We start from the raw sequence: 115343 nt of genomic DNA, 5'->3' as shown, positions 1-115343 counted from the left end.
ACCTTCACACTTCCGTTCCCGACCGAAGACGTGGTATTCAATCCTCATTTGATGGAAGACCCCATTCACGTGGACGTACGTAGCGAATTCAGTTATTAATCTAAAAAAACAATCAAGCAATGAAAGCAACGAAATACATCAAAGGTCTGGCTCTATTAACCACCTTCTTTGCAGGAGTGGCAATGACTTCATGCGAAGACGAGCCTGACAAATACGAAATAGCCGAAGGGCTGCCCACGGTACATTACGTGCGTCTGCCCGACCCTGAAGTAGCAGACTCGCTGATTACAGGTTCTTACTTATCGAATACAATTTGTATTGTGGGCGACAACCTGCGCAGTGTATACGAATTGTATTTCAATGACCAAAAAGCCATTCTGAACACCAGTCTGATGACCGACCACACCATCATCGTGGATGTACCGTCTGCCATTCCTTCAGTAGTGAGCAACAAAATGTATTTGGTCAACATTAATAAAGATACCGTAGCATACGACTTCAACATCCAAGTTCCTGCTCCGGGAATCACCTCGATGTCGAATGAATATGCCACACCGGGCACTGTAGTCACTATCAACGGAAATTATTTCATTGATGACCCGAACGTACCGCTCAGCATCACCATGGGCAATGTACCTGTAACTGAAATCACCAGCATCAGCCAAAATGCCGTAAGTTTCATGATTCCGCAAGGCGTATCGACCGGCTATATCAATGCAACTTCTATCTACGGTACTGGAAAATCGACCTTCCGCTATATGGAAAGTAATTTGCTGTTCGATTTTGACAACGACGGTGACGATGCCTTATATAATTACAACGGCTGGCACGCTCCTACCATCGGAACGCTCCCCGAAGTGACGCCTATTGATAACAACTACCTGATTTTCCAAGGCAATTTGGATAACGGGACATGGGATGATAGCCATTTCGCATTCGAATACTGGCCCAACGGAGACAATACAACTCCTTATTTGAATACATTGACTGATTTTGAAGATTTAAGCAACCTGCAATTTAAGTTTGAAGTCAACGTTCCCGATGCATGGAGTGCCTGTGCCATGCAGATTATGCTGACCACCAACAATGAAGTAAGCGGCGCAAACCAGAACAATAGTTTCTTCCAGAACGAAACCTTCCCACGCGCCCTTTGGATTCCGTGGCAATCATCGGGAAGCTATACTACCGACGGCTGGACTACGGTTACTATCCCGTTGTCTGAATTCCGTTTCGGCTCTTCCGGAACAGCAATTAACGCACTTTCCGCTACAGATATCACCGGATTGACTATCTTTGTATACGGTGGAGGTGTAAACGGTACGGCATGTACCCCGACTATTTGCATCGACAACATCCGTGTTGTGCCCATTTATTAACCTTTAAAATGCATTTTCAATGAAAACAAATAGAATCTTAACGCTTTGCCTGGCAGGGTTGCTTCTTACGGGAAGCGGCATCTCCTTCACCTCCTGTCAAGGCGACGATGTAGATACCAACCAGTTTACGGGAGGTATCAGTCTGAACGTATTCGGTCCGTGTCCGGTGGCACGTGGAGGCGAACTCCGCTTCATCGGCAGCGGTATGAATCAAGTGACCGCTGTATCCATTCCCGGCTGTGCGGACATCACCAACATACAAGTCATTAGTGACCGTGAAATCCGTGTCACCGTTCCGCAGGAAGCCGAAGAAGGATACGTTATCCTAAGAACGCCTAACGGAGATATCCAGACAGAAACCAAGATAACTTATTCTGAACCTATTACGCTGGATAGCTTCAGTCCCACAAGCGTACTTCCAGGAGAAACCCTTACTATCACAGGCGACTACCTGAACTTGATGCAGAAAGTGATTTTCGCCGATGAAGTGGAAGTGGACTGCACCGACTTCATCGAACATACCCGCCAGCGCATCACACTGACCGTGCCCGAAGAAGCACAAAGCGGACTTATCATCCTTTCGGACACGGCAGACATTCCGAACCAAATCTATTCGGAAGAAGAACTGACGGTCACCCTTCCTTCGGTGAATAACGTCAGCCAACTGAACAATGCCAAACCGGGCAATGCGATAGAGATACAGGGACAACACTTGAATTTGGTGAAACAAGTACGGACCGCCAATGGAAGTGAAGCTGAATTTGCAATAACCAACAATGAAACTCTTCGCTTCGAAATCCCTGCCGATGCAGCCGATGGAGATGTTGTCATGATTCCGGCATCGGGGGTAGAAGTAACCATAGCCCATTTGACTATGGCTGTACCAACCGAAGTGAAAGCAACTCCTGCCACCGGACTTCGTGCAGGAAGCACCCTCACCTTGACAGGAAAAAACATGGAACTGATTACCAATGTTACTTTCCCCAATGTAGCTGAGCCTATAGCTTTAACGTCGCAAACCGAAGAACAAGTGACCGTCGTTATGCCCGAAACGGCACAAAGCGGAAACCTGATGCTGAACACCGGAAGCGGCAAACAAGTATCTGTAGCCATCGAAACATTGAAACCCGTAGTAAGTGGATACAATCCGGCAACCGTATCAGCTGGTGAAAACGTAACGCTGAGCGGAAGCAACCTTGACCTTATCGCTTCCATTACATTCGGCGACGGGGAAGCTGTTGCGGTAACACCAAGCGCAACACCGAATATCGAAGTACCCATCACTACTGCAGAAGGCGAAGTAAGCGTTACCGTCACCATGGCAAACGGTGAAACCATCGCTTGTCCTGCTTTGAACGTAACCAAGCCGCAATGCTGCTACATCACTTCTTGGCAAGAAGGCGACATTAAGTCGGGCGCACTGCTTGAAGTAAGCATCGAAAACGGTGACAAGCTAACCTCTGTACAACTGAACGGAAACACCGTGCAGTATATCGTGCGAGACGGAAGCCTCCTTGTTTCCCTGCCTGCCGATGTATCGGGCAATGCCACACTGACCCTCGTTTCTTCGAACGGCGAAATGCCTTATACGATTAATATCGTTGACGGCTCTGCTGTTGTTATCTATGCCGGACCTGCCGTAAACGCAGGAAACTGGGAAGGTTACGTACAATTAGGCAGCGAACTCTTTGCCGATGCACACGTAGGCTCTATCATCACCGTCTACATCTCCAATATCGGAGCAGACGCACAAGGAGCTTTCCAAAACAGCAGTTGGAGTTCGATTGACCCGGCATACGACGGATTCTCACTTTCTGGCGACTCATTCACGATGACGGTCAACGAGAATATCCTGAGCCAAATCCAATCGGGCGGACTGATTGTAAAAGGAAAGAACTATACCATTGAATCGGTTACCATACTTAATTAATGAAGCCTTATGAAAAAACTACATTTATTATATACCCTCGCTGCGGCAGCCTTTTTATTTGCCGCTTGCGACACTGACGTAGAACATGACATCGCGCAAGTGGATGCTCCGGTATTCGTATCGGCAACTCCTGAAACGGGAAGCACCGTGAAAACAGGCAATGTAACCGTCACCTTGCAATACGACAAGAACATCTATTTCGCTTCCGAAGATGCTAACCAAATCAGCATATCCGACAATGGAACTGTGGTAAGCGCCGATGTTATCGGAATAAGCAACACGTTGACCATTGTGGCAAACTGCCCCAACCGCGGAGCTACTTACACCCTTACTGTCCCTGCCGGACTGGTAACAGGTCCCAATCAAATGCCTGCACCCGAAGTAAGCTTGACACTCTGCACAACCGGACTTGACGCGACACCGGTAAACTCACTGACCGCTGAAGCGCAACAAGTGTACGATTTCTTGGTGGAAAACTTCGAGACCCGCACCCTTTCCGCTACAATGGCTGTAGACGGTGTATCGGGACAGACCGGAAGTTGGAATACCGCCGATGCCGAACAAGTGTACCAATGGACCGGACAATACCCGGCTATGAACTGTTTCGACTACCTGCACTTAGCTGCTTCACCTTCCAGTTGGATGGACTACTCCGACATCACACCGGTAAAAGAGTGGTGGGACAACGGAGGCATCGTACTTGCCATGTGGCACTGGAATGTTCCGAAAACCGAAGGCGATACCGATGCGAACAACTATACCTCAACCTTGAGCGAAACGGCATTCAACATCGATAACGCTTTTACTGAAGGTACATGGGAATACCGCACCGTACAAGCCGACTTAGAAAAAATAGCAGGTTATCTTAAGCAACTGCACGATGCCAACATCCCCGTCATCTGGCGTCCGCTGCACGAAGCGGCAGGAGGTTGGTTCTGGTGGGGCAAGAACGCCGACAGCTTCAAGAAACTTTGGATTCAGATGTTTGATTACTTCAAAACGCAAGGTTTGAATAACCTGATTTGGGTATGGACCAGCGAAACAGGCGATACCGACTGGTATCCGGGTGACGCGTATGTAGACATCATCGGACGTGACCTCTACGGAAACGATGCCGCCGACTGCGGAACGCAATACCAAACCCTCGTAAACGATTTCGGCAACAAGATGATTACCTTGAGCGAATGCGGCTACTCGGAATACACCGACTCTACCGTCGGACTGCTTTCCGAACAATGGAATGCCGGCGCACGCTGGTCGTGGTTTATGCCGTGGTATGATGCGGACAACAGCACTACCCCGCACGCCGACCAAGCTTGGTGGGAAGACGCGATGAGCCAAGACTACGTAATCAAACGCGGCGAATTCAAATAAATGTAATATATCGAACACAGAAACACGAAGACACAGAGAGATAAACTAACTTTGCGAACTTCGTATTCTCAAACTAAAAAACTCTGTGTCTCTGTGCCTCTGTGTTCGATGAAATACCGGAAGACTTATGAAACCAATCCATACAATCCTTGCGGGCACCTGCCTCATCGCTTCGATGACCGCTTGCGCCCCGCAACAAAAAGAAACACCGAAGCCCGAACGCACTCCCGAAGCGCTCGCGATGCTTCAGACACTGAAAACGCTCCCGCAGAAAGGCGTGTTTATGTTCGGACACCACGATGACCCTGTCTACGGCATCGGCTGGGACGGAGACGAAGGACGCAGCGACGTGAAAAGCGTGTGCGGAGATTATCCCGCCGTGATGTCGTTCGACTTGGGACATATCGAATTAGGCGACAGCGTCAATCTCGACAAAGTATCGTTCGACCGCATCCGCCGCGAAGCTGTGGCACAATACGAACGGGGCGGAATGGTGTCGTTCAGCTGGCACCTCGACAATCCGCTGACGGGAAAAGACACCTGGGACGTGTCCGATTCTACCGTCGTGCGCTCCGTATTGCCCGGCGGAGCCAACCACGAGAAATTCATTACGTGGCTGGACCGCGCGGCAGACTATATGAACTCCATCCGCACGGCAGACGGAACAAAAATCCCCGTCCTCTTCCGCCCGTGGCACGAACACACCGGAAGCTGGTTCTGGTGGGGACAGAAGCTTTGCTCTACCGAAGAATATAAGGCGTTGTGGAGCATCACCTACAACCGGATGAAGGAAAAAGGCGCCGACCAACTGCTGTGGGCATACTCGCCGGGCACGGAACCGAACGACACCACCCAGTACTTGGAACGCTATCCGGGCGACAGCATCGTTGACCTTATCGGCGTAGACGCTTACCAATTTAATAAAGACGATTACGAAAAAGCCTTAGACCGCTCGCTCCGCATTATGACCGAAATAGGCAAGGCGCACGATAAAGCCATCGCCGTCACCGAAACCGGATTCGAGACCATCCCCGACTCTACGTGGTGGACGCAGACGCTGATGCCCGTCATCCAGAAATACCCAATCAGCTACGTACTGGTATGGCGCAACGCCCGCGAACGCGAAAACCATTTCTACGCCCCCTATCCGGGACAAGTGTCGGAGAAAGACTTCGTGACGTTCTACAACGACCCGAAAACCCTCTTCGCCGGAGATATGAAAAAGTAAATTAAATAGCACACAGATGACACAGACGAACACAGATTTACACAGAATATATTTTGCAATGCTGTGTCATCTTAGAAAAAATAAAAATCTGTGTTCATCCGTGTCCTTCTGTGTCATCTGTGTGCCATAAAAACATCAACCCATAAACAACCACGAATATGACTCAGTTTGAAGAAAAAGTAAAAGACCTATTTGCACGCCACGAGGCTCTGATTACCCGCAAAAACGAACCCGTAGCCGAAAGCAACGGCGTGTACACACGTTATAAATACCCCGTTCTGACAGCAGCCCACACGCCCGTCTTCTGGCGGTACGACCTCGACGAACGCACCAATCCCTACCTGATGGAACGCATCGGAATGAACGCCGTGCTCAATTCGGGAGCGATTAAATGGAACGGAAAATACCTCCTCGTAGCCCGCGTGGAAGGAGCCGACCGCAAGTCGTTCTTCGCCGTAGCGGAAAGCCCCAACGGGGTAGACAACTTCCGCTTTTGGGACTACCCCGTAACGATGCCCGATGACGTCATCCCCGCCACCAATATCTACGACATGCGCCTCACCGCCCACGAAGACGGTTGGATATACGGCATATTCTGTGCCGAACGCCATGACAACAATGCTCCGGCAGGCGACCTCTCTTCTGCTACAGCCACTGCAGGCATCGCCCGCACCAAAGACTTGAAGACATGGGAACGCCTGCCCGACCTGAAATCGAAGAGCCAGCAGCGTAACGTCGTGCTTCATCCCGAATTTGTCAACGGCAAATACGCCCTCTACACCCGTCCACAAGACGGATTCATCGATGCCGGAAGCGGAGGAGGAATCGGCTGGGCACTGATTGACGACATCACGCATGCCGAAGTGAAGGAAGAGAAAATCATCGACCTCCGCTACTACCACACCATCAAGGAAGTGAAGAACGGCGAGGGACCGCACCCTATCAAGACTCCGAAAGGCTGGCTGCATTTGGCTCACGGCGTACGCGGATGTGCCGCCGGGCTGCGCTACGTATTATATATGTATATGACTTCTTTGGAAGACCCGAGCGAACTTATCGCTTCGCCGGGCGGCTACTTCATGGCTCCCGAAGGTGAAGAACGCGTGGGCGACGTGTCGAACGTGCTCTTCACCAACGGCTGGATTGCCGACGACGACGGCACAGTGTACATCTACTACGCTTCGTCCGACACGCGGATGCACGTAGCGGTTTCCACCGTCGACAAGTTGGTAGACTACTGCATGAACACGCCCCAAGACGGCTTGACCACCACCGCCTCGGTAGAGACGCTGAAGCGGCTTATCGACAAGAACCTGAAGAAATAAAGCCTGCAATTCCTTCCCCACGGCGTGGGCGAGCTTTCCCAAGCTGGGATTCCGTCCCCACAGCGTGGCGAAGCTTTCCCAAGCCGGGATTCCGTCCCCACGCCGTGGGCAAGCTTTCCCAAGCCGGGATTCCGTCCCCACAGCGTGGGCAAGCTTTCCCAAGCCGGGATTCCGTCCCCACAGCGTGGGCAAGCTTTCCCAAGCCGGGATTCCGTCCTGCAACGTGCAGGGAGCTTTCGCAGGCTGGGATTCCGTCCCCACGGCGTGGGGGAGCTTTCGCAGGCTGAGATTTCGTCCCCACGACGTGGGCGAGCTTTCGCAATAGAGCCTTGAAGAGGCTCAACGATACGTAACCGCTCTTGGCAAATCTTCCGCTCATCCGTGATTTGCAATCCGGCGTGACAATAAACAAACATTCCATTTTCAACAAAACAACAAAAAGAACCATGATCAAACTCAAAGAAAAAATCGGATACGGGCTGGGCGACATGGCTTCCTCGATGTTCTGGAAGCTGTTCGGCGCCTACCTGATGATTTTCTATACCGACGTGTTCGGGCTTCCGGCGGCTATGGTGGGGACGATGTTCCTCGTCACCCGCGTGTGGGACTCGGTGTTCGACCCCGTTATCGGCATCATCGCCGACCGCACGTCGAGCCGCTGGGGAAAGTTCCGCCCCTACCTGCTCTTCCTCGCCGTTCCGTTCGGGCTCATCGGCATGCTTACGTTCTATACCCCTCCCTTCGGCGAGGCGGGCAAGCTGGTCTACGCCTACATCACCTACTCGCTGATGATGATGGTCTATTCGGGCATCAACGTGCCCTACGCATCGCTGCTGGGCGTGATGAGCCCCGACCCGAAGGAGCGCGGCACGCTTTCGACGTTCCGCATGATGTTCGCCTACATCGGCAGCTTCATCGCCCTCTTGCTGTTTATGCCCATGGCGAACGCCTTCAGCGGGCACAGTTCCGACCCTGTGGCGCAACAGCACGGCTGGCTGATGGCTGTGGCGGTCATCGCCGTGATGTGCGTCGTGCTTTTCTTGGGCTGCTTCTCGTGGACCAAAGAGCGGGTGAAGCCTATCAACGAGGCGAAGACTTCGCTGAAGGACGACGTGCGCGACCTGTTCCACAACCGCCCGTGGTGGATTCTGTTCGGCGCGGGAATCGCTTCGTTAGTCTTCAATTCTATCCGAGACGGGGCGGCGGTGTACTACTTTAAATACTACATCGTGGAGGCGGACTACCACGTCATTTCGCTCTTCGGGATGTCGTTCGTGCTGAGCGGGTTGTTCCTCTCCGTAGGACAGGCGGCGAACATCATCGGCGTGGTGTTGGCTGCTCCGGTCAGCAACCGCATCGGCAAGAAGAACACCTTCGCCATCGCGATGCTCGCGGCTACGGCACTCAGCATCGTCTTTTACTGGTTCGACAAGGACGACCTCGTGTGGATATTCGTCTTCCAATGCCTCATCAGCATCTGCGCCGGAAGCATCTTCCCGCTCTTGTGGTCGATGTACGCCGACTGCGCCGACTATTCGGAGTTGCGCAGCGGGAACCGTGCCACGGGGCTTATCTTCAGTGCTTCATCGATGAGCCAGAAGTTCGGTTGGGCGATAGGCACAGCGGTGACGGGCTGGCTCCTCTCCTACTTCGGTTTCCAGGCGAACGCCGAGCAGAGCGCCGAGACCATCCAAGGCATCAAGATGTTCCTGAGCTGGCTTCCCGGAGCGGCGGCATTCGTCTCGATGCTCTTCGTCATCGGCTATCCCTTAGGCGAGCAAAAGATGAAGGAAATCATCGGCAAGCTGAATGAAAAACGGAAAAAATGAAAAACAAACGCAGAGACGCAAAAACGCAAAGTAACATTTTAGAGATAGCAAAGAACGCAAAAAGCTCTGTGACCTTTCGCCTTCTCTAATAAAAATCCTCCGCGTTTCTGCGTCTCTGCGTTCAACCTAAAAACAACACGCACTATGAATCAACGAATCAACCAGCTTCGGAACGAAATGCGCTCCGAGCTTGAAAACAATATCCTTCCGTTTTGGATGAACAAAATGGAAGACAACGAACAAGGCGGCTTCTACGGCGAAATCACCGGCGACGACGAACTGCGCCCCGAAGCCTCGAAAGGCGCGATACTGAACGCCCGCATCCTGTGGACCTTCTCGGCTGCCTACCGCCTGCTGAAGAAACCCGAATACCTGAAGACCGCCACCCGCGCCAAACGGTATCTGATCGACCGCTTCTACGACCCCGAATACGGCGGCATCTATTGGGAACTCGACTACAAAGGCAATCCGCTCGACACGAAGAAACAGATTTACGCTATCGGTTTCGCCATTTACGGTCTGAGCGAATATGCCCGTGCCACAGGCGATGCCGAAGCCTTGGAATATGCCCAGCGGCTTTTCGAGGTCATCGAACAACATAGTTTCGACCCCGTGCAGAACGGCTATCTCGAAGCCTTGACCCGCGACTGGCAGCCCATCGAAGATATGCGCCTGAGCGACAAGGACGAGAACGAGAAAAAGACGATGAACACCCACCTGCACATCCTCGAACCTTACACCAACCTCTACCGCGTATGGAAAGACGAACGGCTGGAACGCCAGCTGAGGAATCTCATCGACGTGTTCATCACCCGCATCCTCGACCCGCAGACGGGACACCTCAACCTCTTCTTCGAGGAAGACTGGACGAACAAATACCGCATCTATTCCTACGGGCACGACATCGAAGCCTCGTGGCTCATCCACGAAGCGGCATTGGTCTTGGGCGACGAAACGGTTCTGAAACGAATCGAACCGCTCATCGTCCGCATTGCCCAAGCCGCCGACGAAGGACTGAATCCCGACGGCAGCATGATATACGAAAACTTCCTCGACAAACAGAAGATTGACCGCGAACTGCACTGGTGGGTACAAGCCGAGAACGTGGTGGGGCACATCAACCTTTACCAACACTTCGGAGACGAGTCCGCCCTTGACATCGCCGTCCGCTGCTGGGAATTCATCAAAGCGAAACTAATCGACCACGAGCAAGGCGAATGGCACTGGAGCATCCTGCCCGACGGCACCGTCAACCGCAAGGACGACAAAGCCGGCTTCTGGAAATGCCCCTACCACAACGGACGTATGTGTATGGAAGTCATCGAACGGTTCGGCGAATAATGCTTCCTTTTTCAACGCAGATTAACGCAGATTTTTATTATTTTCCGCGTAAATCTGCGTTAATCTGCGTTTTTATGTCACCTTATCACCCGCTTTTCCCGTCTATATAAGAGTGATAATATCAAATAAAGATGTATTTTTGCACCGCAATTTACTAAAAACTATAACAGCAAGAAAATATGGAAAGCATCATCCCACAAGCGGAAAGAGAGCAAATCATCGCTCTGATGAAGAAAGAAGTGGTTCCGGCAATCGGCTGTACCGAACCGATAGCCGTAGCACTCTGTACAGCAAAAGCAGCCGAAACCTTGGGCTGCAAGCCCGAACACATCAACGTCTACCTGAGTGCGAACATCCTGAAGAATGCCATGGGCGTAGGCATTCCGGGCACAGGCATGATAGGGCTGCCTATCGCCATTGCCCTCGGCGCACTCATCGGAAAATCGGAATACCAACTGGAAGTGCTGAAAGACTGCACACCCGAAGCGGTAGAAGAAGGCAAACAGATGATAGCCGAACCCAATTGCATCAACATTGCACTGAAAGACGACATCGAAGAGAAACTTTACATCGAAGTGACCAGCACAAGCGGAAACGACGTGGCGACCGCTATCATCAGCGGAGGACATACCCACTTTGTCTACCTCTGCCGCAACGGGGAAGTTTCGCTCGACAAACGGAGCAAAGGCACTTCGGAACAAGAAGAGGAAAGCGTGGAACTGACCCTGCGCAAGGTGTACGACTTTGCTACCACTGCCCCTATTGACGAAATCCGCTTCATCCTCGAAGCCAAACATTTGAACAAAAACGCTGCGGAACAAGCCTTGAAAGGCTGCTACGGACACGGATTGGGACGTATGCTGAAAGAAAACCACAACGAAAAGCAAATCATGGGTAACAATACCTTCACCCATATTCTTTCGTACACCTCTGCCGCATGTGATGCCCGTATGGCAGGCGCCATGATTCCGGTAATGAGCAACTCGGGAAGCGGAAACCAGGGCATCGCAGCCACCATGCCTGTAGTAATCTATGCCGAAGACAACCACAAATCGGAAGAAGAACTGATACGTGCCCTTACGCTGAGCCACCTCACCGCTATTTACATCAAACAGAGTTTAGGCAAGCTTTCGGCTCTGTGCGGATGTGTAGTAGCCGCTACCGGAAGCTGTTGCGGCATCACATATCTAATGGGAGGCAAATACGCACAAGTAATGTATGCCGTACAAAACATGATTGCCACCCTGACCGGTATGATTTGCGACGGTGCCAAGCCCAGTTGCTCGCTGAAAGTGACCAGCGGCGTATCTACAGCGGTGATGTCCGCCATTATGGCAATGGACGAAAAATGCGTTACTCCGGTAGAAGGCATCATCGAGGAAAACGTAAACCGGAGCATCCGCAACCTGACCCGCATCGGTGCAGAAGGCATGAACGAAACCGACAAAATGGTGCTCGACATCATGACGCACAAACACAACGACTGATTTTTATTACCAAACGCAGAGACGCAAAAGCGCAAAGCCTTTATTTGAGAGAGCAAAGTACGCAGAAAGAAAAATCACCTCTGTGCCCTTTGCCTCCTCTAAAAAAATAAATCTCCGCGTTTTTGTGCCTTTGCGTTTAATTAATTACACATCCACAACCCAATGACACATTCCGACTACATCCACCGGCTCATCAGCGAAGGCGAACACGTACATCAAGACTTCAAGTTCGAAATATCCGATGCACGGAAGATAGCCAAAAGCATCTCCGCCTTTGCCAACACCGAAGGAGGACGCCTGTTAGTGGGTGTAAAAGACAATGGCAAGATAGCGGGCGTGCGCTCGGAAGAAGAAATCTACATGATAGAAGCCGCTGCCCAGCGTTATTGCCAACCTCCCGTCGATATACATACCTATATATATAAGGTAGAGGGAAAAGACGTATTGGAAGTCGTGATAGACGAAAGCCCGCAGAAACCGGTCTATGCCCTTGATGCCGAAGAACGCAAATGGGCATACGTCCGCATCAAGGACGAAACCATCCTGGCAAGCCCTATCCACTTGAATATCTGGCGGCACAACCGCACCGAAGAAAAAATCGTCGTGACTTATACCCCGCACGAACAAGAGGTATTGAAATTATTGGAACAACACCAGCCGATTACCCTCAACCAATGCCAACGGCTCAGCCGCATGAAGCGGAAACAAATCACCAGCCTCCTTGCCGACTTTATCCGATTCGGTTTGGTAGAGGAAGTATTTCATGACCATACTTTTTATTTCCGGCTGAAAGAACACATCGACTAAATGATTCACCACAAAAAGGCACAGGAAAGACACAAAGGAAATTAATTTTTCCGAATGCCCACAGTATCAAGTTTTTTTCATACCTTTGCCCCATTCATTCAAAAAACAAGAGACTATGAGTATATTTGCAAAACTTTTCAAAAAGAAAACAACGGAAGAAGAATCCGCACGCGTAGGCGGCATGGAAGACTTCATGACCCTGATACGAGTGTATTACCAAGCGGTCATGGCTGCACAATTGGGCATCAGCAACATCAATGCCCTGCCCGACATGGCGGTATTCAAGCGCACTTTGAAAATCCCGACCCAAAACAACAAGTTAGGCGTGGCAGAGCGTTCGCGATGCAAAAAGATGCTGACCGACATCTATGGCATCAACGAATTCTTCTTTAAAGAGATAGACGCTTCTATCAAAAAACATTGCAAGAACGTGAACGCTATCCAAAACTACTTGTTCATGTTCCAAGGCTTCAGCCAAGACCTGATGATGGTGGTGGGCAACTTGATGCAATGGAAATTCCGTATGCCACGCATTTTCAATAAAGCATTGCGCGGCATGACCGAAAAAACCGTGCACGACATCCTGACCAAGACAACATGGAAAGACGACAGTGTGCGTAAGACCTGCCTCAATATCCGCCAGTACCAACATGCATTAGGATATAGCGAAAGCTGGATGGTGGAATACGTCTACAACGTCGTCGTATTAGCCAAGAAAGAACCGAAACCCAAAGAACAATGAGCGGTTTAACAGAAAACCACCCGCTGGAACCCTTTCTTCCCGGCAACGCTATCCTGCTGATGCTGGGAAGTTTCCCGCCCCAAAAGAAACGCTGGAGCATGGATTTCTTTTATCCGAACTGGAGCAACGACATGTGGCGCATCTTCGGGCTGGTCTTTTTCAACCAAAAAGACTATTTTGTCGTACCAGACAAAAAAGCATTCGACAAAGAGCGCATCATCGATTTCCTGAAAGAAAAAGGGATTGCGCTCTACGACACGGCATGTGTAGTGAAACGCCTGCAAAACAATGCTTCAGACAAGTTTTTGGAAATTGTGGAGCCTACCGACATCGGTTTGCTTTTGAAGCAACTCCCCGTATGCCGGGCAATAACCACTACCGGAGAAAAAGCCACCGATACGATTTGTACGCAAATGCACATCGAAAAACCGTCCGTAGGAAGCAAAAGCGGATTCGAATACGAAGACCGCCGGCTTCACCTCTACCGGATGCCTTCTTCCAGCCGCGCTTATCCGCTCAAATTGGAGAAAAAAGCCGAAACCTACCGGATAATGTTCGAAGAAATCGGACTTTTATAACGATTACGCATAAAAAACGGCAAAAGGATTTGGAAGAATCAAAAAATATCGTACCTTTGCACCCGCAAACACGGGAATAGCTCAGTTGGTAGAGCATCGGTCTCCAAAACCGAGTGTCGGGAGTTCGAGCCTCTCTTCCCGTGCTGACTCTATAGCAGGCTGTAACTGATAACGGTTGCAGCCTGTTTTTTTATGCTAAAAACGTCCGATTCTGAACTTTTTCAAAAATAAAAGGGCAAAAATTTTTGTATTTATATCCAATCCACTATATTTGTGTAGAATTTGGTGAAAATGACGGAAGAAGACAAAAGGCTATTGAATACGTTCGAAGGCAAATTGCGGAATCTGATTTACCTATTCGAAGAACAGAAAAAGGAAATCGCAACGCTCCGCCAGCTTCTTGTAAAAAAAGAAGCCGAAATCGCACGCATGGAAGAAAGCCGGAAAGAATTGGAGTCAAAGTATGCCAACCTGAAAACAGCCCGCATCATCAGTATCAATGACAATGAACTCAGAGATACGAAGAAACGATTGGGGGATCTTGTGCGTGAAGTCGACAAATGTATCGCTTTGCTGAATGAATAACCAAAAGGTGAACGAGTCATGGAAGACGACAAATTTAAAATACATCTGCTGATTGACAATGAACGGTATCCGTTGACTATCTTGCGAAAAGACGAACAACTCTACCGCGATGCTGCCAAACAGATTGACTATAAACTAAACAAATACCGGAGTATGTACCCGAGCTTCAGCGCGGCAAAACATTGGGCAATGGCAGCCCTGGAATTGTCGTTCGAGAACATCTCGATGAAAGACCGGAATGACACGCTGCCGTATACAGAAAAAATCCGCCAGTTGACGGAAGATGTGGAAAACTGCATCCACCCGCAAACGGACGAATAAGAAACGGAGTTTAGTTAGAAAGATAAAGAAAAGATTTTGCGCACAAACTGGAAGCCTTGAGGCGAACAGTCTGTGCGCTTTTTGTTTATATATAAATTTAAAATTGTAATAATGAATACAGTAATATTTACGGTCATTGCCTTCCTGATAGGAGGAGCAATTTCGTACGCTTTCTTCAAGTACGGCTTGAAATCGCGCTACGATAAGATTATAAAAGAGGCGGAAAACGAAGCAGAAGTCATTAAGAAAAACAAATTGCTTGAGGTGAAGGAAAAGTTCCTCAACAAAAAAGCCGAGCTGGAAAAAGAAGTCGCCGCACGCAACCAAAAAATCCAGCAAGTAGAGAACAAGCTGAAGCAACGCGAAATGGTGCTGAACCAAAAGCACGAAGAATTGCAGCGCAAGCATAACGAAACCGAAGCTATCCGCGAAAACCTCGATGCCCAATTGGTAGTTATCGACAAGAAGAAAGAAGAACTGGATAACCTCCAATCGCAAGAACGCAAGAAACTGGAAGCTTTGTCTGGACTTTCGGCTGAAGAAGCCAAAGAACGTCTCGTAGAATCGCTGAAGGAAGAAGCCAAGACCGAAGCGCAATCCTACATCAACGACATCATGGATGACGCCAAGATGTCCGCCAACCGCGAAGCCAAACGCATCGTGATACAGACTATCCAACGGGTAGCTACAGAAACCGCTATCGAGAACTCTGTAACGGTATTCCACATCGAATCGGATGAAATCAAAGGACGCATCATCGGGCGTGAAGGAAGAAACATCCGTGCCCTCGAAGCAGCTACAGGAGTGGAAATCGTTGTAGACGATACTCCAGAAGCCATCGTCCTCTCGGCATTCGACCCTGTACGCCGTGAAATAGCCCGTTTGGCACTCCACCAGCTGGTAACCGACGGACGTATCCACCCGGCACGTATCGAAGAAGTGGTGGCAAAAGTGAAGAAACAAGTGGAAGACGAAATCATCGAAACGGGAAAACGCACCACTATCGACCTCGGCATCCACGGCTTGCATCCCGAACTTATCCGCATCATCGGAAAGATGAAATACCGTTCGTCTTACGGTCAGAACCTGTTGCAACATGCACGTGAAACCGCCAACCTCTGTGCCGTTATGGCTTCCGAATTGGGATTGAACCCCAAGAAAGCCAAACGTGCCGGCTTGCTTCACGATATAGGAAAAGTGCCCGATGAAGAGCCCGAACTGCCTCACGCATTATTGGGTATGAAACTGGCAGAGAAATACAAGGAAAAGCCTGATATCTGCAATGCCATTGGTGCCCACCATGATGAAATAGAAATGACCAGCCTTTTGGCACCTATCGTACAAGTGTGTGATGCTATTTCGGGAGCACGTCCGGGGGCACGCCGCGAAATCGTGGAAGCCTACATCAAGCGTCTGAACGATTTGGAACAACTTGCCATGTCTTATCCGGGTGTCACCAAGACTTATGCTATCCAGGCAGGGCGTGAACTCCGTGTTATCGTAGGCGCTGATAAGATAGACGACAAACAAACCGAAAGCTTGTCTGCCGAGATAGCCAAGAAGATTCAAGACGAAATGACTTATCCGGGACAAGTGAAGATTACGGTTATCCGTGAGACACGCGCCGTAAGCTTCGCGAAATAAGCATTGTCAATACCACAAAAGATACATACAGCTTCATCGGGCAACGAAGCCTGCTTCGTTGCCCGATGCATACGGCTTCGATGGTCAATGAAGCCTGCTTCGTAAAATCACTTTCTCCGCACACCTCCAACCCTCTTCATAGAGTGCCGTAAGCTTCTTGATGTCTTTTTCTATCCGGCTCACCTGAACAGGAGCTTCGGGACGGATAGCGATGATACGCCCCTCATCTTCTAATCGCTCCACCATAGCCAATTGCTCATTGTATGCCCGGCAACGATTGCTTAGCACGACACGCAAACGGGGATAACGGGTATATACGATGCGGGGCACACGGATGTCTTTCTCCGATTTGCGGTATCCACGGTTGCGGGTGAGCACCACCACATTCTTCTCATATCCTTGACTGATAGCCCGTTGCACAGGAATCGAATCGACTATTCCTCCGTCCAGCATGGGGCGTCCGTCCACCCATGTAATGGGGCACACGTAGGGCAAGCTGCTCGAAGCTTTTACTATTGCCAATAAGCGTTCTTTATCGTGCTTTTCTTCCAAATAACAAGCGCGTCCGGTCACACAATTTGTAGTAACCATCTCAAAACGTGCCGGATTGCGGAAATACGCATCATAATCATAAGGCAATATCTTTTCAGGAAACTCTTTATAAAGCAAATGTTGGTCGAGGATACTACGCTGGAACCATAAGTATTTCAATCCGATGTAATGATATTTCGCCAGCATGTCGATGTTGCTGAACTTTGCTCTTCCTTGCTGGTGCGACATGTACGAAAGCCCGTTGCATGCTCCTGCCGAGACACCGATGGCGTATGGGAATTCGATGCCTTTCTCCATAAAATAATCGAGTACGCCGCAGGTAAACACGCCTCTCATGCCTCCGCCTTCCAATACTAATCCAGTCTGTTTCATTTTGTGATGTTTTTAAAATTGATAAGTGCCTAACAAAGATACATTTTTTATGAATAGAAGCGTACACTTCTCATTTAATTTTCCTACTTTTGCAACACTTAATACAAAGGTGTTACTAAAACTTTAACAATTATGTTCGATTCATCTGTATATAGCAACCGCCGCAAGGCGTTGCGGGATAAAGTCAGCAATGGCATTATCCTGATATTGGGCAATAATGAAGCCCCAGCCAATTATCCGGACAATACGTACAAGTTCCGTCAGGACAGTTCGTTTTTGTATTTTTTCGGACATGCGCATCCGGGCTTTGCTGGTATCCTCGACGTAGATGCCGGTGAAGATTATTTCTTTGGGGATGATGTGACCATGGATGATATCATCTGGATGGGTCCGCAACCCAGTGTAAAAGAGCTGGCTGCACAAGTGGGAGTGAAGAAAAGCTTTCCTTTTGCTAAATTAAAAGAAATGGTAGGCAAGGCTATCTCGCAACGCCGTAAAATTCATTTCCTTCCTCCTTACCGCTACGATAATATGATGTTATTGGAAGACCTGACCGGCATCCGTGCTTCGCTTGTCAAGGAACACAGCTCATTGGAGTTGATTAAGGCGGTGGTAAGCCTGCGCTCGGTAAAAGAGCCGTGTGAAATAGCGGAAATAGACAAGGCATGCAACATCGGATATGAAATGCATACGGCAGCTATGCGCCTTTGCAAACCGGGCGTAAGCGAACGGTACATAGCCGGTGTATTGGACGGCATTGCGGCATCGTATGGAAATATGGTATCGTTTGCCACCATTTTAAGCCAGAACGGGCAGACCTTGCACAATCATGACCATAGTCAAATCCTGCAAGCCGGAAGACTGATGCTGACCGATGCGGGAGCGGAAAGCGTGACCAATTATTGCTCGGACCATACACGTACCGTCCCTGTAGGAGGCAAGTTCACCAGCCGCCAGCGTGATGTGTATAACATCGTATTGGCATGCCACGACCGTGCCTTGGAATTGGCACGTCCCGGAGTGACTTATAAATCAGTCCATATTGAAACTTGCAAAGTGTTAGCACAAGGGTTGAAAGACTTGGGCTTAATGAAAGGCAATGTGGATGATGCCGTAGAAGCCGGAGCACACGCCATGTTCATGCCTCACGGACTGGGACACATGATGGGCATTGATGTACACGATATGGAAGATCTGGGACAATGCTACGTGGGCTATGATGATGAAGTCCGTCCGTCCGACCAGTTCGGCTTGGCTTCCCTACGTATGGGACGCCGCCTGCAAGAAGGATTTGTCATTACCGATGAGCCGGGTTGTTATTTCATCCCCGACCTAATAGACAAATGGCGTGCAGAGAAGATGCACACCGATTTCTTGGATTTCGATGCCATAGACAAATACAAGGATTTCGGAGGCATCCGCCTGGAAGACGACATCTTGATTATCCCCGGCGGTTCTCGCTTCACCGGCGAAAAACATATCCCGATTACCATAGAAGAAGTGGAAAATATAATGAATAATTAATAATGAACAGTTAATAGTGAATAGTACTCTTCGTTATTAACTATTCATTATTAACTATTAATTTAAACGACATGAACAAACTTATTGCTATCTTGGCTTTGGGCGTTTGTTTCGGAAATGTTTCCGCAAAAAGCCCGAAAAAGGACAAAGCTTCAGAAGAAGGATTTGTCTTTACTACCGTGAAAGAAAACCCGATTACCTCTGTCAAAGACCAGAACCGTTCGAGCACCTGTTGGGCGTTCTCTACCCTTGGCTTCTTGGAAGCGGAATTGCTTCGTGCCGGAAAAGGGGAATTCGACCTGTCTGAAATGTTCGTCGTACATCATACCATGCAAGACCGTGCGGTGAACTACGTGCGTTATCACGGTGACGCTTCATTCGCTCCCGGAGGAAGTTTCGAGGATATCGTATATTGTTATGAAAATTATGGAATGGTGCCGCAAGAAGCCATGCCGGGCATTATGTATGGTGAAGAGCTTCCGGTGCATAACGAACTGGATGCCGTAGCCGAAGGATACGTGAACGCTATCGCTAAAGGCAAGTTGACCAAGCTGACTCCGGTATGGAAGAACGGGGTACGTGCCATTTACGATACTTACTTAGGCGAATGTCCGGAACAATTCACTTACAATGGAAAAACGTATACCCCGCGCACTTTTGCCGATGAGGCTTTGGGCTTGAATATGGACGATTATGTATCATTGACTTCGTTCACACACCATCCGTTCTATACCCAGTTCAGCATCGAAGTGCAAGACAACTGGCGCAATGCGCTTTCATACAACCTGCCTATTGATGAACTTATGGCGGTAATGGAGAATGCTATCAACACCGGTTACACTTTCGCATGGGGAGCCGATGTAAGCGAACAAGGATTCACTCGTGACGGAGTTGCCGTATATCCTGATTCAGAGAAAGGTGCCGAGTTGACCGGTTCGGATATGGCACATTGGTTGGGATTAAGCCAAGCCGATAAGCGCAAGGAACTGACTTCGAAACCGCTTCCGGAAATCACCGTGACCCAAGAAATGCGCCAAATCGCATTCGATAACTGGGAAACCACCGATGACCACGGCATGCTGATTTACGGTATCGCCAAAGACCAGAACGGCAAAGAGTACTTTATGGTGAAAAACTCATGGGGCACCGAAGGCAAGTACAAAGGCATTTGGTATGCATCAAAAGCTTTCGCGGCATATAAAACCTTGAACATCTTGGTGAATAAGAAAGCCATCCCGGCAGATATCGCCAAGAAGTTAGGATTGTAATTTTGTTTACAAACGCAGAGACGCAAAAGCGCAAAGTCTTTATTTAGAGAGAGCAAAGAGCACAGAGAGTGAGATCAGGCTTCGTGTCCTTTGCCTTCTCTAAAATAGATTCTCTGCGCTTTTGCGTCTCTGCGTTTATCAAAAAAAATAATAAATCGCTTGGTTCTTGAAAATAATTCGGGAATCAGGCGATTTTTTCTTTCTTTTTTTCTAACTTTACAAGTTGAATAGCTGGGCACTTTTCAAAACGCTTGAATCGCCCTGCTGTATTGGCTTAGAAAAAGAAAGAAAAAAATATATAAATGAACTACAAATGGAACTATCAACCTCCTACACAAGAAGAACGGGAAGCAGCTAAAGCTTTGGCTAAAGAGATAGGAATCAGCCCTATCCTATGCCGCTTGTTGCTGGAGCGGGGCATCACTTCCGCCGCCGAAGCCAAGCGTTTCTTCCGCCCGCAACTGAACGAACTGCACGACCCGTTCCTCATGAAAGACATGAGCATAGCCGTGGAGCGTCTCAACAAAGCCATGGGACGGAAAGAGCGCATTATGGTGTATGGAGATTATGACGTGGACGGCACAACCGCCGTTGCGTTGGTTTATAAATTCCTTCAACAGTTCTATTCGAACATCGATTACTATATCCCCGACCGCTACAACGAGGGGTATGGTGTATCGAAGAAGGGAGTGGATTATGCATACGAGACAGGGGTGAAACTTGTCATCGTATTGGATTGTGGCATCAAGGCGGTAGAAGAAATCGCGTATGCCAAAGAAAAAGGTATCGACTTCATCATTTGCGACCATCATGTGCCCGATGACGTCTTGCCTCCTGCCGTGGCTATCCTAAACCCCAAACGGCACGATGCCACCTATCCGTATAGTCATTTGTCGGGATGTGGCGTGGGGTTTAAGTTCATGCAGGCATTTGCCTTGAACAATGGCATTGAGTTCCACCAGCTGACTCCGCTTTTAGACTTGGTGGCGGTGAGCATTGCCTCGGACATCGTACCCATTATGGGCGAGAACCGGGTATTGGCTTTTTATGGGCTGAAGCAATTGAATACCAATCCCAGCATAGGGCTGAAGGCAATTATCGATGTGTGCGGGCTTGCGGAAAGAGAATTGAACATGAGTGATATCATCTTCAAGATAGGGCCGCGCATCAATGCCTCTGGGCGCATCCAGAATGGGAAAGAAGCCGTAGACCTGCTTATCGAGAAAGATTTCCCGATAGCCTTGCAAAAAGCTCGCCAAATAAACCAGTACAACGAGACGCGCAAAGACTTGGACAAGAGCATGACCGAAGAGGCGAACAAGATTGTAGACCAATTGGCAAACCTTTCCCAACGCCGCTCTATCGTGATTTATAACGAGGCATGGCACAAGGGCGTAATCGGTATCGTGGCTTCCCGCCTTACGGAAATATATTATCGTCCGGCGGTGGTCTTGACCCGTACCAACGACCTTGCTACAGGCTCGGCACGCTCGGTGTCGGGATTCGATGTGTATAAAGCCATCGAGTATTGCCGCGACTTGTTAGAAAACTTCGGAGGGCATACGTATGCGGCTGGCTTATCGATGAAAGTGGAGAACGTGCCCGAATTCACCCGGCGTTTCGAGGAATATGTGACCCATCACATCCTGCCCGAACAGACCAATGCCACCATCGATATCGACGCACAATTGGATTTCAGGGACATCACATCGAAGTTCTTCTTCGACTTGAAGAAATTCAATCCCTTCGGACCGGAAAACCCGAAACCCGTATTCTGCACGATGAACGTCTTCGATTATGGGACGAGCAAGGTGGTAGGACGGGACCAGGAACACATCAAATTAGAATTGGTGGACAACAAGTCGAACAACGTGATGAACGGCATCGCTTTCGGACAAAGCTCGCAAGCCCGCTACATCAAGACCAAACAATCGTTCAACATCTGTTATACCATCGAGGAGAATACCCATAAGCGTGGGGATATCCAATTGCTAATAGAAGACATTAAGCCGAGCAGATAGGCATGGCTGATTATAAAAGCATATTGAAGCAATACTGGGGATATGATAGCTTCCGGGGCATTCAGGAAGAAATCATTGCCAGTATCGGCGAGGGGCGCGACACATTGGGGCTGATGCCTACGGGCGGAGGAAAATCCATTACTTTCCAAGTGCCTGCCCTTGCCCAACCGGGCTTGTGCCTGATCATCACTCCGCTGATTGCCCTGATGAAAGACCAGGTACAGAACTTGCGCCGGCGGGGCATCAAAGCCATAGCGGTCTATTCGGGCATGACGCGCGAAGAAATCATCGTGGCGTTGGAAAATTGCATCTTCGGCGATTATAAATTCCTTTACATCTCTCCCGAACGGCTCGACACCGAGATTTTCCAAACCAAACTCCGGAGCATGCATGTGAGCATGATTACGGTGGACGAGTCGCACTGCATCTCGCAATGGGGATATGATTTCCGTCCGGCTTACCTCAAGATAGCCGATGTCCGCAAGCTCCTCCCCGGTGTCCCCGTACTTGCCCTGACCGCTACCGCCACTCCCGAAGTGGTGAAAGACATTCAGGCGCGCCTCGCTTTCCGTCAAGAGAACGTGTTCCGCATGAGCTTCGAGCGGAAAAACCTTGCTTATATAGTCAGGCGCACCGAGGACAAGGCGGGAGAGCTGATTCATATCCTGACCCAAGTGCCCGGCTCTGCCATCGTGTACACACGCAACCGCAAACGCACCAAGGAAGTGTCGCTTTTCCTGAACCAGCACGGAATCAGCGCCATCTTCTATCATGCCGGGCTGAGCAATGACATCAAGGACCAGCGCCAAAAAGGTTGGCAAGACGGGACGTTCCGGGTGATGGTAGCCACCAACGCGTTCGGCATGGGCATCGACAAGCCCGATGTGCGCTTGGTGATTCACATCGATTTCCCCGATTCGCCCGAAGCTTATTTCCAGGAAGCCGGACGTGCCGGACGCGACGGACAGAAAGCATACGCCGTACTCCTTTATGCGCAGAGCGACAAAACCATTTTGAAGAAACGCATTGGCGATACATTCCCCGAAAAAGACTATATCCGTCAGGTGTACGAACACATCAATTATTATTATCAGATGGCGATGGGCGACGGAAGGGGATGTACGTTCGCTTTCAACATCGATGAATTTTGCCAAAATTTCAAGCATTTTCCCGTGCGGGTAGACAGTGCCCTGAAAATCCTCACCCGTGCCGGATATTTGGAATATACCGACGAGCAGGACAACGCTTCCCGCCTTATCTTTACCCTTCGGCGGGATGAATTATACCGCATCGATGAGCGCAATCCCGATACCGAAAACCTGATTCGCATCATCTTGCGTTCCTACACGGGCGTATTCAGCGATTATGCTTACATCAACGAAGATACGCTTGCCTCGCGGAGCGGGCTCACCCGCCAGCAGGTGTACGACACGCTTATCCTCCTTACCAAACGGCACATTCTCCATTACATACCGGGCAAGAAGACACCTTATATTATCTATACGCGCGAAAGGCAAGAAGCAAGCCGCATCGTGTTAAGCAAAGAGGTGTACGAAGACCGGAAAGAGAGTTACGAGCGACGTGTCAAAGCCATGCTCGACTATGCCGGACGCGAAGGGCGGTGCCGAAGCCGTATGTTGCTGGAGTATTTCGGAGAACGCAACGAACACAATTGCGAGCAATGCGACGTATGCCTGAACAAGCATGCTTCGGGATTAAGGCAAGGCGAGTTCGAAGACATTGAGCAGGATGTCCTGACGTTGTTAGCGGAAGCTCCGCGCACTGCGCAAGAAGTGGTCCATGCCCTTTCTTCCGATGAAGGCAAAATCCTTCAAGCACTTTCTTTCCTGATGTCGGAAGAGAAGATTGTGCAAAAAGAAGGCAAATTGTACCCGTGTGGATGAACCATATTGTTTCCCCTGTTGTTTAATCTTAAAAATTTACAGATATGAAAACCCGAACCTTTATTTTATCATTGACATTAGCCGGAATGCTCGCCGCATCGCTTTCGGCAAACGCTTGCACAGGAATCACCCTGAACAGCAAAGACAGCACTACGATTGTAGCACGGACCATCGAATGGGGAGGAAGCGACCTGAATAGCCAATACGTCATCGTGCCGCGCGGCTATACGATGCGTTCGTACACTCCCGACGGAAGCGAAGGAATGCAGTTCACTTCCCGGTACGGCTATGTAGGGCTTGCCGTAGAACAGAAAGAGTTCATCGCCGAGGGCATCAACGAAGCGGGGCTTTCGGCTGGCTTGTTCTATTTCCCCAACTACGGGCAATACGAAGCCTACGATGCGGAGAAAAAAGACACCAGCATCGCCGACCTGCAATTGGTTTCGTGGATATTGGGCAAATGCGCCACGATAGACGAAGCGATAGAGAGCGTGAAGCAGGTGCACGTTATCCGCATCGACCCGCGCGCCTCTACCGTACACTGGCGTTTTACCGACCCTGCCGGAAGACAAGTGGTCTTGGAGATTATCGGTGGAGAACCGAAGTTCTACGAGAACAAGTTAGGCGTGCTGACCAATTCCCCCGGATTCGAATGGCAGCTGACCAACCTCAATAATTATGTCAATCTCTATCCGGGCTCGGCGCCAACCCAATCGTTAGGCAATGTCCGGTTGGCTTCTTTTGGTGCCGGAAGCGGATTCTTGGGGCTTCCGGGCGATGTCACCCCTCCTTCGCGCTTCGTCCGTGCCGCTTTCTATCAAGCTACGGCTCCCCGTCAGGACGATGCCGAAAAGACCGTGCTCCAAGCCTTTCAGATACTGAACAACTTCGATATTCCGGTCGGTATCGAGTTTGCCGATGGAAAAGTGCCCGTCGATATCCCCAGCGCCACTCAATGGACTTCCGCCACCGACATGAAGAACCGCATCATCTATTTCCGCACCATGTACAATAGCGAGATACGTAGCATCAACCTCGACCAAATAGACTTCTCGGAAGTCGCTTATCAAGCAATCCCGCTGGATAACACAAAGCAACAGCCTATCCGGACAATCCCAATTAAGTAAAATTTCCTATTCAACTATATCCATGACCGAAAGCAAATAAGAAAGTTTGCTTTCGGTCTGTTTTTTTCGTATCTTTGCAATCACGATCAACTTAAAAACAAAATGCTATGGCAAAAGAACTCGAACTGAAATACGGCTGCAACCCTAACCAGAAGCCTGCCCGTATCTTTATGCAAGAAGGAGAACTGCCCATTGAGGTGCTGAACGGACGTCCCGGATACATCAATTTCCTCGACGCGCTGAACGGATGGCAGTTGGTGAAAGAACTGAAAGAAGCTACGGGAATGCCCGCGGCTACCTCGTTTAAGCACGTAAGTCCCGCCGGCGCCGCTATCGGGCTGGAACTGGACGATACGATGAAACAAATCTATTTCGTAGGCGACCTGCCCCTCTCGCCGCTCGCCAATGCCTACGTGCGTGCCCGCGGGGCTGACCGCATGTCTTCTTACGGCGACTTTATCGCGCTGAGCGACGTATGCGACGAAGAGACCGCCCACTTCATCAACCGTGAAGTATCGGACGGCGTTATCGCTCCGGGCTATACCGATGAAGCATTGGCTATCCTGAAAGCGAAACGCAAAGGCACATACAACGTGATTCAGATTGACCCCGCTTACCGTCCCGCTCCCATCGAGCATAAAGACGTGTTCGGCATCACCTTCGAACAAGGGCGCAACGAAATCAAGCTGAACGGCGAGGAACTCTTCGCCAACATCCCGACTCGGAACAAGAACCTGCCCGACGAAGCGAAACGCGACCTGATGATTGCGCTGATTACGCTGAAATATACCCAATCGAACTCGGTATGCTACGTGAAAGACGGACAAGCCATCGGCATCGGAGCAGGCCAGCAGAGCCGCATCCATTGCACCCGCCTTGCCGGAAACAAAGCCGACATCTGGTACCTGCGCCAGCACCCGAAGGTATTGAACTTGCCTTGGGTAGAGAAAATCCGCCGTGCCGACCGCGATAACACGATTGACGTATACATCAGCGATGACCACGACGATGTATTGGCAGAAGGCACGTGGCAACAGTTCTTTACCGAAAAGCCCGAAGTGCTGACCCGCGAAGAAAAACGCGCTTGGCTGGACACGCTGAAAGGCGTATCGTTAGGCTCGGACGCCTTCTTCCCCTTCGGCGACAACATCGAGCGCGCGCACAAGAGCGGCGTGGAATACATCGCCCAAGCAGGCGGCTCGGTGCGTGACGACAATGTCATTGAAACCTGCGACAAATACGGTATCACGATGGCGTTTACAGGCATCCGTCTGTTCCACCATTAATCTATTGGATTGAACACAGAGGCGCGGAGGCACAGAGTTTTTATTTTCTTAATCAAAAGAATATGTTTCTCTGTACCTTTGCGCCTCTGCGTTCAAATTATCACCGTAAAATCCCGGTATCCTTATCCGCCTTTTGGTTAATATTCCTACGGATGTCTTTATAGGCACGCCCTTGCGAGAATTTCCATGCGATGTTCAGGCTTACAAAATTGCCGAAGTCACGGCAATGAAGCGTAGTAGTCTTCCGCACATAGCGGTTGTATACCTCCGACTGGAATTGCTTGTAATGCGGATTCAGCGGTTGTTGCCATGTGAGCGACACATTCAAGTTCTTGTACCGGTAAGCCGCATTCAGGTAAGTGAACGACCCGTTGAATCCTTCAGTCTCGCCCTCAAGAAAACGGAAACCGCTATCAATGAATGCCGAAAGGGTGAACTTACCTAAGTAAGCCTGCACATTAGCGGTGCCCGAATAGAAAGTCTTGCAATGCGTGTAGTCCTCGCCGAAATTGAAGCAACGGAAAAGCGTGCCGGACGCCGCTACCGAAAGTTTGTCGGGGATAATCCAAGCGTTGGCGTAAAGCATCAGGTTGAGCACATCGATTTCTTTCTGATTAAGCTGGGTATAGACAAACTTATCATCAGCCGTCCGGATATAGGTCGCCATATTCGGCTGAGCGCAAAGCTTCCCGTAGGCTTGAAGGAAAGACTGGAAGCGGGGATGGGTGTACGAGACCTGAAAGGTATGCTCTTGCTCCCGGTTGGGGCGGATATCGGGATTGCCCAGCGTCCATTCCATACTGTTGTTCCGAATTGTCGTGTTACTAATCATTGCTACTTGCGAAACGTGCTCGCTTATTTGGAAATCGTATTTCAATTGGACGGCTTGCGCGGGATTGTAGGCAACAGAAGCCTTCGGGCGGAACAGCCAGTACCGATAATCGTGCTCCTGCTGGCGGTAATCCAAATAACTTCCTCCCAATCCCGCCGTATAGCGCACCGGACCAACCGCCCCTTTTATCTCGGTAAAAGCGTACACATTGCGGTTATGCATCGGATTGACAGAGTTCACATCGCCCGTGTATCGGTTCTTCGTATATTTCTGCATATAGTTTATTCCGGCTGTAAGGGTAAAGGGCTTGAGGCGGTTCTCGTAAACGGCTTCGCTCATCAGGGAATACGTTTTCCCGTCCACCTCATACGCATACGGCTCGCCTTCATCGTAACTACTCCGAAGCGAAGTGGAGATATAAGTCCCTACGGCATTAAGGGTCAACGATTGGCGTGGACTGAATTGCTTGAAGAAATAAAGGTCTAAGACGGGGCTGGAACTAAGGTTGCGATTAGATTGGGTGGCAAGATAGCGTTCGCCTCCGTCCACAATCTGTTTGCGGTTATAATTATGGGGGATGTGTGAGAAATCAGCCTTCAGCGAAGCCTGAAACACATAGTTGGCGGAATCGGCAAGATTGTATTTCAATTGCAAATCGTTGTTCAAGCTCCGGCTGCGCGAAGCAATGTCGTTACGTTCGATGGTACGGGTGGAACCGTCGGCGAGCAAGTAATGTGCCGTTTCGTTCATCCGGTTTCCCTCGAAGTCCTTGTATCCGAAATTATAACTCAAGGAAAGCTCGCTTTTCCCTGCGTTCCATTTCCCGTAGATTAAATCATTGCCCGATTTGGCGGTAAGTGCCTGCATGAGGTCAACGCCGACCGTATATCCGCTATCGTTCCGGCGGGTCAGGATATTGATGACGTATGCGATGCCTTCGCCGTACCTCACCCCAGGATTGTCGATAAAGTCTATCCGGCTGATGCGTTCGGGAGCGAGCGACAGCATTTCTTCCCGCCCTACAATTATGCCGTCAATACGCAACTGGATGCTTCCCCGTCCATCGATAGCCGACAAGCTATGCGAAGCCTCATCCACACGGATGTTAGGCAAAGAGAGTTTTTGCAGGATGCTATACCCCGAATGCGATGCCTTCTTCTGCACTTCAGTAGGGTAAATGGTTTGCCCGTCGGGCTTATGAATCACTTTAGCCGCTTTCACCTCCACTTCTTGAAGTTCGACGGTTTGGGTCTCGCTTTGTGCCGACAAGGTGACGGCGAATGTTGATAAGAGAATAAGGATGCCGATACGTTTCATTGCGCTCTTCGTTTTTTAAGTTCGGGCGCAAAGATACGGCAGGGACTATCTTTCCGTTAAAAATGCAGCTGACATCTTCCTGACATTATCCTGACAATCGGCTTCCGCCTTGATTTCCAGCGAATAATTTCTCCCCCGATGCGCTACAATCTGCAATTCGCTGCACGTCTCAAGAATCAGTTTCAACCGCCGCACCAATGTATAAAGCGTGTCGTTGGCATCTTCTTTCTTAGGCCACAAGGCGGCGCACAGTTCTTCTTTCGACACCGAATGAGACGGGGCTTGCCACAGCATCAGCAAGAACCGGTGCTGCATCGGAGTGAGGTGTACCGGAGCACGGCGTGCATCGTAGAAACAACGTTCTTCCGCCGAATAGGAAAGCCCACCGTAACGTTGCGGCTCTTCTTCCGCCGTTTGCCTCCTGCGGGCAACAAACCGGAAACCTATCGCCCAAAGGAATGCGGCAAAAGCCAAGAGGAACGACAAGCGTTGGTCGGACATGCGGAATACGCCGATTGCGGAAAGGCGCGCGTAACTTTTCACGGCAAGGGTCGTGCCCGTAGCCCGGTTGTTGATGATTAGCGTGTCGCTGCAGAGCGCATCAGCCGGTTGCGCCTTCTTCGGATGCGCCGCGTCGATTACCTCAAACGAGAGGAAAGTTTTCCCCCTCAGCCGCTCGTCCTTCAGGTGACGGCACAGCCTTCTATCGGCGATGGCAAGCCATACCGGACCGTCCGAAGCCTCCCTAAGTTGTTCATAAGCCCGAATGGAATCCTGCGCCACGATATTGTCTTGCCGCTCCTCCAACGTCCGCATCAAAGCCTGGTTCAAGTCGGCGGTTATCGCTTCCTTCGCGCCGAAATACCCCTGCCGCCCCGCCAACAGCGACGAGAGCATCAACACCATAAAGACTCCTATAGACAAGATTCTACTGTTCATATTGCTCCTCCCGATTCGATTTTCATGCGGCAAAAATACGAAAAATTCCTTCTCCACGACAAATGCGGGCAAAGAAATGGCAGCTGCCGAAAGCTTCGCGACAAATGCGGACAAAGAAATGGCGATGCCGAAACCTTCGCAACATGCACGGACAAAGAAATGGCAGTTGCCGAAAGCTTCGCAGCATACGCGGACAAAGAAATGGCGATGCCAAAAGCTTCACAGCATACGCGGGCAAGGGAATGGCAGACGACGAAGCCTTCGCAGCATATTTTTCTCTTAAATAAAACGTTGCATCTTATCTTTTTGCCTATATTTGCGGGTACAATTTCAAATCCAACTAAAGATGAAAACAAACAGATTTTCTTTCAGCATCTATGTATGGACACTTTGCGTTTGTGCTTTCGGACTGGCATCCTGCCACGACCTGACCATCGACAACGGAGGATATCTCGGATTTATGACCAAAGGTACCATCGTGGGCAATGACGAAGACGGCTATTACCTTTTCTCGTACGGAGGAAACGAAGTCGCTATCTGCTACGGCAAAGGACTGGACAAATACGAACGGGCTTACTACGGTCTTTCGTTCAAAGAAGAAAACCGGTTCTTTAGCGACCGCACCCCCGGTTTCACTATCATTGACAACGCAAGTGTGGAAATCGAAACAGCCAATAGAATCATCCACCCCATCAGTAAAGCGGAAGCGGACAAACGGGGCATCACGCATCCGGACAGTTGCAGCGTAGACAAGAACTTTGATTTATCAGATTCTTACGGAGCGGGAGACGGTTACTTCGACTTCTACACGCTCGCAACGATTACCCACGACTCTTACACGCATTACGAATATGCGTCCGTTCCCATAGACTTGGTGTACGACCCTGCCCGCCAAAGCCCGGACACGCTGCGTCTGGAGCTTTGCTATCGCCCACGTGTTCCGGAAGGCTGGGAAAAATACCGCTATGAAGGCGGCACTTTGTCGTGCGACATCTCCGGACTCGCCAACTTGCAGGAATGGAACGATTCGCTCTGCATCGTAGTAGAAACGGGAGACGACGAGCTCCATTACTTGCCTATCAGCAAAAAAGATTTCAAGAAACCCGAACCGTTCTTCGATTTTTAACACTCAATTAGTTGATAGAGGCAGGCAACCCTTGCCTCTACAATTCCATACGTTACTATTTTTTCTCTTCAAATCCTGACAAGAGTTTTCCTGCCAGACTCAGGAAACCGATTACGCTTTCTTTGTCGGGGACAGGAATCCGCAACGTCGCTTTTCCGGTTTCCTTATCTTCTTCTATCAAGCTGTCCGCCAAGCTGCGGATGCCTTCGGGCGAGCGGAGCGTCTGAACCAGTCCGCTAAAGAACGATACGCCTTGGCGGATTAAGCGGGCGGCTTCCGTGTCTTCGGAGGGCTCTGTATCTTCATCCGAAGCTTCTGCCGGTGCAAAGGTTTCAGCTGGTTCTTCTTTATCCTCAATGTGTACCACTTCTCTTCCCTCTCCCTTTTCTTTATCCTCAGGTTCGGTCACGATAGCCGAAATGCTTTCCATCATCTTATCCAGCTTGCTATCGTCTAAGAAGATGCTGTCTTCGCCATTGTCTAAGATGCCTTCGAAGAGCGAAGTCTTGAAATTGAGCGTAGAGAGCATCCGCTCTTCGATGGAAGAAGGAGCCACCAAATTGATGATTTGTATATTCCGTTGCTGACCGATGCGATAGATGCGGGCGATTCGTTGCTCCAGTACGGCAGGATTCCACGGCAAATCTAAGTTAATAAGAATAGAAGCCACTTGCAAATTCAGTCCTGTGCTTCCGGCATCGGTAGAGATGAAAACACGGCTTTCAGGGAGTTCGGTAAAGTTCTCCATCAGGTTTTTCCGCTTTTCGGAGGGCACACCGCCATGCAGGTATTCATAGCGTACGCCTAACTTATCCAATTCGGCAGCCACTAACCGCGTCATGCGTTCCCACTGGCTGAATATCACCACCTTCTCGTCTCCATTTTCGAAAACCTGATTCAGGATATTCATCGTTTCGTCTATCTTGGTGTCGTTTCGGTTTTTCTGGTCTAAGATATACGTGCTATCACATACCATACGCATTTGGCTCAACGACAAGAGCAAGCGTTTCCGGTCTTTCTCACTCAAAAAGCGCTGACGGTTCCACTTATAAACCAACTGGGCTACATTGCTTTGGAGTTCATCATGCATAGCTTGTTGTTGTTCGGTCATGGGGACGAATAACACTTTATCCATCCGCTGGGGCAACTGAAGAGCTACGTCTTTCTTCCGGCGGCGAATCAGAATGTCGTGCAGCTTTTCGCCTACCGCATTCAATCCTTTATAACCCATAACCTTTCCTGTATCCGACTTTATCACCGTATCGGCAATGAACTTATAATAAGGACCTAAGCAATACTGGTCGACAAATTGCACTACGGAGTAAAGTTCTTCCAGCTTGTTCTCTAACGGAGTTCCGGAAAGTACTACGGCATATTCGGCTTTGATATGGCGGGCAGCCTTGGCTATCTTGGTGTTCCAATTCTTGAGGCGTTGCACTTCGTCCATAATAAGAAAGTCGGTCTGTAGCTCGTGCAAGATAGCGATATCGTTGGCAACACTATTGTAGGAAGCGATTTTATAGAACGGTTCTGCCTTATAAAGTTCTTTCCGTTTCAGATGATTACCTTCCACTACAACGGCTTGCGTATCGGTAAACCGCTCTATTTCTTTCTTCCATTGATATTTTAATGAAGTAGGACAAAGAATCAATGCCGTTGACACGATGCCTTGCTTACGCATCAATTCAGCCGTCCCTATAGCTTGGATGGTTTTCCCCAAGCCCATTTCATCGGCAATAATAGATTTTCCAGCACGGTAAGCAAAACGAACGCCTTCTTTCTGATAAGGGAACAGACGGACTTTAAGCAAAGAGTCAATCAGGATGTCCGCATTGCTTTCGGAAAGGAACTGTTCCCGCTTACGCTTGTCGCGTTGCTCTAAGATAAAATCCATTGCGTCATCATACCAGCGGAATGTATCGTTAAGACGTATGGCATCACGGAAAAAATCGGTTATATAATCTAAGGCTTCGGGACGCATAACTCCTTCGGGAGTAAAATAAGGGGCAGCTAACTTGCGGAATTCTTCAGCATTGTCCGTACCGATACGCAAACGTATTTTCCGTCCCCTCCGGTAAGACAAATAAACCGAAGTATAAGCCGGGATATCCGTGCAAACCCTTTTATGATGTTTCTCTAACCAAAGCTTTACCGCCTCGATGTGCTTGCACGTACCTAACTGGCTTGTCTTGAAGTCCATACACGAGCAATAGTTCCAAGCACTGAACGCTCCCCGATAGACCACCCGATATACATTTTGTGACACCGGATTGTTTACAATGTAATAACCCGGATATTCTTTCGCATTCATTTCCCTAATGCCAAACGTCTCTTTTTCAGCCGCCTGACGGCGCAAGGCGATTTGCCATTGCTCCAATGTCAAGTTATCGGGCTTGTAATGATAAGATACTTTAGAAGCAGCTTTCTTCCCTCCGCTTGCTTTTTTCTTTGCCATGTCTTTATGGTATTATTCCTTGATTTATAATTCTGCTATTTCCTCCGGTGCCAGTTGCGTAAAGTGAGCGATGGTTTCCGTGGACATGCCTGCATCTTTCATCTTCTTAGCCATATCTTTCATCTTCCGTTCCATTTCTTTTGCACTTTCCGCTTGTGCTTCAGCTCTTCCCTTCGCTTCTCCTTCAGCAAGGCCTTCTGCACGTCCTTCTGCACGTCCTTCTACTAAACCTTCAGCACGCCCTTCATACCAACCTGTTTTAATGACACTGCGTTGATAGCGCAAAGCTTCCATATCACGGACGTATGCCCGCTTATCCGCATCCGGCAAAGCATCTACACGCAGACGTTCTCTTGCTTCGGGCAAACCTTTAGCGGTTGCAGTCCCATCTATTTCTCCCGTTTTCAAGAATTTTATCCACTCATCAAGAGGCGTTTTTGCAACTTTATCAAAATCGTTCACTCGAAGCACGTAATATTCAGGAAAAATATCACCGGCATCTTTCCCGACAAATATCTCCCGTTGACGAATCGAAAGTTGTAAAATATCGTTGGTATCATGCAATCCCCGGAAAATGGTTTTACCGTGATAAACATAATCTTTTCCTTGCCCCAACTCAAAATAAACGATATTAATAGAATAGATTTTCTTTACTTTATCATAATCATCGCCTAAATTGATATACTCCGAAATAGTTTTCGATACACCATAGAGCATCCGATGAAAATAATCCAATTCATGATTATTCTGTACTTCAATGATAAGCAATCTACCCCGATTATCTTCTACCAGCATATCGGCACGATTGAACTTATCGTTTGCATCCGATTGGTTCGATTCGCTTTCCAAAAACCGGACTATACGCAAGTCTTCTCCCAACAGCGTGGAGAGAAAACCTTCTAATACCACATAATTACTCTTATCTCGAAGCAAGCGTTTCATCGCCCAATCGAAACGAATGAGATTATTCTTCATATCCTATCGTTTTTAATTTTCACAAAAATACGAATTTAATTGGGAACGACAACATACAGAAAGAAAAACGAGGATGTTGTTCCTTATTATTCATCCTCGTTTCCATATAAAATTATCAAAACTTGAAGCCTGCGCTGAAGAAGAGGTCATAGTTACGTGGACCATCCTTACAAACCTTACACAAACCGAAATCGGCATCCACGCCTACTATCCAGTGTGGGAAATCGAGCGCAACACCGACTCCGATGCCGGCATCGAAGCGGCGGAAGCCGTCCAATTCATAATTCATCACTTTTGCATCTTTAAATGTTTTCCAAGACGCAGTAACATCATCTATCTTAATTTCGGTTTTTCCATTCACACCCACAGCAATGTACGGACCAGCAGTAAATACAAGATCAAAATTATCAGTAGCACGCATATGAAATGCTGCCATCAATGGAACTTGGAAGTAGTTCTGATTAATAGTCATATCATCACAATCTACCAACTGAGTAATTTGAGCAGGCACATCCATCTTCGCACCTTTCGAGACCCAGCTCAGCCCGGGCTGGAAAGAGAACCATTCGTTCAAGGGGACATCAGCTGTAACACCTACACGCGGATTAAAAATGGCATTCGAACCTTTTGCCGCATCTCCCGTCCAGCCACTCATGCCGATGCCCACTTCGAACATCATCGTCGGCCTCATCTGTGCCGACACCGTAAGCATCGACAACATACATACCGCTAACAGAAATAACTTTTTCATACGCTTATCATTTTAGATTGTTTTGCATAGAACAAATATAAGGTTTTTAATCGGTATGCAAAACAAAAATCGGTGATATTGCACAGAAATCGCTACGTTTCGACAAAGTTTCTTTTCCTTTTTAATAGATTTAAGCATCCCGTTACCCGTTTTTATGCCGATTGGCACGCTTACGGCGGTACTCTGCTTTCATTTTTGCCGAACCCGAACCGTGCGCACCGGTGATATAGGTTTTCTTTTTAGCCTTGGTCTTTACCTTCTCGTCTTTCTTTTTTCCCGAACCGGAACCTTTGAATACGATTCCTTCCGTCATGATTTTCTCTATATCCATACTTCTCTCGCCTTTTATTCAAAATAAATAATCTCTATATCGTGCGCTTCCGCAAACTCTTTCATCAGTTCTACCATATAGTTTACCGAATCCGCCAAGCCTTCACTTCCACCGTATGCATTCATTATCGCCAACACATGAGTAGTGTCAATACTCATTTTGGTCCGTTCGTTATCGCTGGTGGGAGTACCGATGCCCCCGATTGCGTCCCGATAGACCGGCATCCCTTCAATATTCAACTCTCCGCGCCCGATGCCTTCGTATGGTTCTCCGGCTTTCCCGATGCCCAACACCAACCGGTCGCCCTGAATCTTATCCCGGTCGAAACCGCCTATCGAATTTCCGCTATAAATGGAAGCCAAGTTTATCAAATCGACCAACGTATCAATCTGATACAAAGGAATGCCCCGCAAGATGCGCCGGCACAAAGCTTCCGAAGAAGGACGGTAACGGCTGGGGTCTTTCCCGCACTTCTTATAAGCCTGACGGGTGGCCTGTATGGCAGGCATTTCCTTGATAGAATCGAGGGTGTACTTCTCCCGATAGAGAGCCGTAAACGCTTCGATGCGTTTCCACAATTCGGCATTATACGCCGTATTCCTTACCGTAGCAAATACCGCCGCTCCCCGGAATCCGGGCCAAGCACGGTGCAGTTCTTCGGATACTTCTATTTTCATAAACTTAATACTTTATACTATCATTATCCCCGAAAGCACACGCCCCGAAGCGGTTCCTTGCCTTCGTGCGGAGAAAAAATCTTCGTTATTCTTATACGTACAGATGCCGCTCAACTCAATATGCGACGGCTCTATACCGAAATCCAAGAGTTGCATCCGGTTGGCTTCCCATAGGTCGATGTGCCATTTTTCTTTACGGACTGCTATACGTTCCATATCGAAACCGGCTTGCCGGAATGCTTCGTACACTTCATCGCCTACCTCGAAAGCCTCTTGCGAAATGCCCGGGCCGATGCAGGCATACACGTCTTTGCCTTCCGTTCCATACACTTGCCGCATCTTTTCCAAAGTCCTGCTGACGATGCGTGCAACTGTTCCTCTCCAACCGGCATGGATAGCCGCTACCGCTTGATGACGGACATCATAACACAATACCGGAATGCAATCGGCGGTTGAGATACACAAGCATTCCTTAGGAAGATTGCTCACCAAAGCATCCACACCTTCCAACAAATCCGCTCTTTCCGCTTCGCTCTTTTGCAAGAAAGCCTCATCAATCACGCGCACTTCCGTCCCGTGCACCTGATGCGGGATGATTAATTCGCCTTGTGCAGGAAATAGAGAGCCAAGCAACTCACGGTTTTTCCTTACGGCATCAGGCGCATCCCCGCAATATCCGTTGCAATTAAACGTAGCGTATGCTCCTGCGCTATACCCGCCATGACGGGTCGTGGAAAAACAAAAAATGTTGGAATACAATTCCGTCAAACCGTATTTCAACATTCTTTTATCGTTAGTCAATCCGTTCATCATTTCTCAGGTTCATCGTCCCAATCTTCTTCCTCGTACTCATATTCGAAATCATCATCGTCTTCCTCGTATTCGTACTCGAAGTCTTCGTCTTCACCCATATCCTTCAACTCCTGTTGCAACTTATTGACATCCTTAGCCCGATGCACGATAGAAGCCTGGCGCAAGCCTTCCAACTGATTGCTGTCCTTATTCAATTCCGTCCATAGAATATCCTTCAGTTCCTGAATGCCCATGCCTGTAATGGAAGAGATGAACACATGAGGCACATTTTCGGGAAGCGTAGGCTCCAGCATCTCAATCAGTTCCTCGTCCAGCATATCACACTTCGTAATAGCCAATATCCGTTGCTTATCGAGCATTTCGGGATTGAACTTCGCCAGTTCATTCAATAACACATCATATTCATGACGGATGTCATCGGCATCGCCCGGCACCATGAATAATAACAAGGAGTTACGCTCGATGTGGCGCAAGAAGCGCAAACCAAGCCCTTTCCCTTCGCTCGCACCTTCGATGATGCCCGGAATATCCGCCATGACGAATGACTTCCCGTCACGATAAGGCACGATGCCCAAATTAGGCTCAAGCGTCGTAAAAGGATAATCGGCAATCTTCGGACGAGCCGCGGAAATAGTGGAAAGCAAGGTAGACTTGCCCGCATTGGGGAATCCTACCAGACCGACATCGGCAAGCAACTTCAGTTCCAATATCACCATCATCTCCTGCATCGGTTCGCCCGGCTGGGCAAAACGGGGAGCCTGACGGGTAGCGGTACGGAAATGCCAGTTGCCCAATCCTCCGCGCCCTCCTTTCAGAAGGATGACTTCCTGCCCGTGTTCGGTAATGTCGCACACATATTCACCCGTTTCAGCATTGTATGCCACCGTTCCGCACGGCACTTCAATCACCTTATCGGCACCGTCCTTCCCGAAGCTCCGGCTCTTCGAGCCGTTTCCTCCGCTTTCCGCAAACACATGACGCTCGTATTTCAAGTGGAGCAACGTCCAATAATTACGGTTTCCCCGCAAGATAACATGACCTCCTCTTCCGCCGTCTCCTCCATCAGGACCGCCGTTGGGCATGTATTTCTCCCTCCGCAAGTGTGCAGACCCACGTCCTCCCTTGCCGGAGCGGCAATATATCTTCACATAATCAACAAAATTCGATTCAGCCATAATGTTTTTATGAAATTGAGAATTGAAAATTGAGAATTAAAAACCAGAAACTCTTCCTTTTCAATTCTCAATTTTCAACTTTTAATTTAATCAAATAGCGTCTACCGCCTTGCAAATATCGGCAAAGATGCCATCCATCGTACCCAAGCCGTTGATGTGGCAATACTTTCCGTCGTTCTTATACCAGTCAATCAACGGAGCGGTCTGCGAATGATAAACCACGAGGCGTTTCTTGATGGTTTCTTCGTTATCATCGGCACGTCCGGTTTCTTGTCCACGCTTAATCAAGCGAACCATCAATTCATCTTCGGGCACTTCCAAATCCAGCATGATAGACACTTCCTGTCCGCGCTCTTCCAACATCTTCTTCAGAGCCTCGGCCTGTGCAATCGTGCGGGGGAAACCGTCAAAGATAACGCCTTTGCTATCCTTGAAGCTATCGAACACACTTGCAAGTATATCAATCATCAAAGCATCCGGTATGAGTTGGCCGTTGCTTATATATGCATTAGCCGTTTTACCTAACTCCGTTCCGTTCTTGATTTCGGCACGCAACACATCCCCTGTAGAAATGTGATTCAACCCATATTTTTCTACGATACGTGCGCTCTGAGTCCCTTTACCTGAACCCGGAGCACCAAAAATTACGATATTCAACATCTTGTTTACCTTAAATTATTAATGATACAATATAAATAGATTATTCCACCACCGAATAAATATCCCGATAGTTACGCCCGAACCCTTCATAATCCAGCCCGTAACCTACAATGAAATCGTTCGGGATACGCATCGCCACGTAAGGAATATCCAAGTCCACCTTCAACTTATCGGGCTTCACCAATAAAGTAGCTATCCGGATTTCCTTCGGATTCCGCGCCCGAAGCGTTTCCAGCAAGCGTTGCATCGTCAAGCCCGTGTCTACGATGTCTTCCACGATTACCACCGTACGTCCCGTAATGTCCTCGTTCAGCCCCACCAATTCTTTCACTTTTCCGGTGGAAGACGTCCCTTCGTAAGAAGCCAGCTTCACGAACGAGATTTCACAAGGCATCGTGAGACGCTTCATCAGATCGGCTGTAAACATGAAAGAGCCGTTTAACACACTGATAAAAAGCGGATTGGCATCAGCCAAATCCCGGTTGATTTCGCTTGCCACACGCTCTACTTCTTTCAATATATCGGCTTCGGAAATGAAGGTTTTAAACCGCTTGTCTTTGATCTGAATTATATCCATACTGACGTTACTTTATAAAATTGGGACAAAAATACGAATTTTCCCTCAAACTTCTGTACTTTTTTTGTACTTTTACCCGCAAATAGCTTTTAAGATACGAAAGATGAAAATACTTACTTGTACACAACAGAAAGAGGCGGATGCTTATACTATCGCCAATAACAACATACTCTCCATCAATTTGATGGAAAAAGCGGCTTCGCTTATTGCTAATGAAATCTGCAAACGCTGGGACCAATCGCACCGCATCGTGGTATTTGCTGGAGCGGGAAATAACGGTGGAGATGCCGTAGCCGTAGCACGTATGTTATTCACTAAGAATTACAACGTAGAAGTCTACTTGTTCAACATCAAAGGGACAATCTCGGAAGATTGCATGACGAACATCAAACGCTTGCAAGAATGCGGATTCACCGCTTACCACGAAATCAGCAATAGTTTCGACCCTCCCAAACTCTTCGAAGAAGATGTAGTCATAGACGGGCTTTTCGGCTCCGGGCTGAACAAACCCTTGAGCGGAGGATTTGCATCAGTGGTGCAATACATCAATGCGTCCAGTGCACAAGTTGTCTCTATCGACATTCCTTCGGGACTGATGGGCGAAGATAATTCGAACAACTCCCGCCAGAACATTATCCACGCCGACCTGACCCTGAGCATACAACTTCCGAAACTCGCCTTCCTTTTCCCTGAAAACGAAGACATCGTGGGCGAATGGAAATTGCTGGATATTGGCATTAGCCCGGAATTTATCAGACAAGCGGATACACCTTATATTATAACAGAAGCACAAGACGTAAGCCAATTAATCAAACCCCGTAAGCGTTTCGCCTATAAAAACAACTTCGGACACGCCCTTCTGATAGCCGGGTCAAACGGTATGGCTGGAGCATCCGTTCTCGCCGCTCGTGCCTGTTTACGCTCTGGAACAGGGCTTCTTACGGTACATGTTCCGGTATGCAACCACGATATCTTACAGACGGCTGTACCCGAAGCCATAGTACAAAATGATGTGCATGAACTTTATTTTGCAGAACCGGTGGATTTGGATAACTATCAAGCCATTGCTATCGGTCCCGGCATCGGGCAGGAAGAAGAAACCGCCCTTGCCACGTTAGACCAGCTTGCAGATTGCTATATCCCCGCTGTGTTGGATGCGGATGCTATCAATATTTTAAGTTCACACCGCAACTATCTGAACCGTTTGCCCAAAGGAAGCATCCTTACCCCGCATATCGGTGAGTTGGAACGCATCATCGGCAAATGCAATAATAGTTTCGAGCGTTTGACCAAGGCTAAAGAACTAGCCGCCTACCTCCAATGCTATATGGTGGTAAAAGGAGCGTATACCGTTGTCATCACGCCTCAAGGCAAATTCTATTTCAATCCTACGGGTAATCCGGGTATGGCTACAGGCGGAAGCGGAGATGTATTGACCGGCATTATCCTTGCCCTGCTGGCACAAGGTTATCAACCTGAAAATGCGGCACGGCTGGGAATTTATGTACACGGGCTTGCCGGAGATATCGCATGCAGGCGTATGGGAGAAATCAGCCTTACCGCAAGCGATATCATCGATGCCTTGCCCGAAGCATGGAAAGTCCTTTCTGAAATCAAATAAAAAACACACCAATATGAACAAAACCGTTTTCGCATTAAGCATGCTGGCATGTACGGCACCTGTTGCCGCACAAGATATCAGTGCATATATGCCGGGAGAAGGAGAAGGCATTGTCTATTTTCTTCCGAAGACCATGCTAAAAGTAAATATTATTGCAACACGCATTTCTTACAAACCGGGAGATTTATGCCAATATGCCAACCAATATCTCCGGATGAACAATGTAAGTTCAGAACCGGAAACCTATTGGGAAATCAAACGGGTAGAAGTATGCTCAGCCGGAGTGCCAGACTCCACGAAAGCCTATATTATCAAGCTGAAAGACAAAAGTGCCATGGGAAACGTGGAACTTACCAACGAAGGATTGATTAAAGCCATTAACACCTCGGCCCCGGAAGAAAAAGCCGAAGAATATGTACTGGAGAAACCGCAAAAGCATGAAAATCCACGCAAATACATGACTGAAGACATATTGATAGCAGGCTCTACCGCAAAAATGGCGGAATTGACCGCAAAAGAAATATACAATATCCGCGAAAGCAAGAACCTCATTTTGCGTGGACAAGCGGACACTATGCCCAAAGACGGCGCCTCACTTCAGTTAATCATTGATAACTTGGATAAGCAGGAGAAAGCTTTAACTCAACTCTTTGCCGGGATAACCGACCGTGAAGATAAAGTCTTTACCGCATATATAACTCCCGAAGAAGGTCTTGAAAATAAAGTGGTATTACGTTTTTCCAACCTATTAGGTGTCCTTCCGGCAAATGATTTGGCTGGCGAACCTATTTATATCAGCCTTAAGAGTTTGGCACCAATCCCTGTTATGCCCGAAGACAAGAAAAAGAAGAAACTGGAAGGGGCAATCTATAACATTCCAGGCAAAGGAAAAGTAACGGTTTCTTATCAAGGAAAAACTTGTTTCGAAGGCGAATTGCCTATCACCCAATTTGGTTCTACAGAAGTATTGGTAGATGATTTGTTTAAGAAAATCAATACACGTGTCATCTTCAATCCCGAAACCGGAAGCATCCTGAAAATAGACAAAGACTGAATTTATGAAGGTGTGCCGAAAATGAAAATAGCTTTCATTTTCGGCACACCCCACATACTCATAAACACAGATTATCTTGCAGCTACGGCATCCTTAATCAATTCAGGCATTACCGTTACTTCTTCTCCATTCTGATCTTTATACGTAATGCTTCCGTCTTCATTCATGGTCATCAGTTCGAAAGCTTGCCCTTCGGCTACAGCATTCCATGTACGGTCTTCCGTATTATAGACCAAATCAAGCGGACGGTTTTCTTCACCTTTTTTGGTGATAGTGTATCCGTCTTCATTGATGCGTACCAAATATTCCCCGTCTTCTCCTTGGATGACTTTTTCTGTACCTACATCCGCCAACGGATTCGAACCCGACCAGAACTCAATAGAGTTCAATACAAGCACATCAGCCAAATAAGCCACTTCATACACCGGAATGATATGGAAAGCAATAAAAACGATTTCATTCACCGCTTTATGACCAATACCCATATTCCAGTCTTTCAGACTGTTCCATGCACCGAATGAACCAATGCAAGAAGAACATAGCAGACTTCCGCCTAATACAGCGCAAAGCGCCGTCAGTTTCATCTTTCTCATAGATTTAAGTTTTAGTAAGTTAATATGACCCCAAAGTTAGAACTTATTTTGATAAATGGAACAAAAAACCACAAAAAGAAGTATCTTTGTTGCGCAATTTAACGAAAAAGTAAAACAATCATAAACAAAAAGCAATGAAAGAACAAATTCAGAAACGCCTGAGCGACTCGAAAGCCGCTCGCTGGACGGCACTCATCATCGTGTCGTTCACCATGATGTGCGGTTATTTCCTGACCGATGTCATGGCTCCTCTTGAGAACTTGCTCACCACAAAAGGAAAAGTAGTTTATTTCACCGACAACACTTCCATGCCCGCCGATAGCCTTGTAGCTAAAGTCGAGCTTTTTGCCGAAGCTAATTCCTTATCATCGCCCGACCTTACCGTACAGAAACTGGAAGAAGGCGCCCGATACCAATACATGGAAACGGTAGAAGGAAAACAAGAAACGCAAGAAAAGACCATCAGTACCGTCTCTACAGGCAAAGGCTGGAGCAGTACCGAATACGGATTCTTTTCAGGAGCCTACGGATACATCAACGTGTTTCTGCTAATGTTGTTCTTCGGAGGAATCATCCTCGACAAAATGGGTGTCCGGTTTACGGGAGTCATGTCATCGGGGCTGATGTTTGCCGGCGCATTGATTAAATGGTATGCCTTGAAGACCGACTTCGGCGATGCGATGCTATTTGGCATGAATCTGCAAGTGGTCGTAGCCGCCCTTGGTTTCTCTATCTTCGGCATGGGAGCCGAAATTACGGGCATTACCGTATCAAAAGTCATCGTAAAATGGTTTGCCGGAAAAGAGCTTGCTCTTGCCATGGGGCTTCAAGTGGCTATGGCACGTATCGGAACGGCTCTTGCCCTTGCGGTCAGCCTGCCTGTAGCGCGGATGATGGGCGACGTTTCCGGTTCGGTGCTTATCGGAGCCATAGCTTTGTGTATCGGCTTTGCTTCTTATTTGGTATATTGCGTCATGGACCGCAAGGAAGATGCGGCTGTATCTGCCGCCCGTGCAGAAGCCGGCGAAGACCCCGAAGAGGGTTTCAAATTGTCTGACCTGAAACTTATCCTTTGCAACAAAGGCTTCTGGCTTATCACCCTGCTTTGCCTGATGTTCTATGCCGGAGTATTCCCCTTCCTGAAATTCGCCACCAAACTAATGATTTACAAATACGAAGTGCCCGAATCGTTTGCCGGACTTATCCCTGCCCTCTTGCCTTTCGGAACAATCCTGCTTACTCCTGTATTCGGAACACTATACGACCGCATCGGACGCGGCGCCACTTTGATGATTATCGGTTCGGTCATGCTGACCACCGTACACGTGCTTTTCGCCCTGCCTATCATGAACTATTGGTGGTTTGCCGTTATCGTGATGATTGTGTTAGGCATTGCCTTCTCATTGGTGCCCAGTGCCCTGTGGCCCTCTGTGCCTAAGATTATCCCGATGAAACAACTCGGCTCGGCATACGCCATTGTCTTCTATATCCAGAACATCGGCCTGGCGATGGTGCCTGCACTCATCGGCTTTGTCATCGACCGTTTCTCTACGCAATACAATGCCGCCGGAGCTATTGTCGGATATGACTATACCGTTCCCATGATTGTCTTCGCTATTTTCGGTCTGTGCGCTATCCTCATTGCCGGTATATTGAAGCAAGAAGATAAACGCAAACATTACGGATTGGAAGAATCGAATATAAAAAAAGCAAAATAGAAGCTGAAACTGAGGGTGTGCCGAAATAAAAATCAACGTTCATTTAGCACACCCTCACCTTAGCCCAATCTTATTTCTTCATTTCCCCTATAATCCGGTAAGTCTGCAAAGCTACCGACAAGAAGATCAGCCCTAATCCCGTATAGAAACTGAAGTTCAGGTCTTTCGCCTCGCCGAAAATAATCATTGCCAAGATGATGCTGTAGATAGGCTCCAGGTTGTAAGTCAGGTTGAACGTAAAGGCGGAGACCTTCTTCAGCACCTGTATCTGCAAGATGTAAAGGCATACGGTACACAGCGAAGCAAGCACCAGCAGGCTCGCCCAATCAGAAGCCGAAGGCACAAGTGTCTCTACAGGGAAGAAATGCAGGTAGAAAGGCAACAATAAGCTTAACCCCACGAAACCGCCTCCCATCTCGTAAAGCAGCACCGTGCCCGACGGATAATCCGAAGCCACGCGCTTGTTGCAGATGGTGAAGAGCGAAGCCAATGCCGACGAAAGGACGCCCATCAGGATGCCTGTACGGTAGCGGGTGTCGAAGTGGAAGATGAGCACGATGCCCGCCACCCCGATAAGGCTGAACAAGATTTCCCCCATCGAAATCCGGCGGCGGTTGATGAGCGGGTCGAACAAGGCGGTGAAGAAGCTCATCAGCGAAAGGCACACCACGCCGATAGACACGTTCGATGCCTTGATGCTCCCGTAAAAGAACAGCCAGTGCATCGCCAACAGCACTCCCGTCGACGCGATTTTCACCACGTCCGTCCGCTGCACCTTCCTGATTTTGTTCAATACGAACAACACCGCGTAAAACATCAGCGTGGCAAGCAGCAGCCTGTACCACACTAACAATCCCTCGCCCAGCGTAATCAACCGCCCGAACACGCCCGTTCCTCCCGCTATCAGCACCGAGAGGTGAAGTTTAAGCAAAGCCTCTTTCATCGTCTTCCTAATTTTATTCTTTAACGGCGCAAAGGTACATCATCTCTTCCATACGGCAATGGATTTGAAACGAGTGGGTGCAAAAATCTGTTAATAGATAACCGGCAAAACAAGCGTTACGGCGTTACGGAGGAATATGCTTGCACCGTCCCTCGGAAATGCTTGCGCAACCCAATGCATATAGCTCCGCGCGCCGATGCAAATATGTGGAAACGCGCAATAGAAATTAGCTCTATTAGGTACGGCTCTTTTATTTTAAATATTAAACGGGTATTCGCATTAGCCAATATGCCTGCCCGAATGCGCCCGTGAATAGAGCGGATGATGTTTTCGGGCGGGCAGACCCCGCCCCTACGGTAAAATAAATCGTGTATATTGTATTGATTCATAGTGGTTTAATCATCTGAAAAGAAAGAAAACGGAAGGAGAGACGCATTTTCCCGTTTCCCCCTATTGCTTGTTTTCGGAAAAATGATTACCTTTGCCACATATCAAATTGAATATCAAACATAACAACAAAAAAACACGTATACTATGGACCGCACGAATGTTATCGGTGAAAAGATAAAAGCATTGCGAACAACAAAAGAAATCAGTATAGACGAACTTGCCGAACGCACAGGATTGTCGGCAGAACAAATCGAACGCATCGAACAGAACATTGACATCCCTTCGCTGGCTCCGCTCTTGAAACTGGCACGTGCGCTGGGAGTCCGCTTGGGCACTTTCCTGGATGACCAGAACGATGAAGCGGGTCCCGTCATCTGCCGGCGCGGGGAAGCGGACGACACCATCAGCTTCTCGAACAACGCCACCAACGCCCGCCAGCACATGCATTACCATTCGCTTTCGCGGAGCAAGGCAGACCGCCACATGGAACCGTTCATCATCGACATCGACGCGAACAAGGACGCGTTTACGCTCTCGGCGCACGAAGGGGAGGAATTCATCATGGTGCTGAAAGGAATGCTGGAAATCAATTACGGCAAATACACTTACATCCTGGAAGAAGGGGACACGATTTATTACGATTCCATCGTACCGCATCACGTACACGCTTACGAAGGGCAAGCTGCCCAGATTCTGGCGGTAATCTATACGCCGGTTTAACACTTGGTATATGTTTCACCACAGATTACACAGATTAAAATAATATTTTATATTCACCATTAGAAGACACGGAGATTATTAATTCAATCTGTGTAATCTGTGGTGAAAAACTCAAGAACTTATGTTACAACTCTCAGAACGAACACTGGGCGACTGGCTGGAGCATTGGGCTGCCGTGTCGCCGGATAAAGAATACTTGGTCTATTCCGACCGCAACCTGCGCTTTACGTGGAGCCAGTTCAACCGCCGTGTGGACAACATGGCGAAGGGGCTGCTCGCCATCGGCGTGACCCACGGCACACACGTGGGAATTTGGGCGAAGAACGTGCCCGACTGGCTGACTTTCCTCTACGCTTGTGCCAAGATAGGTGCCGTAGCCGTTACGGTGAACACCAACTACAAGCAAGCCGAGCTGGAGTATTTGTGCGAAAACTCAGACATGCACACCCTCTGCATCGTAGACGGGGAAAGGGACAGCAACTTTGTGGAAATGACCTACACCATGCTGCCCGAACTGAAAACCTTCGAGCGCGGGCACATGAAGAGCAAGCGTTTCCCCCACATGCGCAACGTCATCTACATCGGACAGGAGAAATACCGCGGGATGTATAACACGGCTGAAATCCTCTTGTTAGGGAACAACATCGAAGACGAGGTGTTAGCGGAAGCGAAAAAGAAGGTGAATTGCCACGATACGGTGAACATGCAATACACTTCGGGGACGACCGGCTTCCCTAAAGGCGTGATGCTGACCCATTACAATATCGCCAACAACGGATTCCTGACCGGAGAGCACATGAAGTTCACCCAAGACGACAAGTTGTGCGTATGCGTCCCCTTGTTCCATTGCTTCGGCGTGGTGCTTGCCACGATGAACTGCCTCACCCACGGATGTACGGAAGTGATGGTAGAGCGTTTCGACCCGTTAGTGGTATTAGCGTCCGTTCATAAGGAACGTTGCACGGCACTCTACGGCGTGCCCACGATGTTCATCGCCGAGCTGAACCACCCGATGTTCGACCTGTTCGACCTGACCTGCCTGCGCACGGGCATCATGGCAGGGTCGCTCTGCCCGGTGGAACTGATGAAGCAGGTGGAAGAAAAGATGCACATGCGCGTAACCAGCGTGTACGGGCTGACCGAGACTTCGCCGGGCATGACGCATAGCCGCATAGACGACCCTGCCGAAGTGCGCTACAACACCGTAGGGCATGACTTCGAGTTTACCGAAGTGAAGGTCATCGACCCCGATACGGGCGAGGAATGTCCCGTAGGCGTGCAAGGCGAGATGTGCAACCGCGGGTATAACAACATGAAGGGCTATTACAAGAACCCGCAAGCCACCGCCGAAGTGATAGACAAGAACGGATTCCTCCATTCGGGCGACTTGGGCGTGAAGGACGCGGACGGGAACTACCGCATCACGGGACGCATCAAGGACATGATTATCCGCGGCGGCGAGAACATCTACCCGCGCGAGATAGAAGAATTCCTCTATCAGATGCCGGGCATCAAGGACGTGCAGGTAGCCGGAGTGCCGTCGAAGAAATACGGCGAAGCGGTGGGCGCGTTCATCATCCTGCACGAAGGATACACGATGAACGAGTTCGACGTGCGCGAGTTCTGCGAAGGCAAGATAGCCCGTTATAAAATCCCGAAATACATCTTCTTCGTGAAAGAGTTCCCCATGACGGGAAGCGGGAAAATACAGAAGTTCAAGCTGAAAGAACTGAGCCTGAAGCTTTGCGAGGAGCAAGGGATTGAAATCATTTAGCAAGTTAATAGCGAATAATGAATAGTTAAAATTGAACACAGAGACACAGAGGCACAAAGAAATAAATATAGAAGAGAAGACAAAGTTCACAGAGTCAGTGCTTTTCTCGGTGGACTTTGTCTTCTCTAAAATTAAAACTCTGTGCCTCCGTGTCTTTGTGTTCAATGAAATAAGCCGCACATCTTTCGCAAATTCATTTCTGATTGGCTATAACTATTAACTACTTCACGATTTTCACCAGCAAAGTCTTTCCTGCCGGTTTGCCTTTCATATCAAACGATTCGGATTTCACCAACCCGATGCCTTCGGCATACCATTCGTTGATGCGGTGGGTGGTGGTCTTCAGCAAGACTTTCGTGCGCTTCAGATACGAAATCTTGATGCAATCGAACTTACCGGCGGTAGTACTTATCCGTTCTTCTCCCATGTAAGTGGCACCCGACAAGGTAATCTCGTTTTTCAGCATATTTACGATAAGCGAATACGAACGGTCGGGCATACTCTCGCCTGCCTTTGCATTCCGTTTGAGAATCAACGAATTGTCACCCTTAAACTTCAATTCCTCTTGCATGGCTGCACGTGCCGCAGTATTGTATTTGGCAGGGTCGGAATCGGAGTCGATATACGGTCCGAACCCCAAATCTTCCACACAAACCGTCTGATTTCCGTCATAATTCCAGTCGAATCGGGTATAGCTGGTGTTCCCCTTCAGCTTGTTGGTCACAATCTTATTCACGTATGCCGCCGATAGGTTATTCCCGTCTCTCCCGACATATCCTACTACAGCCGTCTCGTTCGATACGCTTTGCCCCGCTTCATCGTAATTCACATAATGAAGCTCTGCCCCCTCTATCGTACAAAAGTATTGGGCATAACCCGCATGGCATGCCAGCAGGGCAAAAATAAACAAAATCATCTTTTTCATATTTCTAGCTTTTAAATTTTGAGCACAAACTTACAAATTTCTTGTCGAATGTCCACACATTCTCTGTGTTATCTCTTATTATTTTGTAATATTGTACCATAAAATGAATCTGAATATCTTCCAAGCGCCAACAGGGGTAGAATATATGCTACAGGAAGACTTCATCTATTGAGGTAAAAGAGACTTTTGCTGATTATTCCGGAACCGTTACAGACAGATTCTACTACTGCGGAGAGAACGGGATTCGAACCCGTGATACGCTTTTGGCGTATACACGCTTTCCAGGCGTGCCTCTTCAACCACTCGAGCACCTCTCCTTTTCAATTTTCAGGCGAATCACAACTCGGAAATGCAATTCCCTATGATTTGGTTTGCAAAAGTATTCTTTTTTTCCATTCTAACCGCATTTCTTCGCTTAAAATTCGCCTGAAAGGATGAAATTAAGATATTTTAAAACGCTTCCCTATGTTTTCGGAATACTTTCAAGGCATTGGAAGACGTTATACTTGCTATATCGCCTAAGGGTTTCCCGTAAACATCTGATAGCTTTTCAGCTACTTTTACAATATACGCGCTCTCATTCCGCGTCCCCCGATAAGGCACCGGAGCCAAATAGGGAGAATCGGTTTCCAAGACAATGCGCCTGATAGGAACGGCTTTTTTCAAGACTTCAGCCAGCGTGCTTTTCTTGAATGTCACCACTCCATTGATGCCCAACATGAAACCTGTATACTCCAATAATTTCTCCGCATCATCCACCGTTCCCGTAAAGCTATGGAAAATACCAAATAAAGGCTCGTTCTTATACGGTGTCAAAACTTCCAGCAATTCGGGATACGCCTCACGACAATGAACGATCAATGGCAGACCAGCTTCCAAAGCCCAGCCCACTTGCCTGTCTAAAACTTCCATCTGTTCCTTCCGGTAAGTGGAATCCCAATATAAGTCCATGCCGACTTCTCCGATTCCATAAAAAACATGACCGGAACGAAACCAATGTTCTATCCGTTCCAATCGGGATTTCCAACCTTCATCCACCGAAGTGGGATGCAACCCAATCATCGGATAACAATCTTCGTGTGCATCACAAAAAGCCAGCATCTGCTCAACCGAATCATCGTCAATATTGGGCATAAACAAACGTGTCACTCCAGCTTCCTTTGCACGAATTAATGCCAATTCACGGTCTTCATCAAACTCTTCCACGAACAAATGGGTATGTGTATCTATCAAATGAACCATAACAACCCTTTCCTTCTTCATTTATAAATTACGATGCATCCATCCCTGCACAAAGCCCAGCAGGTGTTGCTTATATGCGGGTTCGACATTCACTTCTTCCAGCAACTGCATCCCTTGGCGGTAATAGCCTTCTATCTTCGCTTGACAAATATCCCCTATCTTCTCCTTATTATATATAGCCGTAACGGCTTCTATCTTCTGGGCAGGGTCATATTTCTCCATGGTCATCCAGTTCCGCAATTCCGCTTCCGTAGCCTCATCAGCACGTTCGAAAGCCGTAATCAGCATGAATGTCTTCTTGTTGCACAAAATATCCCCTCCGATATTCTTTCCGAAGACTTCCGGATCACCGTAAACATCCAAATAATCATCCTGCAACTGAAATGCAAGACCAATCTGGATGCCAAAATCGTATAACTTCTGTGCATCCGAAACGGAAGCACCGCCCAGTATGGCACCCATCTTTAATGCCCCTGCCAGCAACACTGAAGTCTTCAGACGTATCATTTCCATATACTCGTCCACCGTCACATCTTGGCGGTTTTCAAACTCCATATCCCATTGTTGTCCCTCGCACACTTCAAGGGCAGTCTGTGAAAAAACGTCCATCACAGAGCGCACATATTCCTCCGGACAACCTTTCATCAAAAACTGATAGGCAAGGATAATCATCGCATCGCCTGAAAGGATAGCTGTATTCTCGTTCCAGCGCTTGTGTACGGTAGGTTTGCTTCGGCGCATATCTGCCTTATCCATCAAGTCATCATGCAGCAAAGTAAAGTTATGATAGGTCTCCAAGGCTGCCGCCTGCGGAAGGACAGACTGCACGTCTTCTTTAAACAAGTTATAAGCAAGCAACATTAACACGGGGCGTATACGCTTCCCGCCAATGTCGAGCACATATTCTATCGGTTCGTACAACCCCTTCGGGGCACGGGCATAAGCCAGCCCATTCAGGTACAAATGGAAAAGCTCTTGTAATTCCTTCGGTGTTTGTTGTTTCATGATATTCTTTTTTCGTTTTAGATACTCTGTCCTGCAAATATAATGGAAAACTTAAAACGACCCATCGGATAAAGGAAGAATTATACAGAAAAAATGCGTATCTTTGAAGCCAAATCACAAAGCAAAAGAAAAAGATGAAAAAGATAACCATTGCCATCGACGGATTTTCGTCGTGCGGAAAAAGCACCATGGCAAAAGACCTGGCGAAAGAAATCGGCTACATCTATATAGATAGCGGAGCCATGTACCGTGCCGTAACCCTTTATTGCATCGAGCACGGACTCTTCAGTCCGGAAGGTGAAATAAAGACCGATGAACTGAAACGGGACATCAGCCAAATACACATTTCTTTCCGGCTGGACCCAACAACCTCTCTTCCCCGTACTTACCTGAACGGAAAAGACGTGGAAAACCAAATCCGCACGTTGGAGGTTTCTTCGAAGGTCAGCCCTGTAGCTGCACTCGGCTTTGTGCGCGAGGCACTGGTACGCCAGCAACAAGAAATGGGCAAGGAAAAAGGCATTGTCATGGACGGACGGGATATCGGCACTACGGTATTCCCCGATGCGGAACTGAAGATATTCGTCACCGCATCTCCCGAAATCCGCGCCCAACGCCGGTATGACGAATTACAAGCCAAAGGACAACACGCATCGTACGAAGACATCCTGCATAACGTGGAAGAGCGGGACCGCATCGACCAGACAAGAGAAGTCAGTCCGTTGCGCAAAGCGGATGATGCCATCTTGTTGGACAATAGCAATATGACTCTTACGGAACAAAAAGAATGGCTGATTAACCAATACAAACACGTAGCCCAATGATGGAACCGAACGAAAAACAAGTGGAAATCGACGAAAGTTCCGGCTTCTGCTTCGGGGTGACCACCGCTATCAAGAAAGCCGAAGAAGAACTGGCGAAAGGAGACACCTTATATTGCCTGGGCGACATCGTACACAACGGACAAGAATGCGAACGGCTGAAAGAACTCGGACTTATCACCATCGACCATGAAAGATTCGCTCGGCTTAACCACGTGAAAGTATTGCTCAGAGCCCACGGCGAACCTCCCCAAACCTACCAACAAGCACGGGAGAACAATATAGAAATCATCGACGCCACCTGCCCTGTAGTCCTGCGCCTGCAAAAACGCATCAAGCAGGAATTTGATACAGAAAGCCCGGACGGGAAAGACAAGCAAATCGTCATATTCGGAAAGAACGGGCATGCCGAAGTCTTGGGGTTAGTAGGGCAAACCAACGGGAAAGCTATCGTCATCGAGAATTTGGAAGAAGCCAAACGGCTGGATTTCACCAAGCACATCCGCCTGTATTCGCAAACCACCAAATCACTCGATGAATTCAGGGAAATAGTTGCCTACATTCAGGCACATATCGTCCCCCCTACCACTTTCCAATATTATGACACCATTTGCCGGCAAGTGGCAAACCGTATGCCCGAAATACGCAAGTTTGCCTCCGCACACGATTTGGTATTCTTCGTATGCGGACACAAAAGTTCGAACGGCAAAATACTTTTCCAAGAATGCCATAAAGTCAATCCGAACTCGTATCAGATTGACAAACCGGAAGAAATAGACCCGCTTTTATTGCACGAAGCGCACTCGATAGGCATTTGCGGAGCGACATCCACTCCGAAATGGCTGATGGAAGCATGCAAGGACGCCATTCTTTCGATAACAAAAAACATAAAAATAGAAGGTAATACATTTGCTTGTACATGAGATTTTTAATACCTTTGCCACATACGATAATTAACGAATGACATTTTTTTATGGGAACTATTAAATGTATTGGTATTCTGACTTCGGGAGGCGATGCCCCGGGTATGAACGCAGCTATCCGTGCTGTGACACGTTCAGCCATTTATAACGGACTGAGAGTAAAAGGCATCTACAGAGGATACAAAGGCTTGATTACAGGAGAAATCCAAGAATTCAAAACACAAAATGTAAGCAACATCATCCAGCAAGGAGGAACCATCCTGAAGACAGCACGTTGCCAGGAATTCAAGACTCCAGAAGGACGTAAGATTGCATACGAAACCATGCAACGTGAAGAAATCGATGCTTTGATTGTCATCGGAGGAGACGGTTCGCTGACCGGAGCACGCTTGTTGGCTCAAGAATACGACATTCCTTGCATCGGCTTGCCCGGAACCATCGACAATGACTTATACGGAACAGATACAACCATCGGTTATGATACCGCATTGAATACAATCCTGGATGCCGTAGATAAAATCCGCGACACAGCTACCTCACACGAGCGTCTTTTCTTCGTAGAAGTGATGGGACGTGATGCCGGATTCCTTGCTTTGAATGGCGCCATCGCCGCAGGAGCCGAAGCTGCTATTATCCCTGAGTTTAATACGGAAGTAGACCAATTGGAAGAGTTCATCAAAAACGGATTCCGCAAGTCGAAGAGCAGCTCCATCGTGCTTGTTGCCGAAAGTGAAATCACCGGAGGAGCCATGCACTATGCCGAACGTGTGAAGAACGAATATCCGCAATACGATGTACGTGTCACTATATTGGGTCACTTGCAACGCGGAGGAAGCCCCACGGCACACGACCGTATCATCGCCAGCCGTATGGGTGTAGCCAGCATCCAAGCTCTGATGGAAGGACAACGCAACGTAATGATTGGTATCGAAAACGACCAAATCGTATATGTTCCATTCAGCAAAGCCATTAAGAACGATAAGCCTATCGACCGTGAACTGGTGAACGTGCTTCATGAATTGTCCATCTAAATAAATTGAAAATTGAGAATTGAAAATTAAAAATTGCGATGCCGCATGGATAATTTTCAATTCTCAATTTTATCAGTCTTGCGGAACAATCCGGATACCTCCTTCTTCCAACATAATCAAACGTTTCTTATATAAATCGCCGACCGCTTTCTTGAATGTTTTCTTGCTTACGCCAAACGTATTATAGATTACAGCCGCCTCGGTCTTGTCGTTCATGGTGGTAAACCCGCCCTGAGCCTCAATGTATTGAAGCAACGTTTCCGCAAAATCATCTACCTTTTCAAAACCGGCTTTCTGTAAAGCCAAATCAATCTTTCCGTCTTCGCGCACTTGTTTGATATAAGCCTGCAGGCATTTTCCCGGGCTTAACGGCTGGAACACTTCGTTATGATAAATCATACCGCTAAACTTATTATCCACAATCACCTTGTAGCCCAAATCTGTACGTTGCCATACCAAGACATCCACTTCTTCGCCGGCTTCATACTCCGGACGCTCTTTCGACAAAAAATGTTCCACCTTGGCAGAAGCTACGATACGATAGCTTTCCTCGTCAATGTACACATAGACTATGTATTTGCCGCCCTTTACCATCTTTGCCTTCTGTTCCCGATAAGGCACAAACAAGTCTTTCATAAGCCCCCAATTCAAGAACGCCCCGAACTGGTTGACCCATGCCACTTCCAGACAAGCGAACTCGCCAACCTGAGCGTACGGTTGCAGGGTTGTAGCCACCAACCGTTCATCCATATCCAAATAGATGAACACATTCAGCATATCGCCCGGCACACACCCTTCGGGCACGTATCGCTTGGGCAACAAGATTTCACCGTCCTCATCACCATTCAAATAAACACCGAAGTCTACTTCCTTCACAACTTCCAACTGATTGTATTTTCCTAACCGTATATGACTCATAAAAAACAATTTTGGTACAAATATACGGAGTTTTTCCTATATATTTTGTATCTTAGCGGAATATAAGAATCTAAACAAATAATTATGAAAAGACTTTTTTGGGCTATAGCCTTTATAACATCAACGTTTTTCTCCTCGTTATGTCAAGCACAGACGATTACTTGGGCCACGTTCAATATCCGGTATGACAACCCTGCCGACTCACTGAATAACTGGCAATTCCGCAAAGATACCGCCACCCGGTTTATCCAAGCACAAGACATGGACATCGTAGGGATGCAAGAAGTGCTTCACAACCAGTTGGAAGACCTGTTGCAACGCCTGCCCGGTTACAAAGTCATCGGAGTGGGACGCGACGATGGGAAAACCCAAGGCGAATATGCCCCTCTCTTGTATAAAGAAGAACGGTTTGAAGTGTTGGATAGCAACACGTTCTGGCTTTCGCAATACCCCGATAGCGTAGGGTTCATCGGATGGGACGGAGCATGTACCCGTATCGCGACATGGGCAAAAATGAAAGACAAGCAGACGGGCAAGGTGTTCATGGCGGTCAATACCCACTTCGACCATGTAGGCGTCACCGCCCGGCGTGAAAGTGCCTTATTGATTATCAAGAAGATAAAAAAAATAGTAGGAGACCGCCCGGCTGTACTGACCGGAGACTTCAACGTAAACGAAGCCTCGGAAGCCTATCGCACCATTACCACCAATCCGTTCGTACTGAAAGACGCTATGAAAATCGCCGGCAAACGGACGGGAGTAGACTATACCTTCCACGACTTCGGACGCATTCCTTCGGAACAATGCGAGAAAATCGATTTTATCTTTGTCACTTCGAACATCAAAGTGACAGATAGCTTCATACCGAAAGAAGCGGAATCGGAAGGCAAGTTCCTCTCCGACCATAACCCGCAAATCGTACACCTTATATTATAAAGAAACGCAGATTTTCGCAGATTATAATTAAAATGTCCGCATACGCCCCTACGTTGGCTTTTTGCGGACATTCAAAAAAACAATCACATGGAACGACAAAACCAAGCGGAAGACCTTTCCGGTCCGATGAAAATGATATTCAACTACAATAACATTTTCTTCAGCTTTTTCTACGATGATACCAGCGGATGCATCCACCGCTCGCGCGAATACGCCATGAATTACGTCTACTCGGGAGAAATGCTGCTTGATAATGGCAAAGAACAGATACACGTGGGAAAAGGCGAATGCGTATTCATCCCCCGCGATCATCACATCACCATGTATAAACGGACCGCCGGAGGAGAAAGATATTGCGGCATCTTCCTGATGTTCACCCGTAGCTTCCTGAAAGAGATGTACACGAAATTCAAGCAATACAAAACACCGGAGCATACACCTAAGTTGGCTTCGGGCGTCATCAAGCTGCCCCAAACCGCCGAACTCGCCAGCCTTTTCGCCTCCATGGTTCCGTATTTCGACCCGAACGTAAAGCCGCAAGACGATTTGATGCAATTGAAGTTGCAAGAAGGACTGCTTGCCTTGCTCCACATCGACAAGCGTTTTGCACCGATGTTGTTCGACTTCAACGAACCGTGGAAGATAGACATCCTCGACTTCATGAACCAAAACTATATGTATGAGTTCTCGATGGAAGAATTAGCGCACTACACCGGACGAAGCCTTGCCACCTTCAAGCGGGACTTCAAGAAAGTGAGCGACCTCACTCCCGAAAAGTGGCTGATACGGAAACGGCTGGAAGTGGCATACGACTTAATGAAGCAAGGAGGACGAAAAATAGCAGATGTATATACCGAAGTCGGCTTCAAGAACCAATCCCATTTCTCTACCGCTTTCAAAAAGCTGTACGGCATACCGCCGACAAGCATTTCCACATAAAATTAAATTGAACTTTTCAGCAATACACTTTGAGCCTCACAGCAATAACACTGTGGGGCTTTTGCGCTATATTTGCCTTCGTAAACCAAGACCCTACCTGAGTTATGAAACATGAATTGAAAAAACTATGTATGGCTTTGCTGGTCTGCACATGCGGAGCAGGAAGCCTCACAGCACAAAATCATCCAATTAATTCAAACAGCTTTATGGAAGAGAAATTGACTTTAACACAAGAATGGGACAAGGTGTTCCCGAAAAGCGACAAAGTGAACCACACCAAGGTAACGTTCCACAACCGTTACGGCATCACACTGGCTGCCGACCTTTACATACCGAAAGGTGCAACGGGAAAACTTCCTGCCATTGCTATCTGCGGTCCTTTCGGCGCGGTAAAAGAACAAGCATCGGGACTCTATGCACAGACATTGGCTGAACGCGGATTCCTGACACTGGCTTTCGACCCTTCATTTACCGGCGAGAGCGGAGGGCAGCCCCGCTACGTGGCTTCGCCCGACATCAATACCGAAGACTTCTGTGCAGCCGTAGATTATCTGTCGACACGCGAAGATACAGACCCTGAACGCATCGGCATACTGGGTATCTGCGGTTGGGGCGGAATGGCTATCAACGCCGCAGCCATCGACACACGCATCAAAGCGACGGTGGCTTCTACGATGTACGACATGAGCCGCGTTACCGCCAACGGTTATTTCGATGCGGCAGATAACGCCGACGCACGTTACGAGACACGCAAACAACTGAACGCCCAACGTACAGAAGATTACCTCAACGGCAATTATGCACTGGCTGGCGGCGTAGTCGACCCCTTGCCCGAAGACGCTCCGCAATTCGTGAAAGATTATCATGCTTATTACAAGACTTCACGCGGATACCACAAACGTTCGCTCAATTCGAACGGAGGATGGAACAAGACTTCGTCCCTCTCCTTCCTCAACATGCCGATATTGGCGTATGCCGGTGAAATCCGTAGCGCCGTATTGCTCGTCCACGGCGAGAAAGCGCACTCACGCTATTTCAGTGAAGACACATACAAAATGCTGAAAGGCGACAACAAAGAACTGCTGATTGTCCCCGAAGCAAACCACACCGACTTGTATGACAACTTCGAAAAGATCCCGTTCGATAAGATTGAGGAGTTCTATCGTATGTATTTGAAATAGAAAAGGCTGAATCTGTCTTATAGTCAATCAGAAATGAATTGCGAAAAGAAATGTGGGACCCTTTAGATTGAACACAGAGACACAGAGGCACAGAGAAAACAAATATAGAGAAGACAAAGCTCACAGAGCCAATGCTTTTCTCCGTGGACTTTGTCCTCTCTAAAAATAAAAAACTTTGTACCTCCGTGTCTCTGTGTTCAATTCCATTTTCGCAAACCAATTTTGTCTGACTATAAAAACGGGGAAGCACTTATCAGAACGGATGGGTGCTTTCCCCGTTGATTCTCCCGTCTATCAAATGGATGGTGCGGTCGGTCTGCGAAGCGAGCGTTTCATCGTGAGTGACGATGACAAAAGTCTGCCCCAACTTCTCACGCAACTCGAAGAACAAACGGTGCAGTTCTTCCTTGTTCTGCGTATCAAGGCTTCCCGAAGGTTCGTCCGCCAATATCACCGAAGGATGATTGATTAATGCACGGGCTACAGCTACCCGTTGCTTCTCTCCTCCCGAAAGCTCCGCCGGCTTATGCGAAGCCCTTTCAGCCAAGCCCAAGAAAGCCAGCATCTCTTCCGCTTCTTTCCGCGCGTTCCGTCCCGAAGTGCCGTTTATCAATGCCGGTATCATCACGTTCTCTAATGCCGTAAACTCGGGCAATAATTGGTGAAACTGGAACACGAACCCGATTTCTTTGTTGCGGAAAGCAGCCAGTTCTTTATCTTTCAGACGGTTCACTTCCACATGATTTAATACAATGCGTCCCGCATCGGGCTTGTCCAGCGTTCCCATAATCTGAAGCAATGTAGTCTTTCCGGCTCCGCTGGGCCCTACGATACTAACTACTTCTCCTTTGTTTATAGTCAAATCGATTCCCTTCAATACTTGAAGCGAACCGAAACTCTTGGTTATTCCTTCTAATTGAATCATGTTTATCTCATTTTAAACCGAACACAGAGACACAAAGGCACAGAGAAATTAATAATTGAAAATTAGAAATTTAAATACGATGCCGCACAGAATAGGTCTTAATTTTTAATTAAAAAACTCTGTGTCTCCGTGCCTCTGTGTTCAACATTACAATTTGCGTATCACATATTCCGCTAAATAACATCCGAACACCGCCGGCATATAGCTGATAGTCCCAGTGGTCGATTTCTTATTCTGCTCGTCATTCACCAATACCACCGCATTCGGGTCTGCCTGTTCGGTACTGAACACCACGGGGATTTTCCGCTTCACGCCCATCTTCTGCAAGCGTTTCCGTACCGCCTTGCTCAATCCGCAATGATAGGTCTCCCACAGGTCGGCAAAACGGACTTGGGTAATGTCGCTCTTCGCTCCAGCACCCATACTACAAACGATTTTAATGCCCCGCCTCAAAGCGTGGTATATCAAATAACATTTCGGAGATACCGTATCAATGGCATCTACTATAAAATCGAACCGATTATTATCCAACAATTCAGGGATAGCCTCATCTTTCAAATACACCGGAAGCACCGCCAGCCGCACATCGGGATTGATATCCCGAAAGCGTTCCGCAAGCACTTCCGCCTTGGGCTTCCCCAATGTGGAATGAAGCGCAGGAAGCTGGCGGTTGATATTGGTGGGCTGCACCGTATCGGCATCTACGATAGTCATCCGCCCCACCCCGGCACGGCACAACATCTCGGCGGCATACGCCCCTACTCCGCCCAAGCCTACCACCAAGACATGGGCATTGCGCAAACGCTCCATTTTTTCTTCTCCTAACAACAATCCGGTACGTTGTTGCCAATCTATTCTATCCTCACTCATGAATGTTTCTTAAACCATTTATAAATCCAATTACCCACCTTGTCATAATATTGCGTTTCGGCAAACCCGCGCGGGTCGGCAAACGAAAGGCTCTCGTTCGGGTCTCCCCTTTGCTCTGGATAAAGCAACATGATGCTATTGTTATTAAAATACTTAGACACCTGCATCGGCAATTTCTCGAAAGAGGAATCATACGAAATAGAACCGCGACGTGCACTCACAATCACCAATAAATGGTCGTAATTGACTTGTCCGGTAAGCAACAACAAATCATTCCAATCATCCAGTTCCGAATAAACCGCCCGTGTGTCTTTGTGTTTCTTCTGAATATATCCGCGGATATACCCTAAGGTTTGAGGATGAGCATAAAAATGCACCCGGCATCCCAACTGGCTGCTCATACGGCACATGTAAGTTACCCATTTAATGAAACCATGCTCGAATTCCGCTTTCGACGGAACCGCCACAATGATACGCCGCAACGTATTGACCGGCATTTGGAAGCGCACAACCATGACTTGCAGATAGGTGTTCTTCAACAAGTTCTCGGTCAGATTCCCGAAGAAAGAGTCAACAATGCTTGCCTTGTAATGCAATCCGATGATGATGCCTGTAGCCTCGTATTCTTTTGCCGTATGCAAAATGCCGGCTGTAATGTTCAGGTCGAAACGGCTCACGGTGGTTAGTTTTACATTGGTCGAAGCCGCTATTTGAGCCGCCCGTTCCAAGTTCCGTTTGCTCCGCATTTCCTGCTTTATCGAGTCGTTATTGTCGTTGATGACACTCAATGCAACCAAATTATCGGGAAGTTTCTCGTCACGCAACACCAAGCCCAAGCTCATCAGCCCCTCCAGCGTTTCCGGATTCGCCACCGGAATGAGGAAACGCTCCTTTTCCTGCTCTTTCTCCTCTTCCACATCGGCATCGTGCATGGCAATCCGCTTGGCGGTATGTTCGGTTATGAACGAACTGACGATACACGTCACCAATATCAAGAGAATCGTTCCGTTCAACACATCTTCATTCAACAAGCGTTCGCCCGAAGGCAAGACAATGCCATATCCCACCAATACCGCCGCCAATGTAGCCGCCGCCTGCGCATTGCTCAAACCGAACATCAGTTCACGCTCTAAGGCACGCAACCGGAAAATCTTTTGCGTAAGCCATGAGGCAATCCACTTACCTGCCAAAGCCACGACAATCATCACCATAGCCACCTTTATCGACTCAACATGTCCGAACAACACATTCAGGTTAATCAACATACCAACCCCTATCAAGAAATAAGGGATAAACAAAGCGTTGCCTACAAATTCCAAGTGATTCATCAGCGGAGACACGTGAGGTATCAGGCGGTTCAGCAACAATCCCACAAGGAATGCGCCCAAAATGCCTTCCATGCCTATCAGCTCCATCAATCCCCCGCCAAGGAAAACCATTGCCAACACGAAGATATACTGCACCACATTGTCGCTATACCGGCGGAAGAACCAACGGGCGATGCGGGGGAACGTATACATAATGATGATGCTCAACACCAAGAACTTCAGCACCAGCCATATCCAAAAATAATCCGAAGTCTCCCCTTTATACAAACCGGATATGACCGCCAAGACCAACAAGGTAAGCGTATCGGTCACCGCCGTACCGCCTACCGCAATGCCTACCGCACGCTGGCGGTTGATGCCATAACGGATTACAATCGGATAAGCAATCAAGGTATGCGAGGCATACATACTGGCAAGCAAGACCGAAGTGACCACACCATAATCCAGGATGTTCATATTCGTCCAAAAGCCGATGCCCAACGGAATAATGAAAGCCAACAATCCCAATACCGTCGCCTTGACCCGGATGCTCTTGAAATCCTCCATATTCATTTCCAGCCCGGCAAGGAACATGATGTAATAAAGCCCTACCTTGCCAAACAATTCAAAACTGCTATCGCGCGCCAAGATATTAAACCCGTGCTCGCCTATCACTACCCCTGCCAATATCATCCCGATGATATGCGGAATGCGCAGACGTTCCAAAATAATCGGCGCAAAAAGGATAATAACAAGCACAAGAAAGAAAATCCACGTGGGGTCGGTAATAGGAAAATGGATATCAAAGTCTATAAAGTCTGCAAGTTCTTTCATAAATTGGTATCGTCATTGGTTCATTTCACGAACAAAAATAGAAAAAATCTTCCGATTATCCGCATTAATCGAACAGAATGTTTTATTTTTGCGGTCAGATTTGTACAAAGTTCATATTTTACAAACGCAGAGACGCAAAAACGCAGAGAAATACATTTTTAGAGAAGGCAAAGAGGGCACGGAGCCAATGCTTTTCTCTGCACCCTTTGCTTTCTCTAAAATAAAAAGACTCAGCGATTTTGCGTCTCTGCGTTTTTATTAAACAAGAAAGTATTAACATTAAAAATAGAGTTGAAAATATGAAAGTAGCGATTGTTGGCGCAAGCGGAGCCGTAGGACAAGAGTTCCTGCGCGTGCTCGATGAAAGGAATTTTCCTATCGATGAATTAGTGTTGTTCGGTTCTCACCGGAGTGCCGGACGAAAATATACTTTCCGCGGAAAAGAAATCGAAGTAAAATTATTGCAACACAATGATGATTTCAAAGGAGTGGACATTGCCTTCACTTCCGCCGGAGCCGGAACTTCGAAAGAGTTTGCCGAGACCATCACGAAATATGGCGCGGTGATGATTGACAACTCAAGCGCGTTCCGCATGGATGCAGATATTCCTTTGGTAGTGCCCGAAGTAAATCCGGACGATGCGCTCAACCGCCCGCGCGGCATCATTGCTAATCCCAATTGCACCACCATCCAAATGGTGGTAGCCCTGAAGGCTATCGAAAACCTGACCCATATCAAACGGGTACACGTTTCTACCTACCAAGCAGCCAGCGGAGCGGGTGCAGCCGCTATGGACGAACTTTACGAACAATACCGCCAAGTATTGAACAACGAACCGGTAAAAGTAGAAAAGTTCGCTTACCAGCTTGCCTTCAACCTGATTCCGCAAATCGATGTCTTTACCGATAATGGTTATACGAAAGAAGAAATGAAGATGTATAACGAGACCCGCAAAATCATGCACTCGGATGTAAAGGTCAGTGCGACCTGTGTGCGTGTGCCTGCCCTGCGCTCACACTCGGAAAGCATCTGGATTGAGACCGAACGTCCCGTATCAGTAGAAGAAGCCCGCAAAGCATTTGCCGAAGGCGAAGGACTGGTATTAATGGATAATCCCGAAAAGAAGGAATACCCCATGCCGCTCTTCTTGGCAGGAAAAGACCCGGTTTATGTAGGCCGCATCCGTAAAGACCTAAGCAACGAAAACGGATTGACATTCTGGATTGTAGGCGACCAAATCAAGAAAGGCGCCGCATTGAATGCCGTACAAATCGCCGAATATTTAATTAAGGTAGGCAATATCAAGTAAATTGATATATTTTCAGAAGAGGGTGTGCCAAAATAGAAATTAATTTTCATTTTGGCACACCCTTTTTTCTATCTCGCCTTTGCCGCATCCGCTTCTTTCAGCATTTCCTTTACCGCGGCTTCCAGTTGCTCATCGATGCCTTGCAAAGATTTTTCAGGGCTGTTATATACCTTGATGTCAGGTTCTAACTGATGATTCTCCATGTAGTTTCCCCGCATGTCCATGCATCCCACTTGCGGAATGCCGAACACGATGCTGGGGTCTATCTGACGCTCCCACCATACGGCGGTCATCGTTCCCGGTACGGGCGCACCGATAAGCTTGCCTATCTTCAGTTCCTTATACACCCACGGGAATCCGTGCGCATTGCTGTAATTGTCCTCGCAAATCAATACACACGAAGGCTTCAGCCATTTGTTATACGGGTCGCTCCCGATGTATTGCCCGCGCGGAACGAAACGCTGGTATTCCTTTCCGCTCAAGAGAGTAGCCAAATCATCGTGCAACCAGCCTCCCCCATTATGGCGTGTATCTACTATCACCGCTTCCTTATTCCGGTTCCGGTCGCTCAACAATTCGCTATATACGGTACGGAAACTCGGACTGTCCATGCCTTCCACATGCACGTAAGCGATGCGTCCGCCCGAAAGCTCCTCTACCATTTTCTCGTTGCGTTTCACCCATCGCTTGTAGAGCAATTCTTCCTGACGCGCTTGCGATATGGCTTTCACCGATACGTCAAACCGCTTTCCGGTGGCTGGATTATACACGGCAAGCAATACGTTCTTTCCCGCCTTTCCGTCCAACATCGGATAATAATCGGTATCTTTCCCAATCAATTGCCCGTCTATCTTCTCGATGACGCATCCCTCTACCACCTCGGTTTTCTTCACATCGAAAGGTCCTTGCTTGATGATTTCCTTTATCTTCAGCCCTTCACCCGCATAAGCATTGTCGAAGAACACGCCCAAGCAAGCCGTAGCCAATGTGCGCGAAGGGGCATAGTAACGGGCACCCGTATGCGAACCGTTCAGTTCGCCTAACATCTCGCTCAAGAGTTCTTGGAAATCATGGTTGTTATTGATGTGGGGCAAGAAGCGGAGATATGCCTCGCGATAGCCTTTCCAATCCGCTCCATGCAGGTCTGCCACGTAGAATTTCTCTTCCACTTGCTTCCACACGTGCTCGAACATATAGCGGCGTTCATCGTATGGGCGGTAATTGAACACGGCTTCAAACTCCACGGGTTTGGTCTCGCTCTTTTCCACGTCTATCTTGCGGATGCCTCCCTTCGTGCAAAGGAAGAGGTGCTTGTTCTCTTTATCCGCTTTGAGCGAACCGTAACCGATGTCCTTCAAAAGAATCTTGGTCTTGTCTTCTTTCAAGTCATGTTCCCAAAGGTCATAGCCGCCTTCGAACGAAGCCTGATAATACAACTTATCCCCTTTCCCGGTCAACACCGCATCACCCAAGTGCGAAGAGTTCACCGTAAGCCGGATGATGCGGTCGCGGCAATTCTCTAAGTCGAACGTAAGCGGTTCCGTTTCCTTCTTGTCTTCTTTCTTTCCTTTTTCTTTTTTCTTATCCTCTTTCTTATCCGGCTCTGACTCATCCTCTTTCTTTTCTTCTTCCACCAGTGCCAATTCTTCCTTACTCATGCGGAAACGTTCGTAAGCGTCGAGGTCGAAAAACATAATGTAGATATCGCTCTCCGCACCCCAGCTTCCGTGGCTCCGGTATCCGGCGCGGTCGCTCTCCCATATCATCGCTTTACCGTCCAAGACCCATTTGGCATTGGTATCGGTATAGCCACTCTCGGTCAGGTTATGGATTTCCCCGTTGCCCGAAGCATTGACCAATGCCACATCATTGTTGTTCCATCCGCCCGTACCGATGTATCCACTCAATAGCCAACGGCTATCGGGACTCCATTCGAACCATTGGTCTCCGTCGCTATACGAATATTCATACTTCCCGTCCATGGCGGTGCAAACGGATTTATCTTCCAGATTGAGCACACGCAGGGTGGTACGCCGTTCGAGGAATGCCACTTTCTTCCCGTCCGGGCTATACTGAGGCTGGAACGAGGTAGCCGTATTATCGGTCAGGCGTTCTTCCTTGATACCGGTGGCGTATGTAAAGAGTTTCTCGTCCTTTACCGTAAGCGAAGCCTGATACACCTGCCACAATCCGTCGCGTTCCGAAGAATACACTACACTTCTGCCGTCGGGCGAGAAATCCAAGTCACGCTCCTGCTCGGGCGTATCGGTAATCTTACGGGTGGTCTTATAATCGGCGGAGGTGACAAACACATCCCCGTGAAGGATGAAAGCGATTTCTTTCCCGTCGGGCGATACCGCTATTTCCGTAGCTCCCGAAGTCTTTATCTGCGGCTCTAAGGCTTGCTCGGTTTGGTCGGTCACGATACGGATAGCTACCTTCCGGGGTTGTTCTCCCTCTTTCAATGTATAAATTTCGCCGTTATAGCCATAACAAAGCATCCCGTTACGGGCTGCGGTAAGGAAACGTACCGGATGCTGGGTGTGGCGGGTCAATTGCTTTTCGCCCGTTCCGTCCACCTTCCGCTTATAGACATTGAATGTCCCGTCTTTCTCGCTCAGGTAATAAAACGATGTACCATCCGCGCCCCACACCGGTGTACGGTCTTCTCCGGCAAAATCGGTGAGCTTCGTATAAGTACGCTTTCCGCTCTCCATCCGGCTCATCCATACATCGCGGGTGATGGACGAAGTATGATGCTTGCGCCAAGGGTCTTCATATCCCTTTTTATCGTGATAGAGCAAGGTAGTGCCGTCGCTCGCCACACTGATGTCTTCCATCGGCAAAGAAGAGTAAAGCACGGGGCGTCCGCCTTCGATACTCACCTGATACACCTGCGGGAATTGGGCACTGGGGAAAGCCATGTCTTTCGCATCGGGCATCAACGAAGCCTCGTACAACACGTGCCCGTTATCGCTAAAAGCGATTGGCGTTTCGTTTCCCGAATGGGTGGTAAGCCGTTTCGGAGTCCCTCCGTCCTTACTTACCACATATATGTCGAGGCTTCCCCCGCGGTCGGACGCGAAAGCTATCCGTGTGCCGTCCGGACTCCATACGGGATGCGTATCGTAAGCCGCGTTCGTGGTCAGTTGCATGGCTTTCCCTCCTTGCGGATAAACCGTATAAATATCGCCCTTATAGCAAAAAGCGATGGTGCTTCCGTCGGGCGAGAGGGCACAATAGCGTGTCCATAGCGGGGATTTTTGTGCACCCGCTATCCCTGCCAGTGCCAGCCCCGCAATCATAAGCAATTGTTTTTTCATATTGATTTTTTTTACAAACGCAAAGACGCAAAGCGCAAAAGCTCTGTGTCTCCGTATCTCTGTGTTCCATTTCTTATTATCTATCCTATCAGCTCCAGCAATTTCTTTTCGGGCGCATTGGGAAACAAACCGTGCAGGTGTGCGTATATCTTCCGGTACGACTCTTCGGGCGTGCATCCCGCATCCTGCCTTCCGTAAAGCGCTTCGGGCGTAGTATAGCGCGCCACACCCCAGCCGTAAGGCCTGCCATGGCGGTCGATGTTATACTCGAAATCAGAAATGACGATGTGCATCCCCATCATCAGACGGGTCAGTATCGGGTCGAGCGAAACCTTTCCTTCGCCTTGCATCGTGTCCACCAAGTCGGTCTTCCGCCGATGTCCCCGCCCCTTGGCAAAGCCCAACAGGCAGCGCAATTCTTTCACGGTCACGCTCCCTTCTCCCCATACGATCTGAAGCACCACCTCATCCAACGCCTGTGTATCTTCATCCTTCGCATACCGGCGCGAACGTCGCCAGTTCATCAGGTGGGGCAACCATTCGAGGCTGACATATCCCGCCTTCTTATTATAGAGCTTGCCGTAGGCACAATGTCCCTCACGGATGACCGGACCTTTCCATTCCCACGGTCCTTCTTCCTCATCCGAGAACCAATACTCCCATGCCGTCCGCTCCTCGATGGAGAAACCGGGAATGCCGCACCGGAAGAACGGCAGGAAGCCCAACTCCAGCACCTGACGTTCCATATCTTCAGCCGAACGTATCTTGTCTTCGTCGCGCATACTTTATCATCAGTTTTTAAAACGCAGATTAACGCAGATTTTCGCAGATAAATTAGCTTATACTATGCATTTGTCCACCACAGAGGTCACAGAGTAACACAGAGGTTATTATTTTAAATTAAAAGACTCTGTGTGCCTCTGTGTCCTCGGTGGTGACAATCTGCGTGAATCTGCGGAAATCTGCGTTTCAACTAAACATTCACTTATGTGTTTCCACAATCTTCGTAGGAGCCAGCTCGGCATTGCGTTTCTCGGTCTGAGCCACCACATTGCGAGCCAAGTCCATAAACGCCTGACCGGTTACCGAATCCTCGTCCAACGCTACGGGCGTACCCTTGTCGCCGTTCTCGCAAATGCTTTGGACGATAGGGATTTGTCCCAACAGAGGCACGTTCAGTTCTTCTGCCAACCGCTTCGTGCCTTCCTTGCCAAACAGATAATACTTGTTCTCCGGAAGCTCGGCGGGCGTGAACCACGACATGTTTTCCACCAATCCAAGGATGGGCACATTCACCTTATCATTCATATACATATTGATTCCCTTGCGCGCATCAGCCAATGCCACTTCTTGCGGCGTGCTCACGATGACCGCTCCCGTAATAGCCAAGGTCTGCAACAAAGTAAGGTGAATGTCGCTCGTGCCCGGAGGCGTGTCAAGGATAAAATAATCCAACTCGCCCCAATTGGCATCGCCCACCAATTGCTTCAAGGCATTGCTCGCCATTCCCCCGCGCCAAAGAGTGGCTTGGTCGGGATTGACAAAGAAACCGATAGACAAGAGCTTGATGCCGTATTTCTCTATCGGGACAATCAGGTCGCGCCCCTCGACGGTTTCGGCATACGGACGCGCGTCTTCCACCTGGAACATTTTCGGCACCGAAGGACCGAAGATGTCGGCATCCAGCAAGCCTACTTTATAGCCTAACTTCGAGAGAGCCACCGCCAAATTGGCAGCAATGGTAGACTTACCCACACCGCCTTTGCCCGACGATACGGCTATCACGTTCTTCACCTGCGGAAGCATCTTGCCCGGCTCGGGACGCGCCGCCTGACGGCTCTCGGTGGCAATGCTCACCTCCACGTCTTTCGATACATACGTATGAATAGCGGTCTCAGCCGATTTCACTACCGATTTCATAAACGGGTCGGTCGGTTTCTCGAAGATAAGCGAGAAGCTGACCTTCATCCCGTCGATACGCATATTGTCCGCCACCATTTCGGCTTCGACAATATTCTTCCCGTTTCCGGGATAACGCACCGTTGCCAGCGCGTCTAAAATCAATTTTGGATAAAGAGTCATAGTTCTTTTTATTTATTCATACACCACAGATTACACAGATTAAAATAATTAATTTTTAAAATCTGTGTAATCTGTGGTGAAAAAATCCATATCACTTGCTTGTTTTCAGCCCGCTCCGTTTGCTCCGGTTATAGCTGCGGTAATCGTCCAGTTCGATTTCCACGTCCGGCTCTATCAGTTCGCCTTCCTGAGGCAGGCGGAAGCGGATGTACTTGATGTTCAGGCCGCGGTCCAGCCATTGTTGCTCATAATAGGTACGGATGCGCAGGATATCGTCGTCCAAGCCCGAATGATACAAATCATCGGTGATGAACTCCACCGGAAAATGGTTTGCCTCTATCATGCACCGGGTATAAGTGAACATAAAGTTACTGTCCGTCTTCAGGTGCACCAGCCCGCCGGGCACAAGGAACTTGCGGTAACGCTCCATGAAGTAAGTCGAAGTAAGCCGCTTGGTCACCTTCTTCATCTGCGGGTCGGAGAAAGTCAGCCAAATTTCGCTTACCTCTCCCGGAGCGAAGAAACGGTCGATGATTTCGATGTTCGTGCGCAGAAACGCCACGTTCGCCAATCCCTCTTCATGAGCCTGCTTGGCTCCCGTCCACATACGCGCTCCCTTGATGTCCACTCCGATAAAGTTCTTCTCCGGATAGCGGCGTGCCAGCCCCACGGTATATTCACCTCTCCCGCACCCCAATTCCAAAACAATCGGATGACCGTTCTTGAAGAAATCGCGGTTCCAGTTCCCTTTCATCTCGCAAGGCGCGTCCGCCACCTGCGAGTACGGATATTCGAATACGTGCGGATATTCCGCCATGTCGGCAAATTTCGCTAATTTTCCTTTTCCCATTACTATCAACAATTAACTTATGATGGGAACAAAAGTACTGTTTTTCGGCGGAATGAACAAACGAAACATTTGATAAAGCTTACAAATGAAACAAATTTTCTAAAGAAAAAAACACATACGGCTGCATCGGGCTACGAAGCAGGCTTCATCAGCCAACGAAGCCGTATGCATCAGCCTACGAAGCCTGCTTCGTTTAAACTCCTACCCAATTCCTTCTTTCTGCCCTTCTGAAAAGGTTTGCATCTTTTTAACCTTCCCTATTGCAAGAAACAAAAATTCGGTGTAACTTGCCGCCCATTTACAAAAAACTTTTAATATGGAACAACAACCTCTACTAAACGAACACAACAAACAGGAATATCCGCCCATGCATACATGCGAGCATATTGTCAACCGCACCATGGTCAATTTATTCGGATGCGGACGGGCTGTTTCGGCACACATTGAACGCAAGAAAAGCAAACTGGACTTTCAGCTTCCCCAAGCCCCGGAAACAGAAGACATCACCCGCATTGAAAACACGGTAAATGAAGTCATCGCACAGCACCTGCCCGTTACGACCGAATTTATCACCCAACAAGAAGCATTGGGACGTTTCGACCTGAAGCGTCTGCCCGAAAATGCTTCAGATACAGTACGAGTAGTCAAAGTAGGTGATTATGACGAATGCCTCTGCATCGGGAAACATGTTGAAAACACATCCGAAATAGGCACATTCAAGATTATCAGTTCGGATTACAAAGACGGAATTTTCCGAATGCGGTTTAAATTGATTTAAATTTCAACATCCCATTATGACGAGAAAGAAAAAGAAAACCACAGGTTCCTTACGCGGATTTGCCCTTCTCCTGATTCTGATAGCTGCAGCACTATTCCTCTATCAGCATCAAGAAGGAAAGTCATTGGTAAACAATACCCTAAATGAAATAAAGGGAACAATAAGCAATGTTTCTGAAAGTTCGGAAACACAAGTGCCAGCCACTAAATTGGAAATCCCCGTCAGCATCCGGGAACGAAAAGAAATCAAACTGCAACGCACCGCTTTCACCTTATCTTATAACAATTATTATAAAACCCCGAACTGGGTAGCTTGGGAACTGACACGTGAGGAAACGGAAGGTACGGAAAGCCGAAAAAGCAAGTTCGAACCGGACCCCGACCTGCCCGAACCACGTGTAGAGCATAGCGACTATACCAACTCCGGATATGACCGCGGGCACATGGCACCTGCTGCCGACATGAAATGGAGCGAAAAAGCCATGGAAGAATCTTTTTACATGAGCAACATCTGTCCGCAAAACCGAAAACTGAATCGGGATGACTGGGGAGACTTGGAAGAAAAATGCCGCGCATGGGCAGAGAAATACGGACGTATCTATATCGCCTGCGGACCGATTTACGACAAGAAGTCTCCCAAACGAATCGGGGAACACAAGGTAGCCGTGCCCGACCGTTTCTTTAAAGTAGTGCTCATCTACAACCGGAAGAACCCCATCGCCATGGGATTCCTTTTCGAGAATAAAGCACATCACCAAGATTTGCGGAACTATATGGTCAGTGTAGACCAGATAGAAGAAACTACGGGGCTGGATTTCTTCTCCAAGCTGCCCGATGATGTGGAAAACCGCATCGAAGCGATAGTGCCGGAAATGCCAACGGACAAACACTGATTTTCAAAAGAGGATTATCCGCCCAACCAATTGGATAATCCTCTTTTCTACAAGCAATTATTTACCGGGCTATTTTCTCTTGCAAGGTCTTCACCAATAAGTTATGGTCGCGCAAGTCGTTACGCAAGCTGTACGAACCGTCCTTATCCACCAAGACATAAGAAGGAATGCCGTCTATCTTAAACTTCTTGCTAAGATACTCCCATTGCTTATCATTCAAGCGGAAATGCTTGCCTTTGATGTCGGGAATCATGGTTTGATATTTCACGAGAGGCGATGTTTCGTTAGCAAGGTAAATCCATACCAAATCATCGCTCTTCAATTCCGTATCTTTCAACGGCTCGGTAGCCTTGATAGACATACGGCAAGGACCGCACCACGTATTCCAAAAGTCCACAAACACCACCTTGCCTTTATAGGGAGCGATGATGGCATCAAACAACTTCTCAACTGGAACATCGGGAGTCTGCTCAACAACCGCCTTATCCTTTACAGCCTCTAATTTGGCTATGGTTTCCTGCTGCATCGCCCTCAAGGCATCTGCATAAAACGAATCATCTTCCGGACCGAATACTTTCAAATCAGCTTCGGTCAACGTTCCCGCCTGTGCCTTTGCTATAAGAGGTACAAACTTCCGCAACGAAGGAATCAGCCCAGTCTGGATACCTGTAGCTTTTATCCAAGCCTCATCCGCATACGCCACACTGCCGATATAATCAAAGCTTCGCACCCCCAACAACAGTTGCGGGTCGTTTATATCGAATAGTTTGGTGAGTTCTGTCAAACTTTCCGGCTTCATCGGGTCAATGCCTTTCACCGGATTCCGGCGATCCCAATCATTGTGCAAATACCGGTAATTGTATTCACGCCCGTAATCTCCATTCATCATAGCCATAACCGCTTCGTCTTTCAAGGACAGCAACATCTGTTCTTTCATCAAAGGCGGAAGGCTATCTGCCACAATACTATCCGACAACTCCTTATACCGGTTTACGACATACGTTTCATATTCTTTCGCACTCATCTTATAATCCCCAAACTTGCCGCTATAAAGATCCATCGACCATGTGGCCCAATCGGTCCGGCTATTAATCAGGTTGTTGAGATTGGCATACGTGCCATTTGTGTACAACTTACGAAACGGCTGCATCTTCTGCTCTTTGCGGCGTGCCACAATCTGCTGCCCGCTGAATCGGCTGTCTATATAAACCGTGACGTGCTCGCCGGGCGCAAGCAATACCGAGCCTGCCGAACCTGCCATCGGGAAAAACGCTTCAGCCGTACCGTATTGCTGGAACTTAAAAGTAGCTACTCCCGTTTCGAGGTCGATGGGGGCGGTATATTCCTCTTGCCCTCCGGCCAACGTGTTGACATACAGATTCTGTTCCTTTCCCAGTTCTTCCCGATGATGAAGCAAATGGACTTCAACAGTCGTTTCACCGCTCTTGAAAATCGGTTCGGGCATCGGTGCATCTTCATCTATGCTCAATGCTTCGGCGGGTATGCCTTCAGGTACATCATAATCCTTCTTCCCGGTCAGGTCTATGCCGAACAGCTTGAAGCAGTCCGCACAATCCGATTCGATAAAATCAAAAGACTTTGTCCGCTTAGGCAACGGTTGGAAAGAAAGCACAAACGAAGCCTCTCCCGATTCAGGCATCCAAAAGAGTGAGTCGGGCGTAATGCCTTGCGCACTGGTCAACGCATATTTCTCTCCACCGGCACGAAGATACGTTTTAGAATCAATGCGAATCCAATTATGTGGCCTGAAATACGCATCCACATGCAACACCGTAGCGGTGTCGGTCAATTCCACTTTCGAAACATCCAGCGTCATGCTGTTAGAACTCTCAATCAGCGGATTCTCCACGACCTTAGGTCCCGTAGAACAAGCCGCCAGCATCAAGGCTGATAAAACCGATGCAACAAATGTACAGTTAAATTTCATAATCTGTTTCTTTTATTAAACGATGCAACAAATATAGCAATATAATTGATTATTCCCGCTTAATGACCTCAGCTGGATTCATTTTCGCAACCTTATAGCCGCTTAGCCATACGGTAAGGAAAGTGATTCCAGCTGTAATTACCAACGGTATCAGAAAATGTGAAACGGAAATAGGGGCATAATAACGGAAATGCTCCAGCCACGGCATCATGCAAACATATACCAAAGGCACAGCTATCAGAAAAGCTATTGTCAACCCCACTGCATACGAACGGGATAATGTCCACTGTATGTGCCCAAAAGAAGCTCCATGAATCTTCCGCAAGGCAATTTCCCGCTGACGCAGACGGACTGTATAACGTACCAAGCTGAACAAACCGGAAAATGTCAGCAACAGGCTGATTGCCGCATACAAAGACAATACATCTGTCAACATCACGACATCCCGGTTGGCTTCTTCCAATATAGCCCCTATATCCTGATACACAAATGCCCGGTTCGGATAAACTTCCTCCCACTTCCGTTTCAGATGCTTCAAAACTTCCGCTTTCCTATCTTCCTCTACCCTCATCGAAAGTGTCTGGATATCGGCAGACGATACATCGTTCAGGCGGATGAACAACGGCCAAACCGATTCAGATAACGACCTTTTCCTAAAATCACGCACTACACCTACGATGGTCCGGTCCTTGAACAACGGCTCATCAGGAAGGTATTTGGACACCTGTTCACCAATCGGATTGATGCCATCAGGAACAAACTTCTTCACAAATGTTTCGTTCACCACAACGGGATAGGCGGCAGCAGGAAGCAAACGAGCGGTCTGTACCGAATCTATCAGTTCCAGCCGATAAAAGTCCAAAAAGTCTTTCCGACACGAAACCATATCTATCCAAACAATATCTTCCGGATTTCCCGATTCGCCGAGAATGGCCATTGATTCTTCAAAAAGACCAGCCTCGGATAAAGTCACATCCTCTACTCCTGGCCAATGCCTTGCTTCTTCCATCCACGAAACAACAGGAGGTCCCCAATCTTTTTCCGTATATACATCAATCACACCTTCAAACCGCATGTTGTCTTTCTTTATCAGTTCCAACTGGCTATGGATAATCAAAAATACGCTGAATAATACCAAAGTCACGACAAACTGCCCTCCCTGAAAACCAGACACAAGCAGACGCCTAACCTTCCCCTGATAAAACCAACGATATTCGCTTTCGGTAAGCGACTGCAACTTCCGGCTGATGAAACAAGCCGGAACCACCGCAAGAACAATGCCTCCCAACAACAACCAAGGCAATACCTGATAAGACAATACGTATTCCATCGTCAACTCGACATCCATCAACCGGTTGAACAAAGGCAGCAGGTCATTCATCAGCAAAAAAGAACAAATGAACGCCAGCCCAATCATCAGGCACGTATCTAAAAACAACTGGCGATAAATGTCTTTCCGCGACGCACCGGCAAAAACCTCAATATGCAACATACGCATCCGGTCCAACAAACGGGTAAGCCCTAAATTGAGGTAATTGAAACAAGCGACTAACAATACAAGCAATGCCACGACTCCTCCAATAACCAGAATGACAAGCGAACGATGCCGCAAAACAAGGTCCTGCACACTGGTATCAAAATAAGACTCGTGTAAAGTTTGTGTATCCAAATGACCTTTACCCAATACCGTAGGAAGAAGAGTTTCCGCAAACTTCTGCCGGAATTTATCCAAGTCCGTCCCTTCACGCAACTTGATGAAACAAGCTTCTCCGTCATCAGAACCTGCCGACAGACTCAAAGCACCTACAGACAATAAAGCCTGCGCCGGATTGCGGAACACCATTTTTACAACCATTGAACGAACATCCCCGTCAACAGTCATGGCCAAAGATTCGCCCAAACAATCCGAAGAACCAAATATCCGAAACGCCGTCTTTTCTTCCAAAGCAAGCGCATCCGGCTGTACCTGTACTTCCTGCCAACTGCCTTGCACTGCCTCTAAAGGAAAGAAGTCAAGAAACGTTGAATCCGCTAACATAAACCGGTCTATTGAAAACGTCTCATCCCGACATACAACCGAAACATTACTACGTTGCGCCACACGGGTAGAAGTTTCTATTTCGGGAAAAGCGGACACGATTTGCGGCACATCCGGTCCATATATAAAAGTTGTCTCCGCCTGTTTCCCCATTGACACCTGTTGAGTCAAACGCAAGATACGTTCCCCTTCAGGAATCGCTTTATCGGCATGGTATTCATGCAAAACAAAAGCCCCCAACAAAGAAACACACAGAATGCCAATGACCAAGCTGCCCCATGCCACTACGGTAAACAACTTGTTGCGCCACCAGCCTCGTACAATCAATCGCAATAACTGATAATAAGACATAAAAATCAACGAATCAATGAAACCACAATCACAATGCCACTTCCGTCACCACCTGACCGTCGAACAAGTTAATGACACGACTGGCATAACCTGCATCGTGTTGCGAGTGGGTCACCATCACAATAGTAGTGCCTTCCTTATTCAAATCGGTCAAGAGGCTCATCACTTCCTTTCCGTTCTTCGAATCCAGGTTACCGGTCGGCTCGTCAGCAAGTATCATCTTCGGATTGGAAACTACCGCACGGGCTATCGCCACACGCTGCTGCTGACCTCCCGAAAGCTGTTGCGGGAAATGTTTCGAGCGGTGAGCTATTGCCATCCGTTCCATGGCTTCCTCTACCTTGCGCTTACGTTCGGCAGCCGGAACGCCCATATAAAGCAAAGGCAGTTCGATGTTCTCGTACACATTCAGTTCGTCTATCAGATTGAAACTCTGAAATACAAAACCAATGACTCCCTTGCGGATAGACGTGCGTTGCGACTCGGTATACTTCGAAACTTCTATCCCATTCAGATAATACTCGCCGCCCGTAGGATTGTCGAGCAATCCCAAGATGTTCAGCAACGTAGACTTGCCACATCCCGAAGGACCCATAATAGCGACAAACTCGCCTTCCTTCACTTCAATGCTTACATTGTTCAAAGCCCAGGTCTCCACCTCGTCGGTACGGAAAACCTTTTGTAAATTTACTGTCTTAATCATATTCTTGTTTTTAATAAATGCTTATTTTATTCCGCCTTCATCACATCCGCCGGATTGATGCGGGCTGCTTTGTTCACCTGCCACCAAAGGGTGCCCAAAGAAATCAACGCAACCAATAACAAGGCAATGATGAATATCCACGGGCTAAGCGGAGCTTTCAATACAAAATCTTCGGTATATTTGTAGAGTATCATCCAAGCTAACGGAACAGCCACTGCAAACGATACCAACAAAACTTTCAAGTATCTGCCACCCAGCAGCCAATAAAGGTCGCGCAGCGTTGCACCGTTCACCTTGCGGATAGCAATTTCGCGGTACCGCCTACGGATATCGAAAAGCGAAATACCGAACAGCCCCATGCACGACACCACGATGGCAATAAAGGCGAATACCGAATAGACCGTAGCTATCTTGCGGTCGTGGGCGTATTGGGCTTTCACCACATCCGAGAGCCAATCGTATTCGAACTCTTCGGTGCCGTAAATTTCTTTCACCGTCTTACGGAGGTAGTCCAACAATTCCTTTTCCTTGCCCGGCTGCACGGCGATGGAAAGCTTATCACTTTCGTATCCTCCACTTATGATATAAACAATGGGCTGTACGCCATCGGTCAACTTACCGAAATAACAATCGGCTATTACCGCTACGACGGGCATCAATTCCAATCCACCCTTTTTTACACTACCATCAGCTCCAAAAAACATCCATATAGGAGACTCAGCCCTGATAAACGCTTCTTCCCTATCGGCATAACCAAATATTTTCATAGCTTCCTCGTTCAATGCTATCTCGCTATGAGTTACGTCATGTATCTCATCCGGCAAAGTGCCATCAAGTACCTTCAATCCGTAAAAATTAAAAAAAGCGGCAGGAACAAACAATGCCTTCACCGATACCTTCTTATCCTTCTCATTGAAAAAGTTCACTTGAAATTCGGAAGTGATTTCATCAAACGAACTGCATATCCATGAATCAATATACGGACATTCGTCCAATGCTTTCCGAATCCTTTCGATACGTTCGTTACGTGTTTTCCTCTGCTCGTCCGTATATCTATTATTCCAGTTTTCTTTCTGCAAATCAGCTTCTAATATCCTTTCCGTACGGAACCCCGGAGGCGTATTGATAAGGAAATCGAAATGACGGCTGAAATAAACCGACAAGACCACAAGTACCACCGTAAAGACATACTGGACACCCAGCAACACCGCACGTGAAGCTACGGAATAACGTACTAACACATTGCGCATGGAAATAACAGGCGAACGATAACCATACTTGATGTAAGGATAAACCGAAGTGAGCAAAGGCAAGACTATCAGAATGCCTAACGACAACCAGCCGTCGAATGGTGTATAATCAATCTGCTCGCCCAACAAACGCTCTACCGGAACCGACGTAACCTCTATCAGCACCCATGCCACGAAGAGTGAGGCAAAGACCAGCACGAAGTTTTCCAGCCAGATTTCCACGAATAGTGAAGAACGCCCCAGTCCCAACACTTTCTTGATGCCATATTCGTGCGAACGCTTCATCAGCATCACCATATAGAGGTTAATAAAGTTCAGGATGCCTACCGCCAACAACAAGATTATCACTCCTGATAAAATCAGCAAGTAAGACCTGTCGCCGTGGTTCATCAACGATTTTTCCGCGATAATGGAAGAGTCGAAATAAAACTGTTTCCAAGGGATAAACCGATAGCGCATAGGACCGGAATATTCCGTATCGCGATAAATGCCGCTCACCTTGTTTATCGCATTCAAATCGGTACCCGGCAATACACGGACCATTTCGATATTCATCCGGTTCCAATCCTGCAAGCCACGAGAAAGCAACACATCGAATTGCCAAACGGTTTTATTGGAAGGGCTGTCTATCACTCCTTGCACGACTACAGATGTGCCATCATAGACAAGCACTTTACCAAGAGGATTCTCCCGCCCGAACAATTGTTCTGCAAACTTGCGGGTAAGGATAGCTACATGCTCTCCCTGCATCATAGTAGTTCCCACCACTACCGGATAAGTGAAGAAACGGAAGAAAGTAGAATCTACTGCCAATATATCGGCATTGTAAGTGCGGTTCTCATACACAATATGTGTACGCTCATTGGGAACAACCAGACAACGCTCTGTCACCTGTTCGTCGGCAAGATAAACCGAGTCCATATACATTCTGGCACTAGGACACCAATTGCTATAAATGTCTGCCAACGGCACCACCACCGTCTCCGCATCCACACAATTAGCATCCACCGTCAGTTCGCGGTGAATGTAACGAATCAGGATGATGCTGCAAGCCAAGCTGAACGCCAGCCCCAGCAAGTTAATTATCGTGTACGAACGGGCACGCATCAGGAAGCGTACCGCCATTCTCAAATAATAAAGTGTTCTCATAAGCTATTTCAGTATCAATTCTTCTGCGTCGCCAAAGTTATCATATCCTGTCGTAATGACCCAATCTCCGGGCTGCAAACCTTCGGTAATTTCGTATTGGCGCGGATTCTGACGGCTGACCGTAACCGGAACTTTCACCGCACGGGTGCGGTCGGCATTCAGTTTGAATATCCAGTCGCCTCCCGTCTGCTGATAGAAATTGCCACGTGGGATGACCACTGCCTTTTCAGGCTGACCCAACTCTATCTGCACGCGGAAGCTTTTGCCCAAACGTACATTGTCGGGCGTCTCGCCCGTAAAGACCAAATCGACATCAAACGTGCGGTCTTTCACCTCGGGCACCACCTTGCTTACCCGCAACGGATAACGCTTGCCCTGATAAGTGACCGAAGCCGGAAGCCCTGTCGTCACACGGTCGATGTAATACTCGCTGAGCGAAGCGTGTATCTTGAACTGATCCATCACCTTCACTTCGGCTATATTCTCGCCCGAAGCCACTTGCTGTCCGGGAGTTACCTTTACGAAACTCAATTGCCCATCGACCGGCGCACGCACTACCAAGTCTTCCGTCCGGCGCACGGAGCGTTCCCATTTCTTCCGCTCCCGTTCCCGGTCGTTCAGCAATAATTCCTTACGGATAACCGTCATTGCCGAATCGCTTTTCAGGCTTTGCAATTTCAGCCGTGTAGACTCTGTTTTATAACGATATTCATCGGCGGACACTTCCAGCTGCGCCTTGCTGCGGATGCCCATCTTATATTCTTCCTCTTCCAAGGCGAAACTCTTGCGGATTTTGTTCAGTTCGTATTCCGCCTCCAATGCCTGTTGCTTCAGTGTCAATGTCTTCTGCTCCATTTCTATCGCCTTTTCCTCGTAAGAGATGCGTTGCTTCTCCCACTCGTCCCGCTGGTCCTCCAGGTCGCGCATCAAGTCGGGGTTGGTCAAAGTCAGAATCGTGTCGCCCCGCTTCATCAGGCTTCCTTCTTCCGCCACGATGCGCTCCACGTTCCCGCTTTCGCGCACATTGACCATCAGCGTCAATATGGGATGCACCACGCCTTCCACATCCACGTATTCCATAAAATCGTCGTTCTTCACTTCGGCTATCTGCACCGATTCGGTATCTATACGCAACTTCTGCGGTCCGGAAGCAAGCGCAGCCACGTAAACAAGTCCGGCAACCAGCACCGCCCCTGCCGCTATGCGGTAGCGATAACGCACGTACCAGGGCTTTTTCTCTAATTTTATATCCATGTCTTCAGTTAATAGTTAACAGTTAATAATGAACAGCTGGGTCCTCACCACAGATTTCCTATATTTCCGGCAAACTTTCCGCAAGCGGGCAATTGCGCTCGAAATCGTATTGCGTCATGCTGCGCAGGCCGTAATAAAGCGTCCAATACGTCTTCATCGCCTCGATGTGGTTCCGCTTTGCCGTATCTTTCTCGGAGATAGCGGCATTCAAGTCGAGGATGGTGGACTTCCCCATCAGATACAACCGAAGCGCCACCTCGTAACGTCTTCGGGCGGTTTCATCGGTCCGTGCCGCCACTTCCACCTGACGGGCTTGCAGATTGAACTGGCGCACCATTTTCCGCACATTCAGTTCGAAATCGTTCATGCCTTGCTCCGCCTGTGTATTGACCAAATCGATGTTCGATTTTGCCACACGCACCTTTCCGCGCCCACGTCCCCAGTCAAGAATAGGAATCACCAACGAAAGGCTGACATATTGCTGGTCGAGCGGCTCACGCCAAGAATCTTTCAACCTGTCTGCCGTCTGCGACAAACCGAACTGCAAATACAAGTCGGCCTTCAGTCCACGGTTTGCCCGCGCCTGCGCCAACTGGCTCTTGCTTTCCAGCTTCAGCCTGCGATACATATCCGGTTCGGGGCTATGCAGGTATGCCTCTTCCAGCGCGCGTCCTAACGGCACCTCGAAACGGGGAACCTGACCGCCCGTAATGACCTCTACTTCCGTTTCTTCACGGATGCCCAAAAACGAACGGAAAGTCAGCATGGCATCCTCCACTTCTATCCGCGCCTTCATCATGTTGGTTTCCTCGTTCAGCTTGTTCACTTCCAACTGCAACATTTCGTTTTCGGTAATGCTACCTATATTATACCGTCCGCGGGCATAGCGGTAAAGGGTGTCCGCCGATGCATAATTCGATTGCGCGATATCCAGGTTCGCCTGTGCGGTAGCCAATTCAAAAAACAGCTCGCACGTCTTCGAAGCAATAAGTTCTAACGTCTCGGCATACGATTTCTTCGCTTCCCGGAAACGCACCGGCTCGATGCGGCGGTCCCACTTCAAGGAATTATAGCCGAAAAGCGATTGCTGGTAGCCGATGGTCACTGGATTGGTGTTATACGAAGCGATGTGATTTTCCAACTCGTCCATCCGCTGCGAAGAAGTCTGCACGAACAGATTACCTCCCGTAAACCACACGTTTTGACTGACCTGTATTCCCAAATCGGTAATCAACTGGTTCTGGCGCAAGAACTGTTCCGTTCCGTCGGGCTGCGTCACCCGGTTGATTTGCCTGTTCAGGTAAGGAGAAGAAACCAAGTTCACTTCCGGCAAATAGTTCGCCCGAAAAGAACGGTAACTCCAATACGCTGCCCGATAGGTATGGGCAGCCGCCTGAGCTTCGGGCGAATGCACCTGTGCCATTCCGATGGCTTCGTCCAACGTCAGCTTTTCGGCATGAGCAGCCCCAAAGGCAGCAACAATAACCATCAACAAACAAAATTTTCTCATAAAATACATTTATTACACCCTTGATGAATCAAATTCCGTGCCACACAAACAATCACCTGTTTCCTAACCAATTAACCAATCAAGCCGCGCTCCATGCCTGTGCGAAATCACACAAAAATCGTGCAAAAACGCACATACAGCACACGCTAAAAATGCGTATCTTTGTCCGCAAGACAACAAACACGTATGGAAGAAAAAGGAAAAATACTGATTATAGACGATAACGAAGACGTGCTCTTCGCGCTCAACCTGCTGTTAGAGCCTTATATGGAAAAGATAAAAGTAACTACCCAACCGTCGCGCATCGAACATTTCATGACGACTTTCCACCCCGATGTCATCCTGCTCGACATGAACTTCCGGCGCGATGCCATCAGCGGACAAGAAGGCTTCGACTGCCTGAGCCGGATTCTGCAAACCGACCCGCAAGCGGTAGTCGTCTTCATGACCGCCTACGCCGATACCGACAAAGCGGTGAAAGCCATTAAGGAAGGAGCGACCGATTTCGTTTCGAAACCTTGGGAGAAAGAAAAACTGCTCGCCACCCTCTCATCGGCACTGAAACTAAGCCGCTCGCGCAAGGAAGTAGGAAAACTGCAAACCCAAATGCTCGCCTTAAAAGCCGACGAGCAACTGCCCGAACTTATCGGCTCCTCTCCTGCCATGCAAAAGGTGAAAGAAACCATTTTCAAACTCTCGGACACCGATGCCAACATCTTGGTATTAGGCGAAAACGGTACAGGAAAAGACCTCGTGGCACGGATGCTGAAACATTTCTCACCGCGCCAAGAAGCTCCTCTCGTCACTATCGACTTGGGAAGCATCCCCGAACAACTCTTCGAAAGCGAACTGTTCGGCTACGAAAAAGGAGCCTTTACCGATGCACGCAAATCGAAACCCGGACGCATGGAAATCGCATCGGGCGGCACCCTCTTCCTGGACGAGATAGGCAATCTCACCCTGCCCATGCAAGCCAAACTGTTGACCGCTATCGAGAAACGGCAAATCGTCCGGTTAGGAGCGGTAAATCCTACCCCTATCGACGTACGGCTGATTTGCGCCACCAATGCCGACCTGCACAAACGGGTGGCGGAAGGCAATTTCCGCCAAGACCTGCTTTACCGTATCAATACCATCGAACTGCGCATCCCCCCACTCAGAGAAAGAGGCGAAGACATCCTGCTATTGGCGGAGCACTTCCTTGCCAAATACAACCGTAAATACCGCAAAGAAGCCAAAGGGCTGACACGGGAAGCGAAAAACAAACTGCTGAAATACAACTGGCCCGGCAACGTGCGCGAATTGCAACACACGTTGGAACGCGCCGTGATTCTGAGCGACAGCAACCTCCTTCGCCCCAACGATTTCTTGTTTCCTACCGCTACGGCAGGAAGTGAAGAGGAAGAAACGCAAGAACTGAATTTAGAGAAGTTAGAACGCAAAGCTATCGAACAAGCCTTGCGAACAAGCAACGGAAACATCAGCCGAGCGGCAGAACTGTTGGGCATCACCCGCTTCGCCTTATATCGGAAAATGGAAAAATTAGATTTATAAACCATGAGAAACTACGCATTTTCACTCATCATACACGTAGCCGGAATCGTAATGCTCGCCGTAGGGGGCGCATTCGCCGTCACACAAAATCTATGGTTTTGCGCCACAGCATGTGGAACAATCATCATCGGTATCTGTATCAGCCTCTACCGCATACAGAGCCGGCAAACCGCCATGATGCAGCGAATCGTGGAATGTATGAAGAATAACGACCTTTCGCAATTGGCTCATGCCCCATTCAAAGACCGCAACATGCAACAATTAGCCGCTGATATGTCGGCTGCTTTAAGAAATATCCACAGCCACTTAGACGAAGAAGAAGCCAAGCACCAATATTATGAAAACCTGCTGAACCAAGTAGACACAGCCGTTATCGTCTGCTATCCCAACGGACAAATCGACTGGATGAACAAAGCGGCACTACAGATGTTGGACAACCGCAACAGGCTGCCTGAAGAAATTCTTTCAGCACTGAAAAACAAACAAGCTGTCGCACAACTGCTGCATTCGCCTGCTCCAACCGAACTTGCCCTATCCGCCACCCAAATCCAAATAAAAGGAAAGACATACTGGCTGGTCAGCCTGAAGAACATCCACACAGTAGTGGAACATACCGAAATGGAAGCCTGGCGAAAACTCATCCGTGTACTGACCCATGAGATTATGAATTCCATTACCCCCATCATCTCATTAGCCGAAACATTAAGCGAACGAAGCGAATCCGACACAGACACCTATGCTTCTAAACAAATGAAGCAAGGACTGCAAATCATCCGGCGCAGAAGCAAGAGCCTGCTGGAATTTGTAGAAAACTACCGGAAACTGACCCGCATTGCTCCGCCTATAAAAACGGATATCCAAGTGAAAGACTTCTTCAAAGACCTGAAACAATTATTCGCCGACCCACGCATCACCTTCAACTGTCCCAATACACCCTTACCTTGGAAAGCCGACAGAGGACAAATGGAACAAGTATTCATCAACTTAATAAAAAACGCGCAAGAAGCCTGCCAAGACAATCCGTCGGCTCTCATCAGCGTATATGCCCACATAGCTGACAAACAATGGAAATTTACCATTACAGACAATGGAGAAGGCATGCTTCCCGAAGTGACCGAACGGATTTTCCTGCCCTTCTTCACCACCAAACCGGAAGGTTCAGGCATCGGACTGGCATTATGCAAACAAATCACCGTATTACACAGCGGGCAAATAACCGTCACCTCAGAACCCGACAAAGGCAGTACGTTTACACTGACTTTTCCAATGTAAACTGTCCCTTCCGTTTAGTCATGCTACCGTATTCGATAGCGTGTTTGGGACAATGGTGGTAACAAGAAAGACACATCGCACAATCCTTTCCCCACAACGGACGTCCTTTCTCTAACCGGATATTCTGCAACGGACAAGCTGTGACACATTTCCCGCACGAAATGCAGGCATCGGTCGCATGAAAACCTTTGGCTGAGGTCATGAAACGATTAAACAACGGGCGGATAAGGTAAGACTTCACCCATGGGAACCCGCCTTCGTTGCAATCTTCTTTTTCTGCACGCCCTGCCACGCAACGGGCTATCTCTTCGATTCTTCCTACAGCCTCACGAAGTTTCTTCTGCTCCTTATCCTTGGGGTCTACATCAAATCCGGGCAAGCACACATAGGTTTCGGGCATAATCACCGAAAAGCCTGCCCGGCATGTCCACCCTTTCTCCTGCACGGCACGCGAAAAAATAGCGGCAGTCTTCCCTGTATCATCTCCGCATGTACATACAAAATATACGTATGCCGGCTTTTCCTCGACTTGCAACTTAGCAAGAATATCTATCACCAATACAGGAGGTCCCCACGCATACACGGGAAAAACAAATCCCAAAGCCTCACCTGCCTTCAAATCGAATAAGGACGGACGAGCAGCCACATCCAATAAAGCATAAACACGCTCATTCAACAACTTAGCCAAAGAATCTGCTACCCAACGGGAATTGCCTGTTCCGGAAAAATACAACAACATGATAAATAGTTAATAGTGAATAATTAATAATGAATAGTCGGTCTGAAAAAGAACAGAAAAAGGAAGAGCCGTACCCGAGGCGTGACGAAACTCCGATAGACAGGATTTGAGTGCCCACCTCCTTTGTAATCCACCGGCATAAATGCTACCCGAAGGCGTGGCCCGCCATTGGAGGATGAAGCGAAGTCTCGGTATTTCATATAATTTGATGAGTTTCCCGATTCTGCAAGTACGGCTCCATTTTTGTATGACAAATATAATGCTTTTATCTGAGTCTGCAAAATATTTCCGTACTTTATTTATCATTTAATCATGTACGGTTAAATAAAAGAGCCGTGTTATTTAAAGGCAGAGACACAAAAGCGCAGAGCAACAATTTTAGAGAAGGTAAAAGACATGGAGAAATTACCCCCACTTATCATGCTGGTTTTATAATCCGCCTTGACAAGAAATTCCCAGCTTTCAATTCTCTATTTTCGAATTAAAGAATAACTGCATCGGAATGACGATTACTAATCGTATCGCGATACGATTAGTAATCGTTCGCCTGTACGATTAGTAATCGTACAAGTGTAGCAACTATATTGCATACAAATACCGGCTATATTTATTCGTTTTTTCAGACGGATATTCTGCCCGTCTGATAAAGCACTATGCTTTTGCTTCTCTGCATTTAATATACAAAAAAGGCAGCCCTTTCGCAAGAGCTGCCTTTTTATGACTTAATTTCTTATTGCATTAAGCGACTTTCACTTTATCAACCACAGCCTTGAATGCTTCGGGATGATTAACGGCTAAGTCAGCCAATACCTTACGGTTGATTTCGATACCTGCTTTGTGCAATGCACCCATCAATTGAGAGTAAGACATGCCTTCCAAACGAGCGGCAGCATTGATACGCTGAATCCACAATGCACGGAAGTTGCGTTTTTTATTCTTACGGTCACGGTATGCGTATGTTAAACCTTTCTCCCACGTATTCTTGGCAACGGTCCAAACATTCTTTCTTGCACCAAAGTAACCTCTAGTTAACTTTAAAATTTTCTTTCTTCTTGCTCTTGAAGCAACGTGATTTACTGATCTTGGCATAGTTTTTTAATTCTTTTTTGAATGTTAGCGCCGATATTTTCCACTCGGACTTAAAGCTAATGCATTCGGTTAATAATTTTAATAATACGTTTACGCTTTTCAATTATAAAGATTAACGCATGCAAAGAAGTTCTTTAACCGAAGCTAAGTTTGCTTTATCTACCAAACCTGCATGGCAAAGGTTTCTTTTTTGCTTTTTCGTCTTCTTAGTCAAAATGTGACTGTGAAAAGCGTGCTTTCTCTTAATTTTACCCGTTCCGGTAAGAGCGAATCTTTTTTTAGAACCGGAGTTAGTCTTTACTTTTGGCATCTTGTTTAATTTTTAATTGATTATTATTAACTGTGGCAACGTACTATACCGGCACGTTACGCACTTTCTCATTCATTTTCAGCTTCGCTTTCTTTCGATGCTTCAGCTTGTTTAGGAGCTTCAGGCTTCGGAACGGCTTTCTTCGGGCTTCCCGCTTTCTTAGGAGCCAATGCAATCGTCATGCGCTTACCTTCCAGCAAGGGCATTTGTTCCACTTTCGCATATTCCTCCAAATCATTGGCAAAACGAAGCAACAACACTTCGCCTTGTTCTTTAAACAAAATGGAACGTCCTTTAAAGAACACGTATGCCTTTACCTTATCGCCCCCTTGTAAAAAGCCAATGGCATGTTTCAGCTTGAAATTATAATCGTGGTCATCGGTCTGAGGTCCGAACCGAATTTCCTTTACATTGACTTTCACTTGCTTTGCTTTCTGTTCCTTGGCACGTTTCTTCAACTGGTAAAGAAACTTAGAATAATCAATAATTCTACAAACGGGAGGAACAGCATTGGGTGAAATTTCTACTAAATCAGCATCATGTTCTTCTGCCATTTTCAAGGCTTGTGCTATCGGATAGACTGCCGATTCAATATCATCTCCTACAATACGGACTTCTTTGGCACGAATCTGTTCGTTGATTCGATGTTGCCCTTTTAAATTGTCATTTTTCATTCAAATACTTGTATTCCTTTGTTTGCTTTTAAATTATATATAGTTATTATTGTTATTCATTTGCATACGAGCCCAAAGAGCACTTTGCAAAACGGTGGCAAAGTTACCACTTATTTATCATATTATGAACTTCTTCTGCAATATTTTTTGCAAATTCTTCGATTTTTACCGTTCCTTTATCGCCTTCACCTTGCTTGCGGACAGAAACTTCGCCGTTTGCGGCTTCTTTTTCGCCCACAATCAACATGTAAGGGATGTGTTTCAATTCAGTATCACGAATCTTGCGTCCGATTTTCTCGTTACGTTCATCCACCAAGGCACGGATATCGTATTTCTTCAATTCCAGACGAACCTGGTTGGCATAATCGTTGAATTTCTCTGAAATCGGGAGAACCGCTACCTGGTCGGGAGTCAGCCACAACGGGAACTTACCTGCCGTATGCTCTATCAATACCGCTACAAAGCGTTCCATAGAACCGAACGGCGCACGGTGAATCATAACCGGACGATGTTTCTGGTTATCAGCACCCATGTATTCCAACTGGAAGCGTTCGGGCAAGTTATAGTCTACCTGAATGGTACCCAACTGCCAACGGCGACCGATAGCGTCTTTTACCATAAAGTCGAGTTTCGGGCCGTAGAAAGCAGCTTCGCCATATTCTACTTTGGCTTTCAATCCTTTTTCTTGGCAAGCCTCTACGATAGCCTGTTCTGCCTTTTCCCAGTTTTCATCGCTACCGATGTATTTCTCACGGTTCACTTTGTCACGTAAAGAAATCTGCGCCTCGAAGTTCTCGAAATTCATCGACTTGAATACAATTGAGATAATATCCATTACCCGCAAGAACTCATCCTTCACTTGGTCGGGACGGCAGAAGATGTGCGCATCATCCTGCGTAAAGCTACGTACACGAGTCAACCCGTGCAATTCACCGCTCTGCTCGTAACGACAAACTGTACCGAATTCGGCTATACGCAAAGGCAGGTCGCGATATGAACGCGGGCTGTTACGATAAATCATACAGTGGTGAGGGCAGTTCATCGGTTTCAGGAAGTATTCTTCCCCTTCTTCCGGTGTATGGATAGGCTGGAACGAATCCTTGCCGTATTTAGCATAGTGACCCGAAGTCACATACAACAATTTATTGCCGATAGGCGGACACATAACTTCCTGATAATCGTAACGTGCCTGAATGCGGCGCAAGAAATCTTGCAGACGGATACGCAACGCAGTACCTTTGGGCAACCACATCGGAAGTCCCTTTCCTACCATGTCCGAGAACATGAACAAGTCCATTTCCTTACCAATCTTACGGTGGTCGCGTTTCTTGGCTTCTTCCAGCATCACCAAGTATTCATCCAACATTTTTTTCTTCGGGAAAGTAATACCGTAGATACGGGTCATCTGCTTGCGGTCTTCCTGTCCTCTCCAATAAGCACCTGCAACCGACAACAGCTTGATAGCCTTGATAGGAGCGGTAGAAGGCAAGTGCGGACCACGGCACAAATCGGTAAACGCACCTTGTGTATAGGTGGTGATATGTCCGTCTTCCAATTCCGAAATCAATTCGCACTTGTACGTTTCGCCTCTTTCGCCAAACTTCTTCAATGCGTCTTCCTTTGAAATGCTTTCACGAACCAACGCTTCCTTACGGGCAGCCAGCTCAACCATCTTCTGTTCGATAGCAGGCAGGTCGCTTTCCTTAATCACTACATCGTCTCCCGGATCTACGTCATAATAGAAACCGTTCTCGATAGCGGGACCGATACCAAACTGGATTCCCGGATAAAGTTCCTGCAAGGCTTCAGCCAACAAGTGTGCACTAGTATGCCAGAAAGCATGTTTGCCTTGTTCATCATCCCATTTATAGAGAACCACACTCGCATCTTCGTTTATGGGTCTCGTCAAATCAATCGTTTCGCCATTCACGCCACAAGCCAACACGTCTTGTGCCAGACGAGAACTGATACTTTCTGCTATCTGCAGACCAGTAACTCCTTCGTTATACTCGCGAACGGAGCCATCAGGAAAAGTTATCTTAATCATAGTCTTTTATGTTAGTCTTTTTATTGAGTCGCAAAAATAAACAAAACTTTTTAATTATCCGTGTATGTGCCTGATTAATTTATCGAACACAGAGACACAGAGGCACAGAGAAAGCACTTATTTGACAAGAGCGTGACAAAAAAATAGCTCTGTGTCTCCGTGCCTCTGTGTTCAATAAAAAAATCACTCTTCCTTCACCGTAGTGAAACGCTTCAGCACGCTATATGCCGAGAAGATTCCCAACTCGCCCGCCTTGCTCAAATCCTGCACGCCTTCATTATTATTACCCAAGAACACATGGGTAAGCCCACGATTGAAATACGCATCCGAGAAGCGCGGGTCAAGCTCGATGGCTTTGTTATAATCCACCAATGCCGCCCGGTAATCCTTCATTACGGCATAGATATTACCTCTATTATAATACGCATACACGAAATCGGGAGCCAACTGGATTACTTTATCCAAATCGTCACGGACTATCGCATAATCCAAGGCACGAACCTGCAACTTCTTGTCTTCGGATTGCTCTATCTCATAACTGGTATTCCGCTTGCGGTATTCCAATTGCTTATAATGAATCATTGCCCGCATGAAATAAGCCGGGAAGAACGATTGGTCTTTTGCAATGGTCCTATCCAAATCTTCCAACGCATTATCGAAATCCTGCACCAAGTAGAAATCAAGCGCACGGGCAAAATAATGCAAAGCATTTTCCGGTTCCTTTACAATCTTCTCGGTTTCGGCATCAATTGATGCGAAATGTTGCTTCACCTGCTCTTCCGTAAGCGACGCTTCATTATTGGTTATCAGCAACGCATGAGGCAAGACATGCCGGTTATTCAAATCATCAATATATTTGGAATAATTGATTTGACGCTTCACCTCTTCCGGACGCTCGTAATAGCTCAGCACAAACATCGGCTGGGGAAGAATGGTGATATTGCGGTCCTGCACCCGTCCACGATAATCGGTTTTATACTTGGATTGTTCTTCCTCATTGTCCGCAACTACGATTTTCCGATAGTTGTTCATGTTTTTGTCCGATTTCTTACGGGTCTTGTCCGCCGATGCGGTCTGGCGCGAAGTCTTTCCGTTCTGCATATCTAACTGAGCTTGCAATACGACCATCTCGTCTTGGCTTGCCCCTTTCAGGTCGCCCACCTTCTTACGCGCTTCTGCCCGGTATTGATACCCAGCCAAGAAATTGGGATATTCTTCCAATACCGAAGTATAATCGCTGATAGCCCCTGCATAATCGCCGGTCTTATCACGGAGCAATCCCCGATTGAAGACCGCCATGAGGTTATCCGGCTCTATCTGAAGCACAAAGTCGAAATCTTCAATTGCCCGGTTATCGTCTCCCACTTGGGCACGGAGCAGGCCCCGGTTGTAATGCCCGATGAAATTACTCTTATCAATATCGAGAGCCAAATCGTAATCGCTCATAGCCCCGCGCAAATTGTTCTGATAATAGCGAGCCAACGCACGGTTGATATACAGACCCGCATTGCGCACCGAAAGGCGTATGGCTTCGGTCAAGTCGCTTTCGGCATCGGCATACTTGCTCCGCTGGAGGAAAATCATTCCCCGTGAAGCCCACGTATCGGCATTATAGCGATCCATTTCAATAGCCCGATCGGCATCAGACATGGCTTGAATCGTATCTTTTTGCTTGAGGGAAACCTCGGTACGCATCAGATACGCATCGATATAGCGGGGCGCAATCCGTATCAAAGTGTCCAAATCGGCTTTCGCCTCCGCATAATCCTCATCACGCATCCGCGACAAAGCCAAATTATGCCATAGGCTGGTATTCTCCGGGTCGAATGTCAAGGCTTTCTCGTAATCCTGTATCGCGCCTTTGTAATTTTCTTGCTGGATACGCGCGATGCCTCTCACCTGATACGTGTTGGGCACATACGGATTGCGCTCAATCGACTCCGTACAATCGGCTTCGGCACCCTGGAAGTCGTCCAAGTTGAGTTTCGCCAATCCCCGATAGAAATAAGGCTCCGCTAAGTAAGGCTTGGCATTGATAACCTGATTGAAATATTGGATGGAAAGGACATAGTCCTCAAAATAAAGCGCGTTTTTCCCGATGGTCATCACCCGGTCTGTATTGATTTGAGCACCGGCTATCATCGGGAAAAACACTCCTATATATAATATGTATAGAAACTTTCGGATCATTTGATAGTTTTCACCTTGTAAGAGCACCGAGCCTTGCCTTTCAGCATGGCATTGAGCTTGCCTTTAATCATCTGCTTGCGGAGGGCGGAGAGATGGTCGATAAACATCGTCCCTTCCAAATGGTCGAACTCGTGTTGCATGACACGTGCCAAATAGCCCTCTACCCACTCATCGTGCGGATTCATTTCCTCGTCGAGGTAAGTCACATGTACTTTATCGGGACGCTTCACGCTCTCATGAATGCCTGGAAGGCTCAAGCAACCTTCGTCCATCGAAACCAATTCGCCAGCCGTTTCAAGGATATGCGGGTTGATATAAGCACGGCGGAAATCCTTGAATTCAGGAAAATCGTCCGACAATACATCCAGATTAATCACCACCACCCGGATAGGCAAGCCTATCTGAGGAGCCGCAAGCCCCACCCCATCGGCACGGTCCATGGTCTCAAACATGTTCTGAATCAATTCTTTCAAGTTCGGATAATCCGGCGTAATATCTTTCGCTTCCTCACGGAGCACCGGTTGTCCGTATACGTAAATCGGTAAAATCATAATGTATATTCCTTTATTTATATTTTTTCGATTCCAAATACGATTGCAGAATAATCGTGGCGCTGATTTCGTCTACCAAAGCTTTGTTTTGCCTGTCCTTTTTCTTCAGCCCTCCGGCAAGCATCGCCTGATGCGCCAAGACCGAAGTGAAACGCTCGTCATACAACTCAACCGGCATATCGGGAAGCTTTTTCTTCAACTGGTTCATAAACGGGACGATGCGTTTCATGTTCTCCGAATCCTCGTTATTCATCTGTTTGGGATGTCCGATAATGATACGCTCTACCGCTTCGCGCCGGACATAGTCCAGCACAAAGTCCATCAATTGGGACGTCGGGACGGTGGTAAGCCCGTTCGCGATAATCTGCATCGGGTCGGTCACCGCGATGCCCGTGCGCTTCTTTCCGTAATCTATTGCCAATATTCTGCTCATAATCGGCGCAAAAATACGAATTTATTCTGTATAGTTCTCTATATAAAACTTAAAAAGATACCGAATGTGCGGATTATTATGAAACGCAGAGGCGCAAAAGCGCAAAGAATCAATTTTAGAGAAAGCAAAGAATACGGAGCCAAGGCTCTCTCTGTGCACTTTGCCATCTCTAAAAAATAAAAACTTTGCGACTTTGCGTCTCTGCGTTCAATTCCAGCATATACTTGAATGGCCCGACGCAACTATCTGCATCGAGCCATCCAAATATATGATTTGCCTTATTCATATACTAAGCATACATTGTCCACCCAAATCGTATTGCCCGGCGAGCCTACATACGCCCCGCCCAAGCTGGAAGTGAACTGGATAATCAGATGTGTAGGCTTTTCATCGGGTCCTGCCCAACCGTTTTCTTGAATCAACTGGCTTTCTCCCTCGCTATTGCGCGCGTGATAGTTCCCAACGCCCAGCCTCATCAGTTCCGCATCGTAATAAGCGGTATGCGAAATGTCTCCGTAATGGATTTCATACGTTGCTCCATTATGCCAGTCCGAATTTTTGTCATAACGCACCACCGCTGTACCGACCCGCTTGGCTATGATATTCCCGTCCTTATCTTCGGTACGCTTCTGGAGAAGGCAGGTCATAATGGCGCAATCTTGCCCCTCTACGGTACTCTTCCGGCTAAATCCCGTCTGGCGGATGCGGTGTGGTTCGCCCGACATCTTTACCTTATAATCATACCGGACGGCTTTGGGACGGGATGTGAAAGGCACTCCGATGTTCAAGTTCTTCTCGCCTTCTTTGGTTCCGGTTATCGGTTCTTTCATGTCTCCCAAGAACATGGAACCTGAAGCAAGCACGGTGATATTGACCAGCCCCAAGACTTTCACGCTTTCGATATGGGTTTCCAGTTTGGCGCAATACCCGTTTCCACGGCGTTCGGGATAGACGCTGGTATTGGTCTTCACAATTCCCATTACCTTTGCCATCACATTCGAAGTCCCCCAAGGCGAACCTCCCTGATTGACGTATGGCTCATTCCCTTCCAAGACTTTCGTAGGTCCCACTTCGTAAAGCTGCTTGGTATCTCCTCCGATAATGCCCGACTCATGGATTTTCCGCGTAATCCATTGGTCCATATCTCCATATTTAATAGGAACGACTTTCTCTTGCGCAAACGCGAAAAGCGGGAAGAGCATCCAAAGCATTCCAAGTATTCCTTTTATTTTCATCATGTATTGTCTGCTTTTTATTTCCGCGTGCAAAATTACAAAAAAAAGCGATAACCCGGAGGCTATCGCTTTAAATCTGTGATATTGAATAATATTTCCTGCTTATTTACAACTCTTTTTTTATTTTGCGTAAAGCAACCATGCGCCTTGGAAATCCTTCCGGTCGGGATATTTCGCCTTGAATGCATCGCGTGCGGCAGATGCCTCTGTATGAGTGTCATACGATTCTACAATGACACGATACATGTTCTTCTCGGCATTGTAAACCACTTTTGCATCGTAGCCTTCAGCATCCATTTGGTTTTTCAATCCGTCGGCATTTGCCTTCACTCCAAAGCTTCCGCATACCACGCTATATGCTTTCAGCCCGTTACCTGATACCAATTCTACCTTTTCTTCACGTACCGGAGCAGTCTGGACAGGTGCCGGAGTAGTTGTTACAGGAGCAACCGGAGCTACAGGAGTAACTGTTGTCTCAGCCGGTGTTTCATTTGTGGCCGCTTCTGCCAGTTCTTGTTGCTTCGCTTTTTCGTATGCTTTTTTATAAGCACTTTCGCTTGACTTACAGGAAGAGAATGCCAAAGCTACGCACAATCCCATTCCCAATACAACAATTTTCTTCATTTCTCTCGAATTTATTAATTAATGTTTTTAATATATGCAGATTTATTTGCTTGCAAAAGTAGCAATATCTCCCTACTCTTTCTATTAAAATCTGTTAATATTAAAGCTTTTCCGATTTTTGTCTAAGATTCTTCTGAAAAAACGAGCATTATTCTCAAAAAATTCTTAGATTTGTGGTTGTATAACTTAAAACCTATATTTAATATGAAAGCATTAAATGTTGTAGCTGCATTCTTGGGCGGAATTGCACTGGGAGCAGTAGCCGGAATTTTATTTGCACCGGAAAAGGGTACGGACACACGTAGCAAAATCGCTGAAGTTTTGCGTAAGAAAGGCATCCGCCTGAGCCGTGAAGAAATGGATGATTTGGCAGACCAAATCGCATCGGAAGTAAAAGATGCAGACTGATTGCACAAAAACCGTAGGAGGGTGTGTCAGACAAAATCCGAACACACCCTCTTTTTTTAAACCGAAAAACTATGTTCGCTAACGATAAAAGCATTGATAACCTGCAAGACCTGTTCAAGGAATTCAGGAAATACATTGAATTGCAAGGGGAATACCTCAAGCTGGAAACCATTGAGAAACTAACCGTCCTGCTCTCTACGCTTACCTTGATATTCATCTTGGTAGCATTGGGAGTCATGGCTCTGTTCTATTTCTCTTTCATGCTGGTTTATGTCCTTGCCACAGAAGTAGGAATGGTAGCAGGATTTGCCATTGTGGGTGCTATCCTGATTCTTATCGCATGGCTGGTTTACCATTTCCGCGTCTCTTTGATATTCCAGCCAATGGTCAATTTCCTTGCACGTTTATTCCTTGACGACTCTAACAAACCTCAACAATGAATACACAACAACCTTATTATACATTAGATACAATCAGGCAACAACGCCTGAATAAAAAGCAAGAAGTCTTGCAATCCAAGGAGCGTATGCAACACTTGGCGCACCAGCTTTTTGCACCACAAGAAAGCAAAAACAAATTCGAAGGGATGATGCAACATATCAATATGGGCATCGCCGCATACGACGGAGTAATGACCGGAGTGAAAATCCTGAGAAGAGTCAGGCATTTCTTCAGAGGTAAGAAGCGAAGATAACTATATAATACATATATATGAAAAAACAAATAAAACTTTTTAGTGTGATAGCCCTCCTTTTTTGCGCTATCACCGCAAAGGCACAGACCGATTCTACATTCTACATCAAAGGGGCAATAGGACGCCTTGCCGCACATCTGCAATTGCCTGATTTGAAAAAGGGAGAAAAATGCCCCGTTGTAATCATCTGCCATGGTTTCACCGGAAACCAAAACGAACCGTTATTGCGCGCCATAGCCGATAATCTGGTAAATGCAGGCATAGGCGCATTACGTTTCGACTTTAACGCCCACGGACAAAGCGAAGGCGATTTTGTCAATATGACCGTCCCTAACGAAATAGAAGATGCCTTGTCGATAATCGCTTTTGCACATAGCTTGCCGCAAACATCCAGCATATCCCTATTAGGGCATTCACAAGGTGGCGTCGTATCAGCAATGACCGCCGGACAATTGGGCAATGAAATCCAAAGTGTCGTGCTTATGGCACCTGCAGCTGTATTACGTGATGATGCCTTACGAGGAAATACAATGGGAGCGATGTATGACCCGTGGCATGCACCTGAATATGTCACAATGCCATCAGGACATAAATTGGGCAGGAATTTTATTCAAACCGCCATTACACTTCCCATATACGAAACAGCACAAAAATACGAAGGTCCTGCACTTATCATACATGGCATGGATGACCGTGTAGTGCCTTACACATACGGAGAAAGGTTCCATCAAGTAATGAAAAATAGCGAAATCATTCTGATACCGGGAGAAAACCACGGTTTTGGCACTAACCTTCCGTACGCTGCATCCATGGCATCAGAGTGGCTGGTAAAGAATTTGAAAGCCCAATAAATATCTGATTTTGCCAAGTTCCCTTAAAGTTGAAAAGAGCAACAATGAAACAAATATACTCATTAACTTCTATTCCTTCTGATACGAATTTCATTGCAGGGATTGACGTAATAGGCAACATTAAAAAGCTTTTCGCCATCCCTGCCCAAATACCCGGATGCTTGTTCCTGCTTTGCATCAGAGGGCAATGCGACATCACAATACATATAAATAAATACAAGCTGAAGAAAAATTCCATAGCCATTGTCTATCCCGACCAGTTCGTGCAAATAGCAGAGAACACTCCCGATTGCCGGTTCGCCTTTGTCGGATTTTCTTCTACGCTTATCCAACATCCGTTCCTGTTTTCGAATACTATCCAGTATGCTCCTTCTATCTTGGAAGAACCGGTTATAGAACTCGAACCGAAAACAGCTGAAGTATTCCGCGACTATTTCAAAATGCTGATAAAGGCAAAACACCAAAACAATACATTGGTAAGAGAAGAACAACTCCCGCTTATCCTGACTGGGTTGATTATTGAATTGGGGAATATTAATAAGCAAGAACCGGTAAAAAAAGAAGGACAACCCTATACCCGAAGCCAGGAAATCGTAAAAGAACTGATACGTATCGTGGTAGAAAACTACAAGACCGAGCGGAACATCTCTTTTTATGCCGATAAAATGCACCTCTCTCCCCAACACCTGAGCACTACCGTCAAGAAAACTACAGGAAGAACCCTGACCGACATCATATCGGCATTCGTCATCAAAGACGCGCAAGCCAAGCTGAAGTCCACCGAACTAACTATCCAAGAGATAGCCTACTCGCTGAACTTCCCCGACATTTCTTTCTTCGGGAAATACTTCAAGCGCTACACCGGCATGTCGCCCAAGCAATACCGGAATATGGAATGACGATTTTTCACCACAGAGAACACAGAGTACCACAGAGGAAATAATTAAAGCTCAGTGTACCTCCGTGTCCTCTGTGGTGAAATTTCGCATCCTTATATTCACTCAATCAAGCTTTCACTTTCATCCGAATGGCGCGCCTTGTTCCGCAAGACGCATTCTTTGCTTGTGTTGGCATAACAATATACGCAAAAATGCCTGCACGTATCGTACATCCCTATATCCTTGCTCACCATACAACCGCACACTTTCCGTTGCCCTTTGTCTTTCAGATTCTTCCGCTCTATGGAAATAGGAGGCATCTCGCCAAACAAATCTGGTTCGGGCAACTTGCCTGTATGCAAATAATAAACCAATTCCTTATCTTCGCCCCACAACCGCTCCATCAGTTCACCGTCTATGCAACGGTTATGCTCGATGCCGTAACCCTCCAAGTCAATTTCCTCGGCACAAGTGGCAAGCGTCAGGTTCCAGCCTTCTGCCCGCCATATCTCACGCAGCTTCACCAGTCCTTCCACAACTTCTTGCCGTTGCACCTCATTCAGTTCTGCCGTTTCCACATTCTCTTTGGTAAAACAGGAAGTCTCCTTTATCAGATTATTTTGCACTTTCCGGTAAGCCTTCACGTCCACAAAGCTGAACACTAACTTATCGGTATATCCTTTCAGTTGATTACCAATCTTCCAGATCCGGTTCAGCAACATACGTGGGGTTATGTCAGGCGTGATGATTAAAGGGTCGAACCGCCATATCACTCGCTCATGTCCAATCAGCTCCGATAATTTGCGGAACGTTTCAATCCGTTTTTCTACGCTGGGCACATTCGGCTCGAAACCCTCCCGCACATAATCGTTCAGCGTCACCTGAAAATAGTAATGTATTCCCAATTCATCCAGTTTGTATAAATAAGGCAAGATAGGTTCCGGATTCTTCGTCCAAAACACCACCACCTTACAATGCTTGAAAGACACATACATCGGCTTCCGGTTGAACGGATTATACCATACACAATACCCCTTGTCCAAACGATTGAAGAACCATTTGGCATAAAAGGCAGGTATGTCCGTAGAGCGGCTGGCGGAGATAATTACCGGAGCGGTTGCTTCTACTTGTTTGCCGGAATCGGTGGTTATAATTTGTTTATCTGTTGACATAGTGTGATAGTAAACGTTCTTGCTCATAAATCTTTTATAAAAGCATAAGTTAAAACCCATTGGATACATTAAAATTTCTATCACAAGATTCACAATATGCAGAAAAAGCATGAATACTATCATTTTTTAAATACAACTCTGAACCACAAAATGGACAAAAATATCTACTTTTATCATTGTGTCCTTTACCTAGTTTAGATTGTATGCGATTTGGAATTGGTAAATGAGATAGTACATACCGTTGTGCTAACCTCTCATATTGATTATCGTCACAGCATGAAAGGCATGTTGGGCATATATACCAACCGTTAGGACATTGCTTCGTATCACGAGAATCAATGAGCCCTTTTTTACATCTATAGCAGTAATTGAGATATACAGCTTTTCCATGTTCCAAACACGTCGGATTTATGCAAGAATAATAATTATTTCTATCAAATTTTTCACGCTTTACAGGATACATCAGATGCCCACAAACGCGACATTTGAGGCGACTAAACTTTTTCATAGCCTTATTTGCAACAACAATGAATAGAGAGATTATGCCATCCGGCTCATAACCACATTCTACTTGGTGTAATTTAGGAAAGCCTATTATTTCCGCAAAATGGAAAAGTGTATATTGGTTCCATGAACTATTATTTTGCAAACATTGTTTATCAAGAATATTGCAGAAACATTCATTTCCTCTACACCAAAAAAAAGGCAAATTAGTAGCCTGATTATGGACTTCTGCTAATTTAGGCGCGCAAAACAAGGAAAGCCCCTTAAGGCTCTTCCTATTCAAAAATGAAAGTTCAAAATCTTTAGTGTCAGCATTGACAGTTTTCTTATAATAATACAATCTCCGTAGCTTACCGAGCAAAGGCTTATTATATGCAGTTTCAAAATACACGCCATTATAAACACTGTCTTTCAAAATAGAATTTAATGAGGATACAACTCGTTCAGTTACTTCGGCGGCTTCTTTATTTCTAAATTCTTTTGAATATTCTTCATTATTTAAATTCTTTGGAAGCGCTTCTTTGATTTTGAAAAGATCAAATTGAGAACCAATATAAACTTTCTTTTGAGGATATATTCGCATTGTCCTTGGTACAGAATATTCAAATAGAAGTTTACATTCGAAAGAATTCATATCCTTTGAATCAATTATATAAGTTTCCAAATCCTCAGTTCTATAATTAGAAGCAATTTTATAGATTGATTCTTTTAATTTTTCTACAGAAGTGTCTGATAGATTAATTTCTATATCTCCATTCGTTGAATTTTCAAATGATTTATTTACAAATAAATCAAGCCAATCAGAATTTTTTAAAGACACAATCCATCTATCCGTATATGTTGCTGAAATTATACAATCAAGTTTCCCTAATTTTTGTGATAACTTCAGGCAATTGGAATCTTCATCCAATGGCCTCACATCATTATCATATTGGCAAGTAAGATAATCTTTCTTTTTACCCTTTGAATCCAAAAGTTTGATAATAGTTTTTCTTAGATTTTCAGACGTAAATTTACGGTCATCCAAAGATATTATGATGCTATAATCAATAAACCCCACGAAAGCCTCATTATAGACGGCTCCACCATTGCAACATGGTAAGAAGCTATCTAGCCCCAAATTAATCTTAGGATTTGTTACATCACAATGATTTATCGCAAAATCAAGAATCCCGTTAAAAGATTGAAATGATTTACCTTGAGTTTCAATTAAAGTTAAGATACAATCACACAGCAGTTGATTCCCTATATTTATTTTACAACTAGGTGTGTTAATACAATAACGATAATGCATAAACTCTAAATAATCGTTATCCCTAAACTGCTCTAAGAGTTTCACGTCAAAACTTACATTGCCCAATCTGACATCATGAAAATATCTTTGTATTATCTTAAGTTGTCTTTCATCCGAGACCAATGAGTATATTGATCTTAACAACTGATAATCCTTTAATGGTTTGTCAGAAACGAACCACTTATATAAGCAAATAAAATCATTTGAAGAATTTGTATTGACTTCATGATAAATAATATTCCCATCTTCATCACATACTTCACTATTATCACCTAAAATATGGTCAATCAAATCAAATAAATTACAATTCGTTCCAGATATTATAGGAGTTACATATTTCAGCGCATCAGTAATTTGAGTTGGAATATATATTTCATACTCAAAATTAAAATAATGAGCAACCTCCTTAATTTGTTGTTGCTTTCGATAAGACAAACAGCGACAAATTCTTTGCAACCATTTAAGAATATAAAGTTGGACTTTAATATCATATTTACTAATAGCAGATTCTAATTGGCCAATATTCCAATCACTATGATTTAAAAACCATAATGTATATATAAAAGGGAATTTATCTTCGGAATTTTGAGAACGATTTATTAAGCTATTAAGTATAACAATCCAATCATTATTATATTGAGGGTTGGCTATATGAAATGAAAATGTTACAGAATCTAATGAATTATTTTGATTATTCTCTACTTCATTTCCGGCGACCAATAGAACATATTCTAAATGTAACATTTTATCAACTATTTTCTTTTCGGATATAAAAGCTGAAATTTCATTCTGGGTTGATATATAAAAATAATGTTCTTCTATTTCGATGCAATTTCTCATCTGTTTTTCATAATACTCACATTTTTGTTCCATAAAAAACAGTGGATTCTTTGTCAATTCATTGAAGAATTTTCTATTGGTCGTAGCTGTCATCATGTAACAATCTCCTCTATATGCTTTTAGTCCAATATATGATATTTAACAATTCAAACAAACAACTTTGTAACAAATATGGAGCTTTCCCGTAGCGGACATCATTATCAATTGTAGTTTTCCCATGTGAACCTTCCTGTACAATTCTGACCAGACTATGAAAGGAACGTTTTATGTATTCAGGAATACCTTCTTGATCACCTATATATTGTGAACATTCATTTAAAGTTTTTTTCTTATCAGGAAAAAATGACTTGTTTTTTAAGAAAGCAATGACAAAATCCTCCAAGTATTTACGAATTTCATTTAGCAACTTAGGGTCTGTTACATTCTTTTTTATAAGTATTGAGTACATTATTTCGAGTAATCTATTATCCGCATTTTCACCCAACGATTTTGAAATGCATAATAAGTCTGTATATTCCTTGTGTAACTTATACAAATCAGAGATACCTTCGACTTTACGGATGTCATCAAATAATTTTTTATAATCTTCGCCACTTTTGTCATAAACTCTTTTACTACAATATGATTCTTTACGAATAAGAGAATCTTCCTCATGATAACGTTTTTCACCTGACAAAGTAAAGATGTATGGTTCTTCCTGACTGTGCTTATTATGAAAATCACGCAACCAATCGTATGCGTTTTGATATCCATCTACAGCATTCCCTGTTGCTGCTCTTTGTTCACGTATATCTAATATAACGGCACACCATTCTAATGGATGTGCCTCAATAGCGATTAGCCCTTCTTTATAAGTAGATATAGGTGTAATATCTATTTCTTGTTCGTAAGCGTATTCTATGAACTCACGCCCCATAACAGAAAGTTCACCATACATATTCTTGCACTCATCATCTATCCACAAAACTTTTATCATGGTCAAAATATTTTAAAGTTAAACTAATGGAAATTTTACACAAATAACAACAGGAAAGCCTTCTTTGCTATAAGGTAGTATAGCTTCTCCGCCCGCTTTGTCACAGATATCATATATTCTAAACCCACCAATACCGGTATGTCCTGTTGGTCCTGCAAAACTACCTTGTTCAAAAAATGTTGTACGCGCACGTTCTGACATAGGCTCTCCATTGTTAGCAATTGCAATTTCGCACATCCTATTATCTGTCACTTCAATAGATACTTGTAACAAGTAATCATTTCTGTTTCCGATAAAACCATGCCTAACAGCATTGCCTACAATATTATCAAGCAACTCCATGAATGCTTTTGGAGATATCTTAATATTGAGTTCCTTCTCAAATCCAACTTTCTCAATATTAAAAGGCACCGAATATTTCAACGCAATTTTATCAAGATATTCATCCAACGAATGAGCTACATTCAATTTTTGTTCAGGTTCACCAGCCTGTTCGCTTTTTGTCAAATTCTCTATTTCAATCTCAACATTCTTGACCGAACAAGATAAGCCTTCAAGCAAGTCGTTGACTGACTGATTTGTAATTTCACCAATTATATCTGAGAGTTTTACGCCATCAGGATGTTTTTTAAAGAAGTTTTGCAGACGCTCTATAGCCATTCTGATAGGCATTACTTCATTGCTAAGCCTATGTTTACTATTACGAATATGAGCCTCATTCAACCACTCCTTTTGTTGAAACTTTCGTTCCTTTTCTGCCATCTTTTCCTGAAGCATCTTCTCCATTGATTTGGCATCTGCAATTCGTTGTTTTTGCACAATGATTGAAGGTATATTCAAAGAACTTTTGAATAATCCATCACGAAAAACAGTTTCTGCTGATGTGACATCTGTTGTAATACCATCAGCAAAAATCTCACCTACATTAATCCAACCAATTCCCCCAAAAGAATCTCCATAAGCTTTCTTATACTTATCGTCAACATCTATGCCTTTTGATATACCTACCCATGATTCATATTTGCTCATATAAAATAAATAATCAGGCAAAACACAAGGATTTAATTTAAACACGAGTGTATAACCTATCGTTTGTGTTCGTTTAAATCCAGAACATATAAAAACAGGGTCATCTTCACCAGCAAGCACAAAAGCCATCATAGGACTATGCGATGCCATAATAAGCGTGGGAGAAGTTATCTTCCGCATGCCTTTCTTGGATGTCCCATAATCCAAGTCAGAAGGATGTACATAAATGGAATTCCAATCTTTGGCAAAATCCTTTTCTTGAAAAATTCTGCCAGAAACTTCATCACGAACATTTTGATATTGAGCGGATAACAGTACAGATGAAGCTTTTGTATTCTGAACTTGCAATCCGTCTTGAGAAATGAAATCAGTCATAGATAATCAAATTTATGAGTTTAACATTTGTATTTACGGTGGCAAAGTTACAAGCCATAGGTTCAGTCTATTTGAACTTATCATAATTATTTAGTGATTTTCTAATCCGTTCTCGTATTTTTTCTTCCAAGCTCGGCGGAAAAATGACTTTTAGACCTTCTCCATACGATAATAACATTTGCTCTAACTCAAAATTCGGAATAACCGAAATTTGAATAGTTCCTCCTTCTTCATCTTGTTCGAGAATAACTTGTGAGTGATGAATCGGTTTTGTTTTAATATATGGTAGTAAATCCTTGTCTGCCCATAGACGTATCTCCTCAACTGACACTCCCCACGGTTTTGAAACGCCTATAATATCTTTGAAATATTGCTTGAAATTAGATTTTGTATTATGAATATACGGTACAGGAGCTTCCTTTATACTACAAATCCGATCCAAAGCAAAAATTGAAAGTGTACTATATTCATTTGTTTGCGCAAGTATAAACCACCTATTATTATATTGCTTTAAATAATAAGGATGTATAACATAGTGCTGGGCAGACATAGCATTAAAACTTTTATATTCTAGCTCTAATGCATGATGTAAACGAATTGCATCGAATAAATAGGTCAAATAATTGATGCCCTTTAAAAAAGGATTATCATCAAATTCAACTATATGACAATTTTGTTGCGGATGACATGACATGGATGATTGTATACGGAGATTAGTTTCATCTATCCATTTAAATTGCTGCTTCCCTTGAAACATACTGAGAGTAGAAAGGATTTCTTGTAAATTGGCGATGTCCTTTTCTGTTAAAGGAGCGTTATATATCGAAAAATCACGCTCTTTATATCTATAGCGTTTATTCCTACCAATACGAATGGTTTCTATATCTATAAAATATGTATTTTGTATTTCCAATATATCATCACGTATTGTGTTCTTGGAAGTTACAACATGAAGTCCTCTTTCTTCAAGTTCAAGATTGCATTTATCCATTATTTCTTGAATGGAATAACCTCTTTCGCTTTGAAGACATCTATCAATTATTTTTTGCCTTATAGCATATCCTTTTGTATTCGCCATTCTATCTATTTCTTAGGTATGAAAATTATTTATTCTCAGAACATTAATAGACTAAAAGTCTTTCATCTGAAAATTATATTTTAACGCCTACTAAATACTTACACATTAAAATACTATGGCAAGTTAGTAAAAAAATTTTTCTTTTCCAAGAAAAAACAACTATTCATCCGATCAAGATGTCAAAAACGCCCTTAACTTATCAAACACGAAACCAATCAATACTTTGCAACATCCAACTACAACAAACAACAAACAATTGTTGCATTTCTCAATAAAAATCGTGACCTTTGCGACAAGTTAATCAGTTAAGATTGTTTCCATGGACAAACATCGTAGCGGAAGCGGATGTTTTTCATGGGATTTTTGTATTATATATGCATTATAACGTAAAAATTTCCGAATTAATAAGCACGGATATCCGTTCTCGTGCAAACGCGAACATAATCCGCTCTGCAATTGATGGCATTAACGAGAGAATTGTCCTTGATTTTGACGGAGTTTGCTTTATCTCACGTTCATTCACGGACGAATTGTATAATGTATTAGAAGAGCATAAAAACATTTCGTTTACAAACACTTCTGATAACATAAAAGCAATGCTTGATGCGGTTGAAAAAGGACGTAAAAGCACAAGAAACTTTAGCAATAGTTCCGAAATAAAGGAGTTCCATGATTTTGCAAGCCTTTCGGCATTTCTTGCTACAATTTAAGAACTCCGATAAAGAACACACCAATGCCCGTACAAGAGCACTTCCACATCCTTGTACGGGCATTATTCATTGAAGGCTCAACAAGCGCATCAGTCCGCAAAACTTATTTCGCTTTCTACGCTTCCTTTTTATCTTGGTAATGAAAATACACCAAGCTGGCAATGGCTATCACTATCACCATGACAGATGCAATAACGGCTCCCATTATTTTTCCTCCTTTTCTTTTACTTCTTTCCGCCTCACATAAACCCGATGAGGGGCACGACCGGCTATGTCAATCAGTTTCGCATCCACCCACTTGTTCAGGTCTTGCCACGCCTTGTATTTCAAGAGTCCGGTAAGGTTTCCGTATTCGGTGCGGGTGATGTAATCGTGGGTCTCCAAGTACGACTGGAGCATAGCCAGGCGTTCTTTTTCCGAATAGGCGGACGAACTTTGCTTTACTTTCTTTTCCGATGGGGCACGAAGCACACGTCCATAGCATTGTTTCGAGAACTGCTTCGATACGGTCATCTTCACCTTGTCGAAACGGATGGACTGGGCATGCACTTCGCTCTTGTCGTACACCTCCGTATCGGCTTTCAGCGAAACGGAAAGCGTTCCGATATTGCCTATCTGCACCCGGCGGCCTTCGGAAAGGAGTTGCGTTGCCCAATGTTCTATCTCGTCCATCACGGCAAGGACATTCCCTTTGGTCAGCCCGGAATGGGCGGCTATCTTTTGGGTTAATTCGTTGAACGAAACGGTCTGATACGGAATCAGTTTCGGATAAAGGCGCGGCGCGTTTTCATCGTTTTCTTTCGAAGGCAAAGGCATGAAATCGTAAAGTACACTCATGATAATGTGATTTTTAATGGTTAACAATCTGTTTTCTGCTATCTCACTTCTATGGTTTCCAAACCAAAACCGTACGGTTTTCGAACCAAGAACGTACGGTTTCCGAACCAAAAACATACGGTTTTGGGACGGAAACCGTAGAAGGGAGACATCCGCAAAGATAATACAACCCAGCCCCGAAGTCAAGTATATCAGGCTCTATTTGAAAACGAGAGGCACTTTTTGCATCATTTTCGTGCAGTTTTTAGCGGATTCTGCATTTTTTTGATGCAAAATCGCTATATTTGTTCCCTAAACATAGAATATTATGGAACAACTGTATGAGTTTTTCAACCGGAAATTAAAGCATACGCCTACCGGATTCTTCCGGTACCGGTATAACCAAATCAAATGGAACGGACGGGCTTTCGGGCTTGTCGGTCCGCGTGGTGTGGGCAAGTCTACCATGCTCCTACAATACATCAAGCAGCATCTTGACCCTACCGATACGCTCTATGTATCCACCGACCATTTATACTTTGCCGAGCATAAGCTTGTGGAATTGGCAGACCGTTTTGTCAAAATGGGAGGGAAACACCTGTTCATCGATGAAATCCATAAGTATGAAGGTTGGTCGAGGGAGTTGAAGCAAATTTACGATAGTTATGATGATTTGCAAATCGTCATCTCCGGATCATCCATTCTTGATATATACAAAGGACTTGCCGACCTGAGCCGACGGATGCCCATTTATACGATGCAAGGGCTTTCGTTCCGTGAATACCTGCATTTGTTCCACCAAATCGAAGTACCGATATATAGCCTTGAGGAAATAGTGACGCATAAGGCCATGCTTCCTATCGAACATCCATTGCCGCTTTTCAAGGATTATCTCCGCAATGGATATTACCCTTTCGGCAAAGATGAAGAGTACGAAATGGAGCTGATGCAAGTTATCAATCAAACGATGGAAGCGGATATCCCGCAACACATACAAGCGAACATCTCTTTGGGACGGAAACTGAAAAGCCTCCTGATGGTGATAGCCAAAAGCGTGCCTTTCAAACCGGTCATGCAAAAGCTGGCGGAGGCTACAGGCATCAGCCGGAATGACATCCCGAATTACCTGATTTATATGGAAAAAGCAGGTATGATAGCCCAACTCAGGGACACTACAGAAGGCATACGCGGCTTGGGGAAAGTAGAAAAACTTTACCTTGACAACACGAACCTGATTTATACGTTAGCTCCGGAACAAGCGGAAATAGGCAACGTGCGGGAAACCTTTTTTATGAATCAGACAAGAGTAGCGAATGAAGTGACCAGTTCCAGCCTCTCCGATTTCGAAATAAACGGAAAAGTATTCGAAATCGGAGGACGCAAAAAAGGGCAAAAACAAATCGAAAGTACACAAGAGGGATATATCGTGAAAGACGATATCGAAAACGGTTACGCCAACATCATCCCCCTATGGGCTTTCGGGCTGAACTATTAGTCTCTTCTCACTCCTCTATCACTTCCACATCCGTTATCACCTGATTGCTCTTCCTCCGGTAACGGATGATGCGGAAGAGGTCGGTCAAACCATAGACGATAGAAGATGCGCCTAATACGATGAAGGGGATTTTTGCGGCTTCGAATGGGTTTACTAAAATCAGGATGCCCGCCAGCAAGAGCAAGACCGGAATGACATAGAAGATAGCCGGAACGCTTCCCGTGAGCTTCCGTACCGAAATGAAGTTCATCAGTTGGCCGATGCCGCCCAATACGAGCAAAGCTCCCAATACATACATCAGGATGCCGACAAAGAAAGCAGGCATGACGATGAGCCATAGCCCCAACAAGGCACTACCCAACGCTACAATAGGGAATGCCCTTCCGCTTCCGTCTTCCGCACGACTACGGGAAGCGAAATAGGCGAATATCCCGTACAAACCCGGCAAAAGGAACAATACCCCGACCGTTATCACCAGATAAATCATCGCAGCTTCGGGCCACATCACCAGCAGAACCCCCATTATCAATGCGCACAAGCTGCACATTACTGAATAACCGAATAGTCTCATTTTTATTTCCTCCTTATTTATTACAATACTACGAAGATAATCGTTTTTTCTTGTTTATACAAATAAACAACTACAGATATAAAACAAAAAAAATCCCATTTTGTTTGCATATTCAAATTTTATCGCTACTTTTGCTCCCGAATCAAAACAAAAGCATAACAAAAACTTATGAACTCATTGATGACAAATACATATCGTTGGTGGCGTTACTTACTACTCATAAAGTCGTAAGCTAACCCAGTCCGCGTGTATTTGTCCTTTTTCATATCACAAACATAGTATTTAGACATTATTCAAAGGCTGTCGTTCTTACGACAGCCTTTTTTGTTTTTATCCCTTGCATCATAAATAATTAACAATATAAACCAACATGGAAAAGTATCAAGTAGACTCAAACGGATTTTATGGAGATTTCGGAGGCGCATACATCCCCGAAATACTCCACCGGTGTGTGACCGAACTGAAAGAAGCGTATCTGAACGTATTGGATAGCGACGAGTTCAAGCAAGAATTCTCCAACTTGCTTCGCGATTATGTGGGGCGCCCCTCGCCGCTCTACCTTGCCCGCAGGCTTTCGGAGAAATACGGATGCAAGATTTACCTGAAGCGCGAAGACCTGAACCATACCGGCGCACACAAGATAAACAACGCTATCGGGCAAGCTTTGCTGGCACGCCACATGGGAAAGAAACGCATCATCGCCGAGACCGGAGCAGGACAACATGGGGTAGCAACGGCTACGGTATGTGCCCTGATGAACATGGAATGCGTGGTCTACATGGGCGAAACCGACATCAAGCGCCAGCACATCAACGTAGAAAAGATGAAGATGCTGGGGGCGGAAGTACGTCCGGTCACATCGGGAAACAAGACCCTGAAGGATGCCACCAACGAAGCCATACGCGACTGGTGTTGCCATCCCGAAGACACATACTACATAATAGGCTCTACCGTAGGCCCTCACCCGTATCCCGACATGGTGGCACGCCTCCAGTCGGTGATTAGTGAAGAGATTAAGAAACAACTCTTAGCACACGAAGGGCGCGATTATCCCGATTATCTGATAGCGTGTGTGGGAGGAGGAAGCAATGCCGCGGGCACCGTCTATCATTATTTGGATGACGAACGTGTGAAGATTGTCCTTGCCGAAGCCGGAGGGAAAGGCATCCATTCGGGATATTCCGCCGCCACTATCCATTTAGGACGATTGGGCATCATACACGGCTCGAAGACCTTGGTGATGCAAGACGAAGACGGGCAAATCTTAGAGCCTTATTCCGTCTCCGCCGGACTGGACTATCCAGGCATCGGACCGCTCCACGCCAATCTTGCCGCCCGGCACCGTGCCACGGTATATGCCATTAACGATGATGAAGCTATCCGTGCCGCCTTCGAGTTGACCCGATTGGAAGGCATCATCCCGGCACTCGAATCAGCACATGCCTTGGGAGCGTTGGAGAAACTCAGCTTCAAGCCCGAAGACATCGTAGTGCTCACCGTGTCGGGACGGGGAGACAAGGATATTGAGACGTATTTAGTTAATAATTAATAGTTAAAAATGAATAGTTATTCCCCTATACCTATTAATTATCAACTATAACCAACTATTAATTATTAACTCTTAACTATTAACTAAAGACATGACCTACCATTACCATACCCACCACAAAGTCTTATTGGGCGACCTCCATACCCCGGTAAGCACTTACCTGAAGGTGCGCGACCTGTTTCCGCAAAGCGCCCTGATGGAAAGTTCCGACTATCACGGGACGGAGAACAACCGCTCGTTCATCGGGCTGAACCCGATAGCCAGCATCAGCGTGAGCCACGGGATAGCCACCCTGCTCTATCCCGACCATTCGCGCGAGGAAATCGAGATAACCGATACATGCAGCGTAGAGCAAGTGATGAACCGCTTCCTTTCGCGTTTCCACGTAACGGGAGAGTATGCCGGATATTGCGGGCTTTACGGATACACAACGTTCAATGCCGTGCGCTATTTCGAACCTATCGAAGTGAAAGACAGCACCGAGGCGAAGAACGATGCGCCCGATATCCTTTACATCCTGTATAAGTACATCATCGTTTTCCACGATTTCAAGAGCGAAATGGTACTGGTGGAAATGGCTGGCGGAGAAGAGCCGAGCCACATTGCCAAGATAGAATGCGCCATCCACGACCGCAACTATACCACGTACGGTTTCCACCCCATAGGCGAGACCTCCAGCACCCTGACCGACGAGGAGCACAAGGCGAACATCCGCAAAGGAATCGCCCGATGCCTGCGGGGAGACGTGTTCCAAATCGTCCTCTCGCGCCGGTTCGTCCAGCGGTTCCAGGGCGATGACTTCAAACTCTACCGTGCCTTGCGGAGCATCAACCCCTCGCCTTACCTCTTCTATTTCGACTTCGGCGGATTCCGCATCTTCGGCTCTTCGCCCGAAACGCATTGCAAGATAGAAGGCGGACAAGCCACTATCGACCCCATTGCGGGCACTACCCGAAGAAGCGGAGACAAGGAGACCGACCGGAAGCTGACCGAAGCCCTCCTTGCCGACCCGAAAGAGAACGCCGAACACGTGATGCTGGTCGACCTCGCCCGGAACGACCTGAACCGGAACTGCACCGGCACGCACGTGGCTTTCTACAAAGAGCCGCAATATTATAGCCACGTCATCCACCTCGTGAGCCGGGTGTGCGGAACGCTTCGGAAAGACACCAATGCCATCCGCACCTTCATCGACACCTTCCCCGCCGGAACATTGAGCGGTGCGCCGAAAGTGCGTGCCATGCAACTCATCAGCGAAATCGAGCCGCACAACCGGGGTGCCTACGGAGGGTGCATCGGCTTCATCGGGCTGGACGGCACGCTCAACCAAGCCATTACCATCCGCACCTTCGTAAGCCGCAACCACGAACTATGGTTCCAAGCGGGAGGAGGCATCACCGCCCTGAGCGATGAAGAAAACGAATTGCAAGAAGTAAACAACAAACTGGGTGCCTTGAAGAAAGCCATCCTGATAGCCGAACAACTTTAAGAACAAGAGCTTATGAAAACCGTTATCATAGACAATTACGACTCGTTCACCTATAACCTGAGCCAGCTATTGCAAGAATCGGGAGCCGAGGTCACCGTACTCCGAAACGACAAGTTCCGCATGGAAGACCTCGAAGCGTACGACAAGATTGTGCTCTCTCCCGGTCCGGGCATCCCCGAAGAAGCCGGCTTGCTCCTCGACGTCATCCGCACGTATGCCGGACGAAAGCCCATTTTAGGCATCTGCCTGGGCGAGCAAGCCATCGGCGAAGTGTTCGGAGGAAAGCTCGTCAACCTCTCCACCGTCTTCCACGGCATCCAAAGCACGGTATCCGTCGATACCCAAGATTACCTCTTCCGAGGGCTTCCGCACGAGATTCCTGTAGGCAGGTACCACTCGTGGGTAGTAGACAAGGCCTCGCTCCCGCCCGTCCTCCAGGTGATAGCCGAAAGCCGGGAAGGACAGGTCATGGCGCTCCGCCACCGCGAATACGACATCCGGGGCATCCAGTTCCACCCCGAGTCGGTGCTTACCCCCGACGGGAAACGCATCATAGCCAACTGGATGAAAGGTCAATTATCAAATTAAACGCAGATTAACGCAGATTTCCGCAGATTTTTTAATTATTATCTCTGTGACCCCCTGTGTCCTCTGTGGTGAATATGAATAATCTGCGTTAATCTGCGAAAATCTGCGTTTCAAAAAGCATAAAACTTCACGCAATATGAAAGCAATACTTACCCGCCTTTTCGCCCACGAAGAACTCTCGCACGAAGAGGCACGCACGCTGATGCAAGGCATCACGCAAGGCAAATACAACGATACGCAAGTGGCATCCCTCCTCACCGTATTCCAGATGCGGGGAATCAAGGTCGATGAACTGGCTGGATTCCGCCAAGCCCTGTTAGAGACCCGCATTCCCGTGGACTTCTCCGACTATGCTCCCATTGACATCGTAGGGACGGGAGGCGACGGGAAAAACACCTTCAACATCTCCACCTGTGCCTGCTTTGTGGTGGCTGGAGCGGGCTATGCCGTAGCCAAGCACGGCAACTACGGAGCCACATCGGTGAGCGGAGCCAGCAACGTGATGGAACAACACGGGGTGCGCTTCACGTCCGACGAAGCCCGCTTGCGCCGTTCCATCGAAACGTGCCGCATGGCATACCTCCACGCCCCGCTCTTCAATCCCGCCATGAAGCACGTAGCCGGGGTGCGCAAAGCCCTGCAAGTACGCACGCTCTTCAACCTCCTCGGACCGCTCATCAACCCCTGCCAGCCCCCGTACCAGCTCTTAGGCGTGGCAGACCTAGCGCAAATGCGGCTCTACACCAACACCCTCCAGCGGTTGGGCATCGGGTTTGCCGTGGTCAACAACCTGGACGGGTACGACGAAATATCCCTCACCGACGAGTTTAAGGTGATGACCAACCGCTACGAAACTATCTACCGCCCCGCCGACTTGGGTTTCTCGCTCGCCCCGCAAGAGGAGCTATCGGGAGGAAGCACCCCGCAAGAAGCAGCCCGGATATTCGACTCCGTCCTGCAGAACCGCGCCACCCGTGCCCAGACCGAATGCGTCCTGATAAACGCCTCGTTCGCTATCCAAGCCCGCGAGCCCGGAAAGCCCATAGAAGCCTGCGTGGCATTGGCGCGCGAATCATTGGAAAGCGGACGGGCATGGAAAACCTTATGCCGGTTTGTGGAAATAAATAGTTAGTTAATAGTTAATAATGAATAATTAATAACGAGCAACTATTAACTATCTAATTATCAACAATTCACTATTAATTATTAACTATTAATTATTAACTACATGAAGGACATTTTAAAAGAAATCATCGCGCACAAGCGCATCGAGATAGCGGAGCAAGAGAAAGCCGTCTCCGCCGCCTTCCTCGAAAAACAGATAGAAGGAAGCCGCCCCGCGCGAAGCCTGAAGCAAAGCCTCCTCGCCTCGTCCACGGGCATCATCGCCGAGTTCAAACGCCGCTCGCCCTCGAAAGGGTGGATAAAGCAAGACGCCGATGCCGCACGCATACCCGCCGGTTACGAGCAAGCCGGAGCCGCCGCACTCTCCATCCTCACCGATGAACGGTTCTTCGGAGGCTCGTTAAGAGACATCCGCACGGCACGCCCCACGGTCTCCCTCCCCATCCTGCGCAAGGACTTCATCATCAGCCCCTACCAACTCTTGCAAGCCAAGGCGGTACAGGCGGATGTCGTCCTCTTGATAGCCTCGGCACTCACCCGGCAAGAATGCCTCGTCTTGGCACGGGAAGCGCATACATTAGGGCTGGAAACCCTGCTGGAAATCCATACCGAAGCCGAACTGGAGTATTTAAGCGAAAACATTGATGTGGTGGGAATCAACAACCGCCACCTCGGCACGTTCCATACCGATGCGTCCCATTCGCTCCGGCTCATCGAAGCATTGCCTCCCGACGTGGTGAAAATCTCCGAGAGCGGCATCTCCAGTCCCGGCACCGTCCGTCGGCTCCGCCAAGCTGGATTCCGCGGATTCCTCATCGGCGAAGCCTTCATGAAGACACCCGCCCCGGGAAAGACCTTGCGGCACTTTATTGCTGATTTTTTCACCACAGATTACACAGATTTAAATAATTAATAAGAATTACCAATGTAGGGGTGGGGTCTGCCCACCCAAATACATCAACTGATACATCCGTGAGTACATTCGGGCAGGCAAACCCTGCCCCTACAAACAAACGGAATGCGGACATTTATTAATCTGTAGTTACCACCATAAAAAATAAACAACATGATAGTAAAAGTATGCGGCATGCGCGAGCCCGAAAACATCCGCGCCGTAGAGCAAACCGGAGCCGACTGGATGGGATTCATCTGCTACGAAGGCTCGTCCCGCTACGTGGCGGACCTGCCCCGATACCTGCCCCGCCAAGCCAAACGGGTCGGCGTATTCGTCAATGCCGATATAGACAACATACGAAGCCATGCCCAAAAGTTCCAGTACGATTACCTGCAACTCCACGGCACGGAAAGCCCCGACACCTGCCAGACATTACACGAAGAAGGCTTCCGCCTCATCAAGGCATTCGCGCTCCGAAGCATAGCCGACCTGCGGCAGATTCCGCCCTACGCTCCGTCGTGCGATTACCTGCTCTTCGATACGCCTTGCACCGGTTTCGGAGGCTCGGGTACGGCGTTCGACTGGGACCTGCTCCGGCACTACGAGGGCAGCACGCCTTTCCTCCTGAGCGGAGGCATCCGCCCCGAAAGCCTCGAAGCCCTAAAGCGTTTCCGTCATCCTCGCTGGGCAGGCATCGACCTGAACAGCGGCTTCGAAACCGCTCCGGCGGTGAAAGACGCACCGAAACTGAAAGCGTTTATCGAGGCGGTCAGAAAAGCCATGAATATTGAAACGCAGATTTCCGTGTTTCAAAAAACAACTCTTAATTATTAACTATTAATTATCAACTACACACCATGAACCGTATCAACCAATTATTCGAACAAAAGAGCCGCGGCATTCTTTCTATTTACTTTTGTGCCGGAAGCCCGAAAACCGACAATACCGTCGAAGTAATCCGTACCCTCGAAGCGCAAGGCATCGACCTGATAGAAATCGGAATCCCCTTTAGCGACCCCATGGCAGACGGGCCCGTCATACAGGATGCCGCCACCCAAGCTCTCCGGGGCGGCATGACCCTCCGCCGCCTGCTCGACCAGTTGAAAGACGTGCGGAGCGAAGTCCGTATCCCCCTCATCCTCATGGGCTACCTCAACCCTATCATGCAATACGGGTTCGAACGCCTGTGCCAGGCCTGCCAAGCATACGGCATCGACGGGCTCATCATCCCCGACCTGCCTTTCAAGGACTACATCGAAGAATACCGCCCCATAGCCGAGCGGTACGACGTGCGTATCATTATGCTCATCACCCCCGAAACCAGCGAAGAACGCATCCGCGAGATAGACCGCCACACCGAAGGCTTCATCTATATGGTTTCGTCCGCCGCCATCACCGGAGCACAGAAGGACTTCAACGAGCAGAAGCAAGCCTACTTCCGCCGCATCGAGGCGATGCACCTGCGCAACCCCCGCATGATAGGCTTCGGCATCTCCAACCGCCAGACTTACGAGTCCGCTTCCGCCCACGCCGCCGGATGCATCATCGGGAGCAAGTTCGTCACGCTCTTACAAGAAGAACAAGGCGACGCTCTCCGCGCCATCACCCGGCTGAAGGAAGCGTTAAACAATTAATAATGAATAGTTAATAGTGAATAATGAAAATGCTATTCACAAAAATCTAACAAATCTAACAACTAACAATTAACTTTTTTGTTAGTTAGTACCGATAGGAAAAATACAATTATATACTATATATATAAATAAATATATATATACAACTTTTTCTATTCCTACATTCATTCACTAAACATAATTGTTAGTTGTTAGATTTGTTAGATTTGTTAGATTTGTTGTTTTAGTGATTAGTTGATAATTGGTTGTTATAAGCTATTGATTATCAATGTCTATATGCAATTATCTTCCCAATCG

The 115343-nt window shown here is 47.1% G+C and carries 103 protein-coding genes and 2 tRNA genes (1 of these 105 running past the window's edge); 54 read left to right on the top strand and 51 right to left on the bottom strand.

Annotated elements, in window-relative coordinates; translation table 11 throughout:
- The 6 genes from B5F91_RS04420 to B5F91_RS04395 all read left to right on the top strand — a co-directional run.
- On the top strand, positions 1–99 hold the 3' end of the coding sequence (locus B5F91_RS04420) for a RagB/SusD family nutrient uptake outer membrane protein (RefSeq protein WP_087427946.1). 1611 nt of this gene lie to the left of the window's left edge; the window shows 99 of its 1710 coding nt (coding positions 1612–1710); the start codon falls outside the window, past its left edge; it ends in the stop codon at positions 97–99.
- A 20-nt stretch (positions 100–119) separates the two neighbouring features.
- Entirely contained in the window at positions 120–1376 is a 1257-nt protein-coding gene (locus tag B5F91_RS04415; protein WP_087427902.1) for a glycan-binding surface protein, read from the top strand.
- Between the two features lie 19 nt (positions 1377–1395).
- Positions 1396–3306 (top strand): IPT/TIG domain-containing protein, encoded by a 1911-nt coding sequence (locus B5F91_RS04410; protein ID WP_087427901.1) that lies wholly within the window; start codon positions 1396–1398, stop codon positions 3304–3306.
- 9 nt (positions 3307–3315) lie between these two features.
- Positions 3316–4680: a glycosyl hydrolase gene (locus B5F91_RS04405; protein ID WP_087427900.1), complete on the top strand. Its 1365-nt coding sequence runs from the start codon at positions 3316–3318 to the stop codon at positions 4678–4680.
- Positions 4681–4807: 127 nt separating this feature from the next.
- The gene (locus B5F91_RS04400) at positions 4808–5908 is read left to right on the top strand and encodes a glycosyl hydrolase (protein ID WP_087427899.1); all 1101 of its coding nucleotides are present in this window, start codon (positions 4808–4810) and stop codon (positions 5906–5908) included.
- Positions 5909–6066: 158 nt separating this feature from the next.
- Complete coding sequence (locus B5F91_RS04395) at positions 6067–7233, top strand: glycoside hydrolase family 130 protein (RefSeq protein WP_087427898.1); 1167 nt, start codon at positions 6067–6069, stop codon at positions 7231–7233.
- Here the strand turns inward: B5F91_RS04395 and B5F91_RS04390 are convergent.
- Positions 7143–7649: a hypothetical protein gene (locus tag B5F91_RS04390; protein WP_144025075.1), complete on the bottom strand. Its 507-nt coding sequence runs from the start codon at positions 7647–7649 to the stop codon at positions 7143–7145. The genes B5F91_RS04395 and B5F91_RS04390 overlap by 91 nt on opposite strands.
- 30 nt (positions 7650–7679) lie before the next feature.
- On the opposite strand from B5F91_RS04390, the gene B5F91_RS04385 reads away from it, so the two are divergent.
- The 10 genes from B5F91_RS04385 (at position 7680) to rny (ending at position 16567) form a co-directional block, all read left to right on the top strand.
- Positions 7680–9062, top strand: a complete 1383-nt coding sequence (locus B5F91_RS04385; RefSeq protein ID WP_087427896.1) for an MFS transporter — start codon at positions 7680–7682, stop codon at positions 9060–9062.
- Between the two features lie 144 nt (positions 9063–9206).
- Positions 9207–10403 (top strand): AGE family epimerase/isomerase, encoded by a 1197-nt coding sequence (locus tag B5F91_RS04380; protein WP_087427895.1) that lies wholly within the window; start codon positions 9207–9209, stop codon positions 10401–10403.
- 188 nt (positions 10404–10591) lie between these two features.
- A complete protein-coding gene (locus B5F91_RS04375; protein ID WP_204244660.1) occupies positions 10592–11890 on the top strand; it encodes an L-serine ammonia-lyase, iron-sulfur-dependent, subunit alpha in 1299 nt (432 codons plus the stop codon).
- A gap of 162 nt (positions 11891–12052) precedes the next feature.
- Positions 12053–12697: an ATP-binding protein gene (locus tag B5F91_RS04370; RefSeq protein WP_087427893.1), complete on the top strand. Its 645-nt coding sequence runs from the start codon at positions 12053–12055 to the stop codon at positions 12695–12697.
- A gap of 115 nt (positions 12698–12812) precedes the next feature.
- Positions 12813–13439, top strand: coding sequence for a hypothetical protein (locus B5F91_RS04365; protein WP_087427892.1), 627 nt, complete (start codon positions 12813–12815; stop codon positions 13437–13439).
- Positions 13436–14017 (top strand): uracil-DNA glycosylase family protein, encoded by a 582-nt coding sequence (locus B5F91_RS04360; RefSeq protein WP_087427891.1) that lies wholly within the window; start codon positions 13436–13438, stop codon positions 14015–14017. The genes B5F91_RS04365 and B5F91_RS04360 overlap by 4 nt, the downstream gene beginning before the upstream one ends.
- A 70-nt stretch (positions 14018–14087) precedes the next feature.
- A tRNA-Trp gene (locus B5F91_RS04355) sits at positions 14088–14160 on the top strand.
- A 148-nt stretch (positions 14161–14308) separates the two neighbouring features.
- Positions 14309–14602, top strand: coding sequence for a hypothetical protein (locus B5F91_RS04350; protein WP_087427890.1), 294 nt, complete (start codon positions 14309–14311; stop codon positions 14600–14602).
- A gap of 18 nt (positions 14603–14620) precedes the next feature.
- On the top strand, positions 14621–14923 hold the full coding sequence (locus tag B5F91_RS04345) for a cell division protein ZapA (protein WP_087427889.1): 303 nt from the start codon (positions 14621–14623) through the stop codon (positions 14921–14923).
- Positions 14924–15031: 108 nt separating this feature from the next.
- Positions 15032–16567 (top strand): ribonuclease Y, encoded by a 1536-nt coding sequence (gene rny, locus B5F91_RS04340; protein ID WP_087427945.1) that lies wholly within the window; start codon positions 15032–15034, stop codon positions 16565–16567.
- 84 nt (positions 16568–16651) lie between these two features.
- Here rny and B5F91_RS04335 read toward each other — a convergent pair whose 3' ends face one another.
- Positions 16652–17491: a patatin family protein gene (locus B5F91_RS04335; protein ID WP_087427888.1), complete on the bottom strand. Its 840-nt coding sequence runs from the start codon at positions 17489–17491 to the stop codon at positions 16652–16654.
- A 132-nt stretch (positions 17492–17623) separates the two neighbouring features.
- Here B5F91_RS04335 and B5F91_RS04330 point away from each other — a divergent pair, with 132 nt between their 5' ends.
- From B5F91_RS04330 to B5F91_RS04305, 6 genes are all read left to right on the top strand, one after another.
- Positions 17624–19015 carry an aminopeptidase P family protein gene (locus B5F91_RS04330; RefSeq protein WP_087427887.1) on the top strand — a complete coding sequence of 464 codons (1392 nt, stop codon included), beginning with the start codon at positions 17624–17626 and terminating at the stop codon, positions 19013–19015.
- Positions 19016–19086: 71 nt separating this feature from the next.
- Positions 19087–20283, top strand: a complete 1197-nt coding sequence (locus B5F91_RS04325; protein ID WP_087427886.1) for a C1 family peptidase — start codon at positions 19087–19089, stop codon at positions 20281–20283.
- Positions 20284–20585: 302 nt separating this feature from the next.
- Entirely contained in the window at positions 20586–22304 is a 1719-nt protein-coding gene (gene recJ / locus B5F91_RS04320; protein WP_087427885.1) for a single-stranded-DNA-specific exonuclease RecJ, read from the top strand.
- Between the two features lie 2 nt (positions 22305–22306).
- Positions 22307–24208, top strand: coding sequence for an ATP-dependent DNA helicase RecQ (locus B5F91_RS04315; RefSeq protein WP_087427884.1), 1902 nt, complete (start codon positions 22307–22309; stop codon positions 24206–24208).
- 44 nt (positions 24209–24252) lie between these two features.
- Positions 24253–25335, top strand: a complete 1083-nt coding sequence (locus tag B5F91_RS04310; RefSeq protein WP_087427883.1) for a choloylglycine hydrolase family protein — start codon at positions 24253–24255, stop codon at positions 25333–25335.
- Between the two features lie 107 nt (positions 25336–25442).
- The gene (locus B5F91_RS04305; RefSeq protein ID WP_087427882.1) at positions 25443–26621 is read left to right on the top strand and encodes a phosphoribosylaminoimidazolecarboxamide formyltransferase; all 1179 of its coding nucleotides are present in this window, start codon (positions 25443–25445) and stop codon (positions 26619–26621) included.
- Between the two features lie 100 nt (positions 26622–26721).
- Here the strand turns inward: B5F91_RS04305 and B5F91_RS04300 are convergent, their stop codons facing one another.
- Both B5F91_RS04300 and B5F91_RS04295 read right to left on the bottom strand, forming a co-directional pair.
- On the bottom strand, positions 26722–28770 hold the full coding sequence (locus B5F91_RS04300; protein WP_087427881.1) for a hypothetical protein: 2049 nt from the start codon (positions 28768–28770) through the stop codon (positions 26722–26724).
- 45 nt (positions 28771–28815) lie between these two features.
- The gene (locus B5F91_RS04295; protein ID WP_087427880.1) at positions 28816–29709 is read right to left on the bottom strand and encodes a helix-turn-helix domain-containing protein; all 894 of its coding nucleotides are present in this window, start codon (positions 29707–29709) and stop codon (positions 28816–28818) included.
- Between the two features lie 76 nt (positions 29710–29785).
- On the opposite strand from B5F91_RS04295, the gene B5F91_RS04290 reads away from it, so the two are divergent.
- Positions 29786–29992: a hypothetical protein gene (locus tag B5F91_RS04290; protein WP_144025074.1), complete on the top strand. Its 207-nt coding sequence runs from the start codon at positions 29786–29788 to the stop codon at positions 29990–29992.
- Positions 29993–30055: 63 nt separating this feature from the next.
- On the top strand, positions 30056–30835 hold the full coding sequence (locus B5F91_RS04285) for a hypothetical protein (protein ID WP_087427878.1): 780 nt from the start codon (positions 30056–30058) through the stop codon (positions 30833–30835).
- Positions 30836–30890: 55 nt separating this feature from the next.
- On the opposite strand, the gene B5F91_RS04280 is transcribed toward B5F91_RS04285, so the two are convergent.
- From B5F91_RS04280 to hpt, 9 genes are all read right to left on the bottom strand, one after another.
- The gene (locus B5F91_RS04280) at positions 30891–33290 is read right to left on the bottom strand and encodes a DEAD/DEAH box helicase (RefSeq protein ID WP_087427877.1); all 2400 of its coding nucleotides are present in this window, start codon (positions 33288–33290) and stop codon (positions 30891–30893) included.
- Between the two features lie 24 nt (positions 33291–33314).
- Positions 33315–34265, bottom strand: a complete 951-nt coding sequence (locus tag B5F91_RS04275; RefSeq protein ID WP_087427876.1) for an Rpn family recombination-promoting nuclease/putative transposase — start codon at positions 34263–34265, stop codon at positions 33315–33317.
- A gap of 115 nt (positions 34266–34380) precedes the next feature.
- Positions 34381–35016: a porin family protein gene (locus B5F91_RS04270; RefSeq protein ID WP_087427875.1), complete on the bottom strand. Its 636-nt coding sequence runs from the start codon at positions 35014–35016 to the stop codon at positions 34381–34383.
- 142 nt (positions 35017–35158) lie between these two features.
- Positions 35159–35347, bottom strand: coding sequence for a hypothetical protein (locus B5F91_RS04265; protein ID WP_087427874.1), 189 nt, complete (start codon positions 35345–35347; stop codon positions 35159–35161).
- Between the two features lie 14 nt (positions 35348–35361).
- Positions 35362–36024, bottom strand: coding sequence for a phenylalanine--tRNA ligase beta subunit-related protein (locus B5F91_RS04260; RefSeq protein WP_087427873.1), 663 nt, complete (start codon positions 36022–36024; stop codon positions 35362–35364).
- 12 nt (positions 36025–36036) lie between these two features.
- Entirely contained in the window at positions 36037–36834 is a 798-nt protein-coding gene (pgeF, locus tag B5F91_RS04255) for a peptidoglycan editing factor PgeF (RefSeq protein ID WP_087427944.1), read from the bottom strand.
- Positions 36834–38012, bottom strand: coding sequence for a GTPase ObgE (obgE, locus tag B5F91_RS04250; RefSeq protein ID WP_087427872.1), 1179 nt, complete (start codon positions 38010–38012; stop codon positions 36834–36836). The genes pgeF and obgE overlap by 1 nt, the downstream gene beginning before the upstream one ends.
- A 90-nt stretch (positions 38013–38102) precedes the next feature.
- Positions 38103–38672, bottom strand: coding sequence for an adenylate kinase (locus tag B5F91_RS04245; RefSeq protein WP_087427871.1), 570 nt, complete (start codon positions 38670–38672; stop codon positions 38103–38105).
- Positions 38673–38712: 40 nt separating this feature from the next.
- The gene (hpt, locus tag B5F91_RS04240; protein WP_087427870.1) at positions 38713–39249 is read right to left on the bottom strand and encodes a hypoxanthine phosphoribosyltransferase; all 537 of its coding nucleotides are present in this window, start codon (positions 39247–39249) and stop codon (positions 38713–38715) included.
- A gap of 103 nt (positions 39250–39352) precedes the next feature.
- Between hpt and B5F91_RS04235 the strand changes: the two genes are divergently transcribed.
- Entirely contained in the window at positions 39353–40870 is a 1518-nt protein-coding gene (locus tag B5F91_RS04235; protein ID WP_087427869.1) for an NAD(P)H-hydrate dehydratase, read from the top strand.
- A gap of 13 nt (positions 40871–40883) precedes the next feature.
- Positions 40884–41924, top strand: coding sequence for a DUF4831 family protein (locus B5F91_RS04230; RefSeq protein ID WP_087427868.1), 1041 nt, complete (start codon positions 40884–40886; stop codon positions 41922–41924).
- A 71-nt stretch (positions 41925–41995) separates the two neighbouring features.
- On the opposite strand, the gene B5F91_RS04225 is transcribed toward B5F91_RS04230, so the two are convergent.
- Positions 41996–42517 (bottom strand): DUF3332 domain-containing protein, encoded by a 522-nt coding sequence (locus B5F91_RS04225; protein WP_087427867.1) that lies wholly within the window; start codon positions 42515–42517, stop codon positions 41996–41998.
- A gap of 134 nt (positions 42518–42651) precedes the next feature.
- Between B5F91_RS04225 and B5F91_RS04220 the strand changes: the two genes are divergently transcribed.
- Positions 42652–44235, top strand: a complete 1584-nt coding sequence (locus tag B5F91_RS04220) for an MFS transporter (protein WP_087427866.1) — start codon at positions 42652–42654, stop codon at positions 44233–44235.
- A 70-nt stretch (positions 44236–44305) separates the two neighbouring features.
- Here the strand turns inward: B5F91_RS04220 and B5F91_RS04215 are convergent, their stop codons facing one another.
- Positions 44306–45178, bottom strand: a complete 873-nt coding sequence (locus B5F91_RS04215) for an EamA family transporter (protein ID WP_087427865.1) — start codon at positions 45176–45178, stop codon at positions 44306–44308.
- A gap of 534 nt (positions 45179–45712) precedes the next feature.
- On the opposite strand from B5F91_RS04215, the gene B5F91_RS04210 reads away from it, so the two are divergent.
- A complete protein-coding gene (locus B5F91_RS04210) occupies positions 45713–46288 on the top strand; it encodes an XRE family transcriptional regulator (protein ID WP_087427864.1) in 576 nt (191 codons plus the stop codon).
- 121 nt (positions 46289–46409) lie between these two features.
- Positions 46410–48062, top strand: a complete 1653-nt coding sequence (locus B5F91_RS04205) for an AMP-binding protein (RefSeq protein ID WP_087427863.1) — start codon at positions 46410–46412, stop codon at positions 48060–48062.
- Between the two features lie 220 nt (positions 48063–48282).
- Here B5F91_RS04205 and B5F91_RS04200 read toward each other — a convergent pair whose 3' ends face one another.
- From B5F91_RS04200 to B5F91_RS04185, 4 genes are all read right to left on the bottom strand, one after another.
- Entirely contained in the window at positions 48283–48987 is a 705-nt protein-coding gene (locus B5F91_RS04200; RefSeq protein ID WP_087427862.1) for a hypothetical protein, read from the bottom strand.
- 229 nt (positions 48988–49216) lie between these two features.
- Positions 49217–49304: transfer RNA gene (locus B5F91_RS04195), tRNA-Ser, on the bottom strand.
- A 133-nt stretch (positions 49305–49437) separates the two neighbouring features.
- Positions 49438–50229: a TatD family hydrolase gene (locus tag B5F91_RS04190; protein ID WP_087427943.1), complete on the bottom strand. Its 792-nt coding sequence runs from the start codon at positions 50227–50229 to the stop codon at positions 49438–49440.
- 21 nt (positions 50230–50250) lie between these two features.
- On the bottom strand, positions 50251–51234 hold the full coding sequence (locus B5F91_RS04185; RefSeq protein ID WP_087427861.1) for a polyprenyl synthetase family protein: 984 nt from the start codon (positions 51232–51234) through the stop codon (positions 50251–50253).
- Between the two features lie 134 nt (positions 51235–51368).
- On the opposite strand from B5F91_RS04185, the gene cmk reads away from it, so the two are divergent.
- The 3 genes from cmk to pfkA are packed head-to-tail and all read left to right on the top strand — an operon-like array spanning position 51369 to position 54009.
- Positions 51369–52058, top strand: coding sequence for a (d)CMP kinase (gene cmk, locus B5F91_RS04180; protein WP_087427860.1), 690 nt, complete (start codon positions 51369–51371; stop codon positions 52056–52058).
- On the top strand, positions 52055–52978 hold the full coding sequence (locus B5F91_RS04175; protein WP_162611692.1) for a 4-hydroxy-3-methylbut-2-enyl diphosphate reductase: 924 nt from the start codon (positions 52055–52057) through the stop codon (positions 52976–52978). Before cmk ends, B5F91_RS04175 begins: the two co-directional genes overlap by 4 nt.
- 50 nt (positions 52979–53028) lie before the next feature.
- The gene (gene pfkA / locus B5F91_RS04170) at positions 53029–54009 is read left to right on the top strand and encodes a 6-phosphofructokinase (RefSeq protein ID WP_013619221.1); all 981 of its coding nucleotides are present in this window, start codon (positions 53029–53031) and stop codon (positions 54007–54009) included.
- A 72-nt stretch (positions 54010–54081) separates the two neighbouring features.
- On the opposite strand, the gene B5F91_RS04165 is transcribed toward pfkA, so the two are convergent.
- On the bottom strand, positions 54082–54927 hold the full coding sequence (locus B5F91_RS04165; RefSeq protein ID WP_087427859.1) for a S1-like domain-containing RNA-binding protein: 846 nt from the start codon (positions 54925–54927) through the stop codon (positions 54082–54084).
- Between the two features lie 84 nt (positions 54928–55011).
- On the opposite strand from B5F91_RS04165, the gene B5F91_RS04160 reads away from it, so the two are divergent.
- The 3 genes from B5F91_RS04160 (at position 55012) to B5F91_RS04150 (ending at position 57983) form a co-directional block, all read left to right on the top strand.
- Positions 55012–55863 carry an endonuclease/exonuclease/phosphatase family protein gene (locus B5F91_RS04160; RefSeq protein WP_087427858.1) on the top strand — a complete coding sequence of 284 codons (852 nt, stop codon included), beginning with the start codon at positions 55012–55014 and terminating at the stop codon, positions 55861–55863.
- Between the two features lie 126 nt (positions 55864–55989).
- Positions 55990–56802, top strand: a complete 813-nt coding sequence (locus B5F91_RS04155) for an AraC family transcriptional regulator (RefSeq protein ID WP_087427941.1) — start codon at positions 55990–55992, stop codon at positions 56800–56802.
- A gap of 104 nt (positions 56803–56906) precedes the next feature.
- The gene (locus tag B5F91_RS04150; RefSeq protein ID WP_087427857.1) at positions 56907–57983 is read left to right on the top strand and encodes an alpha/beta hydrolase; all 1077 of its coding nucleotides are present in this window, start codon (positions 56907–56909) and stop codon (positions 57981–57983) included.
- Between the two features lie 253 nt (positions 57984–58236).
- Here B5F91_RS04150 and B5F91_RS04145 read toward each other — a convergent pair whose 3' ends face one another.
- From B5F91_RS04145 to B5F91_RS04135, 3 genes are all read right to left on the bottom strand, one after another.
- Positions 58237–58908 (bottom strand): ABC transporter ATP-binding protein, encoded by a 672-nt coding sequence (locus B5F91_RS04145; protein WP_087427856.1) that lies wholly within the window; start codon positions 58906–58908, stop codon positions 58237–58239.
- A gap of 147 nt (positions 58909–59055) precedes the next feature.
- Positions 59056–59778, bottom strand: coding sequence for a tRNA threonylcarbamoyladenosine dehydratase (locus B5F91_RS04140; RefSeq protein ID WP_087427855.1), 723 nt, complete (start codon positions 59776–59778; stop codon positions 59056–59058).
- Positions 59775–61919, bottom strand: a complete 2145-nt coding sequence (locus B5F91_RS04135; protein WP_087427854.1) for a cation:proton antiporter — start codon at positions 61917–61919, stop codon at positions 59775–59777. Before B5F91_RS04135 ends, B5F91_RS04140 begins: the two co-directional genes overlap by 4 nt.
- 299 nt (positions 61920–62218) lie before the next feature.
- Here B5F91_RS04135 and B5F91_RS04130 point away from each other — a divergent pair, with 299 nt between their 5' ends.
- Positions 62219–63229 carry an aspartate-semialdehyde dehydrogenase gene (locus B5F91_RS04130; protein WP_087427853.1) on the top strand — a complete coding sequence of 337 codons (1011 nt, stop codon included), beginning with the start codon at positions 62219–62221 and terminating at the stop codon, positions 63227–63229.
- A 68-nt stretch (positions 63230–63297) separates the two neighbouring features.
- Here B5F91_RS04130 and B5F91_RS04125 read toward each other — a convergent pair whose 3' ends face one another.
- The 4 genes from B5F91_RS04125 to trmB all read right to left on the bottom strand — a co-directional run bounded on the left by B5F91_RS04125 (position 63298) and on the right by trmB (position 69484).
- The gene (locus B5F91_RS04125; protein ID WP_087427852.1) at positions 63298–66552 is read right to left on the bottom strand and encodes a S41 family peptidase; all 3255 of its coding nucleotides are present in this window, start codon (positions 66550–66552) and stop codon (positions 63298–63300) included.
- 80 nt (positions 66553–66632) lie between these two features.
- Positions 66633–67334, bottom strand: a complete 702-nt coding sequence (locus B5F91_RS04120) for a hypothetical protein (RefSeq protein ID WP_087427851.1) — start codon at positions 67332–67334, stop codon at positions 66633–66635.
- 199 nt (positions 67335–67533) lie between these two features.
- Positions 67534–68634 (bottom strand): Mrp/NBP35 family ATP-binding protein, encoded by a 1101-nt coding sequence (locus tag B5F91_RS04115; protein WP_087427850.1) that lies wholly within the window; start codon positions 68632–68634, stop codon positions 67534–67536.
- A 91-nt stretch (positions 68635–68725) separates the two neighbouring features.
- On the bottom strand, positions 68726–69484 hold the full coding sequence (trmB, locus tag B5F91_RS04110; protein WP_087427849.1) for a tRNA (guanosine(46)-N7)-methyltransferase TrmB: 759 nt from the start codon (positions 69482–69484) through the stop codon (positions 68726–68728).
- A gap of 316 nt (positions 69485–69800) precedes the next feature.
- Here trmB and B5F91_RS04105 point away from each other — a divergent pair, with 316 nt between their 5' ends.
- Together B5F91_RS04105 and B5F91_RS04100 are read left to right on the top strand one after the other, a co-directional pair.
- Positions 69801–70262, top strand: a complete 462-nt coding sequence (locus B5F91_RS04105; protein WP_087427848.1) for a hypothetical protein — start codon at positions 69801–69803, stop codon at positions 70260–70262.
- A gap of 16 nt (positions 70263–70278) precedes the next feature.
- Positions 70279–71154, top strand: a complete 876-nt coding sequence (locus B5F91_RS04100; RefSeq protein ID WP_087427847.1) for a DNA/RNA non-specific endonuclease — start codon at positions 70279–70281, stop codon at positions 71152–71154.
- A 61-nt stretch (positions 71155–71215) separates the two neighbouring features.
- Here the strand turns inward: B5F91_RS04100 and B5F91_RS04095 are convergent, their stop codons facing one another.
- Genes B5F91_RS04095 through B5F91_RS04070 form a run of 6 tightly spaced genes read right to left on the bottom strand, consistent with a single transcriptional unit; the run spans position 71216 to position 81357 of the window.
- A complete protein-coding gene (locus B5F91_RS04095; protein WP_087427846.1) occupies positions 71216–73102 on the bottom strand; it encodes a TlpA disulfide reductase family protein in 1887 nt (628 codons plus the stop codon).
- Positions 73103–73151: 49 nt separating this feature from the next.
- Positions 73152–75491: an FtsX-like permease family protein gene (locus tag B5F91_RS04090; RefSeq protein WP_087427845.1), complete on the bottom strand. Its 2340-nt coding sequence runs from the start codon at positions 75489–75491 to the stop codon at positions 73152–73154.
- Between the two features lie 28 nt (positions 75492–75519).
- The gene (locus tag B5F91_RS04085; RefSeq protein WP_087427844.1) at positions 75520–76194 is read right to left on the bottom strand and encodes an ABC transporter ATP-binding protein; all 675 of its coding nucleotides are present in this window, start codon (positions 76192–76194) and stop codon (positions 75520–75522) included.
- 26 nt (positions 76195–76220) lie between these two features.
- Positions 76221–78593, bottom strand: a complete 2373-nt coding sequence (locus B5F91_RS04080; RefSeq protein ID WP_087427843.1) for an FtsX-like permease family protein — start codon at positions 78591–78593, stop codon at positions 76221–76223.
- A 3-nt stretch (positions 78594–78596) separates the two neighbouring features.
- Positions 78597–79847: an HlyD family efflux transporter periplasmic adaptor subunit gene (locus tag B5F91_RS04075; RefSeq protein ID WP_087427842.1), complete on the bottom strand. Its 1251-nt coding sequence runs from the start codon at positions 79845–79847 to the stop codon at positions 78597–78599.
- 58 nt (positions 79848–79905) lie between these two features.
- Positions 79906–81357, bottom strand: coding sequence for a TolC family protein (locus tag B5F91_RS04070; RefSeq protein WP_087427940.1), 1452 nt, complete (start codon positions 81355–81357; stop codon positions 79906–79908).
- A gap of 186 nt (positions 81358–81543) precedes the next feature.
- Here B5F91_RS04070 and B5F91_RS04065 point away from each other — a divergent pair, with 186 nt between their 5' ends.
- Both B5F91_RS04065 and B5F91_RS04060 read left to right on the top strand, forming a co-directional pair.
- The gene (locus B5F91_RS04065) at positions 81544–82911 is read left to right on the top strand and encodes a sigma-54 dependent transcriptional regulator (protein WP_087427841.1); all 1368 of its coding nucleotides are present in this window, start codon (positions 81544–81546) and stop codon (positions 82909–82911) included.
- Between the two features lie 3 nt (positions 82912–82914).
- A complete protein-coding gene (locus tag B5F91_RS04060; RefSeq protein ID WP_087427840.1) occupies positions 82915–84183 on the top strand; it encodes a HAMP domain-containing sensor histidine kinase in 1269 nt (422 codons plus the stop codon).
- Here the strand turns inward: B5F91_RS04060 and B5F91_RS04055 are convergent.
- The 11 genes from B5F91_RS04055 to B5F91_RS04010 form a co-directional block, all read right to left on the bottom strand.
- On the bottom strand, positions 84161–84922 hold the full coding sequence (locus B5F91_RS04055; protein ID WP_087427839.1) for an EFR1 family ferrodoxin: 762 nt from the start codon (positions 84920–84922) through the stop codon (positions 84161–84163). The genes B5F91_RS04060 and B5F91_RS04055 overlap by 23 nt on opposite strands.
- 23 nt (positions 84923–84945) lie before the next feature.
- Positions 84946–85122 (bottom strand): hypothetical protein, encoded by a 177-nt coding sequence (locus B5F91_RS15155; protein ID WP_158099890.1) that lies wholly within the window; start codon positions 85120–85122, stop codon positions 84946–84948.
- A gap of 538 nt (positions 85123–85660) precedes the next feature.
- On the bottom strand, positions 85661–86011 hold the full coding sequence (gene rplT, locus B5F91_RS04050; RefSeq protein WP_087427838.1) for a 50S ribosomal protein L20: 351 nt from the start codon (positions 86009–86011) through the stop codon (positions 85661–85663).
- Positions 86012–86123: 112 nt separating this feature from the next.
- Positions 86124–86321, bottom strand: a complete 198-nt coding sequence (rpmI, locus tag B5F91_RS04045) for a 50S ribosomal protein L35 (protein WP_087427837.1) — start codon at positions 86319–86321, stop codon at positions 86124–86126.
- A gap of 68 nt (positions 86322–86389) precedes the next feature.
- Positions 86390–86995, bottom strand: coding sequence for a translation initiation factor IF-3 (gene infC, locus B5F91_RS04040; protein ID WP_087427836.1), 606 nt, complete (start codon positions 86993–86995; stop codon positions 86390–86392).
- Positions 86996–87098: 103 nt separating this feature from the next.
- Positions 87099–89042 carry a threonine--tRNA ligase gene (gene thrS, locus B5F91_RS04035; protein ID WP_087427835.1) on the bottom strand — a complete coding sequence of 648 codons (1944 nt, stop codon included), beginning with the start codon at positions 89040–89042 and terminating at the stop codon, positions 87099–87101.
- A 183-nt stretch (positions 89043–89225) separates the two neighbouring features.
- Positions 89226–91232, bottom strand: coding sequence for a tetratricopeptide repeat protein (locus B5F91_RS04030; RefSeq protein WP_087427834.1), 2007 nt, complete (start codon positions 91230–91232; stop codon positions 89226–89228).
- Complete coding sequence (gene def / locus B5F91_RS04025; RefSeq protein WP_087427833.1) at positions 91229–91783, bottom strand: peptide deformylase; 555 nt, start codon at positions 91781–91783, stop codon at positions 91229–91231. Before def ends, B5F91_RS04030 begins: the two co-directional genes overlap by 4 nt.
- Before the next feature lie 13 nt (positions 91784–91796).
- Positions 91797–92216, bottom strand: coding sequence for a Holliday junction resolvase RuvX (gene ruvX / locus B5F91_RS04020; RefSeq protein WP_087427832.1), 420 nt, complete (start codon positions 92214–92216; stop codon positions 91797–91799).
- A 278-nt stretch (positions 92217–92494) separates the two neighbouring features.
- Complete coding sequence (locus B5F91_RS04015; RefSeq protein WP_087427939.1) at positions 92495–93451, bottom strand: PCMD domain-containing protein; 957 nt, start codon at positions 93449–93451, stop codon at positions 92495–92497.
- Between the two features lie 120 nt (positions 93452–93571).
- Complete coding sequence (locus B5F91_RS04010) at positions 93572–94075, bottom strand: SPOR domain-containing protein (RefSeq protein ID WP_087427831.1); 504 nt, start codon at positions 94073–94075, stop codon at positions 93572–93574.
- 204 nt (positions 94076–94279) lie between these two features.
- Here B5F91_RS04010 and B5F91_RS04005 point away from each other — a divergent pair, with 204 nt between their 5' ends.
- The 5 genes from B5F91_RS04005 (at position 94280) to B5F91_RS03985 (ending at position 96927) form a co-directional block, all read left to right on the top strand.
- Positions 94280–94483, top strand: coding sequence for a YtxH domain-containing protein (locus B5F91_RS04005; RefSeq protein WP_087427830.1), 204 nt, complete (start codon positions 94280–94282; stop codon positions 94481–94483).
- A 71-nt stretch (positions 94484–94554) separates the two neighbouring features.
- Positions 94555–94923, top strand: coding sequence for a phage holin family protein (locus B5F91_RS04000; protein ID WP_013617685.1), 369 nt, complete (start codon positions 94555–94557; stop codon positions 94921–94923).
- Positions 94920–95177, top strand: coding sequence for a hypothetical protein (locus tag B5F91_RS03995; RefSeq protein ID WP_087427829.1), 258 nt, complete (start codon positions 94920–94922; stop codon positions 95175–95177). The genes B5F91_RS04000 and B5F91_RS03995 overlap by 4 nt, the downstream gene beginning before the upstream one ends.
- 17 nt (positions 95178–95194) lie before the next feature.
- Entirely contained in the window at positions 95195–96028 is an 834-nt protein-coding gene (locus tag B5F91_RS03990) for an alpha/beta fold hydrolase (protein ID WP_087427828.1), read from the top strand.
- 44 nt (positions 96029–96072) lie between these two features.
- Positions 96073–96927: an AraC family transcriptional regulator gene (locus B5F91_RS03985; protein WP_087427827.1), complete on the top strand. Its 855-nt coding sequence runs from the start codon at positions 96073–96075 to the stop codon at positions 96925–96927.
- Between the two features lie 98 nt (positions 96928–97025).
- Here B5F91_RS03985 and B5F91_RS03980 read toward each other — a convergent pair whose 3' ends face one another.
- From B5F91_RS03980 to B5F91_RS03960, 5 genes are all read right to left on the bottom strand, one after another.
- Positions 97026–98078, bottom strand: coding sequence for a DUF1848 domain-containing protein (locus B5F91_RS03980; protein WP_087427826.1), 1053 nt, complete (start codon positions 98076–98078; stop codon positions 97026–97028).
- A gap of 49 nt (positions 98079–98127) precedes the next feature.
- Positions 98128–100749, bottom strand: a complete 2622-nt coding sequence (locus B5F91_RS03975; RefSeq protein ID WP_087427825.1) for a hypothetical protein — start codon at positions 100747–100749, stop codon at positions 98128–98130.
- Positions 100750–100825: 76 nt separating this feature from the next.
- A complete protein-coding gene (locus tag B5F91_RS03970; protein WP_144025073.1) occupies positions 100826–101692 on the bottom strand; it encodes a hypothetical protein in 867 nt (288 codons plus the stop codon).
- A gap of 18 nt (positions 101693–101710) precedes the next feature.
- Positions 101711–103096 carry a HAMP domain-containing histidine kinase gene (locus B5F91_RS03965; RefSeq protein WP_087427823.1) on the bottom strand — a complete coding sequence of 462 codons (1386 nt, stop codon included), beginning with the start codon at positions 103094–103096 and terminating at the stop codon, positions 101711–101713.
- Positions 103097–103163: 67 nt separating this feature from the next.
- Entirely contained in the window at positions 103164–104174 is a 1011-nt protein-coding gene (locus B5F91_RS03960) for a WYL domain-containing protein (RefSeq protein ID WP_087427822.1), read from the bottom strand.
- Positions 104175–104461: 287 nt separating this feature from the next.
- On the opposite strand from B5F91_RS03960, the gene B5F91_RS03955 reads away from it, so the two are divergent.
- Entirely contained in the window at positions 104462–104884 is a 423-nt protein-coding gene (locus tag B5F91_RS03955; RefSeq protein ID WP_144025072.1) for a DUF4325 domain-containing protein, read from the top strand.
- A gap of 204 nt (positions 104885–105088) precedes the next feature.
- On the opposite strand, the gene B5F91_RS03950 is transcribed toward B5F91_RS03955, so the two are convergent.
- The gene (locus tag B5F91_RS03950; RefSeq protein ID WP_087427820.1) at positions 105089–105721 is read right to left on the bottom strand and encodes an HU family DNA-binding protein; all 633 of its coding nucleotides are present in this window, start codon (positions 105719–105721) and stop codon (positions 105089–105091) included.
- 307 nt (positions 105722–106028) lie between these two features.
- On the opposite strand from B5F91_RS03950, the gene B5F91_RS03945 reads away from it, so the two are divergent.
- On the top strand, positions 106029–107195 hold the full coding sequence (locus tag B5F91_RS03945) for an AAA family ATPase (RefSeq protein WP_087427819.1): 1167 nt from the start codon (positions 106029–106031) through the stop codon (positions 107193–107195).
- Between the two features lie 7 nt (positions 107196–107202).
- Here the strand turns inward: B5F91_RS03945 and B5F91_RS03940 are convergent, their stop codons facing one another.
- Positions 107203–107766 (bottom strand): DUF308 domain-containing protein, encoded by a 564-nt coding sequence (locus tag B5F91_RS03940; RefSeq protein WP_087427818.1) that lies wholly within the window; start codon positions 107764–107766, stop codon positions 107203–107205.
- A gap of 370 nt (positions 107767–108136) precedes the next feature.
- Here B5F91_RS03940 and trpB point away from each other — a divergent pair, with 370 nt between their 5' ends.
- From trpB to trpA, 7 genes are all read left to right on the top strand, one after another.
- Positions 108137–109315, top strand: coding sequence for a tryptophan synthase subunit beta (trpB, locus tag B5F91_RS03935; RefSeq protein WP_087427817.1), 1179 nt, complete (start codon positions 108137–108139; stop codon positions 109313–109315).
- 91 nt (positions 109316–109406) lie between these two features.
- Positions 109407–110804 (top strand): anthranilate synthase component I family protein, encoded by a 1398-nt coding sequence (locus B5F91_RS03930; RefSeq protein ID WP_087427816.1) that lies wholly within the window; start codon positions 109407–109409, stop codon positions 110802–110804.
- 12 nt (positions 110805–110816) lie between these two features.
- Positions 110817–111392 carry an aminodeoxychorismate/anthranilate synthase component II gene (locus tag B5F91_RS03925; protein WP_087427815.1) on the top strand — a complete coding sequence of 192 codons (576 nt, stop codon included), beginning with the start codon at positions 110817–110819 and terminating at the stop codon, positions 111390–111392.
- Positions 111393–111528: 136 nt separating this feature from the next.
- Positions 111529–112524 (top strand): anthranilate phosphoribosyltransferase, encoded by a 996-nt coding sequence (gene trpD / locus B5F91_RS03920; protein WP_087427814.1) that lies wholly within the window; start codon positions 111529–111531, stop codon positions 112522–112524.
- Positions 112525–112620: 96 nt separating this feature from the next.
- Complete coding sequence (gene trpC, locus B5F91_RS03915; RefSeq protein ID WP_087427813.1) at positions 112621–113430, top strand: indole-3-glycerol phosphate synthase TrpC; 810 nt, start codon at positions 112621–112623, stop codon at positions 113428–113430.
- Between the two features lie 153 nt (positions 113431–113583).
- On the top strand, positions 113584–114246 hold the full coding sequence (locus tag B5F91_RS03910) for a phosphoribosylanthranilate isomerase (RefSeq protein ID WP_087427812.1): 663 nt from the start codon (positions 113584–113586) through the stop codon (positions 114244–114246).
- 23 nt (positions 114247–114269) lie between these two features.
- Positions 114270–115046 (top strand): tryptophan synthase subunit alpha, encoded by a 777-nt coding sequence (gene trpA / locus B5F91_RS03905; RefSeq protein WP_087427811.1) that lies wholly within the window; start codon positions 114270–114272, stop codon positions 115044–115046.
- The last annotated feature ends 297 nt before the right edge of the window (positions 115047–115343 follow it).

The organism is Bacteroides sp. An322 (assembly GCF_002161765.1).
GTDB lineage: Bacteria > Bacteroidota > Bacteroidia > Bacteroidales > Bacteroidaceae > Phocaeicola > Phocaeicola merdavium.
This window is presented reverse-complemented; position numbering and strand designations above follow the sequence as displayed.

Excerpts from the sequence above, each read along its gene's own strand:
- B5F91_RS03945 (WP_087427819.1), top strand. The coding sequence starts at position 106,029 with ATGGAACAACTGTATGAGTTTTTCAACCGGAAATTAAAGCATACGCCT.
- B5F91_RS04070 (WP_087427940.1), bottom strand. The coding sequence starts at position 81,357 with ATGAGAAAATTTTGTTTGTTGATGGTTATTGTTGCTGCCTTTGGGGCT.
- hpt (WP_087427870.1), bottom strand. The coding sequence starts at position 39,249 with ATGGATATAATTCAGATCAAAGACAAGCGGTTTAAAACCTTCATTTCC.
- B5F91_RS04015 (WP_087427939.1), bottom strand. The coding sequence starts at position 93,451 with ATGAAAATAAAAGGAATACTTGGAATGCTTTGGATGCTCTTCCCGCTT.
- B5F91_RS04370 (WP_087427893.1), top strand. The coding sequence starts at position 12,053 with ATGACACATTCCGACTACATCCACCGGCTCATCAGCGAAGGCGAACAC.
- B5F91_RS04205 (WP_087427863.1), top strand. The coding sequence starts at position 46,410 with ATGTTACAACTCTCAGAACGAACACTGGGCGACTGGCTGGAGCATTGG.
- cmk (WP_087427860.1), top strand. The coding sequence starts at position 51,369 with ATGAAAAAGATAACCATTGCCATCGACGGATTTTCGTCGTGCGGAAAA.
- B5F91_RS04385 (WP_087427896.1), top strand. The coding sequence starts at position 7,680 with ATGATCAAACTCAAAGAAAAAATCGGATACGGGCTGGGCGACATGGCT.
- B5F91_RS04410 (WP_087427901.1), top strand. The coding sequence starts at position 1,396 with ATGAAAACAAATAGAATCTTAACGCTTTGCCTGGCAGGGTTGCTTCTT.
- trpA (WP_087427811.1), top strand. The coding sequence starts at position 114,270 with ATGAACCGTATCAACCAATTATTCGAACAAAAGAGCCGCGGCATTCTT.
- B5F91_RS04360 (WP_087427891.1), top strand. The coding sequence starts at position 13,436 with ATGAGCGGTTTAACAGAAAACCACCCGCTGGAACCCTTTCTTCCCGGC.
- B5F91_RS04235 (WP_087427869.1), top strand. The coding sequence starts at position 39,353 with ATGAAAATACTTACTTGTACACAACAGAAAGAGGCGGATGCTTATACT.
- B5F91_RS04325 (WP_087427886.1), top strand. The coding sequence starts at position 19,087 with ATGAACAAACTTATTGCTATCTTGGCTTTGGGCGTTTGTTTCGGAAAT.
- B5F91_RS04095 (WP_087427846.1), bottom strand. The coding sequence starts at position 73,102 with ATGAAATTTAACTGTACATTTGTTGCATCGGTTTTATCAGCCTTGATG.
- B5F91_RS04380 (WP_087427895.1), top strand. The coding sequence starts at position 9,207 with ATGAATCAACGAATCAACCAGCTTCGGAACGAAATGCGCTCCGAGCTT.
- B5F91_RS04115 (WP_087427850.1), bottom strand. The coding sequence starts at position 68,634 with ATGACTCTTTATCCAAAATTGATTTTAGACGCGCTGGCAACGGTGCGT.
- recJ (WP_087427885.1), top strand. The coding sequence starts at position 20,586 with ATGAACTACAAATGGAACTATCAACCTCCTACACAAGAAGAACGGGAA.
- B5F91_RS04365 (WP_087427892.1), top strand. The coding sequence starts at position 12,813 with ATGAGTATATTTGCAAAACTTTTCAAAAAGAAAACAACGGAAGAAGAA.
- B5F91_RS04100 (WP_087427847.1), top strand. The coding sequence starts at position 70,279 with ATGACGAGAAAGAAAAAGAAAACCACAGGTTCCTTACGCGGATTTGCC.
- B5F91_RS03960 (WP_087427822.1), bottom strand. The coding sequence starts at position 104,174 with ATGGCGAATACAAAAGGATATGCTATAAGGCAAAAAATAATTGATAGA.
- B5F91_RS15155 (WP_158099890.1), bottom strand. The coding sequence starts at position 85,122 with ATGAAATACCGAGACTTCGCTTCATCCTCCAATGGCGGGCCACGCCTT.
- B5F91_RS04275 (WP_087427876.1), bottom strand. The coding sequence starts at position 34,265 with ATGAAGAATAATCTCATTCGTTTCGATTGGGCGATGAAACGCTTGCTT.
- B5F91_RS04415 (WP_087427902.1), top strand. The coding sequence starts at position 120 with ATGAAAGCAACGAAATACATCAAAGGTCTGGCTCTATTAACCACCTTC.
- B5F91_RS04200 (WP_087427862.1), bottom strand. The coding sequence starts at position 48,987 with ATGAAAAAGATGATTTTGTTTATTTTTGCCCTGCTGGCATGCCATGCG.
- B5F91_RS04315 (WP_087427884.1), top strand. The coding sequence starts at position 22,307 with ATGGCTGATTATAAAAGCATATTGAAGCAATACTGGGGATATGATAGC.
- trpD (WP_087427814.1), top strand. The coding sequence starts at position 111,529 with ATGAAAGCAATACTTACCCGCCTTTTCGCCCACGAAGAACTCTCGCAC.
- B5F91_RS03980 (WP_087427826.1), bottom strand. The coding sequence starts at position 98,078 with ATGTCAACAGATAAACAAATTATAACCACCGATTCCGGCAAACAAGTA.
- B5F91_RS04245 (WP_087427871.1), bottom strand. The coding sequence starts at position 38,672 with ATGTTGAATATCGTAATTTTTGGTGCTCCGGGTTCAGGTAAAGGGACT.
- B5F91_RS04265 (WP_087427874.1), bottom strand. The coding sequence starts at position 35,347 with ATGGATATAGAGAAAATCATGACGGAAGGAATCGTATTCAAAGGTTCC.
- B5F91_RS04230 (WP_087427868.1), top strand. The coding sequence starts at position 40,884 with ATGAACAAAACCGTTTTCGCATTAAGCATGCTGGCATGTACGGCACCT.
- B5F91_RS03950 (WP_087427820.1), bottom strand. The coding sequence starts at position 105,721 with ATGAGTGTACTTTACGATTTCATGCCTTTGCCTTCGAAAGAAAACGAT.
- B5F91_RS04055 (WP_087427839.1), bottom strand. The coding sequence starts at position 84,922 with ATGTTGTTGTATTTTTCCGGAACAGGCAATTCCCGTTGGGTAGCAGAT.
- def (WP_087427833.1), bottom strand. The coding sequence starts at position 91,783 with ATGATTTTACCGATTTACGTATACGGACAACCGGTGCTCCGTGAGGAA.
- trpC (WP_087427813.1), top strand. The coding sequence starts at position 112,621 with ATGAAGGACATTTTAAAAGAAATCATCGCGCACAAGCGCATCGAGATA.
- B5F91_RS04345 (WP_087427889.1), top strand. The coding sequence starts at position 14,621 with ATGGAAGACGACAAATTTAAAATACATCTGCTGATTGACAATGAACGG.
- B5F91_RS04005 (WP_087427830.1), top strand. The coding sequence starts at position 94,280 with ATGAAAGCATTAAATGTTGTAGCTGCATTCTTGGGCGGAATTGCACTG.
- obgE (WP_087427872.1), bottom strand. The coding sequence starts at position 38,012 with ATGGCTGAATCGAATTTTGTTGATTATGTGAAGATATATTGCCGCTCC.
- B5F91_RS04305 (WP_087427882.1), top strand. The coding sequence starts at position 25,443 with ATGGCAAAAGAACTCGAACTGAAATACGGCTGCAACCCTAACCAGAAG.
- B5F91_RS03925 (WP_087427815.1), top strand. The coding sequence starts at position 110,817 with ATGAAAACCGTTATCATAGACAATTACGACTCGTTCACCTATAACCTG.
- B5F91_RS04225 (WP_087427867.1), bottom strand. The coding sequence starts at position 42,517 with ATGAGAAAGATGAAACTGACGGCGCTTTGCGCTGTATTAGGCGGAAGT.
- B5F91_RS04300 (WP_087427881.1), bottom strand. The coding sequence starts at position 28,770 with ATGAAACGTATCGGCATCCTTATTCTCTTATCAACATTCGCCGTCACC.
- B5F91_RS04295 (WP_087427880.1), bottom strand. The coding sequence starts at position 29,709 with ATGAACAGTAGAATCTTGTCTATAGGAGTCTTTATGGTGTTGATGCTC.
- B5F91_RS04310 (WP_087427883.1), top strand. The coding sequence starts at position 24,253 with ATGAAAACCCGAACCTTTATTTTATCATTGACATTAGCCGGAATGCTC.
- rpmI (WP_087427837.1), bottom strand. The coding sequence starts at position 86,321 with ATGCCAAAAGTAAAGACTAACTCCGGTTCTAAAAAAAGATTCGCTCTT.
- B5F91_RS03965 (WP_087427823.1), bottom strand. The coding sequence starts at position 103,096 with ATGACTGATTTCATTTCTCAAGACGGATTGCAAGTTCAGAATACAAAA.
- B5F91_RS04285 (WP_087427878.1), top strand. The coding sequence starts at position 30,056 with ATGAAAACAAACAGATTTTCTTTCAGCATCTATGTATGGACACTTTGC.
- B5F91_RS04000 (WP_013617685.1), top strand. The coding sequence starts at position 94,555 with ATGTTCGCTAACGATAAAAGCATTGATAACCTGCAAGACCTGTTCAAG.
- B5F91_RS03970 (WP_144025073.1), bottom strand. The coding sequence starts at position 101,692 with ATGATAAAAGTTTTGTGGATAGATGATGAGTGCAAGAATATGTATGGT.
- thrS (WP_087427835.1), bottom strand. The coding sequence starts at position 89,042 with ATGATTAAGATAACTTTTCCTGATGGCTCCGTTCGCGAGTATAACGAA.
- B5F91_RS04030 (WP_087427834.1), bottom strand. The coding sequence starts at position 91,232 with ATGATCCGAAAGTTTCTATACATATTATATATAGGAGTGTTTTTCCCG.
- B5F91_RS04090 (WP_087427845.1), bottom strand. The coding sequence starts at position 75,491 with ATGTCTTATTATCAGTTATTGCGATTGATTGTACGAGGCTGGTGGCGC.
- B5F91_RS04335 (WP_087427888.1), bottom strand. The coding sequence starts at position 17,491 with ATGAAACAGACTGGATTAGTATTGGAAGGCGGAGGCATGAGAGGCGTG.
- B5F91_RS03985 (WP_087427827.1), top strand. The coding sequence starts at position 96,073 with ATGAAACAAATATACTCATTAACTTCTATTCCTTCTGATACGAATTTC.
- B5F91_RS04220 (WP_087427866.1), top strand. The coding sequence starts at position 42,652 with ATGAAAGAACAAATTCAGAAACGCCTGAGCGACTCGAAAGCCGCTCGC.
- B5F91_RS03995 (WP_087427829.1), top strand. The coding sequence starts at position 94,920 with ATGAATACACAACAACCTTATTATACATTAGATACAATCAGGCAACAA.
- B5F91_RS03975 (WP_087427825.1), bottom strand. The coding sequence starts at position 100,749 with ATGGAACAAAAATGTGAGTATTATGAAAAACAGATGAGAAATTGCATC.
- B5F91_RS04350 (WP_087427890.1), top strand. The coding sequence starts at position 14,309 with ATGACGGAAGAAGACAAAAGGCTATTGAATACGTTCGAAGGCAAATTG.
- B5F91_RS04075 (WP_087427842.1), bottom strand. The coding sequence starts at position 79,847 with ATGGATATAAAATTAGAGAAAAAGCCCTGGTACGTGCGTTATCGCTAC.
- B5F91_RS04400 (WP_087427899.1), top strand. The coding sequence starts at position 4,808 with ATGAAACCAATCCATACAATCCTTGCGGGCACCTGCCTCATCGCTTCG.
- B5F91_RS04105 (WP_087427848.1), top strand. The coding sequence starts at position 69,801 with ATGGAACAACAACCTCTACTAAACGAACACAACAAACAGGAATATCCG.
- B5F91_RS04120 (WP_087427851.1), bottom strand. The coding sequence starts at position 67,334 with ATGCGCGACGAAGACAAGATACGTTCGGCTGAAGATATGGAACGTCAG.
- B5F91_RS03990 (WP_087427828.1), top strand. The coding sequence starts at position 95,195 with ATGAAAAAACAAATAAAACTTTTTAGTGTGATAGCCCTCCTTTTTTGC.
- B5F91_RS04270 (WP_087427875.1), bottom strand. The coding sequence starts at position 35,016 with ATGAAAAAGTTATTTCTGTTAGCGGTATGTATGTTGTCGATGCTTACG.
- B5F91_RS04210 (WP_087427864.1), top strand. The coding sequence starts at position 45,713 with ATGGACCGCACGAATGTTATCGGTGAAAAGATAAAAGCATTGCGAACA.
- trpB (WP_087427817.1), top strand. The coding sequence starts at position 108,137 with ATGGAAAAGTATCAAGTAGACTCAAACGGATTTTATGGAGATTTCGGA.
- B5F91_RS03910 (WP_087427812.1), top strand. The coding sequence starts at position 113,584 with ATGATAGTAAAAGTATGCGGCATGCGCGAGCCCGAAAACATCCGCGCC.
- pgeF (WP_087427944.1), bottom strand. The coding sequence starts at position 36,834 with ATGAACGGATTGACTAACGATAAAAGAATGTTGAAATACGGTTTGACG.
- B5F91_RS04080 (WP_087427843.1), bottom strand. The coding sequence starts at position 78,593 with ATGAGAACACTTTATTATTTGAGAATGGCGGTACGCTTCCTGATGCGT.
- B5F91_RS04330 (WP_087427887.1), top strand. The coding sequence starts at position 17,624 with ATGTTCGATTCATCTGTATATAGCAACCGCCGCAAGGCGTTGCGGGAT.
- infC (WP_087427836.1), bottom strand. The coding sequence starts at position 86,995 with ATGAAAAATGACAATTTAAAAGGGCAACATCGAATCAACGAACAGATT.
- pfkA (WP_013619221.1), top strand. The coding sequence starts at position 53,029 with ATGGGAACTATTAAATGTATTGGTATTCTGACTTCGGGAGGCGATGCC.
- B5F91_RS04065 (WP_087427841.1), top strand. The coding sequence starts at position 81,544 with ATGGAAGAAAAAGGAAAAATACTGATTATAGACGATAACGAAGACGTG.
- B5F91_RS04125 (WP_087427852.1), bottom strand. The coding sequence starts at position 66,552 with ATGAAAAAACAATTGCTTATGATTGCGGGGCTGGCACTGGCAGGGATA.
- B5F91_RS04060 (WP_087427840.1), top strand. The coding sequence starts at position 82,915 with ATGAGAAACTACGCATTTTCACTCATCATACACGTAGCCGGAATCGTA.
- B5F91_RS04175 (WP_162611692.1), top strand. The coding sequence starts at position 52,055 with ATGATGGAACCGAACGAAAAACAAGTGGAAATCGACGAAAGTTCCGGC.
- rplT (WP_087427838.1), bottom strand. The coding sequence starts at position 86,011 with ATGCCAAGATCAGTAAATCACGTTGCTTCAAGAGCAAGAAGAAAGAAA.
- ruvX (WP_087427832.1), bottom strand. The coding sequence starts at position 92,216 with ATGAGCAGAATATTGGCAATAGATTACGGAAAGAAGCGCACGGGCATC.
- B5F91_RS04010 (WP_087427831.1), bottom strand. The coding sequence starts at position 94,075 with ATGAAGAAAATTGTTGTATTGGGAATGGGATTGTGCGTAGCTTTGGCA.
- B5F91_RS04405 (WP_087427900.1), top strand. The coding sequence starts at position 3,316 with ATGAAAAAACTACATTTATTATATACCCTCGCTGCGGCAGCCTTTTTA.
- B5F91_RS04155 (WP_087427941.1), top strand. The coding sequence starts at position 55,990 with ATGAAAATGATATTCAACTACAATAACATTTTCTTCAGCTTTTTCTAC.
- B5F91_RS04145 (WP_087427856.1), bottom strand. The coding sequence starts at position 58,908 with ATGATTCAATTAGAAGGAATAACCAAGAGTTTCGGTTCGCTTCAAGTA.
- B5F91_RS04130 (WP_087427853.1), top strand. The coding sequence starts at position 62,219 with ATGAAAGTAGCGATTGTTGGCGCAAGCGGAGCCGTAGGACAAGAGTTC.
- B5F91_RS04280 (WP_087427877.1), bottom strand. The coding sequence starts at position 33,290 with ATGGCAAAGAAAAAAGCAAGCGGAGGGAAGAAAGCTGCTTCTAAAGTA.
- B5F91_RS03930 (WP_087427816.1), top strand. The coding sequence starts at position 109,407 with ATGACCTACCATTACCATACCCACCACAAAGTCTTATTGGGCGACCTC.
- B5F91_RS03940 (WP_087427818.1), bottom strand. The coding sequence starts at position 107,766 with ATGAGACTATTCGGTTATTCAGTAATGTGCAGCTTGTGCGCATTGATA.
- B5F91_RS04185 (WP_087427861.1), bottom strand. The coding sequence starts at position 51,234 with ATGAAACAACAAACACCGAAGGAATTACAAGAGCTTTTCCATTTGTAC.
- B5F91_RS04140 (WP_087427855.1), bottom strand. The coding sequence starts at position 59,778 with ATGAGTGAGGATAGAATAGATTGGCAACAACGTACCGGATTGTTGTTA.
- B5F91_RS04290 (WP_144025074.1), top strand. The coding sequence starts at position 29,786 with ATGGCAGCTGCCGAAAGCTTCGCGACAAATGCGGACAAAGAAATGGCG.
- B5F91_RS04085 (WP_087427844.1), bottom strand. The coding sequence starts at position 76,194 with ATGATTAAGACAGTAAATTTACAAAAGGTTTTCCGTACCGACGAGGTG.
- B5F91_RS04135 (WP_087427854.1), bottom strand. The coding sequence starts at position 61,919 with ATGAAAGAACTTGCAGACTTTATAGACTTTGATATCCATTTTCCTATT.
- B5F91_RS04160 (WP_087427858.1), top strand. The coding sequence starts at position 55,012 with ATGAAAAGACTTTTTTGGGCTATAGCCTTTATAACATCAACGTTTTTC.
- B5F91_RS04150 (WP_087427857.1), top strand. The coding sequence starts at position 56,907 with ATGAAACATGAATTGAAAAAACTATGTATGGCTTTGCTGGTCTGCACA.
- B5F91_RS04260 (WP_087427873.1), bottom strand. The coding sequence starts at position 36,024 with ATGAAAATAGAAGTATCCGAAGAACTGCACCGTGCTTGGCCCGGATTC.
- B5F91_RS04395 (WP_087427898.1), top strand. The coding sequence starts at position 6,067 with ATGACTCAGTTTGAAGAAAAAGTAAAAGACCTATTTGCACGCCACGAG.
- trmB (WP_087427849.1), bottom strand. The coding sequence starts at position 69,484 with ATGGGAAAAGGAAAATTAGCGAAATTTGCCGACATGGCGGAATATCCG.
- B5F91_RS04215 (WP_087427865.1), bottom strand. The coding sequence starts at position 45,178 with ATGAAAGAGGCTTTGCTTAAACTTCACCTCTCGGTGCTGATAGCGGGA.
- B5F91_RS04165 (WP_087427859.1), bottom strand. The coding sequence starts at position 54,927 with ATGAGTCATATACGGTTAGGAAAATACAATCAGTTGGAAGTTGTGAAG.
- B5F91_RS04190 (WP_087427943.1), bottom strand. The coding sequence starts at position 50,229 with ATGGTTCATTTGATAGATACACATACCCATTTGTTCGTGGAAGAGTTT.
- B5F91_RS04390 (WP_144025075.1), bottom strand. The coding sequence starts at position 7,649 with ATGTTTGTTTATTGTCACGCCGGATTGCAAATCACGGATGAGCGGAAG.